The 112318-nt window shown below is 65.3% G+C and carries 111 protein-coding genes and 1 tRNA gene (1 of these 112 cut by a window edge); 73 read left to right on the forward strand and 39 right to left on the reverse strand.

The window, feature by feature from the left end; all coding sequences use genetic code 11:
* Nucleotides 1–111: 111 nt before the first annotated feature.
* Nucleotides 112–1437, reverse strand: a complete 1326-nt coding sequence (locus E4487_RS03700; protein WP_134676962.1) for a TAXI family TRAP transporter solute-binding subunit — start codon at nt 1435–1437, stop codon at nt 112–114.
* Between the two features lie 153 nt (nt 1438–1590).
* The gene (gene yjeH, locus E4487_RS03705) at nt 1591–2853 is read right to left on the reverse strand and encodes an L-methionine/branched-chain amino acid transporter (RefSeq protein ID WP_175252741.1); all 1263 of its coding nucleotides are present in this window, start codon (nt 2851–2853) and stop codon (nt 1591–1593) included.
* Nucleotides 2854–2975: 122 nt separating this feature from the next.
* Here yjeH and E4487_RS03710 point away from each other — a divergent pair, with 122 nt between their 5' ends.
* From E4487_RS03710 to E4487_RS03760, 11 genes are all read left to right on the forward strand, one after another.
* Complete coding sequence (locus E4487_RS03710) at nt 2976–3395, forward strand: Lrp/AsnC family transcriptional regulator (RefSeq protein ID WP_037049681.1); 420 nt, start codon at nt 2976–2978, stop codon at nt 3393–3395.
* A complete protein-coding gene (gene sbcD, locus E4487_RS03715) occupies nt 3392–4621 on the forward strand; it encodes an exonuclease subunit SbcD (RefSeq protein WP_175252742.1) in 1230 nt (409 codons plus the stop codon). Before E4487_RS03710 ends, sbcD begins: the two co-directional genes overlap by 4 nt.
* Before the next feature lie 163 nt (nt 4622–4784).
* Nucleotides 4785–5366 carry an NAD(P)H-dependent oxidoreductase gene (locus tag E4487_RS03720; RefSeq protein WP_175252743.1) on the forward strand — a complete coding sequence of 194 codons (582 nt, stop codon included), beginning with the start codon at nt 4785–4787 and terminating at the stop codon, nt 5364–5366.
* A 55-nt stretch (nt 5367–5421) separates the two neighbouring features.
* The gene (locus E4487_RS03725; protein WP_037049674.1) at nt 5422–5853 is read left to right on the forward strand and encodes a hypothetical protein; all 432 of its coding nucleotides are present in this window, start codon (nt 5422–5424) and stop codon (nt 5851–5853) included.
* 69 nt (nt 5854–5922) lie between these two features.
* Complete coding sequence (locus E4487_RS03730) at nt 5923–6294, forward strand: SH3 domain-containing protein (RefSeq protein WP_152489463.1); 372 nt, start codon at nt 5923–5925, stop codon at nt 6292–6294.
* Between the two features lie 61 nt (nt 6295–6355).
* Nucleotides 6356–6760, forward strand: a complete 405-nt coding sequence (locus E4487_RS03735) for an MAPEG family protein (RefSeq protein WP_037049667.1) — start codon at nt 6356–6358, stop codon at nt 6758–6760.
* Complete coding sequence (locus E4487_RS03740) at nt 6753–7133, forward strand: hypothetical protein (RefSeq protein WP_175252744.1); 381 nt, start codon at nt 6753–6755, stop codon at nt 7131–7133. The genes E4487_RS03735 and E4487_RS03740 overlap by 8 nt, the downstream gene beginning before the upstream one ends.
* A gap of 73 nt (nt 7134–7206) precedes the next feature.
* Nucleotides 7207–8298: a GGDEF domain-containing protein gene (locus E4487_RS03745; RefSeq protein WP_333984747.1), complete on the forward strand. Its 1092-nt coding sequence runs from the start codon at nt 7207–7209 to the stop codon at nt 8296–8298.
* Nucleotides 8299–8368: 70 nt separating this feature from the next.
* A complete protein-coding gene (locus E4487_RS03750; protein ID WP_175252746.1) occupies nt 8369–11803 on the forward strand; it encodes an AAA family ATPase in 3435 nt (1144 codons plus the stop codon).
* A 2-nt stretch (nt 11804–11805) separates the two neighbouring features.
* A complete protein-coding gene (locus E4487_RS03755; protein WP_134676968.1) occupies nt 11806–12348 on the forward strand; it encodes a hydrolase in 543 nt (180 codons plus the stop codon).
* A gap of 130 nt (nt 12349–12478) precedes the next feature.
* A complete protein-coding gene (locus E4487_RS03760) occupies nt 12479–13252 on the forward strand; it encodes an ABC transporter substrate-binding protein (RefSeq protein WP_175252747.1) in 774 nt (257 codons plus the stop codon).
* Here the strand turns inward: E4487_RS03760 and rlmF are convergent.
* The 4 genes from rlmF to E4487_RS03780 form a co-directional block, all read right to left on the reverse strand.
* The gene (rlmF, locus tag E4487_RS03765; protein ID WP_175252748.1) at nt 13249–14250 is read right to left on the reverse strand and encodes a 23S rRNA (adenine(1618)-N(6))-methyltransferase RlmF; all 1002 of its coding nucleotides are present in this window, start codon (nt 14248–14250) and stop codon (nt 13249–13251) included. The genes E4487_RS03760 and rlmF overlap by 4 nt on opposite strands.
* A gap of 210 nt (nt 14251–14460) precedes the next feature.
* Nucleotides 14461–16290, reverse strand: a complete 1830-nt coding sequence (locus tag E4487_RS03770) for an SLC13 family permease (protein ID WP_175252749.1) — start codon at nt 16288–16290, stop codon at nt 14461–14463.
* 30 nt (nt 16291–16320) lie between these two features.
* On the reverse strand, nt 16321–16617 hold the full coding sequence (locus tag E4487_RS03775; protein ID WP_037049650.1) for a helix-turn-helix domain-containing protein: 297 nt from the start codon (nt 16615–16617) through the stop codon (nt 16321–16323).
* A 215-nt stretch (nt 16618–16832) separates the two neighbouring features.
* Nucleotides 16833–17702 (reverse strand): LysR substrate-binding domain-containing protein, encoded by an 870-nt coding sequence (locus E4487_RS03780; protein ID WP_175252750.1) that lies wholly within the window; start codon nt 17700–17702, stop codon nt 16833–16835.
* A 157-nt stretch (nt 17703–17859) separates the two neighbouring features.
* On the opposite strand from E4487_RS03780, the gene E4487_RS03785 reads away from it, so the two are divergent.
* Nucleotides 17860–18522: a DUF998 domain-containing protein gene (locus E4487_RS03785; RefSeq protein WP_175252840.1), complete on the forward strand. Its 663-nt coding sequence runs from the start codon at nt 17860–17862 to the stop codon at nt 18520–18522.
* Here E4487_RS03785 and nhaD read toward each other — a convergent pair.
* The 6 genes from nhaD to E4487_RS03815 form a co-directional block, all read right to left on the reverse strand.
* Nucleotides 18492–19874, reverse strand: coding sequence for a sodium:proton antiporter NhaD (gene nhaD, locus E4487_RS03790; RefSeq protein WP_037049647.1), 1383 nt, complete (start codon nt 19872–19874; stop codon nt 18492–18494). The genes E4487_RS03785 and nhaD overlap by 31 nt on opposite strands.
* 145 nt (nt 19875–20019) lie before the next feature.
* Nucleotides 20020–21453, reverse strand: a complete 1434-nt coding sequence (gene nhaC / locus E4487_RS03795; protein WP_037049645.1) for a Na+/H+ antiporter NhaC — start codon at nt 21451–21453, stop codon at nt 20020–20022.
* Between the two features lie 187 nt (nt 21454–21640).
* Entirely contained in the window at nt 21641–24472 is a 2832-nt protein-coding gene (locus E4487_RS03800) for a valine--tRNA ligase (RefSeq protein WP_134676973.1), read from the reverse strand.
* A gap of 168 nt (nt 24473–24640) precedes the next feature.
* Nucleotides 24641–25084 carry a DNA polymerase III subunit chi gene (locus E4487_RS03805; RefSeq protein ID WP_175252751.1) on the reverse strand — a complete coding sequence of 148 codons (444 nt, stop codon included), beginning with the start codon at nt 25082–25084 and terminating at the stop codon, nt 24641–24643.
* A gap of 60 nt (nt 25085–25144) precedes the next feature.
* Nucleotides 25145–25564, reverse strand: coding sequence for a DNA polymerase III subunit chi (locus E4487_RS03810; RefSeq protein WP_152489455.1), 420 nt, complete (start codon nt 25562–25564; stop codon nt 25145–25147).
* A gap of 93 nt (nt 25565–25657) precedes the next feature.
* Nucleotides 25658–27145 (reverse strand): leucyl aminopeptidase, encoded by a 1488-nt coding sequence (locus E4487_RS03815; RefSeq protein WP_152489454.1) that lies wholly within the window; start codon nt 27143–27145, stop codon nt 25658–25660.
* Nucleotides 27146–27288: 143 nt separating this feature from the next.
* Between E4487_RS03815 and lptF the strand changes: the two genes are divergently transcribed.
* Both lptF and lptG read left to right on the forward strand, forming a co-directional pair.
* Nucleotides 27289–28413, forward strand: a complete 1125-nt coding sequence (lptF, locus tag E4487_RS03820; protein WP_175252752.1) for an LPS export ABC transporter permease LptF — start codon at nt 27289–27291, stop codon at nt 28411–28413.
* Entirely contained in the window at nt 28406–29470 is a 1065-nt protein-coding gene (lptG, locus tag E4487_RS03825; protein WP_134676976.1) for an LPS export ABC transporter permease LptG, read from the forward strand. Before lptF ends, lptG begins: the two co-directional genes overlap by 8 nt.
* 57 nt (nt 29471–29527) lie before the next feature.
* On the opposite strand, the gene E4487_RS03830 is transcribed toward lptG, so the two are convergent.
* From E4487_RS03830 to E4487_RS03840, 3 genes are all read right to left on the reverse strand, one after another.
* Nucleotides 29528–30025, reverse strand: a complete 498-nt coding sequence (locus E4487_RS03830) for an RDD family protein (protein WP_037049632.1) — start codon at nt 30023–30025, stop codon at nt 29528–29530.
* Between the two features lie 164 nt (nt 30026–30189).
* Nucleotides 30190–30402 carry a cold-shock protein gene (locus E4487_RS03835; RefSeq protein ID WP_003298189.1) on the reverse strand — a complete coding sequence of 71 codons (213 nt, stop codon included), beginning with the start codon at nt 30400–30402 and terminating at the stop codon, nt 30190–30192.
* Between the two features lie 334 nt (nt 30403–30736).
* A tRNA-Leu gene (locus tag E4487_RS03840) sits at nt 30737–30821 on the reverse strand.
* A 203-nt stretch (nt 30822–31024) separates the two neighbouring features.
* On the opposite strand from E4487_RS03840, the gene E4487_RS03845 reads away from it, so the two are divergent.
* The 7 genes from E4487_RS03845 (at nt 31025) to E4487_RS03875 (ending at nt 37907) form a co-directional block, all read left to right on the forward strand.
* Nucleotides 31025–31798, forward strand: a complete 774-nt coding sequence (locus E4487_RS03845) for an ABC transporter substrate-binding protein (protein WP_175252753.1) — start codon at nt 31025–31027, stop codon at nt 31796–31798.
* Between the two features lie 35 nt (nt 31799–31833).
* The gene (queA, locus tag E4487_RS03850) at nt 31834–32877 is read left to right on the forward strand and encodes a tRNA preQ1(34) S-adenosylmethionine ribosyltransferase-isomerase QueA (protein WP_150606211.1); all 1044 of its coding nucleotides are present in this window, start codon (nt 31834–31836) and stop codon (nt 32875–32877) included.
* A 20-nt stretch (nt 32878–32897) separates the two neighbouring features.
* Nucleotides 32898–34013, forward strand: coding sequence for a tRNA guanosine(34) transglycosylase Tgt (gene tgt / locus E4487_RS03855; RefSeq protein WP_172979227.1), 1116 nt, complete (start codon nt 32898–32900; stop codon nt 34011–34013).
* Nucleotides 34014–34053: 40 nt separating this feature from the next.
* A complete protein-coding gene (yajC, locus tag E4487_RS03860) occupies nt 34054–34383 on the forward strand; it encodes a preprotein translocase subunit YajC (protein WP_037049627.1) in 330 nt (109 codons plus the stop codon).
* Between the two features lie 67 nt (nt 34384–34450).
* Nucleotides 34451–36319, forward strand: coding sequence for a protein translocase subunit SecD (gene secD, locus E4487_RS03865; RefSeq protein ID WP_152489432.1), 1869 nt, complete (start codon nt 34451–34453; stop codon nt 36317–36319).
* Nucleotides 36320–36328: 9 nt separating this feature from the next.
* Nucleotides 36329–37246 carry a protein translocase subunit SecF gene (gene secF / locus E4487_RS03870; protein WP_175252754.1) on the forward strand — a complete coding sequence of 306 codons (918 nt, stop codon included), beginning with the start codon at nt 36329–36331 and terminating at the stop codon, nt 37244–37246.
* Between the two features lie 118 nt (nt 37247–37364).
* Nucleotides 37365–37907, forward strand: coding sequence for a glycine zipper 2TM domain-containing protein (locus tag E4487_RS03875; RefSeq protein ID WP_037049619.1), 543 nt, complete (start codon nt 37365–37367; stop codon nt 37905–37907).
* A gap of 57 nt (nt 37908–37964) precedes the next feature.
* Here the strand turns inward: E4487_RS03875 and suhB are convergent, their stop codons facing one another.
* Nucleotides 37965–38780 carry an inositol-phosphate phosphatase gene (suhB, locus tag E4487_RS03880; RefSeq protein WP_047587606.1) on the reverse strand — a complete coding sequence of 272 codons (816 nt, stop codon included), beginning with the start codon at nt 38778–38780 and terminating at the stop codon, nt 37965–37967.
* Nucleotides 38781–38925: 145 nt separating this feature from the next.
* Here suhB and trmJ point away from each other — a divergent pair, with 145 nt between their 5' ends.
* The 23 genes from trmJ to E4487_RS03995 all read left to right on the forward strand — a co-directional run bounded on the left by trmJ (nt 38926) and on the right by E4487_RS03995 (nt 60208).
* Nucleotides 38926–39705: a tRNA (cytosine(32)/uridine(32)-2'-O)-methyltransferase TrmJ gene (trmJ, locus tag E4487_RS03885; RefSeq protein WP_037049613.1), complete on the forward strand. Its 780-nt coding sequence runs from the start codon at nt 38926–38928 to the stop codon at nt 39703–39705.
* On the forward strand, nt 39698–40483 hold the full coding sequence (cysE, locus tag E4487_RS03890) for a serine O-acetyltransferase (protein ID WP_037049612.1): 786 nt from the start codon (nt 39698–39700) through the stop codon (nt 40481–40483). Before trmJ ends, cysE begins: the two co-directional genes overlap by 8 nt.
* Nucleotides 40484–40619: 136 nt before the next feature.
* Nucleotides 40620–41117: a Fe-S cluster assembly transcriptional regulator IscR gene (iscR, locus tag E4487_RS03895; protein WP_037049610.1), complete on the forward strand. Its 498-nt coding sequence runs from the start codon at nt 40620–40622 to the stop codon at nt 41115–41117.
* A gap of 30 nt (nt 41118–41147) precedes the next feature.
* Nucleotides 41148–42362 carry an IscS subfamily cysteine desulfurase gene (locus E4487_RS03900; RefSeq protein ID WP_047587601.1) on the forward strand — a complete coding sequence of 405 codons (1215 nt, stop codon included), beginning with the start codon at nt 41148–41150 and terminating at the stop codon, nt 42360–42362.
* 71 nt (nt 42363–42433) lie between these two features.
* Nucleotides 42434–42820, forward strand: coding sequence for a Fe-S cluster assembly scaffold IscU (gene iscU, locus E4487_RS03905; protein ID WP_017362576.1), 387 nt, complete (start codon nt 42434–42436; stop codon nt 42818–42820).
* A 13-nt stretch (nt 42821–42833) separates the two neighbouring features.
* Entirely contained in the window at nt 42834–43157 is a 324-nt protein-coding gene (gene iscA, locus E4487_RS03910; RefSeq protein WP_021442761.1) for an iron-sulfur cluster assembly protein IscA, read from the forward strand.
* A 9-nt stretch (nt 43158–43166) separates the two neighbouring features.
* A complete protein-coding gene (hscB, locus tag E4487_RS03915) occupies nt 43167–43688 on the forward strand; it encodes a co-chaperone HscB (protein ID WP_037049605.1) in 522 nt (173 codons plus the stop codon).
* A 45-nt stretch (nt 43689–43733) separates the two neighbouring features.
* A complete protein-coding gene (hscA, locus tag E4487_RS03920; protein WP_175252755.1) occupies nt 43734–45599 on the forward strand; it encodes a Fe-S protein assembly chaperone HscA in 1866 nt (621 codons plus the stop codon).
* Nucleotides 45600–45602: 3 nt separating this feature from the next.
* Entirely contained in the window at nt 45603–45944 is a 342-nt protein-coding gene (fdx, locus tag E4487_RS03925; protein ID WP_037049601.1) for an ISC system 2Fe-2S type ferredoxin, read from the forward strand.
* A gap of 16 nt (nt 45945–45960) precedes the next feature.
* Nucleotides 45961–46161, forward strand: a complete 201-nt coding sequence (gene iscX, locus E4487_RS03930) for a Fe-S cluster assembly protein IscX (RefSeq protein WP_037049599.1) — start codon at nt 45961–45963, stop codon at nt 46159–46161.
* 183 nt (nt 46162–46344) lie between these two features.
* Entirely contained in the window at nt 46345–46776 is a 432-nt protein-coding gene (ndk, locus tag E4487_RS03935; protein ID WP_037049596.1) for a nucleoside-diphosphate kinase, read from the forward strand.
* A 28-nt stretch (nt 46777–46804) separates the two neighbouring features.
* A complete protein-coding gene (gene rlmN / locus E4487_RS03940) occupies nt 46805–47953 on the forward strand; it encodes a 23S rRNA (adenine(2503)-C(2))-methyltransferase RlmN (RefSeq protein ID WP_037049593.1) in 1149 nt (382 codons plus the stop codon).
* 13 nt (nt 47954–47966) lie between these two features.
* Nucleotides 47967–48728 (forward strand): type IV pilus biogenesis/stability protein PilW, encoded by a 762-nt coding sequence (pilW, locus tag E4487_RS03945; RefSeq protein WP_175252756.1) that lies wholly within the window; start codon nt 47967–47969, stop codon nt 48726–48728.
* A complete protein-coding gene (locus E4487_RS03950; protein ID WP_037049591.1) occupies nt 48725–49717 on the forward strand; it encodes a RodZ family helix-turn-helix domain-containing protein in 993 nt (330 codons plus the stop codon). Before pilW ends, E4487_RS03950 begins: the two co-directional genes overlap by 4 nt.
* Before the next feature lie 3 nt (nt 49718–49720).
* Nucleotides 49721–50833 (forward strand): flavodoxin-dependent (E)-4-hydroxy-3-methylbut-2-enyl-diphosphate synthase, encoded by a 1113-nt coding sequence (gene ispG / locus E4487_RS03955; protein WP_047587591.1) that lies wholly within the window; start codon nt 49721–49723, stop codon nt 50831–50833.
* A gap of 161 nt (nt 50834–50994) precedes the next feature.
* A complete protein-coding gene (gene hisS, locus E4487_RS03960; RefSeq protein ID WP_175252757.1) occupies nt 50995–52284 on the forward strand; it encodes a histidine--tRNA ligase in 1290 nt (429 codons plus the stop codon).
* A gap of 32 nt (nt 52285–52316) precedes the next feature.
* Complete coding sequence (locus E4487_RS03965; protein WP_037049583.1) at nt 52317–52955, forward strand: tetratricopeptide repeat protein; 639 nt, start codon at nt 52317–52319, stop codon at nt 52953–52955.
* A complete protein-coding gene (gene bamB, locus E4487_RS03970; protein WP_037049581.1) occupies nt 52948–54099 on the forward strand; it encodes an outer membrane protein assembly factor BamB in 1152 nt (383 codons plus the stop codon). The genes E4487_RS03965 and bamB overlap by 8 nt, the downstream gene beginning before the upstream one ends.
* 110 nt (nt 54100–54209) lie before the next feature.
* The gene (gene der / locus E4487_RS03975; RefSeq protein ID WP_037049579.1) at nt 54210–55688 is read left to right on the forward strand and encodes a ribosome biogenesis GTPase Der; all 1479 of its coding nucleotides are present in this window, start codon (nt 54210–54212) and stop codon (nt 55686–55688) included.
* Nucleotides 55689–55783: 95 nt separating this feature from the next.
* Nucleotides 55784–56932 (forward strand): pyridoxal phosphate-dependent aminotransferase, encoded by a 1149-nt coding sequence (locus tag E4487_RS03980; protein ID WP_134677037.1) that lies wholly within the window; start codon nt 55784–55786, stop codon nt 56930–56932.
* Between the two features lie 97 nt (nt 56933–57029).
* Nucleotides 57030–57812, forward strand: coding sequence for an amidohydrolase (locus tag E4487_RS03985; RefSeq protein WP_175252758.1), 783 nt, complete (start codon nt 57030–57032; stop codon nt 57810–57812).
* A gap of 17 nt (nt 57813–57829) precedes the next feature.
* Nucleotides 57830–58285: a hypothetical protein gene (locus E4487_RS03990; protein WP_150606192.1), complete on the forward strand. Its 456-nt coding sequence runs from the start codon at nt 57830–57832 to the stop codon at nt 58283–58285.
* 210 nt (nt 58286–58495) lie between these two features.
* Nucleotides 58496–60208 (forward strand): GEVED domain-containing protein, encoded by a 1713-nt coding sequence (locus E4487_RS03995; RefSeq protein ID WP_175252759.1) that lies wholly within the window; start codon nt 58496–58498, stop codon nt 60206–60208.
* Between the two features lie 61 nt (nt 60209–60269).
* On the opposite strand, the gene leuA is transcribed toward E4487_RS03995, so the two are convergent.
* The 11 genes from leuA to E4487_RS04050 form a co-directional block, all read right to left on the reverse strand.
* Nucleotides 60270–61946 carry a 2-isopropylmalate synthase gene (gene leuA, locus E4487_RS04000; RefSeq protein WP_152489422.1) on the reverse strand — a complete coding sequence of 559 codons (1677 nt, stop codon included), beginning with the start codon at nt 61944–61946 and terminating at the stop codon, nt 60270–60272.
* Nucleotides 61947–62222: 276 nt separating this feature from the next.
* On the reverse strand, nt 62223–63908 hold the full coding sequence (locus E4487_RS04005; protein ID WP_244976441.1) for a flagellinolysin: 1686 nt from the start codon (nt 63906–63908) through the stop codon (nt 62223–62225).
* 66 nt (nt 63909–63974) lie between these two features.
* Complete coding sequence (locus E4487_RS04010) at nt 63975–65246, reverse strand: mechanosensitive ion channel family protein (RefSeq protein WP_134677041.1); 1272 nt, start codon at nt 65244–65246, stop codon at nt 63975–63977.
* Between the two features lie 121 nt (nt 65247–65367).
* Nucleotides 65368–66210 (reverse strand): peptidoglycan DD-metalloendopeptidase family protein, encoded by an 843-nt coding sequence (locus tag E4487_RS04015; protein ID WP_175252761.1) that lies wholly within the window; start codon nt 66208–66210, stop codon nt 65368–65370.
* Between the two features lie 76 nt (nt 66211–66286).
* Nucleotides 66287–67051, reverse strand: a complete 765-nt coding sequence (locus E4487_RS04020; RefSeq protein WP_175252762.1) for a M15 family metallopeptidase — start codon at nt 67049–67051, stop codon at nt 66287–66289.
* 4 nt (nt 67052–67055) lie between these two features.
* Nucleotides 67056–68336 carry a TRAP transporter large permease gene (locus tag E4487_RS04025; protein WP_080757016.1) on the reverse strand — a complete coding sequence of 427 codons (1281 nt, stop codon included), beginning with the start codon at nt 68334–68336 and terminating at the stop codon, nt 67056–67058.
* A complete protein-coding gene (locus E4487_RS04030) occupies nt 68333–68812 on the reverse strand; it encodes a TRAP transporter small permease (RefSeq protein WP_037049552.1) in 480 nt (159 codons plus the stop codon). The genes E4487_RS04025 and E4487_RS04030 overlap by 4 nt, the downstream gene beginning before the upstream one ends.
* Nucleotides 68813–68873: 61 nt before the next feature.
* Nucleotides 68874–69914, reverse strand: coding sequence for a TRAP transporter substrate-binding protein DctP (dctP, locus tag E4487_RS04035; RefSeq protein ID WP_134677044.1), 1041 nt, complete (start codon nt 69912–69914; stop codon nt 68874–68876).
* A gap of 155 nt (nt 69915–70069) precedes the next feature.
* Nucleotides 70070–71008, reverse strand: a complete 939-nt coding sequence (locus tag E4487_RS04040) for a LysR family transcriptional regulator (protein WP_037049545.1) — start codon at nt 71006–71008, stop codon at nt 70070–70072.
* 8 nt (nt 71009–71016) lie between these two features.
* Nucleotides 71017–72396: an exodeoxyribonuclease VII large subunit gene (gene xseA, locus E4487_RS04045; RefSeq protein WP_134677045.1), complete on the reverse strand. Its 1380-nt coding sequence runs from the start codon at nt 72394–72396 to the stop codon at nt 71017–71019.
* Nucleotides 72397–72439: 43 nt separating this feature from the next.
* Nucleotides 72440–73318 carry a LysR family transcriptional regulator gene (locus E4487_RS04050; protein WP_175252763.1) on the reverse strand — a complete coding sequence of 293 codons (879 nt, stop codon included), beginning with the start codon at nt 73316–73318 and terminating at the stop codon, nt 72440–72442.
* A gap of 88 nt (nt 73319–73406) precedes the next feature.
* Here E4487_RS04050 and E4487_RS04055 point away from each other — a divergent pair, with 88 nt between their 5' ends.
* Both E4487_RS04055 and E4487_RS04060 read left to right on the forward strand, forming a co-directional pair.
* Nucleotides 73407–73862, forward strand: a complete 456-nt coding sequence (locus E4487_RS04055; RefSeq protein WP_150606178.1) for a multidrug/biocide efflux PACE transporter — start codon at nt 73407–73409, stop codon at nt 73860–73862.
* Nucleotides 73863–73917: 55 nt separating this feature from the next.
* Complete coding sequence (locus tag E4487_RS04060) at nt 73918–74472, forward strand: hypothetical protein (protein ID WP_037049534.1); 555 nt, start codon at nt 73918–73920, stop codon at nt 74470–74472.
* A gap of 53 nt (nt 74473–74525) precedes the next feature.
* Here E4487_RS04060 and E4487_RS04065 read toward each other — a convergent pair whose 3' ends face one another.
* A complete protein-coding gene (locus E4487_RS04065; protein ID WP_175252764.1) occupies nt 74526–76643 on the reverse strand; it encodes a TonB-dependent siderophore receptor in 2118 nt (705 codons plus the stop codon).
* 145 nt (nt 76644–76788) lie between these two features.
* Between E4487_RS04065 and guaB the strand changes: the two genes are divergently transcribed.
* The 7 genes from guaB to E4487_RS04100 all read left to right on the forward strand — a co-directional run bounded on the left by guaB (nt 76789) and on the right by E4487_RS04100 (nt 83975).
* Entirely contained in the window at nt 76789–78258 is a 1470-nt protein-coding gene (gene guaB / locus E4487_RS04070) for an IMP dehydrogenase (protein ID WP_037049532.1), read from the forward strand.
* Between the two features lie 75 nt (nt 78259–78333).
* Nucleotides 78334–79911 carry a glutamine-hydrolyzing GMP synthase gene (gene guaA / locus E4487_RS04075; protein ID WP_047589986.1) on the forward strand — a complete coding sequence of 526 codons (1578 nt, stop codon included), beginning with the start codon at nt 78334–78336 and terminating at the stop codon, nt 79909–79911.
* A gap of 157 nt (nt 79912–80068) precedes the next feature.
* Nucleotides 80069–80707: a DUF1326 domain-containing protein gene (locus E4487_RS04080; RefSeq protein WP_037049487.1), complete on the forward strand. Its 639-nt coding sequence runs from the start codon at nt 80069–80071 to the stop codon at nt 80705–80707.
* Nucleotides 80688–81452, forward strand: a complete 765-nt coding sequence (locus tag E4487_RS04085; RefSeq protein WP_134677048.1) for a DUF2182 domain-containing protein — start codon at nt 80688–80690, stop codon at nt 81450–81452. Before E4487_RS04080 ends, E4487_RS04085 begins: the two co-directional genes overlap by 20 nt.
* A gap of 127 nt (nt 81453–81579) precedes the next feature.
* Nucleotides 81580–82953 (forward strand): multicopper oxidase family protein, encoded by a 1374-nt coding sequence (locus E4487_RS04090; protein ID WP_134677049.1) that lies wholly within the window; start codon nt 81580–81582, stop codon nt 82951–82953.
* A gap of 56 nt (nt 82954–83009) precedes the next feature.
* Complete coding sequence (gene tadA, locus E4487_RS04095; RefSeq protein WP_037049474.1) at nt 83010–83486, forward strand: tRNA adenosine(34) deaminase TadA; 477 nt, start codon at nt 83010–83012, stop codon at nt 83484–83486.
* Nucleotides 83487–83507: 21 nt separating this feature from the next.
* Nucleotides 83508–83975 carry a hypothetical protein gene (locus E4487_RS04100; protein WP_175252765.1) on the forward strand — a complete coding sequence of 156 codons (468 nt, stop codon included), beginning with the start codon at nt 83508–83510 and terminating at the stop codon, nt 83973–83975.
* Nucleotides 83976–83979: 4 nt separating this feature from the next.
* Here the strand turns inward: E4487_RS04100 and mltF are convergent, their stop codons facing one another.
* The gene (gene mltF, locus E4487_RS04105; RefSeq protein ID WP_175252766.1) at nt 83980–85446 is read right to left on the reverse strand and encodes a membrane-bound lytic murein transglycosylase MltF; all 1467 of its coding nucleotides are present in this window, start codon (nt 85444–85446) and stop codon (nt 83980–83982) included.
* A gap of 167 nt (nt 85447–85613) precedes the next feature.
* Between mltF and purL the strand changes: the two genes are divergently transcribed.
* The 3 genes from purL (at nt 85614) to E4487_RS04120 (ending at nt 90395) form a co-directional block, all read left to right on the forward strand.
* A complete protein-coding gene (gene purL, locus E4487_RS04110) occupies nt 85614–89510 on the forward strand; it encodes a phosphoribosylformylglycinamidine synthase (protein WP_175252767.1) in 3897 nt (1298 codons plus the stop codon).
* A 142-nt stretch (nt 89511–89652) separates the two neighbouring features.
* Complete coding sequence (locus E4487_RS04115; RefSeq protein WP_037049465.1) at nt 89653–89922, forward strand: CDGSH iron-sulfur domain-containing protein; 270 nt, start codon at nt 89653–89655, stop codon at nt 89920–89922.
* Between the two features lie 155 nt (nt 89923–90077).
* Complete coding sequence (locus E4487_RS04120) at nt 90078–90395, forward strand: YqfO family protein (RefSeq protein ID WP_047589958.1); 318 nt, start codon at nt 90078–90080, stop codon at nt 90393–90395.
* A gap of 36 nt (nt 90396–90431) precedes the next feature.
* On the opposite strand, the gene E4487_RS04125 is transcribed toward E4487_RS04120, so the two are convergent.
* Both E4487_RS04125 and E4487_RS04130 read right to left on the reverse strand, forming a co-directional pair.
* Nucleotides 90432–90935 carry a murein L,D-transpeptidase family protein gene (locus E4487_RS04125; protein ID WP_037049461.1) on the reverse strand — a complete coding sequence of 168 codons (504 nt, stop codon included), beginning with the start codon at nt 90933–90935 and terminating at the stop codon, nt 90432–90434.
* An 18-nt stretch (nt 90936–90953) separates the two neighbouring features.
* On the reverse strand, nt 90954–91508 hold the full coding sequence (locus tag E4487_RS04130) for an NUDIX hydrolase (protein ID WP_037049459.1): 555 nt from the start codon (nt 91506–91508) through the stop codon (nt 90954–90956).
* Between the two features lie 148 nt (nt 91509–91656).
* Here E4487_RS04130 and E4487_RS04135 point away from each other — a divergent pair, with 148 nt between their 5' ends.
* The 5 genes from E4487_RS04135 to E4487_RS04155 are packed head-to-tail and all read left to right on the forward strand — an operon-like array spanning nt 91657 to nt 94920.
* Nucleotides 91657–92259, forward strand: coding sequence for a CoA pyrophosphatase (locus tag E4487_RS04135; protein WP_037049712.1), 603 nt, complete (start codon nt 91657–91659; stop codon nt 92257–92259).
* Nucleotides 92260–92271: 12 nt separating this feature from the next.
* Nucleotides 92272–92796 (forward strand): gamma carbonic anhydrase family protein, encoded by a 525-nt coding sequence (locus E4487_RS04140; RefSeq protein ID WP_175252768.1) that lies wholly within the window; start codon nt 92272–92274, stop codon nt 92794–92796.
* Nucleotides 92789–92986, forward strand: a complete 198-nt coding sequence (locus E4487_RS04145) for a DUF1289 domain-containing protein (RefSeq protein WP_134677053.1) — start codon at nt 92789–92791, stop codon at nt 92984–92986. Before E4487_RS04140 ends, E4487_RS04145 begins: the two co-directional genes overlap by 8 nt.
* Before the next feature lie 21 nt (nt 92987–93007).
* On the forward strand, nt 93008–94189 hold the full coding sequence (gene purT / locus E4487_RS04150) for a formate-dependent phosphoribosylglycinamide formyltransferase (protein ID WP_175252769.1): 1182 nt from the start codon (nt 93008–93010) through the stop codon (nt 94187–94189).
* Complete coding sequence (locus tag E4487_RS04155) at nt 94186–94920, forward strand: SGNH/GDSL hydrolase family protein (protein ID WP_175252770.1); 735 nt, start codon at nt 94186–94188, stop codon at nt 94918–94920. Before purT ends, E4487_RS04155 begins: the two co-directional genes overlap by 4 nt.
* On the opposite strand, the gene E4487_RS04160 is transcribed toward E4487_RS04155, so the two are convergent.
* Nucleotides 94892–96178: an HlyC/CorC family transporter gene (locus E4487_RS04160; protein ID WP_037049445.1), complete on the reverse strand. Its 1287-nt coding sequence runs from the start codon at nt 96176–96178 to the stop codon at nt 94892–94894. The two genes, E4487_RS04155 and E4487_RS04160, sit on opposite strands and share 29 nt — an antisense overlap.
* A gap of 10 nt (nt 96179–96188) precedes the next feature.
* The gene (locus E4487_RS04165) at nt 96189–96989 is read right to left on the reverse strand and encodes an inner membrane protein YpjD (protein WP_037049443.1); all 801 of its coding nucleotides are present in this window, start codon (nt 96987–96989) and stop codon (nt 96189–96191) included.
* A gap of 158 nt (nt 96990–97147) precedes the next feature.
* On the opposite strand from E4487_RS04165, the gene ffh reads away from it, so the two are divergent.
* The 6 genes from ffh to E4487_RS04195 all read left to right on the forward strand — a co-directional run bounded on the left by ffh (nt 97148) and on the right by E4487_RS04195 (nt 101130).
* Nucleotides 97148–98524: a signal recognition particle protein gene (gene ffh, locus E4487_RS04170; RefSeq protein WP_037049441.1), complete on the forward strand. Its 1377-nt coding sequence runs from the start codon at nt 97148–97150 to the stop codon at nt 98522–98524.
* A gap of 141 nt (nt 98525–98665) precedes the next feature.
* Nucleotides 98666–98917 carry a 30S ribosomal protein S16 gene (gene rpsP / locus E4487_RS04175; protein WP_003246162.1) on the forward strand — a complete coding sequence of 84 codons (252 nt, stop codon included), beginning with the start codon at nt 98666–98668 and terminating at the stop codon, nt 98915–98917.
* A gap of 8 nt (nt 98918–98925) precedes the next feature.
* Nucleotides 98926–99462, forward strand: coding sequence for a ribosome maturation factor RimM (gene rimM / locus E4487_RS04180; protein ID WP_037049438.1), 537 nt, complete (start codon nt 98926–98928; stop codon nt 99460–99462).
* Between the two features lie 5 nt (nt 99463–99467).
* On the forward strand, nt 99468–100211 hold the full coding sequence (gene trmD, locus E4487_RS04185) for a tRNA (guanosine(37)-N1)-methyltransferase TrmD (protein ID WP_175252771.1): 744 nt from the start codon (nt 99468–99470) through the stop codon (nt 100209–100211).
* Between the two features lie 42 nt (nt 100212–100253).
* Nucleotides 100254–100604, forward strand: coding sequence for a 50S ribosomal protein L19 (rplS, locus tag E4487_RS04190; RefSeq protein WP_003246155.1), 351 nt, complete (start codon nt 100254–100256; stop codon nt 100602–100604).
* A 112-nt stretch (nt 100605–100716) separates the two neighbouring features.
* On the forward strand, nt 100717–101130 hold the full coding sequence (locus tag E4487_RS04195; RefSeq protein WP_150606107.1) for an acyl-CoA thioesterase: 414 nt from the start codon (nt 100717–100719) through the stop codon (nt 101128–101130).
* 12 nt (nt 101131–101142) lie between these two features.
* Here E4487_RS04195 and E4487_RS04200 read toward each other — a convergent pair whose 3' ends face one another.
* Both E4487_RS04200 and E4487_RS04205 read right to left on the reverse strand, forming a co-directional pair.
* The gene (locus E4487_RS04200) at nt 101143–101823 is read right to left on the reverse strand and encodes a hypothetical protein (RefSeq protein WP_037049430.1); all 681 of its coding nucleotides are present in this window, start codon (nt 101821–101823) and stop codon (nt 101143–101145) included.
* 77 nt (nt 101824–101900) lie between these two features.
* Nucleotides 101901–103757 carry a sodium:proton antiporter gene (locus E4487_RS04205; RefSeq protein ID WP_175252772.1) on the reverse strand — a complete coding sequence of 619 codons (1857 nt, stop codon included), beginning with the start codon at nt 103755–103757 and terminating at the stop codon, nt 101901–101903.
* A 206-nt stretch (nt 103758–103963) separates the two neighbouring features.
* On the opposite strand from E4487_RS04205, the gene xerD reads away from it, so the two are divergent.
* Nucleotides 103964–104860 carry a site-specific tyrosine recombinase XerD gene (gene xerD / locus E4487_RS04210; RefSeq protein ID WP_037049426.1) on the forward strand — a complete coding sequence of 299 codons (897 nt, stop codon included), beginning with the start codon at nt 103964–103966 and terminating at the stop codon, nt 104858–104860.
* Nucleotides 104861–104919: 59 nt separating this feature from the next.
* Here xerD and E4487_RS04215 read toward each other — a convergent pair whose 3' ends face one another.
* The 3 genes from E4487_RS04215 to E4487_RS04225 are packed head-to-tail and all read right to left on the reverse strand — an operon-like array spanning nt 104920 to nt 106716.
* A complete protein-coding gene (locus E4487_RS04215; protein WP_175252773.1) occupies nt 104920–105936 on the reverse strand; it encodes an alpha/beta hydrolase in 1017 nt (338 codons plus the stop codon).
* Nucleotides 105937–105971: 35 nt separating this feature from the next.
* Complete coding sequence (locus tag E4487_RS04220; protein ID WP_037049420.1) at nt 105972–106232, reverse strand: DUF2790 domain-containing protein; 261 nt, start codon at nt 106230–106232, stop codon at nt 105972–105974.
* 58 nt (nt 106233–106290) lie between these two features.
* Nucleotides 106291–106716, reverse strand: coding sequence for an organic hydroperoxide resistance protein (locus E4487_RS04225; protein ID WP_036994554.1), 426 nt, complete (start codon nt 106714–106716; stop codon nt 106291–106293).
* A 301-nt stretch (nt 106717–107017) separates the two neighbouring features.
* On the opposite strand from E4487_RS04225, the gene E4487_RS04230 reads away from it, so the two are divergent.
* The 3 genes from E4487_RS04230 (at nt 107018) to thrC (ending at nt 110663) form a co-directional block, all read left to right on the forward strand.
* Nucleotides 107018–107746, forward strand: a complete 729-nt coding sequence (locus E4487_RS04230) for a disulfide isomerase DsbC N-terminal domain-containing protein (RefSeq protein ID WP_047589945.1) — start codon at nt 107018–107020, stop codon at nt 107744–107746.
* Nucleotides 107747–107848: 102 nt separating this feature from the next.
* On the forward strand, nt 107849–109153 hold the full coding sequence (locus E4487_RS04235; RefSeq protein ID WP_037049416.1) for a homoserine dehydrogenase: 1305 nt from the start codon (nt 107849–107851) through the stop codon (nt 109151–109153).
* A 100-nt stretch (nt 109154–109253) separates the two neighbouring features.
* Nucleotides 109254–110663, forward strand: coding sequence for a threonine synthase (gene thrC, locus E4487_RS04240; protein ID WP_175252774.1), 1410 nt, complete (start codon nt 109254–109256; stop codon nt 110661–110663).
* A 57-nt stretch (nt 110664–110720) separates the two neighbouring features.
* On the opposite strand, the gene E4487_RS04245 is transcribed toward thrC, so the two are convergent.
* Nucleotides 110721–110972, reverse strand: a complete 252-nt coding sequence (locus E4487_RS04245; RefSeq protein WP_037049414.1) for a hypothetical protein — start codon at nt 110970–110972, stop codon at nt 110721–110723.
* Between the two features lie 293 nt (nt 110973–111265).
* On the opposite strand from E4487_RS04245, the gene E4487_RS04250 reads away from it, so the two are divergent.
* Together E4487_RS04250 and E4487_RS04255 are read left to right on the forward strand one after the other, a co-directional pair.
* A complete protein-coding gene (locus tag E4487_RS04250; RefSeq protein ID WP_134677058.1) occupies nt 111266–111886 on the forward strand; it encodes a YjfI family protein in 621 nt (206 codons plus the stop codon).
* 13 nt (nt 111887–111899) lie between these two features.
* Nucleotides 111900–112318, forward strand: partial view of a PspA/IM30 family protein gene (locus E4487_RS04255; protein WP_037049412.1) — the 5' portion only. Its footprint extends 277 nt past the window's final position; 419 of the gene's 696 nt are visible here — the first part of the coding sequence; its start codon is at nt 111900–111902; its stop codon lies off the right edge, out of view.

A 112318-nucleotide genomic window follows, 5' to 3' on the forward strand; every position in this document is an offset into this window, starting at 1 on the left:
CGTAGGGTGGATGTCGCTTTTTACATCCACCGTGGGTGAGTCGACGCGGTGGATGCCGGGTTGTTCGCCCGGCGTTGCCGGGCATGGTGGATCGATGGAGCGTGATCCACCCTACGGCTGGCGGCGTTGCTGCAGGGTCTTCAGGCGCTCGACCACGTAGCGCACGTGCAGGTGCAGCTCGTACAGCTGGTTGGAGTAGGACAGCGGCACTTCCACCGCCGCCAGCTCGTCCTCCAGCTTCTCCAGGCGTTCGATCTCGCTGTCCAGCTCGTCCGGCAGCGAGCCGGCGTGGAGCTTGCGGTCGATCTCGCGCAGGTACTTGTACCAGCGATAGATGCGCGCCCGGATACGCCACTGGTAGATCGGCCCGACGGCCTTGAACAGCGGGATCATCACCACGATCAGCGGGATCAGCAGGATGATGTAGCGGTCGGCCAGCGAGGCGATGCGAAACGGCAGGTAGCGCTGCAGGATCGGCAGGCCCTTGGCGTAGTAGTGTTCGGCATCCTTGTGCAGTTCGAAGGTGCGCGGCTCGGCGCTGGGATAGGCGCCGGCGGTATCGAGCAGGGTGCCGTTCCTCATCACTTCGCGGCTGGCCTCGAGAAACAGCGGCACCAGCCCGGGGTTGAAGTCGTCGTTGACCACCAGGGTGGCCACCGGGGCCAGGGTGACGATGTCGCGGTCCGGTGCGTTGCTGGCCAGGTCGAGCAGGCCTTCGCCGACCGTCACCTGGTTGAAGAACGGCAGGCGCGCCTCGTAGGCCGCTGCGCGACGAAAGTGCGCCAGGGCGATATCGGGGTTGGCGGCCAGTTGCTGCACCAGGGCATTCTCCGCCGGGCCGACGAAGAACGCCGCGTCCAGCTCGCCGGCCAGCAGTGCGCGTGCGGCCTTGCCGCCGCCGATGTTCTGCCAGGTGTCGGGATACTGCTCGGGCAGGATCGCGTTGGCGCCGAGGATGGCGTCGCTGGCAGCGCGGGTGCCGCTGCCCTCGCCACCCAGGCCGAGCTTCAGCGGCAACAGGTCGGCGATGCGGTCCAGGCCGGTTTCACGGCGATAGAACAGCCAGAGCGGCTCCTGATAGATCGCCCCCAGGCTCTGCAGGCGGGTCTGCTCGTCCGGCGACAGCTGCCGTTCCAGGCCGCTTTGCACCAGGCCGATCTGCACGGCCGGGTCATCGGCCAGCAGGCGCTGCAGGTTGTCGCGCGAGCCCGAGGTCGGCACCAGGCTGAGTTCGAAACCCTCCTTGGCCAGTTCTTCCTTGAGGCGTTCGGCGAACTGCTGGTAGGCCCCACCCTGGGTACCGGTGGCCATGCTGGCGCTCATCGGCGGTGGCGGCGCGACGAACTGGAACAGCGCCCAGACCAGGCCGGCCACCACCGGGACGATCCACAGGTTGGCCAGGATCATGATCTTCAGGTCGTTGAGTACGCGGCGCATGGGGCTTCCTTGGAGCTGGGTTCAGGGTAAGGATAGAACCCCATGCGCCCCGAGGTCATCTGTAGCGCGGCTGGCCGGTAGCAATGCGGCTGACGGACGTAGGGTGGACGACGCTTCACCCGTCCACCGACAGCGCCTTGCGCGAAAAGAGCGTCATCCACCCTGCGCCAGCGCCTTGTGCCTGTCGCGCAGGTGGCTCAACAGCAGCAGGACGGCAAACAGCGCCACGGCATACAGGGCGTCGCTGCCGAGCATCACCAGCATTGCGCTGCACAGCACTGCGCTGAGTCCGGCCAGCAGGCGCCAGATGCCATGCAGCAGGCTCCAGCCTGCGGCCATGCTGAGCAGGTAGATCAACACGAAGTTGCCGTTGGCGTAGCGGATCAGGTCATCCACCGACAGTTGCAGCACGGCCGAGAGCAGCGCGCACAGCGCGCAACTGATCACGACCAGCAGCAAGGCCCGGCCGGGAACGCCATGGGCGTTGCGCACGGCCAGCCGGGCAGGCAGGCGGCCCTCGTCGGCCAGGCTCCAGATCAGACGGGCGAAGCCCTGGATGTACACGTTCATCGAGGCGAAGCAGGCCAGGTAGCCGAGCACCGCCACCAGCACACGGGCGCGCTCGCCGAGCAGCTGCTCGAACAGCCGGGGCAGGGCGGTGGTGTCACTGTGCACGTCGCCGTAGGTGGCGAAGCTCAGGACTGCCACCGAACAGGCCCAGTACACCAGGCCGGCGAGCAGCACGCCGAGCAGCAAGGCCAGCGGGAAGTCCCGCTGCGGGTGTTTGAACTCCTCGCCCAGATGGGTGAAGGCCTCGATGCCGACGAAGCACCAGAACATCACCCCCAGCGCCGTCGGCAGCAGGTGCCACTGGCCGTCCAGCGCCGGCAACAGCGGCTGGTCGGCATGGGGCAGGTCGCCCATCCACCAGATCAGCGCCACGCTGGCGACGATGGCCACGGCGATCAGCCCCTGCAGCAGGCCCGAGGCCCTGGGCGGGCGCTGGCCGAGCAGGAGGATGGCGCCCAGGGTCGCCAGCTCGATGATCAGCAGGTCGCTGCGGTCGAGGTCGAACAGGGCCAGCCAGAAGCCACTGGCGATATGCAGGGCCGCCGGCAGGCCCACGGGCAGCACGGCGAGAAACAGCAGGGCGCTGACGCTCTCCATGCGCAGGCCGAAGGCGCGGCCGATCAGGTGCGGTGCCCCGCCCGCGTGGGGGAAGCGCTTGCCCAGCTGGGCGAAGGTGAATGCCACCGGCAGCACCAGGGCGATGAGCATCAGCCAGGCCCACAGCGATGCCTCGCCAGCGGCGGTGGCCGCCAGTGCCGGCACCACGAAGATGCCGGTGCCGAGCAGCGATGTGCTGAGCAGGGCAATGCCCTGCAGCAGGCCCAGCTCCTTGTTGAGTCGACTCATGGGGTATGCTCACGCCTTTGCAGATCCCGCTATGGTAGGCCGCCGCCTGATTACAGGCTGCCGCCTTTCACCGACGAAATGGCGGTTCTTCCCGTCAACCTGATTGCCGCTCGAGAAACACCGTGGACAAGTTCGATCGCCAGATCCTCGCTCTGCTGCGCAGCGACGCGCGTACCTCCGTCAGCCAGATCGCCCGCGAGGTCAGTCTTTCCCGCTCGGCTGTCAGCGAGCGCATTCGCCATCTGGAACAGAGCGGCGTCATTCGCGGCTATCACGCCCAGGTCGCGGCTCCGGGTGAGGGTGGGGTCAAGGCCTTCCTCGAACTGTTCTACCAGAACGCCCGTTGCCAGGATTACGTCGAGCGCATGCGTGAATACCCGGAAATTCGCCACTGCAGCGGCATCAGCGGGGAAACCGACATGCTGGTGCTGGTCGAGGCGCCGAGCATGGCGCGCCTGAGCGAGGTCCGCGCGGCCATCGAGGCCTTCCCGCAGATGCAGCGGGTCAAGACCCACATCGTCGTGCAGGACTGGCCGCTATGAGCCTGCGCGTGCTGCACAGCTCCGACTGGCACCTGGGCCAGCACTTCATGGGCAAGACCCGCCAGGCCGAGCACCAGGCCTTCTGCGCCTGGCTGCTGGAGCAGGTGCGGGCGCATGCCGTGGATGTGCTGCTGATCGCCGGTGACGTATTCGACACCGGTGCGCCGCCCAGCTACGCCCGCGAGCAGTACTACCGCCTGGTGGTCGAGTTGCGCGACGCCGGCTGCGCGCTGGTGGTCCTGGGTGGCAACCACGATTCGCCGGCCATGCTTGGCGAAAGCCGCAGCCTGCTGGCGCAGCTGGGCACCCAGGTGGTGCCGGCGGTGGGCCTCGACTTGGCCGAGCAGGTGCTGGTGCTGAATGATCGCCGCGGCCAGCCGGGCGCCATCCTCTGCGCCATCCCCTTCATTCGTCCGCGCGACGTGCTGGCCAGCCAGGCCGGGCAGAGCGCGCAGGACAAGCAGCAGTCGCTGCAACAGGCCATTGCCGCGCACTACCGGGCCCTGCACGCGCTGGCGCTGGAGCGGCGCAACCAGATCGGGCAGCCCCTTCCGATCATCGCCAGCGGCCACCTGACCACGGTCGGCGCCAGCGCCAGTGAGTCGGTGCGCGAGATCTACGTCGGCAGCCTGGAGGCCTTTCCCACCAGTGCTTTCCCGCCCGCCGACTACATCGCCCTGGGCCACATCCATCGGCCGCAGAAGGTCGGTGGCCTGGAGCATGTGCGCTACAGCGGTTCGCCGATCGCCCTGTCGTTCGATGAAACGCGCCAGCAGAAGGAAGTGCTGCTGCTGGAATTCGGCGAGGCCAGCCTGCAGTCGATCACGCCGCTGGCCGTGCCGGTGTTTCAGCCCATGGCCAGCCTGCGTGGCTCGCTCAAGGAACTGGCCGGCGCCATCGCCGAGGTCGCTGCCCAGGGCACGGGCGAGCGGCCGGTGTGGCTGGAGGTGCAGGTCAGCACCGACGACTACCTCAGCGACCTGCAAGGCCGCATCAGCGCCCTCTGCGAGGGGCATGCCGTGGAAGTGCTGCGCATCCGTCGCGAGCGTGGCAACGCCAGTGCCAGCCTGGCCAGCGCCGCACGGGAGACGCTGGACGAATTGTCCGTCGAGGATGTCTTCGCCAGGCGCCTGCAACAGGAGGTACTGGACGAGGCGGACAGTCAGCGCCTGCTCGAGCGGTATCGCCAGGTGCTGGAGGCCGTGCAGGAACGCCAGGAGCGCTAGGCGCGTGGCGCGGCATTTTGCCCGACAGCGCTGGCCGCGCGGGGCAAAGTCGCTATAGTGCACGCTCTTTCGATCTACCCGTGCTGCGAGGGTGGTGCCGAATGCGGGCGCAGGCTCGCTGGCCGCTGTCCTGCCGTAGCCGCCGCAACTGAAGGATCAGTGTGTGAAGTGTCTGGTGGTATTCGCCCATCCGCTGCAGGACAGCCTCTGTCGCCACCTGTGCGATGAAACCGTCGCGCACCTGGCGGGCAAGGGCTACGACATCGAGTTGCTGGACCTCTACGCCAGTGCCTTCGACCCACGGCTCAGCGAGGCCGAGCGGCAGAGCTACTACGCCGGCGCGTTCGACGCCGGGCACCTGCAGGCTCAGCTGCGTCAGTTGCAGGCGGCGCAGTCGCTGGTGCTGGTCTTCCCCACCTGGTGGTTCGGCTTCCCGGCCATTCTCAAGGGCTGGTTCGACCGCGTCTGGGCGCCGGGCCATGCCTACCAGCATGCCGCCGATCTCGGTGCGATCACTCCGGGCCTGTTGCAGCTGCAGGAGGTGCGGGTGGTCACCACGCTGGGTTCGCCCTGGTGGGTCGACCTGTTCGTCTTGCGCCGGCCCGTCAGGCGGGTGCTCAAGCTCGCCCTGCTGGGGGCCTGTACCCGGGGCTGCAGCTTCCGGATGTTGTCGTTCTACCGCAGTGAGAAGGCCGACCGTGCGCGCGTCGACGCCTTCGTGAGGAAGATCAGGGCGTGTTTCTGAGCGCGCGGACGTGATGCGCCGGCCGTGATGCCGGCGCCTGGCAAGGAGAGTCGTGATGTTGCTACAGGCCAATGGGTTCTTGCTGCTGGGGGCGCTGCTGACGGCGCTGGCCGGCGTGCTGCACTTTGCCTGCATCTTCTGGGGGGCGCGGGGTTTCCAGGTGCTTGGCGCCGGTGAACAGCTGGTGGCGATGGCCGCACGGCGCCACTGGTATCCGCCGGTGGTGGCCTGCGCCATTGGCTGCGTGCTGTTGCTGTGGGCGCTGCTGACGCTGTCTGCCGCCGGCCTCGGCCCGCAGCTGGCGCTGGCGAAATGGGCGGTGCTGCTGATCACCCTGGTCTACCTCGGCCGGGCCCTGGCCTTTCCCTGGCTCAAGCGGGTGATCATCGGCAACAGCGAGCGCTTCTGGCACCTGAGCTCATTGCTGTGCCTGGGGCTGGCGGTGCTGCACGGCGTCGGCCTGGCCCAGGTCTGGCAGGCCGCCTAGGCGCTTCGACAGAGCGAAGAACGGCGGCATGTAGCGTTCGCCAAACCACAAGGAATACAGAGGTCGAGCATGCAACTGACGGAATACCGCGTCGTCACGGCGCACACCAGCGAGTACCCCGAGCCGATCCAGTTCGAGGCCGGCGCCCCGCTGACGCTGGGGGAAGTCTACGAGGGACCGGAGGACTGGCAGGACTGGCGCTTCTGCCACACGCCGGGCCAGGCCGGCGGCTGGGTCCCGCAGCAGATCATCGAGGTGATTGCGGGTGACCGGGGCCGCGCGCGCGAGGACTATAGCGCCCGCGAGCTGGACGTCGTGGTGGGCGAGCGGGTGCTGGCCGGGCGACAACTGAATGGCTGGGCCTGGTGCCAGCGCAGCAGTGGCGACGCGTCGGGCTGGGTGCCGTTGGAAAATCTGCAGGCCGAGGGCGCCGCGCGATGAGCCGCCGACTGTCATCGACCGCGTTGTCCGCCGCAGGGCAGCGCCTGCATGAGCTGCCGTCATGAGCCATGCCTTGATCGCGCCGATGCTGGCCCATGTCGGTCTGGCCGGCTTTCTCTATGTGCTCCTGACCCTGGCGCGTGCGCCCAGTATCTGGGGCATCGGGCGGCGCGCCGATGGCTCGAACCCCTGGGCCGAGGTCGAGCCGCGCATCAGCGCCAACCTGTCCAACCAGTTCGAATGGCCGCTGCTGTTCTACGTCGCCTGCCTGCTGCTGATCCAGGCCGGCGTGCAGTCGCCGCTCGCGACCTGGCTGGCGTGGGGGTTCATCGGCGGGCGCCTGGCACACAGCCTGGTACAGATCGGCACCGGCAACGTGCGTCTGCGCGGCCTGGTGTTCACCCTCAACTTCCTGGCCGCGCTCGGGCTCTGGGCGTTGGTGCTGCAGCGCTATCTGCATGGCTAGCAAACGCATCCTGAGCAAGACGCTGTTGGCGACGCTGCTACTGTCGCTCGGGGCCAACCTCTACCTGGTGTTCCTGGTCGTGCAGTGGCAGGAGGCCTGGACGCAGCAAATACTGACGACCGCCAACCTCGAGCGGTTGTATCGACACTCCGGCGCGGACACCTCTTACGCGGCCCTGCGGCGTCAGGCTCAGGCGCTGTTCTACCGGGTCGAGCCGACCCGCAAGGCTGCCGATCCGATGACGGCTCAGCTCGATGAGCAGGCGTTGAAAGTGGACGGCACCGTGCTGATGTTCAAGGACGGCCTCTACCAGGGTAGCCGGGCCGATCTGCCCGACGGTCTGCGTCATTGGGGAATCGAGATCGGCGACTGACGGCGCGTGACGACGCCGATCCGGCAATAGCGATCTATGCTGTCGATGATGGCAAATGGACAGGGGTGCTAGGGTGCTGACGACACTGGCCCGGTTGCTGGACCCGCTGCATGGGGTGCCGGATGCGACCCGACAGCGTTTCGAGGACTGGTATCGCCAGGCGGCGATTCCACAGATTCGCTATGTCGCCTTCCTGACCATGGGGCTGTACCTGATCTACGCCGCCATCGAGCAGAATGTCGAAACCGATCAGCCCTTCGCACGCTTCATCGTGCATGCGCTGATGGTGCCGGGGGCCCTGCTGGCCACCGGGCTGCTCAGCTTTCGACCCGGCCGGCAGACGCTGATGCTCGGCCTGCTGTCATGCGCGCCCATCGTGTCGGTGCTGTCGAATCTCTACTTCAACTTCGGCTCGTCACGTTTCGCGCTCTACGCGCCGGAAATCTACCTGAACCTGATGTGGACGTTCGCCATCTCGGGTCTGACCCTGAAGCGCGCGATGGCCACGGCACTGGTCTCGCTGTCGGCGATTCTCCTGGTCACCCTCGAACACTCGCTCACCCCGGGGCCGCAGCGCCTGCACCTGATCTGGATTCTCGCCTCGTTCTCCTTCGGGCTGCTCAGCGCCTTCCTGCTGGAGAAGGCGCATAAACGCATGTTCCTGCAGCAGGACAGCCTGGAGCTGAGCGCCAGCCTCGACGGCCTGACCGGGCTGTGGAACCGCTCGCGCACCGAGGCGTTCCTCGCCGACGAGCAGGCCAGGGCCAACCGCTATGGCACGCCGTTCTCGGTGGTGCTGATCGACATCGACCATTTCAAGCACGTCAACGACACCTTCGGTCATGCGGTGGGCGACAGCGTGCTGCGCCAGTTCGCCACGCTGCTGCGCGAGAACGTGCGCGCGGTGGACAAGGTCGGCCGCTTCGGGGGCGAGGAGTTTCTCATCGTCCTGCCGGAGATCGGCTCGCATCAGGCCGTGGCAGCCGTGCAGGCGCTGCGGCGGCGTATCCAGGCGTTCGCCTTCGACACCGTCGAGCGCAAGACCGCCAGCTTCGGTATCGCCGAATACCGCCCAGGCGAAACCCTGGAGACACTGATGGCCCGGGCCGACAAGGCGATGTATCGGGCCAAGGCCAGCGGCCGCGACCGCGTCGAGGCGCTGTAGCGGCATTCGGGCCTGCAGCGCGCGGCGGAGAATGCCAGAATGGCCGCCTCCAACGGCTTTCGACCTGTGCATGAAAATCCTCAGCCTGCGCCTCAAGAACCTCAACTCCCTGAAGGGGGAGTGGAAGATCGATTTCGCCGCCGAGCCCTTCGCCGACAGCGGCCTGTTCGCCATCACCGGGCCGACCGGCGCCGGCAAGACCACCTTGCTCGATGCCATCTGCCTCGCGCTCTATCACCGCACGCCGCGCATGAGCACGCTGTCGGCCAGCGGCAACGAGCTGATGACCCGGCACACCGCCGACTGCCTGGCCGAAGTCGAGTTCGAGGTCAGGGGGCAGGGCTACCGTGCGTTCTGGAGCCAGCGCCGAGCGCGGGACAAGGTCGACGGCGCGTTGCAGGCACCCAAGGTGGAGCTGGCGCGCATCGAGGGTGGCGAAATCCTCACCGACAAGATCCGCGAGAAGGAGAGCCTGACCGCCGAACTGACCGGCCTGGACTTCGAGCGTTTCACCAAATCCATGCTGCTGGCCCAGGGCGGTTTCGCCGCGTTCCTCGAGGCCAACGCCAACCAGCGTGCCGAACTGCTGGAAGAACTGACCGGCACCGAGGTCTACGGGCGGATTTCCCAGCAGGTCTACGAACGCACCAAGGCTGCCGAGCAGGCGCTGGGCCTGCTGAAAAGCCGCGCCCAGGGCATGGAACTGCTGGATGAAGCGCAGCGCACCGAGCTGCAGGGCGAAGCCGAGCGCCTGGCGCAGGAGCAGGCGCCGCTGCTCGCCGAGCAACAGGCGCTGCAAGGGCAGCAGCGCTGGCGAGAAGCCTTGCAGCGTGCCGAGCAGCAGGCCGCCGAAGCGGCGCAAGCCGTGCAACAGGCCCGGCAGCGCCAGGCCGACGCGGGCGATGAGCTGCAGCGCCTGGCTGCCAGCGAGCCGGCCTCGCGCCTGCTGCCCCTGCACCAGGCCTGGCAGCAGGCGCGGCAGGAGCACGAGCGGGCCGAGCACGACCTGCTCGCGCTGCGCGAACGGATGCAGGCCTGCGCCGAACGTGAGCGGCTGGCGCTGTGGCAGGCCAGCCGTTATGCCGCGCACGGTTGTGCCCAGCGTCAGGCCGCGCTGACGCAGCTGCAGCAGCAGTATGCCGAGGTGCAGGCCTGGCTGGGCGAGCGCAGCCAGCATGCGCGTCTGGGCGAGCTGCTCAGCGGCTGGGACGAGCGCTTCACCCAGCGTTCCAGGGACGAGCAGGGCGTGCAGGCGGCGCAGGCGCGGCTGAGCGAATCCGCCACGCAGCTCGCCGCGCTGCAGCGCCAGCGTGAGACGCAGGGCGCGCGTCTGACCACGCTGCAACAGCAGCTGGAGCAGGCGCGCGCTGCCGAGGCGCAGCAGCAGGCCAGCGTGCAGGACCTGCTGGGCGCGGCGGGAGAGGCGGGCCTGTGGCAGGAGGTGCAGGGCCAGCAGGCGCGCAGCCGCGTGTTCGACCGCTTGCAGCAACTGGCGCAGCGCCGCGAGACGCTGGGCGGGCAACTCGCCGCGCTGCCGCCGCGCCTGGCCGAACTGCAGCGTCTGCAGACGGACAGGAATGCCGAGATCGGCGCGCTGCGCGAGCGCTACAAGGCGCTCAAGCAGCAGTGCGCCGACAAGGAAAAGCTGCTGGAGCAGGAACAGCGCATCCACGACCTGGAGGCCCATCGCGCCCGCCTGCAGCCGGGCGAGGCCTGCCCGCTGTGCGGCTCGCATGAGCATCCGGCGATCGAGCAGTACCAGGCGCTGAATGTCTCCGCCACCGAACAGGCGCTGGCGCAGTGCCGCAGCGACCTGGGCGAGCTGGAGAACCAGGGGGCCAGCCTGCGTGACGAGCTGACCCGCCTGGCCGCGCAGATCGAGCAGCTGCACGCGCAGCAGGCCGAGGCCCAGGCGCAGTTGCAGCCGCTGGATCAGCAATGGCAGCAGCAACTGAGCGAGCATGACATCCGCCTGCACGATGGCGCCGAGCTCGGCCCCATGCAACAGCAGCACGAGCAGGCGCTGGCGGCGCTGCAGGCGCGTCTGCAGACCGTGCAACAGCAGCAGGCCGAACTGCAGCGTCTGCGCGAGCTGCGCGAGACGGCCGAGCGTGAGCAGAGCGAAGCACAGCGGCAGCAGGCCCTGCTCGAGCGCGATCTGGACAACACCCAGGCGCGTCTGGCCGAGCAACAGGCCGACCTGAACGATCTGCAGGCCGGGCAGGCGCAGCAGGCCGAGGCATTGCTGGCCAGCCTGGAGGGTTTCGCCAGCGAACTGCCGGCCGACGGCGAGGGCTGGTTGGCGCAGCAGAAGGCGGCCTGGCAGGCCTGGCGCGACACGCAGGCACGCGAGCAGCAGTTGCTCGAGCAGAAGCACGAGGCGCAGCGACAGCTGGACGAGGACCAGGCACAGGCTGCGCAGTGGTTGCAGCGCTGGCAGGCCGCAGGCGTGGCTGACCTGGCCGAGCCTGCAGCCGTGAGCGATTCACGGCAGGCCTGGCGCGAGGCCGCCGAGCGCTTGGCCGCCGCGCAGCGTGAACGCGATGGCCTGGCCGGCAGCGAGCAGGCCCAGGTGGCGTTGCAGGCACGCCTGCAGGCGCGCCTGGATGACTGCCAGCAGGCCTGGCAGCAGGCGTTGGCCGGCAGCCCGTTCGCCGACCAGGCGGCGTTCGAAGCGGCGCTGCTGGGTGATGATGAACGACAGCGCCTGCTGCAGCTGAAGGCCGATCTGGAGCACGCGCACACCCAGGCGGCGACCTTGCAGGCGGCGGCGCAGGCCGAGGTACAGCGCCTCCAGGGCGAGGCGCAGAGCGCCCTGAGCCTGGCCGAGCTGGGCGAACAGATCCAGGCGCTGCAGGATCGCCTGCGTGCATTGAGCGAGCGCCAGGGTGAGGTGCGGGCCCAGCTTCAGGCCGACGCGGCACGGCGCAGCAGCCAGCAGGCGCTGTTCGCCGAAATCGCCGCACAGGAGGGCGAGCATGCCCTCTGGCAGCAACTCAACGGCCTGATCGGTTCGGCCGATGGTGCCAAGTTCCGCAAGTTCGCTCAGGGCCTGACCCTCGATCACCTGATCCACCTGGCGAACCGCCAGCTGACCCGCCTGCACGGCCGCTACCAGCTGGCGCGCAAGAGCAGCGGCGAGCTGGAGCTGGAGGTGCGTGACACCTGGCAGGCCGACGTGGCCCGTGATTGCCGCACGCTGTCCGGCGGCGAGAGTTTCCTGGTCAGCCTGGCCCTGGCCCTGGCGCTGTCCGATCTGGTCAGCCACAAGACCAGTATCGACTCGCTGTTCCTCGATGAAGGCTTCGGCACGCTGGATGGCGAGACCCTGGAGGTGGCGCTGGACGCCCTGGACAACCTCAACGCCAGCGGCAAGACCATCGGCGTGATCAGTCACGTCGAGGCGATGAAGGAGCGTATTCCCGTGCAGCTGCGGGTACACAAGGGCGTCGGCCTCGGCTACAGCCGGCTCGATGCGCGTTTCGCGGTGAAGGAAGGAGCGTAGCGATGTTGATGCGAGCGAAGGATTCCACCCTGCTGGTGATCGACCTGCAGGCACGGCTGTTGCCGGCGATCGACGCGGGCGCGGCGCTGGTCGAGCAGGCCGCCTGGCTGGTGCGTGTGGCGCAGCGCCTCGACGTGCCGGTGATCGCCACCGAGCAGTACCCCAGGGGGCTGGGGGCAACCGACCCCGGCCTGCGCGAACTGCTGCCGGCGCACGGGCTGCGCGAGAAGATCCATTTTTCCGCCACGGCGGGCGCCGGGCTGTTCGACCTGCCGGGAGGCGAGCGCCGCCAGTTCGTGGTGTGCGGTGCGGAGACCCATGTCTGCGTGCTGCAGACGGTACTCGGCCTGCTGGCCGCCGGGCGCGAGGTGTTCGTGGTCGACGAGGCGGTGGGTTCGCGTCGCCCGCGTGACAAGGCATTGGGCCTGGCGCGCATGGAGCGCGCCGGAGCGCTGATCGTCTCGCGCGAGATGGTCGCCTTCGAATGGCTGGAGCAGGCCGGCACCGAGCAGTTCCGCGAGATCAGCCGCACCTTCATTCGCTGACGCGCGCCTGCCCCCGCAGGCTGGGGTGGCCAACTGCGCCTATGCTTAGGCACGGGATCATCAGTCGGTCATTCGCCACGGCCTGCCTGCCTGCCTGCCTGCCGGGCGGTGATACGTTGGAGTGCGGTCATTGTTCAGAACGCTGCAGTGTTGCGTGTTGGGGTTGCTGCTGGGGGCCAGCGTTGCCGCCGAGTCAGCGCTACGGTTCTGCCATGAGGACCAGGATTCATACCCCTGGGTCATGAGCGATGGCAGCGGCCTCAACAAGGAACTGCTCGATCTCGTCCAGCAGCAGCTCGGCCTGCAGTTCACCTATGTGGCGGTGCCCTGGAAGCGCTGCCTGGCCGGCTTGCAGCATGGGCTGTATGACGGCGCTTTCGCCGCCAGTTTCAAGCCCGAACGCCAGCGGATGGGGCGTTATCCCCTCGATGCGGAGGGCCGGCCGGATACCCTCAGGCGCCTGCATTCGTCGCGCTACACCCTCTATCGGCGCGCCGGCAGCGCGGTGTCCTGGGACGGCCGGCGCTTCAGCCATCTGAACGGCCGCGTGGGCTCGCTCAGTGGCTTTTCCATTCGCGACCTGCTGCTGGCCCATGGCCTGGAGGTGGACGAGTCCAGCCGTGACCCGCTGGCGCTGTTGCAGATGCTCGAGCATGGCCGTATCGAGGCCGCTGCCTTGCAGACCCAGCGCGGTGATTTCGTGCTGCAGGCCAATCCCCAGCTCGCGCAGTCGATCGAGAAGCTGCCGCAGCTGCTCGAGGAAAAACCCTACTACCTGATGCTGTCCAATGCGCTGCTGGCGCACGAGCCGGATCTGGCCGAGCGGATCTGGGCCGAGGTGCAGCGCCAGCGTGAGTCGGCCGTCTACCAGGAGCGGAGAGACGCCTACCTGGCGAAGCCCTAGCGCCAGCGGCTCTGGCGCCAGGCCTCGCGCTGGGCGGCGTCCTTGAATGTCCAGGCCACCAGACGGCTCTGCTTCTGCCCCTGGGACATGCCGAGAATGCGCACTTCGCTGGCGCCGGCCCTGGCCAGCCAACCCTGCAGCAGTTCCACGTTGCCGCCCTTGGACACCAGGCTGCTGAACCACAGCACCTGCTCGGCGACCTGCACGCTCTCGCTGGCCATGCGCTTGAGGAACGCCGCCTCGCCACCGGGGCACCACAGTTCGGCAGCCTGGCCGCCGAAGTTGAGCACCGGCAGCTTGCGTTTCGGGTCGAGTTTGCCGAGGTTGCGCCATTTGCGCGTGCTGCCACGGGTGGCGTCCTCGGCGCTGGCGTGGAAGGGTGGGTTGCACAGGGTCAGGTCGATGCGCTCGTCCGCTTGCAGCAGGCCGACAAAGACGTGCGCCGCATCGCTTTGCTGGCGCAGTTCGATGGCACCCTGCAGCGCGCGGTTGGCCTGCACGATGGCGCGTGCCGAGGCCAGTGCCGCCGGCGCGATATCGGCGCCGATGAAGTGCCAGCCGTATTCGCAGTGGCCGATCAGCGGGTAGATGGCGTTGGCGCCCACGCCGACGTCCAGCGCCTGAATCGCCGCGCCACGGGGAATCTGCCCCGCGTTGTCGGTCGCCAGCAGGTCGGCGAGGTTGTGCAGGTAGTCGGCGCGGCCGGGAATCGGTGGGCACAGGTAACCATCGGGAATGTCCCAGTGGCGGATGCCGTAGTACTGCGCCAGCAGCGCACGGTTGAAGACCTTCACCGCTTGCGGATTGGCGAAGTCGATGCTCGGCTTGCCATAGGGGTTGCTGATGACGAACTGGCCGAGTTCCGGGCTGGCCTTGATCAGCGCCGGGAAGTCGTAATGTCCCTGGTGGCGATTGCGCGGATGCAGTTCGCCCTTGCTCGGCGCCGTCTTCACGGCGGCGGGGGTGGGCTTGCGTGGGCGTTTCGGTGGCTGTGGCATGGACGAGCTTCGGGCTGGCGGGCGGCGATTTTCCCACAGTCGGGCTGGCCGTGCAGCCGGGGCATCGCCTGGTGGCATCCGCAGGGAGCCTCTGGAAACCTGGGCGAGGCGGTCAGCACCAGGCAGGAACGAGCGAAGAACGCTCGGAGTCGCGCCCGACTTCGCCTGCGCTGAATGAGCCGTTCGGGCGCAGCAGTTTCCAGCGCTTGCCTACAGCGGGAAGATCAGCGGCACCAGCGCCACGCTGACGATCATCACCAGCAGGGTGAAGGGCACGCCGATGCGCACGAAATCGCCGAAGCGGTATTGCCCGGGGCCCAGTACCAGGGTGTTCACCGGCGAGGAGATCGGTGTCATGAACGCGGCCGAGGCGGCCAGGGCCACGGTCATGGCGAACGGCAGGGGCGAGGCATCGAGCGCCTGCGCGGTGGCGATCGCCACGGGCGCCATCAGCACCGCCGTGGCGGTATTGGAGATGAACAGGCCGATGACGGCGGTCAGCACGAACAGGCTGGCCAGGATCAGGCGCGGCCCGGCATCGCCCAGGCCACCCACCAGCCCCTGTACCGCCAGTTCGACGCCACCGGTCTGTTGCAGCGCCTGGGCGAAGGGCAGCATGCCGACGATGAGGATCAGCGTCGGCCAGTGGACCGCGCGGTAGGCGCTGTCCAGATCGATGCAGCGAAACGCGCCGAGCAGCAGGCAGGCAATCAGCGCGGCCTGCACGTTGGGCACCAGGCCGCTGACCATCAGCAGCACCATCACCGCCAGGCTGAGCAGGGCATAGGGCGCCTTGCGCGCCGCCGGTGCCACCTCGGCGACCTCGGCTGGCAGGCTGAGCACCAGAAAATCGCGGCTCAGCCCCTGCAGGCGGTGGATATCGCGCCAGGCGCCCGCCACCAGCAGGGTATCGGAGGCCTTGAGCTTCTCGTCGACCAGCAGCCCCTCCAGGGCGCCACCCTGGCGACGCAGGCCGACCACGTTGAGCTTGTGCCGCGAGCGAAAGCCCAGCTCCTGGATGGTCTTGCCCGGTAGCTGCGACTCCGGCGGCAGCGCCACCTCGGCCAGGCCCAGCTCATGCGCGTGCAGGCTGAAATACGAGTGCGGCAGCGGCATGGGCTCCAGGCCGAGGGCCTGGTAGCTGCCGAGCAGGCCGATGGCCGGGCTGGCGATATCCACCAGCAACACGTCACCGGGCTCCAGCAGGGTGTTGCCGCTGGCCATCAGCAGCAGGGTACGCAGGCGTTGCCGGCGCTCGATGGCGATGACGTTGATGCCGTGCTCGCGGCGCAGTTGCAGTTCGTTGAGCACCTGGTTGGCCAGCGGCGAGTCCGCCCGCACACGCAGGCGCCGCTCGCGCTCGCCGAGGCGATAGCGCTCGGCCAGGTCGGCCAGGGTCAGGCGCGGCGGTTCGGCATTGCCGCCGGCCTCGGTGCGCACCAGCCAGCGGCGGGCCAGCAGCATGTAGCCGATGCCGAGCAGGAGGATGGCCAGGCCGATCGGGGTGAAGGTGAAGAAGTCGAAGCCCGCGAGGCCGGCGCGTCGCAGTTCGGCGTGCACCACCAGGTTCGGCGGCGTCGCCACCAGGGTCAGCATGCCGCTGATCAGCCCGGCGAAGGCCAGCGGCATCATCAGGCGCCCCGGCGCCAGGCGCAGGCGAGCGGCGACGCCGAGTACCACGGGAATGAAGATGGCGACCACGCCGGTGGAACTCATCACCGAACCCAGGCCGGCCACGGCCAGCATCAGCAGGATCAGCAGGCGCGTCTCGCTGCTACCGGCCCTGGCCACCAGCCAGTCACCGAGGCGATAGGCGATGCCGGTACGCACCAGGCCGTCGCCGATGACGAACAGCGCGGCGATGAGGATCACGTTGGCATCGCTGAAACCGGCCAGGGTCTGCTGCAGGTCGAGTACACCGGTCAGCGGCAGGGCGACCAGCACCAGCAGGGCGACCACGTCCATGCGTGGCTTGCCGATGACGAACAGGGAGATGGCGCCGGCCAGCAGGCCGAGCACCCAGAGAAGATCGGGATTCATCGCAGCTCCAGAAAGCACGGAGCGATTGTTTCAGGGATAGCCGAGCGTGGTCTTGATCTGCTGCAGGTTGCCGGCGATCCAGCGCTTGTCGATCGGCCCCCAGTCGCGGATCAGGTACTGCCCGGCATTGTTGCGCTCGCCCTGGCCCTGGGCGAACTGGCAGTCGATATCCAGCTCGATCAGCGCCGAGAGGGTGTCCTGCGCCGTGCGTCGCGGCATGCCGGTGGCCTCCATCAGCGCCGGCACGCTGGTCGCGGCGCCGCTGTCGATCAGCCAGGCGACGTAGAGGCGGCGGTAGAAACTGGTCTTGGTCTTGCTCACGTCCATGCGCTGGGTGTCCACGTCGGGCCGGGATTGATCGGGGGACTATATCAGCGTGGCGCTGCTCGTGGCACAGAGGGTGGCAGGTGGATTCCTCATGGGAATGCATTGGATGATAAGCATGAATTTTCATTGCTGCCCGACGACAGCGGTTTCGGCCCGGCGCAGCGGTTCTTCTCCAGCCTGTTCTGGGGCGCCTGGGTCACCTCGCGGCGTGCCGGCTAGCGCGCGGCGCTCTGCTCCAGCAGCCAGGCCTGGAACAGCGCCAGCGCAGGCGGTGACTCGGCATTGGGGCGGGTGACCAGCACGTAGCGCTCGGCCAGTTCCGCCAGCACCGGCCAGGGCGCGCTGAGGCGCCCATCGGCCAGGTCCTGCTCGACATAGCGGCGCGGCACCAGGGCCATGCCGATGCCCGCCTTGGCGGCCTCGATGAGCAGGGCATAGCGGTCGTACACCGGGCCCTGGTCCGTGTGGGCCAGCGCCAAGGCGCTCAGCTCGGCATAGCGTGCCCAGCCGAAGGGGCTCTCGTGCTTGTGCAGCAGCGGCATCTGCCCGGCCGGTCGGGCCGCCAGCTGCGGGAGGCAGACGGCGATCAGCGGTTCCTCGAACAGGGCCTGGACCTGCATCCCCGGCCAGTCGAGATGGGCATGATGGATCGCCGCGTGCAGCTCGCTGTCCGCCAGGGAAAACGGCTGCGTGCGCTCGCGCAGGTTGATCTGGATATCCGGGTGCAACTGGCGAAAGTGCACCAGGCGCGGGATCAGCCAGCGGCTGGCCAGCGTCGGCAGGACACCGATCTCCAGGGCACTGTCGGCGCTGGCGCGCTGGGTCAGTTGCCGGGTGTGGCGCTCGATGTCGGCCAGCAGCGTGCGCATCTGCGTGGCGTAGCCGGCACCGGCAGTGGACAGCTCGACGCGGTTGCCGACGCGGTGGAACAGGCGCACGCCGAGGAAGTCTTCCAGCTTGGCGATCTGCCGGCTGATCGCGCCTTCGCTCAGCGACAGTTCCTGGGCGGCGCGGGCGAAGCTCTGGTGGCGAGCGGCGGCTTCCAGGGCCAGTAGTGCGGCGGTGCTGGGTAGGCGTCTGCTCATTCTGGCCGTCCGTGTGCGAGGCGCGACAGGATGACGCATGTGCAAGCTGCCTTGCAAAAAAATCGGTAACGCCCGCGCCCTGGCCTGCCTAGCATGTCGCCGGGTTGCCACCGTTGCCGGTGGCGCTGTCATCGACGGAGTGAAGGAGCGTGTCGTGCTGAAGACGAGTGATCGGGTGTTGCTGGGCAGTGGTGTGCTGATTCCTTGCTGGCTGTTGCTCGGCGTGGCGCTGACGGCGCTGGCCTACCCCGGCTACAGCCACCTGCAGCAGGCCATGAGCGAGCTGGGCGCGCAGGGGGCACCGACCCATGGTTTTTCCGCCTGGGTCAACAACCTGCCGCTGGGGCTGCTGTTCATTCTCTTCGGCCTGGGCGTGGCGCGCCGCTTTCCTGGTTCGAAGCTGGCGTTGCTCAGTGCGCTGCTGATCGGCCTGCATGGCCTGGGCAGCCTGGGCACCGGCTATTTCGCCTGCGACCAGGGCTGTGCGCCGGCGCAACCGTCGCTGTCGCAGCAGTTGCACAACCTGGCGGGGCTGCTGATGTTTGTCTCGCTGACGCTGGCCTGCGCCCTGTGGATCGTGCTGGCGCGGCGGCTGTTGCAGTCGCCCGGGCTGGCGCTGTTCTCGGCCCTGTGCCTGGTGCTGGCGATCGTCACGGCGTGGCTGATGGCCACGGCGGTTGCCAGTGGCCAGCTGTTCGGCCTGTACCAGCGCCTGAACTACGGGATATCGGTGCTCTGGGTCGCGGCGCTGGCATTGCAGATTCTGCGTGCCAGCGCGGGACGCTCCGCTCAGCCGAGCACGGCGGCGAGCGCCATGTAGGTGGCCGCGCCGGCCAGGTAGCCGATGAACGCCAGGCCGCTGATCTTCTTCAGGTACCAGATGAAGTTGATCTTCTCCATGCCCATGGCTGCCACACCGGCGGCGGAACCGATGATCAGGCAGCTGCCGCCGGTGCCGGCGCAGTAGGCGAGCATTTCCCAGAAGTTGCCGTTGACCACGAAATTGCTCAGCCACGGCAGCTCCTCGGCGGCGGCGGTGGCGAGCATCTCCGGGCTGACCAGCGGGTACATCTTCATCGCCCCGGCGACCATCGGCACGTTGTCCACGACGGCCGACAGGATACCGATGGAGATGGCGATGCTGTAGACGTTGCCGAGGCCGTCCTTGAGCAGGGTGGCGACCTGGATCAGGTGGCCGGCACTGGACAGCGCGGAGACCGCCAGGAGGATGCCGAGGAAGAACAGCACGCTGGTGATGTCGATGCGACGCAGGACGCCGACCACGGACAGCGGGTCCTTCTCTTCGCTGTTCTTGCTGCGGTGGATGATCTCGGTGGTGATCCACAGCAGGCTGAGGCCGAAGAGGATGCCCATGTACGGCGGCAGGTGAGTGATGGTCTTGAAGATCGGTACGAAAATCAGCGCGCCGAGGCCCAGGCCGAAGACCAGGTTGCGCTCGAACGGCGTGGTCGGGTCGCGGCGGCTCTCGGCGCTTTCCTTGATGCGCGGTTCGGAGACTTCGCCTTTGAGGACGAAACTCATGATCAGCAGCGGAGCCAGCAGGCAGACCAGGCTGGGCAGGAACAGCTTGGCGATGATGCCGGTGGCGGTGACCTGGTCACCGATCCACAGCATGGTGGTAGTGACGTCGCCGATCGGCGACCAGGCGCCACCGGCGTTGGCCGCGATGACCACGATGCCGGCGTAGAACCAGCGCTCGTGCCGGTCGGCGATCAGCTTGCGCAGCAGCGAGATCATCACGATGGTGGTGGCCAGGTTGTCCAGGGCGGCGGAGAGGAAGAAGGTGATCAGCCCAACCAGCCACAGCAGGTGGACACGCTTGGTGGTGCGGATGCGGTCGGTGATGACCTTGAAGCCTTCGTGGGCGTCGATCAGCTCGACGATGGTCATCGCCCCCATCAGGAAGAACAGGATCTCGGAAATTTCCCCCAGGTGATGGCGCAGCTCTTCGACGACGTGATGGGTATTGGTGCTGGAGCCCGCGGTGCCGGTGCCGAGCAGCGGCAGGATGCTGTCCGCGCCGAGGACCAGGAGGGTCCAGGCGATCACGGCGGTGAGCAGGGCGGAGGCTGCCTTGTCGATCTTTAACGGGTGCTCGAGTGCGATGCACAGGTAACCGAGGACGAATACGAGGGCCATCAACGCATACATGGAGGGTCCGCCTGTTTTCTTCTGTTGATATTGAAGGTCGGTAGGCGGGGGAAGATGCCTGAAACAACTTGCAAAAGGAAAGGACTTAATGCCGCAGCGGCGCTGCGAGGGCGATCCATGCCGCTCGCGCGCAGGTAATCAGGCGTTATTGCAGCGCAGCGGTACGGCGTGGCGGCAGCAGGTAGGCCAGGGCGATGGCCAGCACCGGCATGATCAGGTTGAAGAAGCAGTACGGCAGGTAGCTCAGGGTGGCCACGCCGAGCGTGGCGGCCATGTAGGCACCGCAGGTGTTCCAGGGCACCAGCACCGAGGTCAGGGTGCCGCCGTCCTCCAGGGCGCGGGACAGGCTGGTTGGCGGCAGGTCGCGGGCCTCGTACTCGGCGCGGTACATGCGCCCCGGCAGCACCAGGGCGATGTACTGGTCGGCGGTGATGACGTTGGTGCCGATGGTGGTGGTGATGGTGCTGGCGACCAGGCCGCTGTCGCTGCGCACCAGGCGCAGGGCGCTCTGCAGCAGGCGCTGCAGCAGGCCAAGGCGCTCGAGCACGCCACCGAAGCACATGGCGCAGATGATCAGCCACACCGTGGTGAGCATGCTGGCCATGCCGCCCTTGGACAGCAGGCCATCGAGTTCGGCATTGCCGCTGGCCGACTCGTAGCCGGCGAACAGCGCGTTCCAGACCGTCTTCAACGGCGCCAGGGCCCCGGCCGATGGATCGGCCAGGCGCGCCATCACGTCGGGCTGGAAGGCGATGGCGAACAGCGCACCGACCAGCGCGGCGAGGAACACGGCAGGAAAGGCCGCCCACTGACGCACCGCGAGCAGCAGCAGGAAGGCCACCGGCAGCAGCAGGTGCCAGCCCAGGCGGAACTGGGCTTCCAGCGCGGCGAGGACCTCGCTGATGCGCCCCGTGTCGTGTTCGGCGCTGGCCTGCTGGCCGAGGGTGAAGAAGATCGCCAGGGCAATCAGCAGCGCCGGCACGGTGGTACGCAGCATGTTGCGGATATGCGCGAACAGGTCGGCACCGGCGGCGGCTGGCGCCAGGTTGGTGGTGTCGGACAGCGGCGACAGCTTGTCGCCGAAGTAGGCGCCGGAAATGATCGCCCCGGCGGTGATCGCCGGGTCCAGGCCGAGGCCGGCGGCCACGCCCATCAGGCCGATGCCGAGGGTGCCGGCCACCGTCCATGAGCTGCCGATGGACAGCGCGGTGAGCGCGCAGATCAGGCAACTGGTGACGTAGAAGTACTCGGCGCTGATCAGCTTCAGGCCGAACCAGATCATGGTCGGCACGGTGCCGGCGAGAATCCAGGTGCCGATCAGCGCGCCGACGGCCAGCAGGATCAGGTTGGCCTTCATGGCCATGTGAATGCCAGCGAGTATGCCTTCCTCGATCTCGCTCCAGCGCAGGCCGTTCTTCAGCCCGACCAGGCCGGCGACGAAGGCGGCGCTCATCAGGGCGATCTGGTTCGGGCCGCTGGAGGAACCGTCACCGAACAGGTAGACGGAGAGGCTGAGGAGAACGACGAGCACGCCGATAGGCAGCAGTGCATCGAGCAGGGAAGGGGAACGGGCTGTCATGGGTATACCGGAAAATCAGATGAACCTTGGGGCGGGCTGGTGGCCGCGACTGCGCTGTCAGGGCTCGCGGCTGTGACTGCATGGAAGCAGGCGCTGGCGCACAGCGGGATGTCAGGGCCGAAATCCCGTCCTGGAAAAAACAAGCCCGCGCCGGTTGGGGCGCGGGCCTGTGGGTGTCGCCGGGGGATCAGAGTGCGGCGATCTTGCCGCGCTGCTCGACCATCTTGGCCAGGGCCTGCTCGGCCTCGGCCAGTTTGGCGCGTTCCTTCTCCAGCACTTCGGCAGGGGCCTTGGCGACGAAGCCTTCGTTGCTCAGCTTGCCGCCGACACGTTTGACTTCACCTTCCAGGCGGCCGATCTCCTTGTCCAGGCGCGCCAGTTCGGCGTCCTTGTCGATCAGCCCGGCCATCGGCACCAGCACTTCCATTTCGCCGACCAGGGTGGTGGCGGACATCGGCGCTTCTTCACCGGCAGCCAGTACGCGTACCGATTCCAGCTTGGCCAGCTTGTTCAGCAGCGGCTCGAAATCGGCCAGGCGGCGCTGATCCTCGGCGCTGGCGTTGGCCACGATGATGTCGATGCGCTTGGCCATGGAGATCTTCATCTCGCCACGGATCTGGCGCACGCCGAGCATCAGCTGCTTGACCCACTCGATATCGCCTTCGGCGGCGGCGTCGATGCGGGTCTCGTTGGCCACCGGCCATGGCTGCAGCATCAGGGTGTCGCCCTGCACAGCGGCCTGGCCCTTGATGCGCTGCCAGATTTCTTCGGTGATGAACGGCATGAACGGGTGAGCCAGGCGCAGGATGACTTCCAGCACGCGCACCAGGGTGCGGCGGGTGCCGCGCTGACGCTCGAGCGGCGCGTTCTCGTCCCACAGCACCGGCTTGACCAGCTCCAGGTACCAGGCGCAGTACTGGTCCCAGACGAACTCGTAGAGCGCCTGGGTGGCCAGGTCGAAGCGGAAGGCATCGAGCTGGCGGGTGACTTCGGCTTCGGTGCGCTGCAGCTGGCTGATGATCCAGCGGTCGACCGAGGACAGTTCGACCTCTTCGCCATTCACGCCGGTGTCCTGGCCATCGGTGTTCTCGATGACGAAGTTGGCGGCGTTCCACAGCTTGTTGCAGAAGTTGCGGTAGCCCTCGACGCGGCCCATGTCGAACTTCACGTCGCGGCCGGTGGTGGCCAGCGAGCAGAAGGTGAAGCGCAGGGCGTCGGTGCCGTAGCTGGCGATGCCTTCGGGGAACTCGGCCCTGGTCTGCTTGGCGATCTTCTCGGCCAGCTTGGGCTGCATCATGCCGCTGGTGCGTTTTTCCAGCAGCTCGTCGAGGGTGATGCCATCGACGATGTCCAGCGGGTCGAGCACGTTGCCCTTGGACTTGGACATCTTCTGCCCCTGGCCGTCGCGCACCAGGCCGTGCACGTAGACGGTCTTGAACGGAATCTGCCCGGTCAGGTGGGTCGACAGCATGATCATCCGGGCGACCCAGAAGAAGATGATGTCGAAGCCGGTGACCAGCACGTCGGTGGGGTGGAAGGTCTTGAGGAAGTCGGTCTGCTCGGGCCAGCCGAGGGTGGAGAAGGTCCACAGGCCGGAGCTGAACCAGGTGTCCAGCACGTCTTCGTCCTGACGCAGGGTGGCGCCTTCGAGCTTGTACTTGGCGCGTACTTCCGCTTCGTCGCGACCGACGTAGACGTTGCCGGCTTCGTCGTACCAGGCCGGGATGCGGTGGCCCCACCACAGCTGACGGCTGATGCACCAGTCCTGGATGTCACGCATCCAGCTGAAGTACATGTTCTCGTACTGCTTGGGCACGAACTGGATCTCGCCACTCTCGACCACCGCGATGGCTTTTTCCGCCAGCGGCTTGGTGGAGACGTACCACTGGTCGGTCAGCCACGGCTCGATGACGGTGCCGGAGCGGTCGCCCTTCGGTACTTTCAGCGCGTGGTCTTCGATCTTCTCCAGCAGGCCGGCCGCCTCGAAGGCTGCGACGATCTGCTTGCGCGCCTCGAAGCGGTCGAGGCCGGCGAATTGCGCCGGGATGCCCGCGTCGACCTGTTCGTTGACGCTGCCGTCGAGGTTGAACACCTGGGCGGTGGCCAGCACGGCGGCGTTCTTGTCGAAGATGTTGATCAGCGGCAGGTTGTGGCGCTTGCCCACTTCATAGTCGTTGAAGTCGTGCGCCGGGGTGATCTTCACGCAGCCGGTACCGAACTCGGGGTCGCAGTAGTCGTCGGCGATGATCGGGATGCGGCGGCCCACCAGCGGCAGGTCGACATAGCTGCCGATCAGCGCCTTGTAGCGTTCGTCTTCCGGGTGCACGGCCACGGCGCTGTCGCCGAGCATGGTTTCCGGACGGGTGGTGGCGACGATCAGGTAGTCATTGCCTTCGGCGGTCTTCTTGCCGTCGGCCAGCGGGTAGCGCAGGTTCCACAGCGAGCCTTTCTCGTCGTGGTTTTCCACTTCCAGGTCGGAGATGGCGGTGTGGAACTTGGTGTCCCAGTTGACCAGACGCTTGCCACGGTAGATCAGGCCATCGTCGTGCAGGCGGACGAAGGCTTCCTTGACCGCTTCGGACAGGCCGTCGTCCATGGTGAAGCGCTCGCGCGACCAGTCGACCGACGAGCCCAGGCGGCGAATCTGCCGGGTGATGGTGCCGCCGGACTGGTTCTTCCACTCCCAGACCTTCTCCAGGAACTTCTCGCGGCCCAGGTCGTGGCGGCCGATGCCATCGGCGGCCAGCTGGCGCTCCACCACCATCTGGGTGGCGATACCGGCGTGGTCGGTGCCCGGCTGCCACAGGGTGTTGCGGCCCTGCATGCGGCGGAAGCGGATCAGCGCATCCATGATGGCGTTGTTGAAGCCGTGCCCCATGTGCAGGCTGCCGGTGACGTTCGGCGGCGGGATCATGATGGTGTACGGCTCACCGCTACCTTGTGGGGCGAAGTAGTCGTTCTGCTCCCAGGTCTGGTACCAGTTGGATTCGATGGCGTGCGGCTGGTAGGTCTTGTCCATGCGCGGCGGGACCCTTGTGACGGCTGATCGGAAAAGCCGACAAGTATAACGGGGATCAAGCGGGCGGCGTAAGGGCGGCGCGTCGGTCGGCGCAACGCTGCAGTCGCAGGGCCGGGGAACCCGCCAGCCGGCAGCCTGGCGGGTAGCGCCCGCCCGGCATGGGGCGCGTCAGGGTTTGCGCGGGGGCAGCAGGCGCGGCAGGCGGGCTTCGAGGCGACGCTTGAGTTCGGCTTCGATCTGCGGCACGAAGTCGTCGATCACATCCTGCAGAATCAGTTGCGCTGCGGCGCGCAGCTCGCCATTGAGGTGCTGCAGGTCGCGGGCGCTGTCGTGCAGGCGCGGCTCCAGGCGTTCGCGTATCGGGCTGGGCGCCGCTTCGCTGGGCGTCGTCGGCTGCGCTGCCGGTTTCGCCTGGGCGGCCGGCGTGGCGTGGAACGGCGGAGGCGGGCCGGGCGGGGCGCTGACGATGTCGGACAGCACGGGGATGCTGTCCGGATCGAGCGAGTCGATCAGCAGCGGTGGCTCGTGGCTGTCATCACCCAGGAGCTCGCGGATCGACTCCAGATCATGCAGCAACTGAACGGGTTTTTGCGGAGGCTTGGGGGTGTCCATGACGGTCAGCGCAGCGATAGGAAAAGGCAGTGTGACAAAGGGTGTGAGCGTTGCCGGACCCTAAAGTTCGACACGTTGCGGATCATACCCGCGCTGGCGGTAGGCGCGGAAATTCTCGCGACAGGCGTTCAGCAGTTCCGGTTGCTGGTTGACGATCTCGATGATGCGGGCAAAGCGCTCGACATGCGGCGACAGGCTGCTGCCGAGGTTGATCAGCACGCCCTGCTCGGCACTGGGGACCTCGTCGGTGCCCAGCACCACAGGCGACAGCGGCGCATCGCGGTGCAGGTCATGGGGCACGAAGCGCTCGGCCTTGAACTGCCAGAGCAGGTCATCGAGCTCGCCACACTGCGCCTCGTCGCTGCCGCGCAGGAACACCGGCAGGCCGGCGTTCCAGGCCTTCAGTGCCAGCTGGCAGGCGGCCCGCAGGCGCCCGGGGGCGTCGCTGGAGGAAAGGACGTAGAACTCGATTCTGGGCATGATTTCTTCGGCGGTGATAAAGGGCAGACGTAGCCCGGATGCAATCCGGGACAGCTGTATGTCCGCGGATTGCATCCGGGCTACGGAGTGGCATCAGGCCTTGGCGCGATCCAGCAGGTACTGGGTCAGCATCGGGACCGGTCGGCCGGTGCCGCCCTTGTCCTTGCCGCCACTGATCCAGGCGGTGCCGGCGATGTCCAGGTGCGCCCAGTGGAAGTTCTTGGCGAAGCGCGACAGGAAGCAGCCGGCGGTGATGGTACCGGCCTTCGGCCCGCCGATGTTGGCGATGTCGGCGAACGGGCTGTCGAGCTGCTCCTGGTACTCGTCGTGCAGCGGCAGCTGCCAGGCGCGGTCGTCGGCGCTTTCGCCGGCCTTGAGGATCTGCCTGATCAGGGCGTCATTGTTGCCCATCAGGCCGGAGACGTTGCTGCCCAGGGCGACGATGCAGGCGCCGGTGAGGGTGGCGATGTCGATCACCGCCTGCGGCTTGAAGCGCTCGGCGTAGGTCAGGGTATCGCACAGCACCAGGCGGCCTTCCGCGTCGGTGTTGAGGATTTCCACGGTCTGCCCGCTCATGGTGGTGACGATGTCGCCGGGGCGGGTGGCGCGGCCGCTGGGCATGTTCTCGGCGCAGGCCAGCAGGCACACCAGGTTGATCGGCAGTTGCAGTTCCAGCACGGCTTTCAGGGTGCCGAACACGCTGGCGGCGCCGCACATGTCGTATTTCATCTCATCCATGCCGGCGGCCGGCTTGATGCTGATGCCGCCGGTGTCGAAGGTGATGCCCTTGCCGACCAGAGCGAAGGGTTTCTCGTCCTTCTTGCCGCCCTGGTAGTGCATGACGATCATCCGCGGCGGCTGCTCGCTGCCCTGTGCCACGGCGAGGAAGGCGCCGGCGCCGAGTTCCTTGAGCTTCTTCTCGTCGAGGATTTCCACCTTGAGGTTCTTGTACGCCTTGCCCAGGGCCTTGGCCTCTTCGGCCAGGTAGCTGGGGTGGCAGAGGTTCGGCGGCAGGTTGCCCAGGTCCTTGGTGAAGGCCACGCCGGCGGCGATGGCGCGGGCGTGCTGCAGGGCGCGCTCGGCATCGGCCAGCTCGGCCTTGTCGACGGCCAGGGTGACCTTCTTCAGTGCGCGAGGATCGGCTTTCTTGCTCTTGAACTGCTCGAACAGGTAGCTGCCGTCGGCCAGGGTTTCCACGATCAGGCGCGCCTTGCCGTAGGCATCACGGCCCTTGACCTTGAGTTCGCCGAGGGCGAGCAGGGCGTCGCTGCCGCCCAGGCCCTTGAGTACGCCGTGCACGCTGGCAATCAGTTTGCGCAGCTGACGGTCGGACAGATCGCCCTTGCCGCAGCCCACCAGCAGCACGCGCTCGGCCTTGAGGCCCGGCAGGCTGTGCAGCAGCAGGGTCTGCCCCGGTTTGCCGGTGATGTCGCCACGCTTGAGCACGGCGCTCAGTGCGCCTTTGCTGGCCAGGTCCACCGCCTTGGCGGTTTCACTCAGTTTGCGGCCTTCGCCGATGGCGACGACCAGGGTAGCGGTCTTCAGGGTTTCCGGGCGTGTACTTTTGACGAGGAATTCCATAGTGAGCTGTCCCCAAGACAAAGAGTCAGGTTTGACGGATAATGTCCGCCATTTTTCGAGGGCTCACCCTGCGGTGGGCCGGCAAGTAGGTGCGGCTAGTTTGAGCGCTCGCGCCTGAGCCTGACAACCCTGGAGCGTCCGGTTTGATCGTCTTCCGTTATCTATCCCGCGAAGTGCTGGTAACTCTCAGTGCGGTAAGTGCCGTACTGCTGGTGATCATCATGAGTGGTCGTTTCATCAAATACCTGGCCCAGGCAGCGCAGGGGGTTCTCGACCCCAGCGTGCTGTTCATGATCATGGGCTACCGGATACCAGGCTTCCTCCAGCTGATTCTGCCGCTGGGCCTGTTCCTCGGTTTTCTGCTGGCTTACGGTCGCCTGTACCTGGACAGCGAGATGACGGTGCTGTCCGCCACCGGTGTCAGCCAGCAGCGTCTGACGGCCTACAGCCTGGCGCCGGCCCTGATCGTCGCTCTGCTGGTGGGCTGGCTCAGCCTCGGCCTGGCGCCGCAAGGCGTTGCCGGCGTGGCGCGCATCCTCAACCAGCAGGACGCCCTGACCGAACTCGACACCCTGGTGCCGGGGCGCTTCCAGTCGATCCGCGACGGCTCGCGGGTGACCTATTCGCAGGAACTCTCCGCCGACCGCAGCGAGCTGCGTGGTGTGTTCATGTCGGAGAAGCGCTTCTCCACCGACGGCACCTCCGAGCGCGGCATCACCGTGCTGGTCGCCGAGAGCGGGCGCCAGGAAATCCAGGACGATGGCAGCCGCTACCTGATTCTGGAGAACGGCTACCGCTACGACGGCGAACCGGGTGAGGCCGACTACCGCGCCATCCAGTACGACACCTACGGCGTGCTGCTGCCCAAGCCCGAGGTCGCCATCGAGGCCAACGAACGCGAGGCGATTCCGACCCGCGATCTGTTCGGCAGCGACGACCCGGTGCTGCAGGCCGAGCTGCAGTGGCGCCTGTCCCTGCCGCTGCTGGTGTTCGTGGTCACCCTGCTGGCCGTGCCGCTGTCGAAGGTCAACCCGCGCCAGGGGCGCTTCCTCAAGCTGCTGCCGGCGATCTTCCTCTATATGGCGTACCTGGGGCTGCTGATCGCCGCCCGTGGCGCGCTGGACAAGGGCCGCCTGCCAACGGGGCTCGGGCTGTGGTGGGTGCATGGCATCTTCCTGGCCATCGGTTTGTTGTTGCTGTACTGGGAGCGTCTGAGTCTGTGGTGGGCCAGCCGTCGTGCGGCGGTGTCGGAGGTGGCCCATGGCTAAGCTGGATCGTTACATCGGGGCGCAGGTATTCATCGCCATTCTCGCGGTGCTGGGCATCATTCTCGGCCTCGCGCTGCTGTTCGCCTTCATCGATGAGCTGGGTGACCTGAACAAGGGCGACTACGGTCTCGGCCAGGCTCTCTGGTACGTGCTGCTGACCGCGCCGCGCCGCGCCTACGAGATGCTGCCGATGGCGGCGCTGATCGGCTGCCTGATCGGCCTCGGCACGCTGGCCAGCAACAGCGAACTGACCATCATGCGTGCCGCTGGCGTGTCCATCGGGCGCATCGTCTGGGCCGTGATGAAGCCCATGCTGGCACTGATGCTGGTCGGCATTCTGATCGGCGAGTACGTCGCGCCGCTCACCGAGAACCAGGCCCAGGCCGATCGTGCCCTGGCCCAGGGCGGGGGCGCTGCGCAGAGTTCCAAGCGCGGCATGTGGCATCGCCAGGGGCAGGAGTACGTGCACATCAACGCCGTGCAGCCCAATGGCGTCCTGCTCGGGGTGACCCGTTATCGCTTCGATGACGAGCGCCGGTTGCTGTCGGCCAGCTTCGCCCGTCGTGCCGAGTATCGCGACAGCCACTGGATGCTGCGCAACGTGCAGACCACCCTGTTGCACGAGGACCGCTCCGAAGTGGTCAAGCAGGACCAGGAGCGCTGGGATATCGAGCTCAATCCGGAACTGCTGAACACCGTGGTGATGCAGCCCGAGTCGCTGTCGGTCACCGGCCTGTGGCAGTACATCCACTACCTGGCGGAGCAGGGCCTGAACAATGCGCGTTACTGGCTGGCCTTCTGGACCAAGCTGCTGCAGCCGCTGGTGACCGGGGCGCTGGTGCTGATGGCCATCTCGTTCATCTTCGGCCCGCTGCGTTCGGTGACCCTGGGGCAGCGCGTGTTCACCGGCGTGCTGGTAGGGTTCGTGTTCCGTATCGCCCAGGACCTGCTCGGCCCATCCAGCCTGGTGTTCGGCTTCTCGCCGTTGCTGGCGGTGCTGGTGCCTGCTGGTGTCTGTGCGCTGGCCGGCGTCTGGTTGTTGCGGCGCGCAGGCTGAGTCAGATCCACAAAAAAAGCCGGTTCATTGAACCGGCTTTTTCATGTGTGCCATTGGTTATTTCTTGTGGACGTTCTTGGGTAGCTGGACGACGCGGCTGCCCGAGTAGATGTCGTGCCAGGTACGGCCCTGCTTGTCCCACAGCAGCCAGAGAAAGCCGAGCCCGGCGAACAGCCAGGAGCCGATCGCGACCACGAAGCGCAGCAGGGCCTGCCACAGGTCGATGGCACTGCCATCGGCATTCTGGATGCGCAGGCCCCAGGCCTGCATGCCCAGGGTCTGGCCATTGTGGGTCCAGAACTTGGCGAAGAAGGCGAACAGCGACAGCAGTGCCAGGCTGGCGAGCACCGGGTCATGGTCCAGCGCGCCGGCTTCGGCCATGGCTCTCAGCGTATCGCCGCCGTGGATCATGCGCAGGATGCCCTGCTGGTAGGCCAGGGTCACGACCATGACCAGGGCGACGCAAAGCAGGAAGTCGTAGAAGATGGCCGCCAGGCGACGAATCAGCCCGGCAGTGGGGAAGTCTCCCTGCGGGCGTAGCGTGTGTTTCGGCATGATGGGCTCGCTGTGACGAAAGTGCGCGCCATTCTAACCGCGAGCGGGCGGAGGGGATAAACAAGCGTCTCGCTGATCTGTTACCTGGCGCTGCAGGGCGCGGGCCGAACGACAGGCATAAAAAACCCCTGATGAAGATCAGGGGTTTTTCAAAGCTGCGGCAATCAGCCCAGGATCTGAACCTGGTCGGCCTGCATGCCTTTTTGACCTTGCACAGCGACGAAGCTGACTTTCTGGCCTTCTTTCAGGCTCTTGAAGCCGTTGCCTTCGATCGCGCGGAAGTGCACGAACAGATCCGGACCGCTTTCAGGAGTGATAAAACCAAAACCTTTCTCGTCGTTAAACCACTTGACGGTACCGTTCTGACGATTCGACATGTCTTTTTCCTTGAAACTAGAGTTGATGACAGCCTCCGAGTATAGAGGGCTGAGACTGGTTGCAAGGAGTAATAGAAGTCGAGCGGGATGTAGCGGATCTAGATGATCTGCTGCACCAGAGTCACGATTCACAGCGACCCATGCAAACAGTTCGATCACTCTACGCTAACTTTTGCGCAATTGCCAACCCCTGCCAGGTACGTCGCCAGCCAGGTTTTACGGGGCCTGCCGAGGCACTGGGAAAGTGCAGCGACAGCAGGATTGCAACAATTGCATGGATTGTTCGTGCAGAAATGAAAAAGCCCGCAAGACCAATGTCTTGCGGGCCATGTCGTGGTGCCCCGGGGGAGACTCGAACTCCCACTCCTTTCGAAAACGGATTTTGAATCCGCCGCGTCTACCGATTCCGCCACCGGGGCACGATGGCGGCGCAGTATAGGGACGCGTCTTGCGCTGGTCAATCGGCGCAGCTGTCGTGGCAACGCTATGGTTGGGACACTGTGTAGCAGCGCTGCATCTGACTTTTTATTGCGTCGGTGCTTAGAATCACGTCTGTCATCAAGCGCACCGAGGTGAGTGCTTATATAGGTGGCTTTGGGCAGTCCGGTCATGGAGGGGGAGTGTGGTCAGAGTCTTGTGCCGGGCAATTCTGCTGTGGCTGGCGCTCGTGCCCGTGGTGCGGGCGGAGGTGTTGGTCTATGCCGTCACCGATGAGAGCTGGGCGCCGTACTGGATTGTCGACGGCGAGCGGATCAGCGGCATCCTGCACGATTTCATGATCGCGCTGGATGCGCGCCTGCCGGACGACCTGCAGGCCAGCCACCCGTTGCCGCCGCTGCGCACGCAGAAGCTGTTCCGCGAGGGGCAGGTGCAGATCGAATGTTGCGTGAGCCAGAGTTGGCGGCGCGCTGCCGGGCAGGCCGAGGTTTCGCTCTGGAGCATGCCGGTGCTGGATGCCGAAGAGATGCTGCTCTTCGCTCCGGGCAAGGGATTTCCCTTCCGGCACCTCGAAGACCTGCGTGGCCGCTCCATCGCCACGGTGCGGGGCTACGGCTATGTGGGCAGCGAGTATTTCCAGCGCAACGATGGTGCCGATGCCCATGCGCTGATCTTCCGGGTCGCCCAGGGGCACAGCGAGGCCGGTATTCTCGACCGGCTGGAGTGGCGCTACCTGAGAAGCCGCGATCCTCAACTGCAGGCGCCGAGCTGGCAGGTGGAGGAGGGCGCCGTGATCAATCGCTCGCAGTTGCGTCTGCGCCTGCATCGTGACCATGCCGGGCACCTGGCGGCGATCAACGAGGCGATAAGGGCCCTGCAGGAGGACGGTACCCTGGCGCGTATCGTCGCAGAGTACGCGCCGCAGGCTCACGTGGCCGGACAAGGGGAAATCCGGTAAGCTTTGCGGCCCTGCTGAAATACCCCCGCCGAATCATGCGTGTTGCCGATTTTCACTTCGATCTCCCCGAGTCGCTGATCGCCCGCCATCCTCTGGCCGAGCGTCGCGCCAGCCGTTTGCTGCAGCTCGATGGCCCGAGTGGCGAGCTGCGTCATGGCCAGTTCACCGATGTGCTGGAGCAGTTGCGCCCCGGCGATCTCATGGTGTTCAACAACACCCGCGTGATCCCTGCGCGCCTGTTCGGCCAGAAGGCCTCCGGCGGCAAGCTGGAGGTGCTGGTGGAGCGTGTGCTCGATCAGTATCGCGTGCTGGCGCACGTTCGTTCGAGCAAGTCGCCCAAGCCCGGCTCGCAGATTCTCATCGATGGCGGTGGCGAGGCCGAGATGGTCGCGCGCCACGACGCCCTGTTCGAGCTGCGCTTCGCCGAGCCGGTGCTGCCGCTGCTCGAGCGCGTCGGACACATGCCGTTGCCGCCCTATATCGACCGTCCGGATGACGAGGCGGATCGCGAGCGCTATCAGACCGTCTATGCGCAGAAGGCCGGAGCGGTGGCGGCGCCGACCGCCGGGCTGCATTTCGATGACGAGCTGCTGGCGGCCATTCGTGGCAAGGGCGTGGAGACGGCCTTCGTGACCCTGCATGTGGGCGCGGGCACCTTTCAGCCGGTGCGCGTCGAGCGTATCGAGGACCACCACATGCACAGCGAGTGGCTGGAGGTCGGCCAGGATGTGGTCGATGCGGTCGCCGCCTGCCGCGCGCGCGGCGGTCGTGTCGTGGCGGTGGGCACCACCAGCGTGCGTTCCCTGGAAACCGCTGGCCGCGATGGCGAGTTGAAGCCCTTCAGCGGTGACACCGACATCTTCATCTACCCCGGCCGGCCGTTCCATGTGGTCGACGCCCTGGTGACCAACTTCCACCTGCCCGAGTCGACGCTGCTGATGCTGGTGTCGGCGTTCGCCGGTTATGCCGAGACCATGGCGGCCTATCGCGAGGCCGTGGCGCAGGGTTATCGCTTCTTCAGTTATGGTGATGCCATGTTCATCACCCGCAATCCCGCCGCGCGCGGGCCCGAGGTTTGAGTATGTCGCGCACCTGTCGCATGTCCTTCGAGTTGCTGGCCACCGACGGCAAGGCCCGTCGTGGTCGCCTGACCTTCCCGCGTGGCGTGGTCGAGACCCCGGCCTTCATGCCGGTGGGTACCTATGGCACGGTCAAGGGCATGCTGCCGCGTGACGTCGAGGGGATCGGCGCGCAGATCATCCTCGGTAACACCTTCCACCTGTGGCTGCGCCCGGGGATGGAGGTGATCAAGAAACATGGCGATCTGCACGACTTCATGCAGTGGCAGGGGCCGATCCTCACCGATTCCGGTGGCTTCCAGGTGTTCAGCCTGGGCGCCATGCGCAAGATCAAGGAAGAGGGCGTGTACTTCGCCTCGCCCGTCGATGGCGCCAAGGTGTTCATGGGGCCGGAAGAGTCGATGCAGGTGCAGCGCGACCTCGGTTCGGACATCGTGATGATCTTCGACGAGTGCACGCCGTATCCGGCCGAGTTCGACGTGGCCAAGCGCTCCATGGAGCTGTCGCTGCGTTGGGCCAAGCGCTCCAAGGACGCGCATGGCGAGAACACGGCTGCGCTGTTCGGCATCGTCCAGGGCGGTATGCACGAGGAGCTGCGCAAGCGCTCGCTCGACGGCCTCTGCGAAATCGGCTTCGACGGCCTGGCCATTGGCGGCCTGTCGGTGGGTGAGCCGAAGGAGGAGATGATCCGCGTGCTCGACTACCTGCCGCCGCAGATGCCGGCCGACAAGCCGCGCTACCTGATGGGCGTCGGCAAGCCCGAGGACCTGGTCGAGGGCGTGCGTCGCGGCGTCGACATGTTCGACTGCGTGATGCCGACGCGCAACGCCCGCAACGGTCACCTGTTCGTCGATACCGGCGTGGTGAAGATCCGCAACGCGGTGCACAAGCACGACGATTCGCCGCTGGACCCGACCTGCGACTGTTACACCTGCACAAACTTCTCCCGCGCCTACCTGCATCATCTGGACAAATGCGGCGAAATGCTCGGCAGCATGCTCAATACCATCCATAACTTGCGGCATTATCAGCGGGTTATGGCTGGTTTGCGCGAGGCTATCGGACAGGGTACATTGGCCGCCTTTGTCGAAACCTTCTATGCCAAGCGCGGCCTGCCTGTGCCGCCGCTGGACTGATTCCCGAACGATTCAAGATCCTTTCCATTAGGAGTGCTACATGAGCTTTTTCATTCCCGCCGCCTACGCTGACACCGCGGCTGCTGCCCCTGCAGGGAGCGGTTTCGAGTGGGTCTTCCTGATCGGCTTCCTGGTCATCTTCTATCTGATGATCTGGCGTCCGCAGGCCAAGCGCGCCAAAGAGCACAAGAACCTGCTCGGCGGTCTGCAGAAGGGCGACGAAGTGGTCACCAGCGGCGGCATCGCCGGCAAGGTCTCCAAGGTCACTGATGATTTCGTGGTGATCGAGGTGTCTGACACCGTCGAGCTGAAGTTCCAGAAGCAGGCCATTGCCGCCACCCTGCCCAAGGGCACGCTGAAAGCCATCTGATTCGGTTCATAGTTTCCATTCGACGGGGCGCTTTAAGCGCCCCGCGTCATAAGCGGGTGGCTCGTTCATGCTCAATAAATACCCTCTGTGGAAGTACCTGCTGATCCTGGCCGTGCTGGCGATCGGTCTGGTCTACTCCATCCCCAACCTCTATCCGGACGATCCTGCGATCCAGGTCAGTGGCGCCAGTTCGGCGCTGGCCATCGAGCAGGCGGATGTCGACCGTGCCAGCAAGGCGCTGCAGGATGCGGGCATCCAGGTCAAGGCCGCCAGCATCGACGAGCGTGGTCGCGGTGGCCTGATTCGTCTGGCCAAGCAGGATGACCAGTTGCCGGCCAAGGACATCGTCCGCCGTGCGCTGGGTGATGACTACGTGGTGGCGCTGAACCTGGCGCAGACCACACCCGACTGGCTGCGCAGCCTGGGCGCGAGCCCGATGAAGCTCGGCCTGGACCTCTCCGGCGGTGTGCACTTCCTGCTGGAAGTCGACATGGACAAGGCGCTGGATGTACGTCGCAAGGTCTATGAAGGCGAGATCAAGAGCCTGCTGCGCAAGGAGCGCGTGCGCTACCGCAGCATGCCGGAAAGCAATGGCCGCATTCAGCTGGGCTTCGCCGACAGCGAGACGCTGGACAATGCCGAGCGCCTGATCCGCAAGGACTACAAGGACTTCGAACTGACCAGCGTCGAGCGTGGTGGTCAGCAGGTCCTGCAACTGGCACTGACCCAGGCCAAGATCGCCGAGATTCGCGAGTACTCGATCAAGCAGAACCTCACCACCGTGCGCAACCGGGTCAACGAGCTGGGCGTCGCCGAGCCGCTGGTCCAGCGCCAGGGTGCCAACCGCATCGTGGTCGAGCTGCCGGGCGTGCAGGACACTGCCGAGGCCAAGCGTATTCTCGGCAAGACCGCCAACCTGGAGTTCCGTCTGCAGGCCGAGCTGGACGCGCCGCGTGGTGCGACCGAGGATTTCGAATTCCGCGAGGCCGGTCGTCCGCCGGTACAGCTTGAGCGTGAGCTGATCATCACCGGTGACCAGGTCACCGACGCGCAGGCCAGCTTCGACGAGAACGGTCGCCCGCAGGTGAACATTCGTCTCGATGGCCATGGCGGCGACCTGATGAACCGCGCCACCCGCAACAACGTCGGGCGCAGCATGGCGGTGATCTTCATCGAACAGAAGCCGGTCACCCGCTACGTGCGCCAGACCGTCGACGGTGTCGAGCAGGAGGTCGCCGTGCCGACCTTCGTCGAAGAGAAGAAGATCATCAGCCTGGCGACCATCCAGTCGGCGCTGGGTAGCCAGTTCCGCATCACCGGCCTGAACGGTCAGGGCGAGTCTTCCGAGCTTGCGCTGCTGCTGCGTGCCGGTGGCCTGGCTGCACCGATGTACTTCGCTGAAGAACGCACCATCGGCCCGAGCCTGGGTGCCGAGAACATCGCCAAGGGTATCGAGTCCACCGAGTGGGCGATGATCTTCGTGGCGCTGTTCATCATCGCCATCTATCGCTTCTTCGGTGTGCTGGCGACCGTGGCGCTGGCGTTCAACCTGGTGCTGCTGGTCGGTCTGATGTCGGCGATCGGCGCGACCCTGACCCTGCCGGGTATCGCCGGTATCGTGCTGACCCTGGGTATGGCGGTGGACGCCAACGTGCTGATCTTCTCGCGCATACGCGAGGAGCTGGCCAAGGGGCTGCATGTGCAGCGGGCGATTCATGAAGGTTTCGATCGTGCCTACTCGGCGATTCTCGACAGTAACCTGACCACCCTGCTGGTGGGCGGCATCCTGTTCGCGATGGGCACCGGCCCGGTCAAGGGCTTCGCGGTGACGCTGTCGCTGGGGATCGTGACCTCGATGTTCACAGCCATCATGTTCACCCGAGGTCTGGTCAACCTGATCTTCGGTGGTCGCAACGTCAAGAAGCTGTGGATCTGAGGTGCAGCCATGATCAAGTCAACCATTCGTTTCATGGCGATCCGCAACATCGCCTTCGCAATGACCGTCGTGCTGACCATCGTCGGCCTGGGTGCGCTGTTCGCCAAGGGCCTGAACTTCGGTCTGGACTTCACCGGCGGTACCCTGATCGAGCTGCAGTACGAGCAGCCGGCCGACCTGGATCTGATCAAGAACGAGCTGGGCCAGGCAGGCTACGTCGATGCCGTGGTGCAGAGCTTCGGCGCCAGCACCGATGTGCTGGTGCGCCTCGCCGGTGACGACGCGGACCTGGGCAACCAGGTCGCGGCGGCGCTGCGCAAGGTGGACGCGACGACGCAGTTCGAGGTCAAGCGTGTCGAGTTCGTCGGTCCGCAGGTGGGTGAAGAGCTGCGCGACCAGGGCGGCATCGCCATGCTCCTGGCCCTGGGCGGCATCCTGCTGTACCTGGCATTCCGCTTCCAGTGGAAGTTCGGCGTCGGTGCCATCGCCTCGCTGGTGCACGACGTGGTCATCACCCTGGGGGTGCTGGCGTTCTTCCAGATCCCCTTCGATCTGACCGTGCTGGCGGCGGTGCTGGCGATGATCGGTTACTCGCTCAACGACACCATCATCATCTATGACCGTATCCGCGAGAACTTCCGCGTGCTGCGCAAGACGTCGCTGATCGAGAACGTCGACATCTCGATCACCCAGACCCTGCTGCGTACCATCGCCACCTCGTTGTCCACGGCACTGGCGCTGCTGGCGCTGCTGTTCTTCGGTGGTGACGTGCTGGCGGCCTTCGCGCTGACCCTGCTGGTCGGTGTGGTGGTGGGTACCTACTCGTCGGTCTACATCGGCGCCACGGTGCTGGTGTGGCTGAAGCTCAGCGTCGAGGACCTGATTCCTCCGGCGGTCGATGCAGAGGTCGACGACGGGCGTCCCTGATGTTGTGACGGACGTCTAGAAAGTCAGCGAAAGCCGCGGCAAGTCGAACTTGCCGCGGCTTTTTGCTGTCCTAGGCAAGGAGAGAGGCGCGAGTCGCCGAGCCTGGGAGACACATAAAATGAACAAGTCAATGTTGGTAGGTGCCGTACTGGGTGCTGTGGGTGTGACCGCTGGTGGTGCCGTGGCCACCTACAGTCTGGTTGATCGTGGCCCGGACTATGCCGAGGTGCTGGCTGTCACGCCGGTCAATGAAACCGTGAAGACCCCGAGGGAAGTGTGCAAGGACGTGACCGTCACGCGTCAGCGTCCGGTGCAGGATCAGCATCAGATCGCCGGTACCGCCATTGGCGCTATCGCCGGTGGCCTGCTGGGCAACCAGATCGGTGGCGGCAACGGCAAGAAGATCGCCACGGTGGCGGGTGCGGTTGGCGGCGGCTACGCCGGCAACAAGATTCAGGAAGGCATGCAGCAGCGTGACACCTACACCACCACAGAAACGCGCTGCAATACCGTGACCGATACCAGCCAGAAGCTGGTGGGTTACGACGTGAAGTACCAGCTGGGCGAGAAGGTCGGCAGCGTGCGCATGGATCGTGATCCTGGCAGTCGCATTCCGCTCAACGACAAGGGCGAGCTGGTCCTTGTGCAGCAGACCCAGTGAGAAATGGCCGCCAATAAAAAACGCCCCTCGGGGCGTTTTTTATTGCGCAGCTGAAACTCAGCGCTTCATCGAGGGTGCCAGGTGCGGCTGAATGGCGGTCAGTACGGCCTTGAAGCACTTGGTGTTGCCAGCGACGATCTGGCCCTTCTCGAGGAAGTCGTGGCCGCCGCTGAAGTCGCTGACCAGGCCGCCTGCTTCCTGGATCAGCAGGGCGCCTGCAGCCATGTCCCACTCGGACAGGCCGAATTCCCAGAAGGCATCGAAGCGGCCGGCGGCGACGTAGGCCAGGTCCAGGCTGGCGGCACCGGCGCGGCGGATGCCGGCGGTCTGGCCGGTCAGGCTGCGGAACATGTTCAGGTAGTTGTCCAGGTGGTCCAGCTGGCCATCGCGGAACGGGAAGCCGGTGCCGAGCAGGGCGCCGTCGAGGCTCTTGCGGTTGCTGACGCGCAGGCGGCGGCCGTTGAGGGCGGCGCCACGGCCACGGCTGGCGGTGAATTCTTCCTGGCGTACCGGGTCGAGGACGATGGCGTGCTCGAGGCGGCCGCGGTATTTGCAGGCAATGCTGATGGCGAAGTGCGGCACGCCACGGATGAAGTTGGTGGTGCCGTCCAGCGGGTCGATGATCCACTGATAGTCGGCGCCTTCGCCGCTACCTTCCAGCACGCCGCCTTCCTCGCCCAGGAAGCTGTGGGTCGGGTAGGCCTTGCGAATGGCCTGAACGATCATCAGTTCAGCGGCCTTGTCGACCTCGGTGACGTAATCCTTGGCATCCTTCTCGTCGACCGAGATGACATCCAGGCGCTCGATGGAGCGAAAGATCATTTCACCGGCGCTGCGAGCGGCGCGCAGGGCGATATTCAGCATGGGCTGCATGGGAGGTTCACCTGGGGCGTTAAAGAAAGCCGGCCATGTTAGCAGAAAACCTTTGTCGATGAAGCGCCGTCTGTATGCTGCATGGCATTAATCTGAGGGCTTGGGTAAGATCGTTGCCCCCTTGTCTTCACTGAGAGTGCCTGCGTTGCTGGAAAATATTCGCGTGGTTTTGGTCAACACCAGTCATCCGGGCAACATCGGCGGCGCTGCGCGGGCGATGAAAAACATGGGCCTGTCGCGTCTGGTGCTGGTCGATCCCGTGGATTTCCCCAGTGGTGATGCGGTCGCGCGAGCCTCCGGTGCCACCGATGTGCTCGATGCGGCGCAGGTGGTCGGAACGCTGGAAGAGGCGCTGGTCGGCTGCAGCCTGGTGATCGGCACCAGTGCGCGTGATCGGCGCATTCCCTGGCCGCTGCTCGATCCGCGCGAGTGCGGTGTGACCAGTTGCGAGCAGGCCGCAGGCGGCGGCGAAGTCGCGTTGGTGTTCGGTCGCGAATATGCCGGGCTGACCAACGAAGAGCTGCAGCGATGTCAATATCACGTGCATATCCCGTCGAACCCGGAGTTCAGCTCGCTGAACCTGGCGGCGGCGGTTCAGGTGCTGGTCTACGAAGTGCGGATGGCCTGGCTCACAGCGCAGAATCTGCCGACCAAGGTGGAGAAGCTGGAGACCACGGCGGTGCTCAACTCCCAGGCGGCGACTGCGGATGAACTGGAGTCCTTCTACGGTCATCTGCGTCGCGTGCTGGTGATGATCGGCTTCCTCGATCCGCAGAAGCCCCGGCACCTGATGACTCGCCTGCGTCGCCTCTATGGGCGCAGTGCGGTGAGCAAGTTGGAAATGAATATCCTGCGCGGCATTCTCACCGAGACCGAGAAAGCCGTGCGCGGAGAGCCTCACAAGCAGGGGAAATCTGATGTTTGAACGCATGCGAGAAGATATCCAGAGCGTATTTCACCGTGATCCGGCCGCGCGCAATACCTTCGAGGTCGTGACCTGCTACCCCGGGCTGCATGCCGTCTGGCTGCATCGTGCCGCGCATTCGCTCTGGCGTTCGGGGTGGAAGTGGCCGGCGCGCGTGGTGTCCAACTTCGGGCGCTGGTTGACCGGCATCGAGATTCATCCCGGGGCCAGGATCGGGCGGCGCTTCTTCATCGACCACGGCATGGGCATCGTCATTGGCGAGACTGCCGAGATCGGTAACGACGTGACGCTGTATCAGGGCGTGACCCTGGGGGGCACCAGCTGGAACAAGGGCAAGCGCCATCCGACCCTGGAAGATGGTGTCGTGGTCGGTGCGGGGGCCAAGGTGCTCGGCCCGTTCACTGTCGGTGCCGGTGCCAAGATCGGCTCCAACGCGGTGGTGACAAAGGCGGTGCCTGCCGGTGCCACGGCGGTCGGTATTCCGGGCAAGATCATCGTCAAGTCCGACGGCGAGCAGGAGGCCAAGCGCCAGGCCATGGCCGAGAAGATCGGCTTCGATGCCTACGGTGTGGGGCAGGACATGCCGGACCCGGTGGCGCGTGCCATCGGTCAGCTGCTCGATCACCTGCACGCCGTCGACGGGCGTCTCGAAGGCATGTGCAAGGCCCTGACGGCGCTTGGCAGCGATTATTGTGGCAAGGACCTGCCGACGCTGCGCGATGAAGACTTCGCCGACGTCTGCAAGGACCAGCAGGCAAGCGACAAGCCCGCTGCGTGATGCACCAGGGGGCGGCATTTGCTATCATGCCGCCTCTTTTTGCGGTCAATCCCGAGTAAATCAATAGGTCTTATAGTTGACTTAAATACTCGGGAATCGCATACTCCGCTGCAATTCAGTGATTCGTGGTAGAGCCATGCGACTGACCACCAAAGGCCGTTACGCCGTTACCGCCATGCTTGATCTGGCGTTGCACGCACAGCACGGTCCCGTTTCCCTGGCCGACATCTCCGAGCGGCAGGGCATCTCCCTGTCCTATCTCGAGCAACTGTTCGCCAAGCTGCGCCGTGGCAGCCTGGTGTCCAGCGTGCGCGGGCCGGGCGGTGGCTACCAGTTGTCGCGCGACATGCGCGGCATCCAGGTGGCGCAGGTGATCGATGCGGTCAACGAGTCCGTCGACGCGACGCGTTGCCAGGGGCAGGGCGACTGCCACGCCGGCGATACCTGCCTGACTCACCATCTGTGGTGCGATCTCAGTCAGCAGATTCACGAATTCCTCAGCGGCATCAGCCTGGCTGATCTGGTCGCACGCCATGAGGTGCAGGAAGTCGCGTTGCGTCAGGATCAGCGTCGCTGCTCCGGCAGAGGCACTGCACCGCATCTGGATAAGATTGAAGCGTCTGCCATCGAATGAGCAGGGCGTTTGCCTGATAGGAGAAACCCAATGAAATTGCCGATCTACCTCGATTATTCCGCTACTACGCCGGTCGATCCGCGCGTAGCGCAGAAGATGAGCGAGTGTCTGCTGGTCGACGGTAACTTCGGTAACCCGGCTTCGCGCTCTCACGTGTTCGGCTGGAAAGCCGAGGAAGCCGTGGAAAACGCTCGTCGTCAGGTCGCCGAGCTGGTCAATGCCGACCCGCGCGAGATCGTCTGGACCAGTGGCGCCACCGAGTCCGACAACCTTGCCATCAAGGGCGTCGCGCACTTCTACAGCAGCAAGGGCAAGCACATCATCACCTCGAAGATCGAGCACAAGGCGGTGCTGGACACCACCCGCCAGCTCGAGCGCGAAGGTTTCGAAGTGACCTACCTGGAGCCGGGCGAAGACGGCCTGATCACGCCGGCGATGGTCGAGGCCGTGCTGCGTGAGGACACCACCCTGGTTTCCCTGATGCACGTCAACAACGAGATCGGCACCATCAACGACATCGCGGCCATCGGCGAGCTGACCCGCTCCCGTGGCGTGCTGCTGCACGTCGATGCGGCGCAGTCCACCGGCAAGGTGGACATCGATCTGGAGAAGATGAAGGTCGACCTGATGTCCTTCTCCGCGCACAAGACCTACGGCCCGAAAGGCGTCGGTGCCCTGTACGTGCGCCGCAAGCCGCGTGTGCGTCTGGAAGCGCAGACCCATGGCGGTGGCCACGAGCGCGGCATGCGCTCCGGCACCCTGGCCACGCACCAGTGCGTCGGCATGGGCGAAGCCTTCCGTATCGCCAAGCAGGAGATGGCTGCCGAGAACCAGCGCATCACCGCCTTGCGCGACCGCTTCTACAGCCAGCTCGAAGACATGGAAGAGCTGTACGTCAACGGCAGCCTGACCGAGCGCGTGCCGCACAACCTGAACCTGAGTTTCAACTACGTCGAGGGCGAGTCGCTGATCATGGCGCTCAAGGACCTGGCCGTATCGTCCGGCTCGGCCTGCACTTCGGCTTCGCTGGAGCCTTCCTACGTGCTGCGTGCCCTGGGTCGTAACGACGAGCTGGCGCACAGCTCGATTCGCTTCACCTTCGGCCGTTTCACGACCGAGGAAGAGGTCGACTATGCCGCCGCCAAGGTCCGCGAAGCCGTGGACAAGCTGCGCGAGCTGTCGCCCCTGTGGGATATGTTCAAAGAAGGTGTCGACCTTTCCTCCGTGGAATGGGCAGCACACTGATAGCTGCCGAGGCGGATCGTTCGCTGAGCGCTCCGCCGGAGAGCGGTACCTGATGAGAGAGGAAGTACAACATGGCATACAGTGACAAGGTCATCGACCACTACGAAAACCCGCGCAACGTCGGCAAGCTGAATGCCGAGGACCCGGACGTCGGCACCGGCATGGTCGGTGCGCCGGCCTGCGGCGACGTGATGCGCCTGCAGATCAAGGTCAGCGAGAGCGGTGTCATCGAAGACGCCAAGTTCAAGACCTACGGCTGCGGCTCGGCGATCGCTTCCAGCTCCCTCGCTACCGAGTGGATGAAGGGCAAGACCCTCGACGAAGCGGAAAGCATCAAGAATACCCAGCTGGCCGAAGAACTGGCGCTGCCGCCGGTGAAGATCCACTGCTCCGTGCTCGCCGAGGACGCCATCAAGGCGGCCGTGCGCGATTACAAGCAGAAGAAAGGCTTGCTCTGATACGAGGTTTGCAATGGCCATCACCATGTCTGAAGCAGCTGCCCGCCACGTGCAGCGCTCCCTGGATGGGCGCGGCAAGGGCGAAGGCATTCGCCTCGGTGTGCGCACTACCGGGTGTTCCGGCCTGGCCTATGTTCTCGAGTTCGTCGATGAGCTGGCGGCCGAGGACCAGGTTTTCGAGAGTCACGGCGTCAAGGTGATCATCGACCCCAAGAGCCTGGTCTATCTCGACGGCACCGAACTGGATTTCGTCAAGGAAGGCCTCAACGAGGGCTTCAAGTTCAACAACCCCAACGTGCGCGGCGAGTGTGGCTGCGGCGAGAGCTTCAACGTTTGAGGCGCTCGCGTGGGTAATCCTTGTCATTTCGCCCTGTTCGACCTGCAGCCGAGCTTTCGCCTCGACCTGGAGCAGCTGGCTGCGCGTTACCGCGAGCTGGCGCGCCAGGTGCATCCCGATCGATTCGCCGACGCTGGCGAGCGTGAGCAGCGCCTGGCGCTTGAGCGTTCCGCCTGCCTCAACGAGGCCTATCAGGTCCTCAAGACGCCCTCGCAGCGTGCGCGCTACCTGCTGGCCATGCGCGGCCCCGAGCTGCCGCTGGAAGTGACGGTGCAGGATCCGGACTTCCTGCTGCAGCAGATGCAGCTGCGCGAAGAGCTGGAGGAGTTGCAGGACGACGCCGACCTTGCCGGTGTCGCCGTCTTCAAGCGGCGCCTGAAAACTGCGCAGGAGCAGCTCAACGAGCGCTTCGCCGAATGCTGGGACGATGAGGCTCGCCGCGAGGAAGCCGAACGCCTGATGCGCCGGATGCAGTTTCTCGACAAGCTCTCTCATGAAGTGCGCCAACTAGAAGAGCGCCTCGACGATTAACCTGTGGGTTGCCTCGGCAATCCGCCTGATGATTTCAAGAAGACCATGGCCTTATTGCAGATCGCCGAGCCAGGACAGAGCCCGCAACCGCACCAGCGCAGGCTGGCGGTGGGCATCGACCTGGGCACCACCAATTCGCTGGTCGCCGCTGTACGCAGTGGTCTGGCCGAGCCTCTGGCGGACGATGAGGGCGGGGTCATCCTGCCTTCGGCGGTGCGCTACCACCCGGATCATGTCGAGGTGGGCGAATCAGCCAAGCAGGCGGCTGCCAGTGACCCCTTCAACACCGTGCTGTCGGTCAAGCGCCTGATGGGGCGCGGCGTCGCCGATGTGCACCAGCTCGGCGAGCAGCTGCCATACCGCTTCGCTGCGGGCGAGTCGCACATGCCCTTCATCGAGACGGTGCAGGGCGCGAAGAGCCCCGTCGAAGTCTCGGCCGAAATTCTCAAGACCCTGCGCCTGCGCGCGGAGCAGACCCTGGGTGGCGAACTGGTCGGCGCGGTGATCACCGTGCCGGCCTATTTCGATGATGCCCAGCGTCAGGCGACCAAGGATGCGGCGCGAGTCGCCGGTCTCAACGTCCTGCGCCTGCTCAACGAGCCCACTGCTGCTGCGGTTGCCTACGGCCTGGATCAGAAGGCCGAGGGCGTGGTCGCCATCTATGACCTGGGTGGCGGCACGTTCGATGTGTCGATTCTGCGCCTCACTGGTGGGGTGTTCGAGGTGCTGGCCACGGGCGGCGACAGTGCCCTGGGCGGCGATGATTTCGACCACGCCCTGGCTGACTGGATCATCCAGCAGGCCGGTCTGTCCAGTGACCTCGACCCGGCCACGCAGCGCGGTCTGCTGCAGGCCGCCTGTGCCGCGAAAGAGGCGCTGACCGACGCCGAGACGGTCGAGCTGAGCTTCGCCGAATGGCGTGGCTCGCTGTCGCGGGCGCAGTTCGAAGCGCTGATCGAGCCCATGGTCGCGCGCAGCCTCAAGGCCTGCCGGCGTGCGCTGCGTGATTCCGGTGTCGAGCTGGAGGACGTCAGCGCGGTGGTGATGGTCGGTGGCTCCACCCGTGTGCCACGGGTACGCGAAGCGGTTGGTGAGCTGTTCGGGCGCACGCCGCTGACCAATATCGATCCGGATCAGGTGGTGGCCATCGGTGCCGCCATTCAGGCCGACACGTTGGCCGGCAATCAGCGTGGCGATGGCGAGGAGCTGCTGCTGCTCGATGTGATTCCGCTGTCGCTCGGTCTGGAGACCATGGGCGGCCTGATGGAGAAGCTGATTCCGCGCAACACCACCATTCCGGTGGCGCGGGCGCAGGACTTCACCACCTACAAGGATGGCCAGACGGCCATGATGATTCACGTGCTGCAGGGTGAGCGCGAGCTGATCGCCGATTGCCGCTCCCTGGCGCGTTTCGAGTTGCGTGGCATCCCGCCGATGGTGGCCGGGGCGGCCAAGATCCGCGTGACCTTCCAGGTCGATGCCGATGGCCTGCTCAGTGTCGCGGCGCGTGAGCTGGGCTCGGGCGTCGAGGCGAGCATTCAGGTCAAGCCGTCCTATGGCCTGACCGATGGCGAGATCGCACGCATGCTGCAGGATTCCTTCCAGAATGCCGGGGGTGACAAGGCTGCGCGTGCGTTGCGCGAGCAGCAGGTCGACGCCCAGCGCCTGATCGAAGCCGTGGAAGCTGCGCTGGAGGCCGACGGCGAGCGTCTGCTGGATGCCGAGGAGCGCGAGGTCATCGAATTGCAGGTGCAGGAGCTGCGCGATCTGCTCGCGGGTAGCGATGGTCCGGCCATCGAGCGGCAGACCAAGCGCCTGTCGCAGGTCACGGATGCGTTCGCCGCGCGGCGCCTGGATTCAACGGTTAAAGCCGCGCTGGCCGGGCGCAATTTGAATGAGATCGAGGAATAACTGATGCCGCAGGTGATTTTTCTGCCCCATGAAAGGTTCTGCCCGGATGGCCTGGTGGTCGAGGCCGAGCCTGGCGTCTCCATCCTCGAGCTGGCTCATGAGCACCATATCGAAATGGAAAGCGCCTGTGGCGGCGTGTGTGCCTGCACCACCTGCCACTGCATCGTGCGCGAGGGTTTCGACTCGCTGAACGAGGCTGACGAGCTGGAAGAGGATTATCTGGACAAGGCCTGGGGGCTCGAGGCGCAGTCGCGTCTGGCCTGTCAGGCCATCGTCGGCGAGGAAGACCTCACCGTCGAGATTCCCAAGTATTCGCTGAACCACGCGGCCGAAGCGCCGCATTGACCCAGGAAGCACGAGCATGAGTCTGAAATGGGTTGATGTGCTGGATATCGCCATCGAGCTGAGCGAGCAGAAGCCGGATGTCGATCCGCGTTACGTGAACTTCGTCGATCTGCACCGCTGGGTCGTGGAGTTGCCGCAGTTCTCCGATGATCCGCAGCGGGGCGGCGAGAAGGTCCTCGAGGCGATCCAGGCTGCCTGGATCGAAGAGGCCGAGTAGCGCGACGCCGCTCGCCTGCGGGGCGTGAAACCGCAGTTCCCGGTCGTCTGCCGGTCGCGGAGCTTCATCTCGTAGCGTTTACTTGCAGCTGGAGGCGAGTCGCCTGTGGCTGCCATCTCAGAACCCGCGTATAATTCGCGGGTTTAATTTTTCGCTTTAACCCTAAAGTTTCTGGAGCTTCACATGGCTGTTCAACGTACTTTCTCCATCATCAAGCCTGACGCCGTTGCCAAGAACGTCATCGGTGAGATCACCACCCGTTTCGAAAAGGCCGGCCTGCGCGTTGTCGCTTCGAAGATGGTGCAACTGTCCGAGCGCGAAGCTGCCGGTTTCTACGCTGAGCACAGCGAGCGCGGCTTCTTCAAGGATCTGGTTGCCTTCATGACCTCCGGTCCGGTCATCGTCCAGGTTCTGGAAGGCGAAGACGCCGTCCTGAAGAACCGCGAGCTGATGGGCGCCACCAACCCGAAAGAAGCGGCTGCCGGCACCATCCGTGCTGACTTCGCCGTTTCCATCGACGAGAACGCTGTTCACGGTTCGGATTCCGAAGCTTCTGCCGCTCGCGAGATCGCTTACTTCTTCTCCGCTACCGAGCAGTGCGCGCGCATTCGCTGATCGAAGCGAATGATGCGAGGGTGAAGCCATGACCAATACCACCGGCAAGATCAACCTGCTGGGCCTGACCCAGCCGGAAATGGAACAGTTCTTCGAGTCCATCGGCGAGAAGCGCTTTCGTGCCGGCCAGGTGATGAAGTGGATTCACCACTTTGGCGTCGATGATTTCGCCGCCATGACCAATGTCGGCAAGGCCTTGCGCGAAAAGCTCGAGGCCTCTGCCGAGATTCGCGGCCCTGAAGTGGTCAGCGAAAATATTTCCGCCGATGGCACGCGCAAGTGGGTGGTGCGTGTGGCGTCGGGCAGCTGCGTGGAAACCGTGTACATCCCGCAGAATGGCCGCGGCACCCTGTGCGTGTCGTCGCAGGCCGGCTGTGCCCTGGATTGCAGCTTCTGCTCCACCGGCAAGCAAGGTTTCAACAGCGACCTGACCAGCGCCGAGATCATCGGCCAGGTGTGGATCGCCAGCAAATCCTTCGGCAGCGTGCCGGCCAAGATCGACCGTGCCATCACCAACGTGGTGATGATGGGCATGGGCGAGCCGCTGCTGAACTTCGACAACGTCGTCTCCGCCATGCAGATCATGATGGATGACCTCGGCTACGGCATTTCCAAGCGCAAGGTGACGCTGTCCACCTCCGGCGTGGTGCCGATGATCGACAAGCTGGCCGAAGTGATCGACGTGTCGCTGGCGCTGTCGCTGCATGCGCCGAACGACGAGCTGCGCAACCAGCTGGTGCCGATCAACAAGAAGTATCCCCTGGAGATGCTGCTGGCCGCGTGCAAGCGTTATATCTCCAAACTGGGCGAGAAGCGCGTGCTGACCATCGAGTACACCCTGCTCAAGGGTGTCAACGATCAGCCCGAGCATGCTGAGCAGATGATCGCACTTCTTGCCGATGTCCCTTGCAAGATCAACCTGATTCCGTTTAATCCCTTCCCCTTCTCGGGGTACGAGCGGCCGAGCAATAACGCCATTCGCCGCTTCCAGGACCTGTTGCACAAGGCTGGCCATAACGTCACGGTACGCACCACCCGTGGTGACGATATCGATGCCGCCTGCGGCCAGCTGGTGGGCCAGGTCATGGACCGTACTCGGCGCAGCGAGCGTTACATCGCCGTGCGCCAGCTGGGCAGCGAGGCTCAAGAGCCGCGCAATGCCGCCAATCGAAATTGAAGAGAGGATGTCCATGACCTTGCGCCCTGCGCTGTTGTTGCTAGTCGTCAGTCTGCTGGGTGGTTGCGTGACCACCGGCCACGTTGACCCCATGAGTACGACAAAAGGGCGTGAAGAGGCGCGAGCCGCCTATGTGCAGCTGGGGGTCGCCTATATCCAGCAGGGTGATACCCAGCTGGCCAAGGTGCCGTTGAAGAGCGCACTGGAAATCAACCCGTCGGATGCCGATGCGCATGCGGCGCTGGGCATGGCGTTCCAGCTGGAAATGGAACCCAAGCTGGCGGACGAGCACTATCGCAAGGCGCTGTCCCAGCGTCCGGCGGACGCTCGCCTGTTGAACAACTACGGTGGTTTCCTGTTCGAGCAGAAGCGTTACCAGGAAGCCATGGACACCTATCTCAAGGCCACCGAGGACAATCTCTACCCGGAACGCTCCAGGGTCTTCGAGAACCTCGGCCTGACCGCCTTGCAACTGGGGCAGCGAGAGGCGGCCAAGAAATACTTCCAGCGCTCGTTGCGCCTGAGCAGCCGTCAGCCGCGCTCGCTGCTGGAGATGGCGGCGATGTCCTACGAGGACAAGGAGTATGTCCCGGCTCGCAGCTACTACGACAGCTACAGCGCAATGGCGCCGCAGAATGCGCGGAGCCTGCTGCTCGGTGCTCGTCTGGCCGAAGTGTTCGAGGACCGCGACCGGGCCGCCAGCCTGGGCCTGCAGTTGCGCCGCCTGTATCCGGCGTCCAAGGAATACCAGCAATATGTTTCGGGGCAACGATGAAAGCGGCCCATAGCGAAGTGACCCAGTCCATGTCGAACAATCCGGGCGAAAGCCTGCGCCAGGCCCGTGAAGTCAAGGGCTGGAGCGTTGCCGAGGTGGCGTCCCAGCTCAACCTGACCCAGCAGCGTCTCGCCCAGATCGAAGCGGGTGCCTTCGACAAGCTGCCCGGCACCACGTTTGCCCGTGGTTACATTCGTGCCTACGCCAAGCTGCTGGAACTCGACCAGAACCGTCTGGTGCTCGAGTTCGACCAGTTCACCGGAACCGATGCCACGGGCAGCAGCGTGCATGCCCTGGGGCGTATCGAGGAACCGGTGCGTTATTCGCAGAGCATCCTGCGCCTGGTGAGCTTCCTGCTGCTGCTGGCGCTGATCGGCGCCGGTTTCCTCTGGTGGCAGGATCAGGGGCGTCCGGTCGCCAGCCTGGCTGACGTCGGCATCGAGCATGTCGAGGTGGAGGGGGCCGATGGCACCACCCAGGTGCATTCTCTGGCCGAGCCGGAAGACCAGGCCGTGATCCTGGCCCAGGGCGACCAGCAGAGCAGCCCGCTGCTGTTGCCGGTCGAGCCGGGCGATGAGCCGGAAAGCGCCGGTGCCACTGATCAATCCACCAACGAGACAGGCGCAGCGAGCGCGGTCGTCGCTGAAACGCCGAGCGCTGCAGGCGCGGGCGATGCACCGCTGGCAAGCAGCGAGGCGCAGGCGCCTGCCGCCGTTGAACCCGCTGCTCCGATTGCCGTCTCCGCCGGGCAGGGTGCGCTCAACGTGCGCTTCACCGCCGACTGCTGGGCGCAGGTGACCGATGCCGACGGCAAGGTGCTGGTCAGCGCGCTGAAGCGCAGCGGCGAGCGCATCGAACTGACCGGCAAGGCTCCGATGGAGCTGCGTCTGGGTTTCGCTCGCGGAGCCCAGGTGACCTACAACGGCGAAAGCGTGGACGTTGCGCCGCACATGACTGGCGAAACCGCGCGCCTGAAACTGGGGTTGTAAAGCATGCATTGCGAATCGCCGATCAAGCGTCGTCTGTCACGCAAGATCTGGGTGGGCTCGGTACCGGTGGGCGGCGATGCGCCGATCGCGGTGCAGAGCATGACCAATACCGACACCAATGATGTCGCCGCCACCGTGGCGCAGATTCGTCGCCTGGAAGATGCCGGCGCCGACATCGTGCGGGTTTCCGTGCCTGACATGGACGCTGCCGAGGCCTTCGGCCTGATCAAGCAGCAGGTGCGCGTACCGCTGGTGGCCGACATTCACTTCGACTACCAGATCGCCCTGCGCGTGGCCGAGCTGGGCGTCGACTGTCTGCGTATCAACCCCGGCAACATCGGCCGGGAGGACCGCGTCAAGGCGGTGGTCGAGGCGGCGCGCGACAAGGGCATTCCGATCCGCATCGGCGTCAACGCCGGTTCGCTGGAAAAGGACCTGCAGAAGAAGTACGGCGAGCCGACCCCGGAAGCGCTGGTCGAGTCGGCGTTGCGCCATGTCGAACACCTGGACCGCCTCAACTTCCCCGACTTCAAGGTCAGCGTGAAGGCGTCCGACGTGTTCATGGCGGTCGAGGCCTATCGCTTGCTGGCCAAGCAGATCGAGCAGCCGCTGCACCTGGGCATCACCGAAGCCGGTGGCCTGCGCTCCGGTACCGTGAAGTCGGCCGTCGGCCTGGGCATGCTGCTGGCCGATGGCATTGGCGATACCATCCGCATTTCTCTGGCCGCCGATCCGGTGGAAGAGATCAAGGTCGGTTTCGATATCCTCAAGTCCCTGCGCCTGCGTTCGCGTGGTATCAACTTCATCGCCTGCCCGAGCTGCTCGCGGCAGAACTTCGATGTGGTCAAGACCATGAACGAGCTGGAAAGCCGCGTCGAGGACCTGCTGGTGCCGCTCGACGTCGCCGTGATCGGTTGCGTGGTCAATGGTCCAGGCGAAGCCAAGGAGGCGCATATCGGCCTCACCGGTGGCAGCCCGAACAACCTGGTCTACATCGACGGCAAGCCGGCGTCGAAGCTGACCAACGAGAATCTGGTGGATGAGCTGGAAAAGCTCATCCGCGACAAGGCGGCCGAGAAGGTCGCCGCCGATGCTGCCGTGATCGTTCGCGGCTGAAACCGGCCAGCCTGCGCGTCGAGCACATCGCGAGCGCGGGCCAGGCAAGGAAAATACGGGCGAAGAAGCGCAGTTTACGACTGTAAATGAGCATTTTGAGCCTGTTTTTGACGCTGCATCAGCAAGCGCAGCAGTGTCGAGAGCAGGTTTAAGGATTATTTGTGAGCAAATCTCTGCAAGCCATTCGTGGCATGAACGACATCCTGCCGGAGCAGACGCCTGCCTGGCGCTACCTGGAGAACACCCTGGTCGACCTGCTCGACGGCTACGGCTACAAGGAAATTCGCCTGCCCATCGTCGAGTACACCGAGCTGTTCGCGCGCGGTATCGGCGAGGGCACCGATGTGGTCGACAAGGAGATGTACACCTTCCGCGACCGCAACGAGGAGTCCCTGACCCTGCGTCCGGAGGGCACTGCCGGTTGCGTGCGTGCCGTGCTCGAGCATGGTCTGTCCGGTGGTGGCCAGGTGCAGAAGCTGTGGTACGCCGGCCCGATGTTCCGTTACGAGAAACCGCAGAAGGGCCGTTATCGCCAGTTCCACCAGGTTGGCGTAGAGGCCTTCAACCTGCCGGGGCCGGACGTCGATGCCGAACTGATCGTGCTGACCTGGCGCCTGTGGAAGAAACTCGGCCTGGCCGATGCGGTGACCCTGCAGCTCAACAGCCTGGGTTCCAGCGAGGCGCGTGCGGCCTACCGCGATGCGCTGGTCGCTTACCTGCAGGAGCGTTTCGAGCAACTGGACGAAGACAGCCAGCGCCGTCTGACCACCAACCCGCTGCGCATCCTCGACAGCAAGAACGAGGCGACCCAGGCCGTTCTGGTCGGTGCGCCGACCCTGGGCGACTACCTCGACGAGGAGTCGCGCCTGCACTTCGACGGCGTCAGGGCGCGCCTGGATGCCGCCGGCATCCGCTACGAGATCAATCACAAGCTGGTCCGCGGCCTGGATTACTACAACCGCACCGTGTTCGAGTGGGTGACCGACAAGCTCGGTGCCCAGGGCACGGTGTGCGCCGGTGGTCGTTATGACGGCTTGGTTTCCCAATTGGGTGGCAAGGCGACGCCGGGGGTCGGCTTCGCCATGGGCGTCGAGCGCCTGGTGCTGCTGCTGGAAACCCTCGAGTTGTTGCCAGCCGAGCTGAACCGTGCCGCCGACGTCTACGTCTGCGCCTTTGGCGAGGCGGCCGAGCTGGCTGCACTGACCCTGGTCGAGCGCCTGCGCGATGAATTGCCGGCGCTGCGCCTGCTGCTCAACAGTGGCGGCGGCAGCTTCAAGAGCCAGTTCAAGAAGGCTGACAAGAGTGGCGCACGCTATGCGCTGATTCTGGGGGACGACGAATTGGCAAGGCGCGTGGTAGGTTGCAAGCCGCTGCGCGACGACAGTGAACAACAAAGCGTTGCCTGGGATGCTCTGGCCGAGCATCTGGCTGCCTGCCAGCAACAGGCCTGAGCAGGCTCTCGATTAGGAGTACGGGGTTAGACATGCAGACCGAAGACGAACAGATCGCGCAAATCAAGGACTGGTGGAATCGCAACGGCAAACCGTTGCTGACCGGCGGCGTACTCGCGCTGGTAGCCGTGCTCGGCTGGCAGGGTTGGCAGAAGTACCAGACCAACCAGGCGCAGAGTGCCTCCGCGCTGTATCAGCAACTGCTGGAAACCGCGCTGGATCCGGCCGGCAAGCCTGATGCAGGCAAGGTGGCCGAACTGTCCGGCAAGCTCGACAGCGAGTTCGGCGGTAGCCATTACGCGCAGTACGGCAGCCTGTTCGTCGCCAAGGTCGCGGTCGAGGCCGATCGTCTCGATGACGCCGCCGTTGCCCTGCAACGCGTGCTCGACAAGCCGGCCGACGCCACCCTCGACGAGCTGGCGCGTCAGCGCATGGCACGCGTTCTGGCTGCCCAGGACAAGGTCGACGAGGCGCTGAAGCTGCTCGACGCCAAGGTCGACGAGGCGTTCCTGGCCAGCCGCGAGGAGCTCAAGGGTGATCTGCTGGTCCAGCTGGGCCGCAGCGATGACGCGCACGCGGCCTACCAGAAGGCCAAGGATGCGCTGGCCGAGGACGCCGCCGTTGGCGGTCTGCAGATGAAGCTGGACGACCTGGCAAAAGGGGATGCGTGACGTGATGCGTTGGAAGAATGCCGCACTGCTGGCTCTGGCCGTTCTGGCCGTGGGTTGCAGCAGCAATAGCAAGAAGGAACTGCCACCCGCCGAGCTGACCAAGTTCGATACCGAGGTCGAACTGCGTACCGAATGGAGCCGCTCCGTCGGTGACGGCCAGGGCGAAACCTTCAACATGCTGGTACCGGCCATCGATGGCGACGTGATCTACGCGGCCGACGTCGAAGGCCTGGTCATGGCCATGGACCGCACCAGTGGCAAGGTCATCTGGCGCAAGAAACTCGACATCCCGGTCTCCGGTGCCATAGGTGCCGGTTATGGCCAGGTGCTGCTGGGCACGCTCAAGGGTGAGGTGATCGCCCTGGACTCCAGCGATGGCGAGGAGCAGTGGCGCTCGCGCGTGACCAGCGAAGTGCTGGCCGCCCCGGCGAGCAACGGCGATATCGTCGTGGTGCAGACCCAGGATGACCGCCTGATCGCGTTCGATGCCAGCACTGGCAATCAGCGCTGGATCGTCGAGAACACCCCGGCCGTGCTGACGCTGCGTGGCACCGGCGCGCCGCTGGTGACCAACCGCCTGGTGGTCGCGGGTCTGTCCAGCGGCAAGGTGGTGGCGGTCGACGCCCAGCGTGGCCTGCCCGTTTGGGAGCAGCGCGTGGCCATCCCGCAAGGTCGTTCCGAGCTGGAGCGCGTGGTGGATATCGACGGCGGCCTGCTGCTGTCCGGTGGCACCGTGTACGCGGTGAGCTACCAGGGCCGCGTCGCGGCGATGGACCTGGATTCCGGCCGTGTGCTGTGGCAGCGCGAGGCCTCCAGTTCTGTCGGCGTCGCCCAGGGCTTCGGCAACGTCTACGTCAGCCTGGCCAACGGCACCGTCGAAGGCATCGACGAGCGCAGTGCCTCGGCGCTGTGGAGCAACGATTCCCTGGCTCGCCGCGAGCTGTCCGCGCCACAAGTGTTTTCCAGCTACGTGGCCGTGGGCGATTTCGAAGGCTATCTGCACCTGCTGAGCCAGGTCGATGGTCGCTTCGTGGGTCGTACCCGTATCGACAGCGACGGTCTGCGCACGCGTCCGCTGGTGGTGGGTGACTGGCTGTATGTCTTCGGCAACAGCGGCAAATTGGTGGCGCTGACCATCAAGTGACCAACTATGCTGCATCCAGGCCCGGGCCTGGATGCAGCAGCGCAAAATATTCCGGCCGCTGCCCGTGCAGCGGCCTTTGCATTTTCTGAAATAACGTAGTGGAGAGCCTGATGGTTCCCGTAATTGCCCTGGTGGGCCGGCCCAATGTCGGCAAGTCCACACTCTTCAACCGCCTGACCCGCAGTCGTGACGCCATCGTCGGCGACTTGTCCGGTCTGACCCGCGACCGCCAGTACGGCGAGGCGAAGTGGCAGGGGCGCACCTATATCGTGATCGATACCGGCGGTATCTCCGGCGACGAGGAAGGCATCGACGCGAAGATGGCCGAGCAGTCGCTGCAGGCGATCGAAGAAGCCGATGCCGTGCTGTTCCTGGTGGACGCGCGCGCCGGCATGACCGCCTCCGACCAGATGATCGGCGAGCACCTGCGCCGGCGTAACAAGCAGAGCTTCCTGGTGGTGAACAAGGTCGACAACCTCGACGTCGACCTGGCCCGCGCCGAGTTCAGCCCCATGGGCCTGGGCGAGCCGCTGGCGATCGCCGGTGCCCATGGCCGCGGCATCACCCAGATGCTGGAAGTGGTGCTCGGTGCCTTCCCCAAGGATGCCGGCGAGCCGGAAGAGGGCGCCGAAGAAGAGGAAGAAGTGCTGGAAGGCCAGGAAGCCAAGCGCATCCCCGGCCCGAGCGAGAAGGACGGCATCAAGCTGGCCATTATCGGTCGCCCCAACGTCGGCAAGTCGACCCTGGTCAACCGCATGCTCGGCGAAGAGCGGGTCATCGTCTATGACCAGGCCGGCACCACGCGTGACAGCATCTACATCCCCTTCGAGCGTGACGACGAGAAGTACACGCTGATCGACACCGCCGGCGTGCGTCGTCGCGGCAAGATCTTCGAGGCCGTGGAGAAGTTCTCCGTGGTCAAGACCCTGCAGGCGATCCAGGACTCCAACGTCGTGGTCTTCGTCATGGACGCCCGCGAAGGGGTGGTCGACCACGACCTCAACCTGCTCGGCTTCGTGCTGGAGAGCGGTCGTGCGCTGGTCATCGCCCTGAACAAATGGGACGGCATGGACCAGGGCCAGAAGGACTACGTGAAGACCGAGCTGGAGCGCCGGCTGTTCTTCGTCGACTTCGCCGACATTCACTTCATTTCCGCACTGCACGGCACTGGCGTCGGCCACCTGTACAAGTCGGTGCAGGCCTCGTTCAAGTCGGCCATCACCCGCTGGCCGACCAGCCGCCTGACGCAGATCCTCGAGGATGCCGTCAGCGACCACGCGCCGCCCCTGGTCAACGGTCGCCGGATCAAGCTGCGCTATGCCCACCTGGGTGGTGCCAACCCACCGCTGATCGTCATCCACGGTAACCAGGTCGACGCGGTCCCGCGCGCCTACTCCCGTTACCTGGAGAACACCTTCCGCCGCGTGCTCAAGCTGGTCGGCACGCCGATCCGTATCGAGTACAAGGGCGGCGACAACCCGTACGAAGGCAACAAGAACAAGCTCACCGACCGCCAGGTGAACAAGAAGCGGCGCCTGATGAGCCACCACAAGAAGGCCGAGAAGAAGCGCAAGGACAAGAGACGATAGTCATAAGCGGCAAGCCTCAAGCTACAAGAGGAGCCGAGCCGCTTTTGCTTGCGGCTCGAAGCTTGTAGCTTGCAGCTTTCCCCGAGGAAGTCGCGATGCTCGCCAGCAAACTGCCCAACGTCGGCACCACCATCTTCACCCGCATGTCTCAGCTCGCTCTGGATACCGGGGCGATCAACCTGTCCCAGGGCTTTCCCGATTTCGACGGGCCGCAGGCGCTGCGCGAAGCAGTGGCGCGCCATGTACTGGAAGGGCGCAATCAGTATTCGCCGATGACCGGTCTGCCCGCCCTGCGCCAGCAGGTGGCAGCGAAGATTGCGCGCAGCTACGGCGTGCAGCGGGACGCCGACAGCGAGATCACCATCACCCCCGGCGCCACCGAGGCGATCTTCTGCGCGGTGCAGGCGCTGATCCGTCCGGGCGACGAGGCCATCGTCCTCGATCCCTGCTATGACAGCTATGAGCCCTCCGTGGAGCTGGCGGGCGGCCGCTGCGTGCACGTGCCGCTGGCCCTGGCGGATTTCGCCGTGGACTGGCAGCGCCTGGCCGATGCGATCACCCCGCGTACCCGGCTGATCTTCCTCAACTCGCCGCACAATCCCAGCGGCGCGCTGCTGTCGCGCGGCGACCTGGACCGCTTGGCCGCGCTGATCCGCGAGCGCGATATCCATGTGATCAGCGACGAAGTTTATGAGCACCTGATCTTCGACGGCGTGCAGCACGCCAGTGTGCTGGCGCACGACGAGCTGTACGCGCGCGCCTTCGTGGTCAGCTCGTTCGGCAAGACCTACCACGTCACCGGCTGGAAGACCGGCTACGTGGTGGCGCCGCCTGCGTTGACCACCGAGCTGCGCAAGATCCACCAGTACGTGAATTTCTGTGGCGTCACGCCGTTGCAGCATGGCCTTGCCGATTTCATGGCCAGTCACCCCGAGCACGTCGAGGAGCTGCCTGCGTTCTACCAGGCCAAGCGCGACCTGTTCTGCGACCTGCTGGCCGGCTCGCGTTTCACCTTCACCCGCGCACCGGGCACCTACTTCCAGCTGGCCGACTACCGGGCGATCCGCCCGGATCTGGATGACGTCGCCATGGCCGAGTGGCTGACCCGTGAGCATGGCGTGGCGGCGATCCCGGTCTCGGTGTTCTACCAGTCAGCACCGCAGGATCTGCGCCTGGTGCGCTTCTGCTTCGCCAAGCGCGAGGACACCCTGCGCCAGGCTGCGGAGAAACTCTGCGCGGTGTGATGCAGGCTGATCACCGCGACGCGTGATCCAGCAGGGCGGGGTGGGTGTGAAACGCGACATCCGCCCTGCGCGCTACCGATTTCCCCGAGGCCTTGATATGACCGACAAAACCGATCTCGAACTGGCGCTGATCCAGACCTCCCTGGCCTGGCACGATCCGGCCGCCAACCGCGAGCACTTTCAGACCCTGCTGGAGCAGGCGCGCGGCGCCGATCTGGTGATCCTGCCGGAGATGTTCACCACCGGCTTCTCGATGGAGTCGGCAGCGCTGGCCGAACCGGAGGATGGCCCCAGCAGCACATGGCTGCGCGAGCAGGCGCAGCGTCTCGATACGGTGATCTGCGGCAGCCTGATCATCCAGGTCGACGACGGCAGCTATCGCAATCGCCTGCTCTGGGCGCGTGCGGATGGTTCGCTGGAGCATTACGACAAGCGCCACCTGTTCCGCATGGCCGGCGAGCACAAGCATTTCCAGGCCGGAGACGAGCAGGTCGTGCTCGAGCTCAAGGGCTGGCGTGTCCGCCCGCTGGTCTGCTACGACCTGCGCTTCCCGGTCTGGAGCCGCGACGCGGGTGGCACCGACCTGCTGCTCTACACCGCCAACTGGCCCGCTGCCCGCCGCCAACACTGGAACCGCCTGTTGCCGGCGCGGGCCATCGAAAACCTGTGCTATGTCGCGGCTGTGAACCGGATCGGCGAGGACGGCAAGGGGCATGGATATACTGGTGACTCCCAGGTGCTGGACTTCCAGGGCGAGCCGCTGCTGCAGGCGAACGCCGCCGATGGCGTGTTCCGCCAGCGCCTGGCGGCCGAGCCGCTGGCGGCCTATCGCGAGCGTTTTCCGGCGCATCTGGATGCCGATGCCTTCACCATGAACTGAATCAGGAGCGACACGACATGGACGTACAGCAGGACAACCCTTTCCAGACCCCGCAGGCGGACCTGCAGCAGGCTTCTGCCTCGACGCTGCCGCTGTACAGGATTGCCGCGGTGGGGCTGGGCACCTTTCTCGGCACACCACTGGCCGGTGCCTGGATGCTTGCGCACAACCTGCAGTTGCTGGGCAAGGCCGACCGTGTCGCGATGGTCTGGGGCGTTGCCGTGTGCCTGCTGGCGCTGACCCTGGCCCTGGCCTTCGTCTTGCCGGAAGAAGTACCCACGCTGCCGTTCGCCATCGGGCAACTGCTGGGCATGGTGATGCTGGCCAAGCACCTGACCGAGGCCGATATCCAGCAGCACGCCGCCGCTGGTGGCACCTTCCTCTCCAACTGGCGGGCGGCAGGCATTGCCGTGCTCTTCTCGATCGCCGTGATGGCGCTGCTGTTCGCCGTGCTGATGATCCTGGACGTCTGATCCGTGTCCGCCCCGTGCCGTGCGGGGCGTTCGCCTCTGCAGCATGCGGATCGATCGCGGATGGCGGCGATTCGCCAATAAATTCCGGACGGCCGCTCGCTTTTGCCTCTAGCATTGCTGGCGCAGGGACGCGTGGATGGAAGTGGGCACAGGCTTGGCCCTGATAGCTCTGTCGCTCCCTGCCCAACATGAACGCAAGGAGCGAAAACAATGTACAAGACACTCATGGCGCTGGGCACCTGCCTGGCGATGAGCCCGCTGATGGCAGCCACGTACTGCGACAGCCGGGGTAACAGTGGCAGTGAATGGATCACCGGAGTCAGCGTCAATGGCGCGAGCCAGACGTCCGGCAGCGATGGCGGTTACCTGAACGCCACGGGTCAGCCTCCCTTCCAGCTGACGGGGCAAGGTGACCGGCTGGAGCTCCGTCCCGGTTTCCGCAACACCCAGTACGTCGAGAACTGGGGGGCCTGGATCGACTTCGACCAGAACGGCAGTTTCGAGGCGAGCGAGAAGGTGCTGGTCGCTCAGGGCAGCACCGTCGTCTCCGCACCCATCGCGGTGCCTTCCGGCAGCGCCGGTACCACCCGCATGCGGGTACAGATGCGCTGGGGCGCCACCGCGCAGCCGTGCGGGGCCTATGGCTACGGCGAAACCGAGGATTACCTGGTCAAGCTGCCAGACGGCGCAGGGCAACCGACGCTGCCCTACAGCCTCACGCTGGAGCCCGGCTTCTGGGTGTCCCGCAGCGGCGATCTGGGCGACAAGCTGACGCTGGTGGTCGAGGAGGACGGCAAGCGCGTCCTCGGGCGCAACGCGGCCGGCAACCTGCGTGATCACTATTGGAACAATGCTGCCGGCAAACACTACCGGATCTGGCTGGAGAGCTTCATCGACGGCGGCTACAAGACCGTCTCGAATGTCGTGGCCTACCAGCCCGGTGTCACTGACCGTGTTGCGCTGAGCCGCAATGCCGATCAGGGCAGCATCAGTTCGTCGGCCGCGTTCCAGGGCAACTGGGTGATCGCCGCACAGGGCGGCGAGACGCTGCGTCAGCCGGCGCAGGCCGGTGTTCCGCTGCAGTTCGCCTTCAGCCATGGCGAGCGTTACCAGGTCTGGGCCGAAGCCAGCGTGAACGGCAAGGACGAGGCCATCTCGGTTCCGCTCGCCTTCCGCGAGGGCTTTCCCGCGCGCTACATCGACCTGGAGGTCGAAGCGGACTTCCAGCTGCGGCATGACGGTCCTGCCGACAAGCCCCTGAACTGGGTCATTCGCGAGGACGGTGTCGAGGTGCTGCGCCAGCCCACCGGCGGTGCTGCGGAACTGCGCTACCCGTTCCAGCAGGGCCGTGCCTACAAGGTCTGGATCGAGCAGGCCGTTGGCGGCGAGCTGGTGCAGGTCTCCGATGCCGAGTACTTCTCGCCGGGGCTGACGGACCTCTATCAGCTGAGTATCGGCGACAATCGCCAGGTCAGCCGCAGCGGCAACATCGGTGATGCCCTGACCTGGGTGATCGAGGAGGAGGGCAATATCGTTCTGGAGCGTAACGCGGCCAACGAGCTGGCCTACACCTACTACCGCTTCGATCCCGCCAAACGCTACCGCGTGTGGCTGAAGCGCTTCCAGAATGGCTACTACCAGCGGGTGTCCAACGTGGTGCGTTATGGCCGGGCCGCCGAGGACTACCTGCCGCTCTACCAACTGACGGTGGATGCCAACCAGACCCTGACGCGCACCGGGGGCGTACACGCCATGCTGACCTGGGTGATCGAGCAGGATGGCAGCATCGTGCTGCAGCGCCTGGCGGAGAACGAACAGAGCTATCGCTACTTCGCCTACAGCGCGGGCAAACGCTACCGCTCCTGGCTGAAGGCCTATATCGACGGCCGCTACCAGCGCGTTTCGCCGGTGGTCAGCTACTGAGCCCCAGCTGAAACGAAGAACCCCGCCGAGCGGCGGGGTTCTTTTTTCAGTCTGCTGCCTTTCAGGCCGCTTCGGTCTTCAGTTCAGCCTGCTTGACGGCGCGGTTGAGTGCGCTGAACAGCGCACGGAAGCTGGCGGTGGTGATGTTCTCGTCGATACCGATGCCATGCAGCGGGCGCTGGCCGTCCAGGCGAATCTCGATGTACGAGGCCGCCTTGGCGCTGGCTCCGGCACCGATGGCGTGCTCGTGGTAATCCATGATTTCCACGGACAGCGGCAGGCTCGACACCAGGGCTTCCAGCGGGCCCTTGCCCGAGCCGCTCCAGCGCTGCTCCTGGCCGTCGACCTGGACCTTCAGCTCGACGCTGCTGTCGCCATTCTCTTCCTGCAGGCGATGCCCCTTGAGCTCGTAGGGCGACGTCGCCTTGAGGTACTCGCTCTCGAGCAACTGGTGGATCTGCGAAGCGGTCATTTCCAGGCCCAGGCGATCGGTCTCGCGCTGTACCACCTGGCTGAATTCGATCTGCATGCGGCGCGGCAGGTTGATGCCGTATTCCTGCTCCAGCAGGAAGGTGATACCACCCTTGCCGGACTGGCTGTTGACGCGAATCACCGCCTCGTAGTCGCGGCCGATGTCGGCCGGGTCGATCGGCAGGTACGGCACTTCCCAGACGGCTTCCGGGTCCTGCTGGGCGAAACCCTTGCGGATGGCGTCCTGGTGCGAGCCGGAGAATGCGGTGTGCACCAGGTCGCCGACGTACGGATGACGCGGATGCACCGGAATCTGGTTGCAGTCTTCCACCACCTTGCGCACGGCGTCGATGTCGGAGAAGTCCAGCTCAGGGTCGATGCCCTGGGTGTAGAGGTTCAGCGCCAGGGTCACCAGGCAGACGTTGCCGGTCCGCTCGCCGTTGCCGAACAGGCAGCCTTCGACGCGGTCGGCGCCGGCCATGACGGCCAGCTCCGAGGCGGCGACGCCGGTGCCACGGTCATTGTGCGTGTGCACGCTGATCAGCACGCTGTCGCGGCGGTCGACGTGGCGGCCGAACCATTCGATCTGGTCGGCGTAGTTGTTCGGCGTGGCGCACTCGATGGTGGCCGGCAGGTTGAGGATCAGCTTGTTCGCCGGGGTCGGCTGGAACACGCCGATCACCGCGTTGCACACCTCGACGGCGAAGTCGATCTCGGTGCTGCTGAACACCTCGGGCGAGTACTCGAAGCCCCACTGGGTTTCCGGTGCGGCGTCGGCCAGGCGCTTGATGGTGCTGCCGGCTGCGACGGCGATGGCTTTCACCCCCGCCTTGTCCTGGTTGAAGACGATCTTGCGGAAGCTCGGCGCGCAGGCGTTGTAGTAGTGGACGATGGCCTTCTTGGCACCCTTGAGCGACTCGAAGGTGCGTTCGATGAGGTCGTCACGGGCCTGGGTCAGTACCTGGATGGTGACGTCATCGGGAATGTGGCCGCCTTCGATCAGCTCGCGGACGAAGTCGAAGTCGGTTTGCGAGGCGGACGGGAAGCCCACTTCGATTTCCTTCAGGCCCACGGCGACCAGGCACTTGAAGAAACGCATCTTCTTCTCGGCGTCCATCGGCTCGATCAGCGACTGGTTGCCATCACGCAGGTCGGTCGACAGCCAGATCGGTGCCTTGTCGATGATCTGGTCCGGCCAGGTGCGGTCCGGGATCTGGATCTGGGTGAACGGGCGGTACTTCTTCGATGGATCTTTGAGCATGGTCATGAGGCTAATCCTTGGTTCGGCGCTGGGCCGGGGGCAACACGGAGGCTTGGGGGCGAGACGAGGATTCAGCCACGCAGTCGCGGGCTGACCAGGCGCAGGCAGCGGTGTTGCCGCATCAGAATGAGGGTATGTGCAGTGTTCATGTCGCTAACCCTACGTTCGGTAGGGAATGATGGCAATACTTACGGAAAAAACGCCTGAAAATTTCGCGCTGTCCTGTATGCGGGCGATTAATTGCGCTTCTTGGCGCAAGGCTTGCGACGGATTGCGCAGGGCTCAGGCCAGCAGCTCGAGTACCGCCTGCGGGCGCTGGTTGGCCTGGGCGAGGATGCTCTGCGCGGCTTGCTGGATGATCTGCCGCGAGGCGAGGTTGGCGGTCTCGTTGGCGAAGTCGGTGTCGAGGATGCGCGAGCGACTGGCTGCGGTGTTCTCGGCGATGTTCTGCAGGTTGCTGATCGTCGACTCCAGGCGATTCTGCACCGCGCCCATGTAGCCTCGCTGGCGGTCGATGTAGGCGAGGGCGTCGTCGATGTCCATCACCGCCAGGCCGGGGGTGTCCTGCAGGCTGAGGCGGCCGAGCGCCAGGGTGTCGACATTGAACGCGCCCAGGCCGATCTGAATGGTTTCGTAGGCCTCGGCGCCGACCTGGAACTGCGTCAGGGCGCTGCCGCCGACCGCAGTGTCGTTGAACAGGGTTGGTTCGACGAGGCGGAAGCCCTGCGAGCCGGGGACCCCGGTACCCTGATTGAGCAGCACGTTCTCGGCCGTCAGCGTCGGCCCGCCGTCCGCGTCCAGGCCGCCGATGGCGCCGGTGTCGGCGTTGCTCAGGTCGAGGCCCGCCACGTAGGCAGCCGCGTCGCTGCTGAACTGGCTCTGGAAATCTGCGAGCCCGGTGAACGCGCCATGGCTGGCATTGCTCAGCGCCTGGTCCAGCGTGGAGCCGGGATTGCTGTTCAGGTAGCCCATGATGTCCTTGATGCCCTTGCCACCCTCGGCCTTGATGCTGGCATGCATGTAGCGCACCGCCGCATAGCCGCCGGAGTAGCCTGCGGAGCCGCTGACGTCGTCGGCATTGAAGGCGCTGACGATCGCCGTGGTATTGGTACCGCCGGCGGTGTCGGCGGCCAGGCGCTCGTCCGCACCCTGTACGGCTTCTGCGGCACCCTCGATGAACCAGGCGGGCAGGCCGGCGGCGAAGTTCATGGTGCGGCCCATCACCGCGTGGGTCATCTCGTGGGCAATCACGCGGTCGGTGTACTGCGGGTAACTGCCGCCGTCGGGCAGCGAGCTGGCGTCGAAGTACGCGAGGTTGACGTTGAGCACCTGATTGAGCACGCGACCGTTGCCATCCGCGCCGCTGGAGGAGACCGACGCCAGAGCCTGGCTACTGCTGTCGTTGCTGAAGGTGATTTTCAGCTCGGCGCCGTCGGCGCGCAGACCGAAGGCGTCGAAGACGCGCTGTTCTCCTTCGCTGATCCAGAAGCCCTTGAGCGAGTTGAGCACGGCGCGCTGGTCCAGGTCGCCGAGGGCAGAGGACTGGCCCTGGGCGAAGACCTTGCGGCCGGCGAAGGTGGTGGTCTCGTTGACCCGGTCGATCTCCTGCAGCAGCTGCTGCGCTTCCTGGTCGAGTGCCTGGCGCTCGCTGGCGCCGTTGGAGCCATTCATTGCCTGCAGGCCGAGCGAACGGATGCGCTGCAGGGCGTCGGTCACGCTTTGTAGCGCGCCCTCTGCGACCTGCAGCAGCGAAATACCGTCGTTGGCGTTACGTATCGCCACGCCCAGCCCGCGTGCCTGCGAGTTGAGGCGGTTGGAGATCTGCAGCCCGGCAGCGTCATCCTTGGCACTGTTGATGCGCTGCCCGGTGGACAGGCGCTGCAACGAGATGTCGAGGCCGGTGTTGTTGCTCTCCAGTTGGCGACGCGTGAACGACGAGGCGATGTTGGTATTGACCGTCAGCATCATCGGCTCACTGGTAGCCGCCGGGCGATTACCCGGCTCTACCGAGAGATCGGCGCGATGCTGCTGGACTTAAGCCATTTCGCTGTTGAGGCGACGAGCGGCGGGGGCTTTCTCCCGCAGCGCCTGGAAGTCGGCCCCGCTCGGATGCTGGAACACGCGCAGGCCGAACTCCGGGAGGATGGCCAGCAGATGGTCGAAGATGTCCGACTGGATGCCCTCGTAGGCGTTCCAGGCCGTGGTGTTGGTGAAGCAGTAGATCTCCAGCGGCAGGCCATCGGCAGTCGGGCTGAGCTGGCGCACCAGCAGGGTCATGTGCTGGTGGATGTGCGGGTTGTGCCGCAGGTAATGCTCGACGTAGGCACGGAAGCTGCCGATGTTGGTGATGCGGCGGGTGTTGACCGCTTCCTTGCTGTGTTCGGCCAGCCTGGTGTTCCAGTCGAGCAGCTCCTGGTCCTTGTGGTCGAGGTATTCGTCGAGCAGCATGAAGCGGCGCAGGCGGGCGATTTCCTCGTTGCTCAGGAAGTGCACGCTGGTCTGGTCGAGATACAGTGCGCGCTTGATCCGTCGGCCGCCGGACTCCTGCATGCCACGCCAGTTCTTGAACGGGTCGGTGATGAAGCGTCGGGTCGGGATGGTGGTGATGGTCTTGTCCCAGTTCTGCACCTTGACCGTGTGCAGGGCGATGTCGATCACGTCGCCATCGGCGTTCAGGTTGGGCATCTCCACCCAGTCGCCGACGCGAATGATGTCGCTCGACGAGATCTGCACGCTGGCCACCAGCGACAGCAGGGTGTCCTGGAAGATCAACATCAGCACGGCGGCCATGGCGCCAAGGCCGGACAGCAGGATCAGCGGCGAGCGGTCGATCAGCGCGGCCACCATGAGGATCGCGGCAATCGCGTAGATGGCGATCTTGATCACCTGCAGGTAGCCCTTGATCGGCTTCAGGTGGGCATTCGGGCGCCGCTGGTAGAGGGTGTTGAGGATGTCCAGAAAGGCGCCGATGGCCATGGCGATGGTCAGCACGATGAAGGCGCTGCAGACGTTGCGCGTCACCTCGACCACGGCCTCGGGCATGTCCGGTACCAGCATCACGCCGCTGGACAGCACCAGCGCCGGCACGACGTTGGAGAGCCGCTTGATGATGCCGCTTTCCTTGATCTGGCCATGGCGACCCACGGTCGTGGCGCCGATCACACGATAGATGGCGCGCACCAGGATGTGCTTGACCACCCAGTTCGACAGCCAGGCCGCCGCGATCAGGGCGAGTGTGGCGCTGAGGGTCAGCAGTTCCGGCTGTTGCTTCAGCCAGTCCATCCAGGTGTTGAGCTCATTCGGCATATCCGGCTCCGCTGCGGGCATGAGGCAGGCCGGCCTTGCGGGGCCGACCGTTTGAGCCGCCGTACCCTAGCAAAAATCGGCGCGCCAACCCAGCGCTCAGGTGTTGCAGGCTGCGTCCAGTTCAGGGTTTGAACGCGCCGATGAAGATCGCCGGGTCGACCCGTGCATCGTTGAGGCTGACGTTCCAGTGCAGGTGCGGGCCGGTGGCGCGCCCGGTGGCGCCGACCTTGCCGAGATGACCGCCGCGAGGGATCTCGTCGCCGAGTTTCACGTCGATCGCCGACAGGTGGCAGAACATGCTGATCAGGCCCTGGCCATGGTCGAGGAATACCGTCCTGCCATTGAAGAAGTAGTCGCCGACCAGGATCACCTTGCCGGCAGCCGGCGCCTTGATCGAGGTGCCACGGCTGGCGGCGAAGTCCAGGCCCGAATGCGGGTTGCGTTCCTCGCCGTTGAAGAAGCGGCGCAGGCCGAAGGGGCTGGAGAGCGGGCCGTCGACGGGTTTGTCGAACAGCAGGTTGCTCGGCTGGCGGGCGCTGAACTGGCGGTAGGCGCGGGTCTGTTCGGCCAGCTCGCGCTCGATGCGGGCGAGGTTCTTGGCGTTGGGGTTGACCTGCTGCTGATTCTTGAGGGTGATGCGCTGCTCGGTGTAGTGCTTGGCGCCGACCTCGAAGGCGAGCGACTGGCCTCCCTCGATCTGCACCTGTTGCGTGCCCGGCTTGACGCTCAGCGGGATGCCGACGATGGCGATCCAGCGCTGCCCGTCCTCACGAATGGTCAGCACCGGCTTGCCCTGGTAGCGAACCTTCGGCGCCTGGGCCTGGCCACCCAGATCGAGCACGGCCACGCCGCCGGGTACCGGCTTGTTCAGCAAGCGGGTGATGAAACCCTCGGCGTGGGCCGGCGCGGCGAAGCTCAGCGCGAGCAGCAGAAATGTGGCGAACAGTGGCAGGGGACGGGGCATGCGAGGCGGTCCGGGCGAGGGCTGGGGGGCCTATGCTGGCGTAAATGCCGGCATCGGGAAAGCCTGTGGCAGCGCCTCAGCGGCCGTTCAGGCCGAGTTGCTGTTCGAGCTGCTGGCGCCAGAGGCTGTCGAGGGTCTGCAACTGCACGGGGCCGTACAGCGCTTGAGGCTCGCCCTGGTGCCAGGCCCACAGCTGGTCGCCGTAGTCGTAGTGCCACCACTCGCTGGGCAGGTTGCTGAAGCCCTGGGCGAGCATGGCGTTGTACAGCGTGCGCCGGTTGGCGCGTACCTGCTGGCCCGCCGCTTCACCGTCGGGGCCTTCGAAGTGGGCGCTGGCCGAGCACGGGCTGGCCTCGTCGAAGGCGGTGCCCATGTCCAGCCAGTGGCCGTCATCGTCGCACAGGGTGACATCGACGGCGCCACCGGTCAGGTGCGGGCTGGGATTGCCACGGCTGCTGTTGGGCGGCGAGACGAACTGGCGCGTCAGATGCTCCAGGTGCGCCTCGTCGGCGTCGGGGTAGTACTCCTTGAGCGCGTCGTAGAGGCTGTCGTAGAGGTATTGCTGCACGGCGAACGGACGCCAGGCGTCGAGCACCACCAGGTGCAGGCCTGCCGGCAGGCTCTTGGCCACTTGCAGCAGGCGTTCGAACACCGCGCTGCGCGAGTGGCATTCAGCCATGGCGTGGCACACGCCCATGCGGGCGTATGCCGGGTACACGCGCAGCGTGCGGCTCAGGCTCAGCGGGTGCAGCGGCTCATCGCACTCGACGATGGGGATCGCCGCGACCGCCTGCCAGTCGGGTTCTGCTCGGTAGGGGATGGGGGTGGTCAGGTCGGTCATGGCATCAGCTCAGCAGGCGCGGCAACCAGAGGGTCAGCGAGGGGAACAGGATCAGCAGGTAGAGTACGCCCAGGGCGGTCAGGACGAATGGCCAGATACCCTTGAACATCTCCATGATGTTCAGCTTGCTGACGGCGGCGACGATGAACAGGCAGGCGCCCATGGGCGGCGTGATCATCGCGATGGTGATGTTCAGGGTGAAGATCAGCCCCAGGTGCACCGGGTCGACGCCGGCCGCCAGCGCCACCGGGACGATGATGGGCGTCAGCAGCATCAGCACCGAGACCTCTTCCATGACCATGCCGCAGATGAAGATGATCGCGCTGATCACCAGCAGGATCAGCGTCGGCGAGTCGCTGAACGGCCCCAGCAGTTCGGCGAACGCCGCCGCCACCTGGGTGTAATTGAGCAGCCAGTTGACCACCGAGGCCGCCGCGATGATCGCGTAGATGCTGCCGGTCAGGCGCACGGTGTCGCGCAGCCCGTCCCACAATCCGCGCAGCGACAGCTGTCCCTGCAGCATGCCGATCACGGCCACGTAGAGCACGATCAGCGCGCCTGATTCGGTTGGCGTGACCAGGCCCATGACGATGCCGGCGACGATCAGCACCGGAGCGACCAGTGCGGTGGCCGCGCCGGAAAAGGCAGCCAGCACCTCGCCCCAGCTCGGAGCCTGGTGCCGCGCCTGCAGACCGGCCTTGCGCGCATACAGGGCGTTCATGCCCATGAACGCCAGGGCCAGCAGCAAGCCGGGCACCACGCCGGCCAGGAACAGTTCGCCGATCGAGGTATTGGTCAGCGACGAGTACAGGATCATGAAGATGCTTGGCGGAATGATCGGGCCGATCAGCGAGCTGCCGGCAGTCAGGCCTGCGGCGAACTTGCGTGAGTAGCCTTCTTTTTCCATGGCCGGCACCAGCAGCGAGCTGAGTGCCGAGGCGTCGGCAGCGGCCGAGCCGTTGACCCCGGCGAAGAACACGCCGGCGACCACGTTGACGTGGCCGAGGCCGCCGCGCAGGTGGCCGACCATGGCATTGGCCAGGCGGATCAGGCGCGGGGTCATGCCCGAGTTGTTCATCAGATTGCCGGCCAGGATGAACAGCGGGATGGCCATCAGCGAGAAAATGTCCATGCCGCCGAAGAAGCGCTGCGGCAGGATGTTGACGAACAGCCCGATGTCGACGAACAGGAAGCCGACCATCGCGGTGAGCAGCAGGCAGAAAAACAGCGGCAGACCCAGCACCAGGTTGACGGCGAAGGTCAGCAGCATGGCCAGACCCATCATGGCTGCACCTCCGCCTGTTGCGAGTTCGGCCAGGGGCCGCGCAGCAGCACCATCAGCACCAGCAGGCCAAAGCCCAGCGGCAGCGCCAGCAGCGGCCACGTGCGGCTGATGCCCAGGCCCAGGCTGCGAAAGCGTCCGGCCTCGAGTGCATAGCGCAGGCTGACCCAGGTGGCGAAGGTGAAGAAGGCGCAGGCCGCCAGCCACTGGTACAGCTGCAGCCAGCGCGCCAGGCGTGCCGGCAGGCGCTGTTCGAGCAGGTTGATGCGCATGTGCCCGCCCTCGCTCCACAGTGCGCCGAGCAGCAGCATCACACTGCCGATGATCAGGTAACGGGCCATTTCGTCCATCCAGATCGGCGAGCTGCCGATCAGGTAGCGGGCGAACACCCCGTAGATGAGTAGCAACAGGTCCAGCAACAGCAGCGCCGCACCCAGGTTGAGCACCACGGCGCGCAGGCGCTCGATAAAGGAGGACATAAGGACTCCGGGCAAGAGAAGCAGCGCCCTGTCAGCCAGGGCGCTAGGAGGCAGGCGGGGACTATTGGGCGGGCTTCAGACCGACATCCTGCAGGGCCGTTTCGACCCATTGCGCATCGATGTCCTGCTCGCCCAGCCACTTCAGGTAGGCCGGCTGGCCCTGGCTGCGGAAGGCCTGCAGGTCCTCGGCGGAGGGGCGGATGATCTGCATGCCCTTGTCCTGCAGGAATGCCAGCTCCTTCTCCTGCTGGGTGGCGATGGCCTCGCGGTTGAGCAGCGTGGCCTCGCGGGCGGCATCGAGCAGAGCCTGGCGCGCTTCGGCCGGCAGCGATTCGAGCAGCTCGGCGTTGGCCACCAGGAACTGGTCGGAGTACTGGATGTTGGCCAGGGTCAGGTACTTCTGCACCTGGTACAGGCTGCCGAGGATGATGTACGAGGTGGGGTTCATCTGACCGTCGGCCACGCCCGAGCGCAGGCCCATGTACAGCTCGGTCCAGGGGATCGGCGTGCCGGAAGCGCCGAACGATTCGTAGAGCGCTACCTGGCTGGGGTCCATCGCGCGAAAGCGCAGGCCCTGGAAGTCCTGTGGCGACTTGATCGGCTTCTTGTTGTTGGTGAAGTTGAGAAAGCCACCTTCCTCGACCACCGCCAGCATCTCGGTGCCGGTGCGCGAGCGGAATTCCTCCCGCGCGGCCTGCCAGTAGCGGCCGTCGTCGAAGAAGCGGTGGGCGGCCTTGGCGTCCTCGAACATGAAGGGGATGGCGCTGACGTAGATCTCCGGGAACAGCGGGGCGATGCCGGCGAAGGAGGCGATGTTCAGCCCCGGGCCGCTGATGACCTGCTCCATGCGCTGCTCTTCTTCACCGAGCATGCTGTTGGGGTAGAGCTTGATCTGCAGCTCGCCGCCGCTCTTCTGCTCCGCCAGGCGCTTGAAGTTGCTGGCGAACAGGTGCACCGGGTTCTTTTCCAGGTCGGCCGCGCCGTTGTAGCTCATGTTGATGCTGGTAGCGGCCTGGCTCAGCGATGCGCCCAGGCTCATGGCACTGACCAGCAGCGCCGCACAGAAACGGCGGCCGAACTGACCGAACAGAGTCGATTGCATATTGTTTTCCTTATGGCAGAACGATGGTGGGAAAGCCGCGCGGATGCTGTTGTTGTTCGAACCTAGAGCGCGTCAGCAACGGTACGCTAGCTGTTGTTGTGTTGACTGTTCAAGAAGGCTTGTGATGCAAAAAATGCAACGCGAGTGGGCTCGGCTCAGCGTGTGCGCGACAGGCTCGGCGCGTCGCCGCTGAAGAAGCGCATGCTCTGGCGCAGGTGTTGCAGACAGGCCTGCCCGGCAACCGTGAGTTCGCGGCCCTTGTGGCTGAGGATGCGCGCGCGGGCATCGTGCAGGGCCAGGTTGGCCAGGGGCAGACGGCGGATGCTGCCGGCCTTGAGCTCGTCGCTGACCGTCAGCTCGGGCATGAAGGCCACGCCGATGCCGGATTTGACGAAGTTGGTGAGCACCGCCACCGAGTTGGTGCGCAGCTTCGGGCGCAGTTCGACGTGTTCCAGCTGGGCGACCATCACCGCCAGCTGGCCCATGCCCGTGCTGCTGTGGATCAGTGCCAGAGCCTCGCCGCGCAGGGCGGTCATGGGGATCGGTCCCGGGTGTTCGAGCAGTGGATGGTGCGGCGGGGTGATCAGGTCCAGTGGCTGGCGCGTGTCGACGTGAACCTGCAGTGCCTCGTCCTCGACAGGGGCATAGACCAGCGCCAGATCCACGGCATCTTCCTTGAGCAGGCCGAGCGCCTCGTTGGCGCCGGCCATGCGCACCTCCAGGTCGATGCCGGGGTAGCGCAGGATGAAGCTCTGCAGCGGCTGGGCGATCAGGTCGGTGATGAAACCCTCGCCGACCGCGATACGCACGCTGCCCTGGCGCAGGCCCTGAAGGTCGCTCAGGCGCGACAGCACGCCCTGTTCGTTGGCCCGCTGCTGGCGGTAGTGGGCGACCAGCATGTCGCCGGCCTCGGTCGGGCTGACGCCCTGCGAGGTGCGTTCCAGCAGACGGATCTGCAGCTCTTCCTCCAGTGCGCTGAGCTGGCGGCTGATGGCCGAGGGGTCGACGTTCAGGTGCTGCGCGGCCTTTCGTAGCGAGCGAAAGTGGATGACCTCGTTGAGGTAAGCCAGGGCGCGCGGGTTCAGGCGGGACATCAGCGGGCTCAGTCCAGCAGCGACAGGGTCGCGGGTTGGATGTGGTTGTCTTCGACGCGTACATCCAGTTCGCCCTCGCTCAGGCGTGCCTTGAGGCGCTGGCCCGGCTGCGTCTGGGCGGCGCTGCGCACGGCCTGGCCGCGTTCGTCGAGGAGGATGCTGTAGCCGCGACCAAGGGTGGCCAGCGGGCTGACGATCTGCAGTTGCCCGGCCAGCGCGCCGAGGCGCTGGCGCTGGTTGCGCAGCTGGCCCTGCATGGCGCGCGGCAGGCGTTCGGCCAGGCCGTCGAGACGCTGGCGCAGCAGGGCCAGACTGCGTCCCGGATGCTGGGCCGCGAGGCGGGCGTCGAGACGGGCCAGGCGCTCGCGCTGGCTGGCCAGCTGCTGGTTGAAGGCGCGGCGCAGGCGCATGTCCAGGTCATCCAGGCGCTGCGCCTGCTGGCGCAAACGCTCGCCGGGGTGGCGCAGGCGCTTGCTCACGCCGTCCAGGCGCAGGCGCTCGCGGGCCAGGCGACCCTGCATGTGCAGGACCAGGCGCCGCTGCAGGTTGTGCAGGCGCTGCAGCAGTTCGCTGCTGTCCGGAGCCAGCAGTTCGGCGGCGGCGGAGGGCGTCGGGGCACGCACGTCGGCGACGAAGTCGGCGATGGATACGTCCGTCTCATGGCCCACGGCGCTGACGATGGGCGTGCTGCAGGCCGCCACGGCGCGGGCCACGGCCTCTTCGTTGAAGCACCAGAGGTCTTCCAGCGAGCCACCGCCACGGGCCAGGATCAGTGCGTCGAAGCCCTGCGCGTCGGCCCGTTGCAGGGCACGGACGATCTGCGCGGTGGCCTCGCGCCCCTGGACTGCGGTGGGGATCAGGTTCAGCTCGACCTGCGGCGCGCGGCGGCGGAACACGCTGATGATGTCGCGGATCACCGCGCCGGTCGGCGAGGTGACGATTCCGATGCGCCTCGGATGGGCAGGCAGGGCGATCTTGCCGGTGCTGGCGAACAGCCCCTCGGCGCCGAGTTTTTCCTTCAGCGCTTCGAAGGCCAGGCGCAGGGCGCCATCGCCGGCGGGTTCGACGGCATCGAGAATCAGCTGGTAGTCGCCCCGGCCCTCGAACAGCGACACCTTGCCACGGACCTTCACCGCCAGCCCGTCGCGCAGCGCCTGGCGCACCCGTGCGGCGTTCTGCCGGAACAGCGCGCAACGCACCTGGGCCTGGCCATCCTTCAGGGTGAAGTAGATGTGCCCGGACGCCGGGCGCGCCAGGTTGGAGATTTCCCCCTCGACCCAGATGCCGGAAAACACATCCTCCAGCAGCAGGCGGGCGCGGTTGTTGAGCTGACTGACGCTGAGCACCTCGCGGTCGAGGTTCAGCCGTGCAAAGGGATCGTTGATCATGGGGCGGCATGATAAGCGCAGTGGGCAGCGGGCGCGACCTCCGTCAGGTACCGCCTTGCAGGCGCTGCAGCAACCAGGCGGCAACCGGCCCGAGCGTACGCTGGCGCGACCAGATGGCATCGACCGCCATGCGCCGTGGCCAGCCGCTGCAGGGCAGTTCGTGCAGGGCCTCGAAGCCATAGGTCTCGACCAGTTGCCGTGGCAGCTCGGCCCAGCCGAAGCCCAGGCGCGCCATCTCCAGCAGCATCAGGTAGTCCGGTGCCGCCCAGCAGCGCCCCCCGCTGCCGGGCAGGTCATCGCGGGTGGCGTCGTCGTCGGCCACGCTGCTCAGGCGCAGCAGGCGCCAGTGCGAGAGGTCTTCCGGGCGCACATGCGAGCGCTCGGCCAGCGGGTGCTCCCTGGCGACGAACAGGCCGAACTCGCTGCTCATCTCCAGGCGGGCATGGGCGATGTGCGGCGGGTAGCGATCCTGCGCCGCCAGCAGGCCGATCTGGGCCCGCCCCTGGTTGACCAGGTCGAGCACGTCGGCCTGCTCGGCGATCAGGCTTTCGAACTGCAGGTCGGGAAAGCGTTCGTCCAGTTCCTGCAGGCGGGCTTCGTACTGCTTCGGCTGGTAGGCGTCGGAAAGGGCCAGGGTCAGGCGCGCTTCCTGACCGCTGGCCAGCCCGGCGGCGTGGCGGACCAGGCGGTCTGCGGCCGCCAGCACCTCGTCGGCGTGGGCCAGCAGGCTGGCGCCGGCCTCGGTGAGCTGCAGGCGACGAGGGCCGCGCTCGAACAGCGCCACGCCCAGGTCGATTTCCAGTCGAGCGACGGCTTCGCTGATCGTCGACTGGCTCTTGCCCAGGCGCCGTGCCGCCGCACTGAGTGAGCCACTGTGAGCGGCCTGGGCGAAGGCCTGAAGGGATTCGGGAGATATGTTCATATCGGTTTCACCGATGGCAACTCACTTCGTCATGGCAGGTTTGCCGATGATCATAGCGCCCATCGCTTACTGTCACGAGGTTTCAGTCATGAGCCAGCCACTGCCACGCACCCTGCGCGAACGCATCGTCCATGCCCTGGCGTTCGAAGTCATCGCCGTACTCATCTGTGCGCCAACCCTGGCCTGGCTGATGGGCAAGCCGCTGCTGCATCTGGGCGTGCTGACGCTGATGTTCTCCACGGTGGCGATGCTCTGGAACATGCTGTTCAACTACCTGTTCGACCGTGCGCAGCGGCGCATGGGCTTCGAGCGCGGCCTGGGCGCCCGTGTCAGCCACGCCTTGCTGTTCGAACTCGGCCTGGTGGTGGTGCTGGTACCGCTGGCCGCCTGGTGGCTGTCGATCGGCCTGCTGCAGGCATTGTTGCTGGATATCGGCCTGCTGCTGTTCTTCCTGCCCTATACCCTGGGCTTCAACTGGGGCTATGACCTGCTGCGGGAGCGGGTCCTGGCCCGGCGCGAGGTGGCGATCTGCCGGGGGGCTTGATTTGCCCGCGGCAGGGCCTAAGCTGCCGCCTCTGTTCGCTGCCAGCCCAAGCCTCATGACCGCACAACTCGTTCTCGTTCCACAGATATCCACGCTTCCCGCGCATGAGCAGAAGGCGAGGGCGCTGCTGCGCTGGTTGGTCAAACGGCGCATCGTCGAGGCGCTGCCGACCACCTGTGGCCAGGGCGGCAACGGCATGGCCTATGCCATCGGTCCGGGGGCGCGACAGATCGCCGAGCGCCCCGAGCTGTTGCCGTACGGCCAGCCCCACAATGGCCTGGAGATCATCACCCACCGCTGCATCTATGTGCCGACGCGCGGCTTTCTCGAAGAGGCGGGGTGTGCCGAGTGTCGGCGGGAGGTGGGGGTGCCGCTGTTCGACAGCCTGGAGGTCTGGTGGCCAGGGGAAACCGACAATTTCACCTGCCCGGAATGCGGGCATGAGGATGACATCAACGGTTTCCTGTTCCTGCAGCCCTGCGGCTTCTCCAACCTGGGCTTCATCTTCAACGGCTGGGTGGAGGCCGGACTGCGCCCGGCGTTCGTCGAGGAGTTCGGCGAACGCCTGGGCTTCGCCCTCCGCCAGGTGCGGGTCGACGACCCGGCCTGAGCCGGGCGGCGACCGCGACGGCTGCCAGCGGCGGTCGTCGCTGGCACATCGCCTCAGAAGGTGATGCTGGCCGACAGGCGGGCGGTGCGTGGCTGGCCGACGCTGACGTTGAGCTCGCTACCCGTGGTGGAGGGGTAGTAGTGCTTGTCGAAGATGTTGTCCAGGTTCAGCTGCAATGCGGTCTGCTGGCCCAGCAGCGGATACTCCCAGCGAATGAACGCATCGGCCAGCGTATAGCTGTCGAGGCGGAAGCTGTCGGCATTGTCGCCGGTGCGTTCGCCGACATAGCGAGCGCCGCCGCCGATGCGCCAATGGCCCAGCTGTTCGTCGATGGGCAGATCGTGGGTCAGGTAGAGGCTGCCGGTGTGGCGCGGCGCCTGGGCGAGCCGGTTGCCTTCGTTGACGGGGTCGTCGAGAACTTCCGTGTGGGTGTAGGCGTAGGTGGCGATCAGCGCCCAGCGCTCGGCGATCTGCCCGGCGAGATCCAGCTCCACGCCGCGCGAGCCGACCTTGCCGGCGGCTTCGATGTCATCACCGGAGCCCACAACGACGTTCTCCTTGACGATGTCGAACAGCGCCAGGTTCAGGCTCAGGCCCGGTCGCAGGTCGTATTTCGCGCCAACTTCGTAGCTGCGTCCTTCTTCCGGGTCGAAGGTCTGGCCGCTGTCGGTGACGCTGGTGTTGGGGACGAACGAACGGCTGTAGTTGCCATACAGCGAGAGTGCCTCGCTGGCCTTGTAGACCAGCCCGGTGAAGGGAATCAGGGTCTGGTCATTCTTGCTGTACAGCTCGCTGCGACTGGCGCCCAGCCCCTGGGCGATGTACTGGTCGTAGTGCTGATAGCGGCCGCCCAGTACCAGAATCCAGCGTTCGTCGAGGTGCCAGTTGTCCTTGAGGTAGAGCGAGGTCGACGTCAGCTCGTTGCGACGGTTGCTCTGCGTGGCGCTGACCACGCTGGGTTCGGGCAGGTTGCCGTAGACCGGGTCGTGGATGCTGATGTCGCGCCGCATGCTGGCGAGGTTGCGGTAGGTCTTGCCGCGGTACTGGTCATTGAGTTCGTGCTCGACACCGATCAGCAGGTCATGCCGCTGGCCGAACAGGCGCTGCTGGCCGATGAAGTCCAGGCTGCTGTAGCGGGTTTCATCGTCGTAGTGCGCGCCGTTGCCGACGCGCCTGAAGGTGCCGGTCGTGGCATTCAGCGAGTTGGCCACCGGCTGGGCGATGGAGAGGCCGTAAGTGTCATTGTTCCAGGCGTGGGTGAAACGGGTCTTCCAGTCGTCGTTCAACTGATACTCGAATACCGCGCGGGCGCTCTCGGCGATGCCCCGGGTTTCGGCCCAGCGCTCATCCAGGCGCTTGGCGTAGTCGTCAGCGGCCGGGTGGCCGTCGCTGAACACGGTGCCCCGGTCGAACGGTGCGGAGTAATCGTTGTATTCGTACGCCAGCGTCAGGCTGGCACGCTCGCCGGTCCAGGTCAGCGACGGGGCGATCAGCACCTGCTCGTGGCTACCGTAGTTGCGCCAGTAGTCTTCGTGCTGGCGCTCGGTGATGAGGCGGTAGGCCAGGCCGCTGTCACCCAGCGGGCCGGTGGTGTCCAGCGACAGCGAGCCGCCGCCCTCGCTGAACAGGGAGCCGCTCAGGGTCGTGCGCTGCTGGTACTGCGGCAGCTTGCTGATGACGTTGATCAGCCCGCCCGGGTCCATCGCGCCATAGAGCAGTGCGGCAGGCCCCTTGAGTACCTCCACCCGTTCGCTGGTGGCGGTGAAGTTCTTCGACAGGTTCGAGCGGATGCCGTCACGCAGGATCGAACCGTCGGAGTTGGTGCCGAAGCCGCGCTTGATGAAGGCATCCTTGGTGCTGCCCAGGGTGTTGCTCTGGCTGACACCGCTGACGAACTTCATCGCGTCGTCCAGCGAGCGGACCTGAAAGTCTTCGATGGTCTGCGGTGTCACCACCTGGACCGATTGAGCCTCATCCTTGAGTGCAACGGAGGTTTTGCTGGCCGTGCTGCTGCGCCTGGCCTGGTAACCGTCATCGTCGACGACGGGGGCGGCGACGATGTCCTGGCTGGGCAGTTCCAGTTCCTGCGCCAGCAGCTGGGAGGTCGGGAGCAGGCAAAGGCTCAGCAGCGCTGCGCGCGGGCAGCACCGGGATAGGCGGGTGAGTTTCATTTGTTACTCGGGTGCGGATGTTTTTGAGAATCATTATTTTATGATCTCTCTGCCATCGCTGCCTAGCGTCACACTTTGCATTGAGTGCATCGCGGTGGCTGGGTATAATGCCGCGCTTCTTATTTTCCCGCTCGGGAGCCCGCCCATGCTGCGCATCAGCCAAGAAGCACTCACTTTCGACGACGTCCTGCTCATCCCCGGATACTCCGAGGTACTGCCCAAGGACGTCAGCCTGAAGACCCGCCTGACCCGCGGCATCGAACTGAACATCCCGCTGCTGTCCGCTGCCATGGACACCGTCACCGAAGCGCGCCTGGCCATCGCCATGGCCCAGGAAGGCGGCATCGGCATCATCCACAAGAACATGACCATCGAGCAGCAGGCGGCGGAAGTCCGCAAGGTCAAGAAGTTCGAGGCCGGCGTGGTCAAGGACCCGATCACCATCGAAGCTGACGCCACCGTGCGTGACCTGTTCGAGCTGACCCGCCAGAACAACATCTCGGGTGTACCGGTGCTGTCCGGCGGCGACCTGGTGGGTATCGTCACCTCCCGCGACGTGCGCTTCGAGAATCGCCTGGATGCCCTGGTACGTGACGTGATGACGCCGAAAGAGCGCCTGGTCACCGTCAAGGAAGGCGCCGACAAGGAAACCGTGCGTGAGCTGCTGCACAAGCACCGCATCGAGAAGGTCCTGATCGTCGACGACGCCTTCACCCTCAAGGGCATGATGACCGTCAAGGACATCGAGAAGGCCAAGGCCTACCCGCTGGCCAGCAAGGACGACCAGGGTCGTCTGCGTGTCGGTGCTGCCGTCGGCACCGGTGCCGATACCGGTGATCGCGTGGCTGCACTGGTCAACGCCGGGGTGGACGTGATCATCGTCGACACCGCTCACGGTCACTCCAAGGGCGTGATCGACCGCGTACGCTGGGTCAAGCAGAACTTCCCGGAAGTCCAGGTCATCGGTGGCAACATCGCTACTGGCGCGGCTGCCAAGGCGCTGGTCGAAGCGGGCGCCGACGGTGTCAAGGTCGGTATCGGCCCGGGCTCGATCTGCACCACCCGTATCGTTGCCGGCGTCGGCGTCCCGCAGATTTCCGCCGTGGCCAATGTGGCTGCCGCCCTGGCCGGTACTGGTGTGCCGCTGGTCGCCGATGGTGGCATCCGCTTCTCCGGTGACCTGTCCAAGGCCATCGTCGCTGGCGCCTCCGCCGTGATGATCGGTTCCATGCTGGCCGGTACCGAAGAGGCGCCGGGCGAAGTCGAACTGTTCCAGGGGCGTTCCTACAAGGCTTACCGTGGCATGGGTTCGCTGGGTGCCATGGCACAGGCGCAAGGCTCGAGCGACCGCTACTTCCAGGACTCCTCGGCCGGTGCCGAGAAGCTGGTGCCGGAAGGCATCGAAGGCCGCGTACCCTACAAGGGCGCCATGGCTGCCATCGTTCACCAGCTGATGGGTGGCCTGCGTGCCTCCATGGGCTACACCGGCTGCGCCACCGTCGAGGAGATGCGCACAAAGCCCGAGTTCGTGCGCATCACGGGCGCCGGCATGGCCGAATCGCATGTCCACGACGTGCAGATCACCAAGGAAGCCCCGAACTACCGGGTTGGTTGATCCGCTGCAATGTTATGAATAACGGGGCTGTTCGATCAGCCCCGTGTCATTTGTGAATACCTACGAGAGACGGCCATGGCCCAAGACATTCACGCCCACCGCATCCTGATTCTGGACTTCGGTTCCCAGTACACCCAACTGATCGCCCGTCGCGTGCGCGAGATCGGCGTCTATTGCGAACTGCACCCCTGGGACATGAGCGACGAGGACATCCGCGCCTTCGCCCCGCGCGGCATCATCCTCGCCGGTGGTCCGGAGTCGGTGCACGAAGCCAACAGCCCGCGTGCACCGCAGGCGGTGTTCGACCTGAATGTGCCGGTGCTGGGCATCTGCTACGGCATGCAGACCATGGCCGAGCAGCTCGGTGGCAAGGTGGAAGGTTCCGACCTGCGCGAATTCGGCTACGCCCGTGTCGACGTGGTCGGCAAGAGCGAGCTGCTCACCGGCATCGAAGACCATGTCGACGCCGACGGCGTGCTCGGTCTGGATGTGTGGATGAGCCACGGTGACAAGGTCACCCGCCTGCCGGAAGGCTTCCACGTACTGGCTGCCACCCCGAGCTGCCCGATCGCCGCCATGTGCGACGACGCCCGCCACTACTACGGCGTGCAGTTCCACCCGGAAGTGACCCATACCAAGCAGGGTGGTCGCATCCTGTCGCGCTTCGTCCTGGAGATCAGCGGCTGCGAAGCCCTGTGGACCCCGGCCAACATCGTCGATGACGCCGTTGCTGCGGTACGCGCCCAGGTTGGCGATGCCAACGTCCTGCTCGGCCTGTCCGGCGGCGTGGACTCCTCGGTGGTCGCCGCGCTGCTGCACAAGGCCATCGGCGACCAGCTGACCTGCGTGTTCGTCGACAACGGTCTGCTGCGCCTGCACGAAGGCGACCAGGTGATGGCCATGTTCGCCGAGAACATGGGCGTCAAGGTGATCCGCGCCAACGCCGAAGAGCAGTTCCTCGGCAACCTGGCCGGCGAAGCCGACCCGGAGAAGAAACGCAAGATCATCGGCCGCACCTTCATCGACGTGTTCGATGCCGAGGCCAGCAAGCTGGACAACATCCGCTTCCTCGCCCAGGGCACCATCTACCCGGACGTGATCGAGTCGGCTGGCGCCAAGAGCGGCAAGGCTCACGTGATCAAGAGCCACCACAACGTCGGTGGCCTGCCGGAGGAAATGAACCTCAAGCTGGTCGAGCCGCTGCGCGAACTGTTCAAGGACGAAGTGCGCAAGATCGGCCTGGAACTGGGCCTGCCCTACGACATGGTCTACCGCCACCCGTTCCCGGGCCCGGGCCTGGGTGTGCGCATCCTCGGCGAAGTGAAGAAGGAGTACGCCGACCTGCTGCGTCGTGCCGACCACATCTTCATCGAAGAGCTGCGCAAGGCCGACTGGTACCACAAGACCAGCCAGGCATTCGTGGTGTTCCAGCCGGTGAAGTCGGTCGGCGTGGTCGGTGACGGCCGTCGCTACGCCTGGGTCGTCGCCCTGCGCGCCGTGGAAACCGTGGACTTCATGACCGCTCGCTGGGCGCACCTGCCCTACGAGCTGCTGGAGACCGTCAGCGGCCGCATCATCAACGAGATCGAAGGCATCTCCCGCGTCACCTACGACGTGTCGAGCAAACCGCCAGCGACCATCGAGTGGGAATAAGCGCGTAACGAAGGGCAGCCCATTGGCTGCCCTTCGTCTATCCGGGGTTATGCGCCGACCTCATTAGTGCACATCGCGACATGCGCAATCTGTCTAGAGCCCATGCCTGGCTGGCCTAGCCTTGTAATGGAAAGGCTACTCAGGCGGGGCTATCACCATGTCCGAGCATGTTGACTGGCGCCTACGCGGCGCTGGTGTGGATCTGTGCAATTGCGACTATGGATGTCCTTGTCAATTCAACGCTCTGCCCAGTCACGGCACCTGTGAAGCTGCGGTGGGGTATCACATCGAGGAGGGGCATTTCGGCGATGTGGCGCTGGCCGGTTTGAACGTGGCCTGCACCTTCTTCTGGCCGGGTGCCGTGCACGAGGGGCATGGCCAGTGTCAGGCGTTTATCGATGAACGCGCTACGGCGGCGCAACGGCAGGCACTGCTGACCATTCTCAGCGGTCAGGAGCAGGTGCCGACTGCATTCTTCGCGATCTTTGCCAGTACTGTGGAAACCATGCATGAGCCTCAGTTCGTGCCGGTTGAGGTCAGTACGGATCGTGCCGCGCTGACGGCCACTATCCGTGTGCCGGGTGTGCTGGACGGATACGCGGAGCCCATTCGCAATCCGGTGGACGGTTCTGTGCACCGGGCTCGACTGTTGCTACCCGACGGCTTCGAGTTTGCGGAGACGGACTGCGCCAGCGCCACGTTCAACTGCTCCGGGGCGATCAGGCTGAACTATGCCGGGCGCAATGCCATGCTCTATGACCTGCACATGGGGCCCAATGGCATCATCCACGCCTAGCAACCTGGTGGACCGGCGTGCGCTGCTGGCCAGCGCGGTGATTCTGCTGATCAGCGCACTGGCCTGGTGGTGGCAGGTCGAGCAGGCCGCGCTGATGGCGGCCATGGGCGACATGCAGATGCCGCCAACCCGCTGGTGGTCGCGTGAGGGCGCGCTGACCTTGCTGATGTGGGTAGTGATGATGCAGGCGATGATGTTGCCTGCGGCGCTTCCGGTGTTCCTGCTCTATCAGCGCTGTCTGCAGCGCGATCCCTTGCGCGTGCTCAAGCTGTTGCTGTTCTGCGCCGCCTATGCCGTGCTCTGGAGTCTGTTCGCGGTACTGATGACGCTGCTGCAGATGCTGGGCGAACGGCTGGGTTGGCTGGAGCCGATGACATTGCGCCTGCCGCTGTGGTTGGGGGCATCGGTGTTGCTGGTGGCAGGGGCCTATCAGCTGACCCAGGCCAAGGCGACCTGCCTGGCGCATTGCCAGAGTCCGTTGCACTTCCTGCAGCATCATGTGCGAGCTGGCCTCTCGGGGGCGTGGGGGCTGGGCTTGCATCATGGCCTGTACTGCATTGGCTGTTGCTGGGCGCTGATGCTGGTGTTGCTGGTGGTCGGCGCCATGAGTCTGTGGGGGATGGCCGGGCTGGCCCTCATGGTCTTGGCGGAGAAATGGCTGCCACTGGGGCCGCGCTGGCGCCTTTTCAGTGGCGTCAGCCTGATGCTGTGCGCGGCAGGTCTCGCCGTCTGGACGCTGCGCTAGAGGCCGGTGCGACGATTGGCCGTTCGACTTTGCCGGGAGAGGGCGCCTAAAATGCGACTCTCTCTCGTTTGGCCTCGCGAGCACTGAGTGCGAGGCTGACGGCCGCTCGGTCGAACACAGGTGATGAATGAAGTTGAAACGTAGACAGGTGCTGCTCGGCCTGGCCGGTCTCGGTGTGGTCGGCCTTGGCGCTGGCGGCGTGCGCTACTGGCTGGGGCGTCCGGAGAACGTCGCGACCCATGATTACGAGCTGATCGCTGCGCCGGTCGATATGGAGCTGGTGCCGGGACATGTGACGCCGGCCTGGGGGTACGGTGGTCAGGCGCCTGGGCTGGAGCTGCGGTGCCGCCAGGGCGAGCGGCTGCGGGTGCGCTTCATCAACAAGCTGGAGCAGCAGAGCACCATCCACTGGCATGGCATCAGGCTGCCGCTGGAAATGGATGGCGTGCCCTATGTCTCGCAGGCGCCGGTGTTGCCGGGCGAGTACTTCGACTACGACTTCATCTGCCACGACGCGGGCAGCTTCTGGTATCACCCGCATACCACCAGCGCCGAGCAACTGGGGCGCGGGCTGGTCGGGCCGCTGATCGTCGAGGAGCGCGAGCCGACCGGCTTTCGCCATGAGCGCACGCTGAGCCTGAAGACCTGGCATATCGATGAGCAGGGCGCGTTCACGCCGTTCATGGTGCCGCGCCAGGCGGCGCGTGAAGGCACCCGTGGACGGCTGACGACCATCAACGGCACACCCAACCCGACGCTGGAACTGCCGGCGGGGCAGGTGGTGCGCCTGCGCCTGATCAACCTCGACAACACCGTCACCTACCGCCTCAACCTGCCGGGTGGCGAGGCGCGTATCTATGCCCTGGACGGCAACCCCGTGCAGCCCCGGCCATTGGGCAAGGCGTACTGGCTCGGTCCGGGCATGCGCATCGACCTGGCGCTCAGGGTGCCGGCCGCCGGCGAGACGCTGTCGCTGCGCAATGGCCCGTTGCGTCTGGCGACCCTCGAGGGTGTCGCCAGCACGGAGGCAGCGGGCGACTGGCCACCGGCGTTGCCGGCCAACCCCATCGCCGAGCCTGACCTGGCGCGTGCCGAGACCCTGCGCTTCAACTTCGAGTGGGCGGCAGCCCTGGCATCGCCGGCCGACGAAGCGGCCGGGCGCTACAAGTACTGGCAGATCAACGGCCAGGCCTGGGACATCAATGACAAGACCTGTGCCGACCGGCCCATCGCCACGCTGAAGAAGGATGGTCACTATATCTTCGTGCTGCGCAACATGGCGCAGTACCAGCACCCGATCCACCTGCACGGCATGACCTTCAAGGTGCTGGGTTCCGACCGACGCAAGATCGTGCCGTACTTCACCGATACCTATCTGCTGGGCAAGAACGAGACGGCGCGCATCGCCTTCGTCGCCGATAATCCCGGGGTATGGATGTTCCATTGCCATGTGATCGACCATATGGAAACGGGGCTGATGGCGGCCATCGAAGTGGTGTAGGGTGGGCGCCGTTTTCAGGCCGGCCTCGGTGGCCGGCCACCCTACGGATTGATGCAATGAAGCGACCGCAGATCATCGACCGCTCGCGCGACGAGCACTTCATGCGCCTGGCGCTCGACCAGGCACGCCTGGGCGCGGAGCAGGGCGAGGTGCCGGTCGGTGCGGTGCTGGTGCAGGACGGCGAGGTGGTGGGGCAGGGCTACAACTGCCCGATCCTGCGCCACGACCCCAGTGCCCATGCCGAGATGGTGGCGATCCGCGCTGCCGCGCTGTCGGTGCAGAACTATCGGCTGCCGGGCAGCACCTTGTACGTCACGCTGGAGCCCTGCAGTATGTGCGCCGGTCTGATCGTGCACGCCCGGATCGCGCGGGTGGTATTCGCCGCCAGCGAACCGCGTGCAGGGGTGGCGATCAGTCAGGGGCAGTTCTTCGACCAGGGTTTTCTCAACCATCGCGTACTGGTTGAGGGCGGTCTGCTGGCCGACGAGAGCGGGGCGCTGCTGAAACAATTCTTCAAGGCTCGGCGTGGCTGAGCATCGTCACAGGACATCATCATGAACAAAGGGATATTGGGGCTGCTGGCACTGTTGGCGTTGCCGGTAGCGGCCGAGGAACAGGAGGTGTACCTGCTGGCCACGGTGCAGCTGGGCGGCTCCAATCTGGCGCAGAGCATCTTCCTGCACGAGCCGCAGATCACCACGCTCGAGGACTGCCAGGAGGCCGTGCGGGTCGGTCAGCGTGACCGCGACTGGCAGCGTTATCACCACATCTTCATGCGCGACCGTTTCCAGGGCTTCACCGGCCACCTGGATTACCGCTGCGTGTTCAGTGCCCAGCGCTTCAGTGGCTGGAACGACAGGGCACGCTACAACCAGCCCTACCTGATCAGCATCGACGAGCAGGCCAATCTGCAGGTCGAGCGCATGTCGAGTCAGGCTCAGTGCGCCACGCGTCTGAAGGGGCTGGCACAGGCGCAGCGGGCGATCAGTCGCTGCTCGGTGGGCAACCAGAACCTGCTGTAAGGGCTTACAGCGGCGGGGTTTCTTCTTCGGGCTTGCGTTTGTCGATGCCCGGCACATGGACGCCGCTCTCGGCGACCTGCGTGCCTTCCAGCTGCGGCTGGGTCACCCAGGTGAGGATGTCGTAGTAGCGGCGGATGTTGCGCACGAAGTGCACCGGCTCACCGCCACGGGCATAGCCGTAGCGCGTCTTGCTGTACCACTGCTTCTGCGCCAGGCGCGGCAGGATCTTCTGCACGTCGGCCCACTTGTTCGGGTCCAGGCCTTCGGCTTCGGTCAGCTTGCGCGCATCTTCCAGGTGACCGCCGCCGACGTTGTAGGCTGCCAGGGCGAACCAGGTGCGGTCCGGCTCGGCGATGCCTTCCGGCAGTTGCTGATGAACCTGGATGAAGTAGCGGGCGCCACCATCGATGCTCTGCTTGGGGTCGAGCCGGTTGGAGACGCCTACCGACTGTGCGGTGCGCTGGGTGAGCATCATCAGGCCGCGCACGCCGGTCTTGGAGGTGGCATTGGGTTGCCACAGCGATTCCTGGTAGCCCATCGCGGCCAGCAGGCGCCAGTCGATCTGGTTGGCCTGGCCGGCCTGGCGGAACATCTTCTCGTAGCGCGGCAGGCGCTTCTGCAGGTGCTGGGCGAAGGTGTAGGCGCCCACGTAGCCGAGCACGTCGACATGGCCGTAGTAGCGTTCCTTCAGGCGCTGCAGGGTGCCGTTGGCCTGGGCGCGCTCGAGGAAGGCGTCGATCTCCAGCAGCAGGCTCTCGTCGTCACCGGCGGCCACGGCCCAGCGCATGGTGTTGGTGTCGTCCAGGTCGAACGCGACGCGTACGTTGGGGAAGTACACCTGGTTCATCGCCAGCTCGTTGGAGTCGACCAGGGTCAGGTCGATCTGCCCTTCGTCGACCATGCGCAGCAGGTCGACCACCTCGACGGCGTCGGAGACTTCGAACTTGAGTTCGGGGAACCGCTGTTTCAGGGCTTCCAGCTGCTCGGCATGGCTGCTGCCGGCCAGCACCAGGATACGCTTGCCGACCAGGTCTTCCGGCTTGGTCGGGCGAGACTCGCCGTTGCGGTAGATGACCTGCGGCGTGACTTCCAGATAAGGGATGGAGAAGCGTGCCTGGCGCTGGCGCTGCGGCGTATCCACCAGGCCGGCTGCTGCCATCACCGGGCCGTCGGGGCGGGCGAGGCTGGAGAACAGGCTGTCGAGATTGTCTGCCGTCTCGATCTTCAGTTCGAGGCCGAGGTCGGCGGCGAAACGCTTGGCCAGTTCGTATTCGAAACCGGTAGCGCCGTTGCGGTCCTGGAAGTAGGTGGCGGGGCTGTTACGAGTGACCACGCGCAGCTCACCCTCCGCCTTTACCTGCTCGAGTACGCTGGGCTTGGGGTCTTCGCCACAGCCAGTGAGCATCAGGAGGGTTCCAATCGCCAACAGCCCTGTGGCGCAACGCATGCGTATCGCAGGTCGTGCAAACATCGGCGCAGTATACGCAAAGCATCGTCGCTGCCATATCTCGACAGCGACGCGCTTCTCTGCTAGCGATCGCCCGTCTCGAAAGCGCCCGGCACGGGTGCTGTGAACGCGGCTTTAGGCTAGAATGCACGGCCTCTAAGCACACCCCTTCTCCAGAGGCTGTACCGACGATGTTGATCCTGCGCGGCGCTCCCGCCCTTTCCGCTTTCCGCCATGGCAAATTGCTCGAGCAACTGACCAGCAAGGTGCCGGCCGTGACCGGGCTGTACGCCGAGTTCGCGCATTTCGCCGATGTCACCGGCGTACTCAACACCGATGAAGAGCAGGTGCTGGCGCGCCTGCTCAAGTACGGCCCGAGCGTCGCTGTGCAGGAACCCAGCGGCAAGCTGTTCCTGACCATTCCGCGTTTCGGCACCATCTCGCCCTGGTCGAGCAAGGCCAGCGATATCGCCCGCAACTGTGGCCTGGCCAAGATCCAGCGCCTGGAGCGCGGTATCGCCTATTACGTCAGCGGTGAACTGAGCGAGGCCGACAGCGCTGCCGTCGCCGCGCTGCTGCATGACCGCATGACCCAGCTGGTGCTGAGCACCCTCGAGGACGCTGCGGCACTGTTCAGCCATGCCCAGCCCAAGCCGCTGACCGCCGTGGACATCCTAGGTGGTGGCCGTGTGGCGCTGGAGCAGGCCAACCAGGACCTCGGTCTGGCACTGGCCGAGGACGAGATCGACTACCTGGTCAAGAGCTTCAATGACCTGGGGCGCAACCCGCACGACATCGAACTGATGATGTTCGCCCAGGCCAACTCCGAGCACTGCCGCCACAAGATCTTCAATGCCAGCTGGGACATCGACGGCGAGAGCCAGGACAAGTCGCTGTTCGGCATGATCAAGAACACCTACCAGATGCACAGCGACGGCGTGCTGTCCGCCTACAAGGACAACGCCTCGGTCATCGAAGGCTTCAGCGCCGGGCGCTTCTTCCCCAATCCGGAAAGCCGCCAGTACGGCGCGGTGCAGGAGCCGGTGCACATCCTGATGAAGGTGGAGACGCACAACCACCCGACCGCCATCGCGCCGTTCCCTGGCGCCTCCACCGGCTCCGGTGGCGAGATCCGCGACGAAGGCGCGACCGGTCGTGGCGCCAAGCCCAAGGCGGGCCTGACCGGTTTCTCGGTGTCCAACCTGAACATCCCCGATTTCCTCCAGCCCTGGGAAAAGCCGTACGGCAAGCCCGAGCGCATCGTCAGCGCGCTGGACATCATGATCGAAGGCCCGCTCGGCGGCGCCGCGTTCAACAACGAATTCGGCCGTCCGGCGCTCAACGGTTATTTCCGTACCTTCGAGCAGGCGGTCGCCAGCCCGCGTGGCGAGGAAGTGCGCGGCTACCACAAGCCGATCATGCTCGCTGGCGGCCTCGGCAATATCCGTGAGAACCACGTGCAGAAGGGCGAGATCTCGGTCGGCGCCAAGCTGATCGTGCTCGGTGGCCCGGCCATGCTCATCGGCCTGGGTGGTGGCGCCGCGTCGTCGATGGCCACCGGCGCCAGCTCGGCCGACCTGGACTTCGCTTCGGTGCAGCGCGAGAACCCGGAAATGGAACGCCGCTGCCAGGAGGTCATCGACCGCTGCTGGCAACTGGGCGAAGCCAACCCGATCAAGTTCATCCACGACGTCGGCGCCGGTGGTATCTCCAACGCCCTGCCGGAACTGATCAACGATGGCGGCCGTGGCGGTCGCTTCGAGCTGCGCAAGGTGCCCAACGACGAGCCGGGCATGGCCCCGCACGAGATCTGGTGCAACGAGTCGCAGGAACGCTACGTGATGAGCGTGGATGCTGCCGACTTCGAGCGCTTCCAGGCCATCTGCGAGCGTGAGCGCTGCCCGTTCGCCGTGGTCGGCGAGGCCACGGCCGAACCGCACCTGACCGTGACCGACAGCCATTTCAGCAACACCCCGGTGGACATGCCGCTGGAAGTGCTGCTGGGCAAGCCGCCGCGCATGCACCGCAGCGTGCAGCGTGAAGCCGAGCAGGGCGACGATTTCGCCGCCAGCGCGGTGGCCATCGATGAGGCCATCGAGCGCGTGCTGCGCCACCCGGCCGTGGCCAGCAAGAGCTTCCTGATCACCATCGGCGACCGCAGCATCACCGGCCTCGTCGCGCGCGACCAGATGGTCGGCCCGTGGCAGGTGCCGGTGGCCGATTGCGCCGTCACCGCCACCAGCTTCGACGTCTACACCGGTGAAGCCATGGCGATGGGCGAGCGCACGCCGCTGGCTCTGCTCGATGCCCCGGCTTCCGGGCGCATGGCAGTCGGTGAAACCATCACCAACCTGGCGGCTGCGCGAATCGGCAAGCTGTCCGACATCAAACTGTCGGCCAACTGGATGGCCGCTGCCGGCCATCCGGGTGAAGACGCGCGTCTGTACGACACCGTCAAGGCCGTCGGCATGGAGCTGTGCCCGGCACTGGGTATCACCATCCCGGTGGGCAAGGACTCCATGTCGATGAAGACCCGCTGGCAGGACGAGGGCGTCGACAAGAGCGTCACCGCGCCGTTGTCGCTGGTCATCTCCGGCTTCGCGCCGGTGCAGGACATCCGCCAGACCCTGACCCCGCAACTGCGCATGGACAAGGGCGAAACCGATCTGATCCTGATCGATCTGGGTCGTGGCCAGAACCGCATGGGCGCGTCGATCCTGGCGCAGGTCTATGCGCAGATCGGCCAGCAGGCACCGGACCTCGACGACGCCGAAGACCTCAAGGCCTTCTTCGCCGTGATCCAGGGCCTGAACGCCGACGGCCACCTGCTGGCCTACCACGATCGCTCCGACGGCGGCCTGCTGACCACCGTGCTGGAAATGGCCTTCGCCGGTCATTGCGGGCTGTCGCTGAACCTCGACGCACTGGCGGACGATGCCTCCGAGCTGCCGGCGGTGCTGTTCAACGAAGAGCTGGGCGCGGTGATCCAGGTGCGCCAGGACGCCACTCCGGAAGTGCTGGCGCAGTTCAGCGCCGCAGGCCTGGATGACTGCGTGGCGGTGATCGGCCAGGCGGTGAACAACGGCGACGTCAACATCAGCTTCAACGGCGAGTCGGTGTTTGCCGGCGAGCGTCGTCTGCTGCAGCGTCAGTGGGCGGAAACCAGCTATCGCATCCAGCGCCTGCGCGACAACGCCCAGGGTGCCGACCAGGAATTCGACCTGCTGCTGGAAGAAGACAACCCCGGTCTGTCGGTCAAGCTCGGCTTCGACGTCAACCAGGACATCGCCGCGCCCTACATCAAGAAGGGCGTGCGTCCGCAAGTGGCGATCCTGCGCGAGCAGGGCGTCAACGGCCAGGTGGAAATGGCCGCCGCGTTCGACCGCGCCGGTTTCTCGGCCATCGACGTGCACATGAGCGATATCCTCGCCGGTCGTGTCAGCCTGGAAGAGTTCAAGGGCCTGGTGGCCTGTGGTGGCTTCTCCTACGGTGACGTGCTCGGCGCCGGTGAGGGCTGGGCCAAGTCGGTGCTGTTCAATGCCCGCGCCCGCGATGCCTTCCAGGGCTTCTTCGAGCGTCGCGACAGCTTCGCCCTCGGCGTGTGCAACGGCTGCCAGATGATGAGCAACCTGCACGAGCTGATTCCGGGCACCGAGTTCTGGCCGCACTTCGTGCGCAACCGCTCCGAGCAGTTCGAGGCGCGCGTGGCCATGGTCCAGGTGCAGGAGTCGGCGTCGATCTTCCTGCAGGGCATGGCCGGTTCGCGCATGCCGATCGCCATCGCCCACGGCGAGGGCCATGCCGAGTTCGAGAGCGAAGAGGCGCTGCTGGAGGCGGACCTGTCCGGCACCGTGGCCCTGCGTTACGTCGACAACCATGGCAAGGTCACCGAAGCCTACCCGGCCAACCCCAACGGTTCGCCGCGTGGCATCACTGGCCTGACCAGCCGTGACGGCCGCGTGACCATCATGATGCCGCACCCGGAGCGGGTGTTCCGCGCCGTGCAGAACTCCTGGCGCCCGGATGAGTGGCAGGAAGACGGCGGCTGGATGCGCATGTTCCGCAACGCCCGCGTCTGGGTGGACTGACAGCGGCCGCCTAGCGGCCCTCTGCTGACCCTCTCCCGTCATCGGGAGAGGGGCCGGCCCTGGCGTTCGTAGCCCGGATGCAATCCGGGAAAACCTGTGGCATACCTTCCCTGGATTTCATCCGACTACGCAGGCCTTGTGCATGGCCGATGATCCTCTGCCCATTCTCCCCGAAGTTCGCCTGGTCAGCCCCGGCGAAGCCCATCGCCTGTGCCGCTGCGGCCAGTCTGGGCAGTTGCCGGACTGCCACGCCGGTTGCCCGCAATCCCTGATCCTGCGTCCCGAGCGCGAGCAGCGACTGTTGCTCTGCCGCTGCGGACGCTCACGGAGCATGCCTCATTGCGATGGCAGCCACAGCCCGCCGGCACCCAGCCTGGCCGACAAGTGGCGGCGTTTTTTCGCCGGCAGCTGAGAACGTCACGCCGATCATTCGAGTCGAACGCAGCGAATCGTTTCCCGCCTCGGGCGGATTTGTGCGGGCGACCGCAAGACAAAATCATGGCGAAATGACACTATATTGGCGTCATGACTTGTCTGCTGTTCGGTTGCCCATCTGCGGAGAACTTGATGTACAAACTGTGTTTCTATGTGCCGGAAGCCCATCTGGAGCCGGTGAAAAAAGCGGTGTTCGCTGCCGGGGGCGGGCGTATCGGCCTCTATGACAGTTGCTGCTGGCAGGTGCTCGGCCAGGGCCAGTTTCGCGCTCTGGAGGGCAGTCAGCCGTTCCTGGGGCAGGTCGGCGAGATCGAACAGGTTGCCGAGTGGAAGGTGGAGATGGTCGTCGCGGACGAGCTGATCCACGATGCGGTCAAGGCCCTGAAAAAACACCACCCGTACGAGACGCCGGCCTTCGACGTCTGGCGACTGTCCGATCTGCAGTTCTGAAAAAGGCGCCGATGGCGCCTTTTTCGTGGCGTGACCTCAGGGGCGAATCTCGATCAGCGTCCCGTCCTTGACCAGGCTCCACACCTCGCGCATGTCGTCGTTCTTCATGGCGATGCAGCCCTCGGTCCAGTCGAGGGTGTGGAAGAACCACTCGGGGTACTCCTCGTCCAGCGGCGTGCCGTGGATCATGATCATGCCGCCCGGTGGCACACCGGCGTTCTTCGCGTGTGCCAGGTCACGGGCATTGGGGTAGGAGATGTGCAACGACAACTGGTACTTGTCGCTCGGCTTGCGCCAGTCGATCCAGTAGAAACCTTCCGGCGTGCGCAGATCGCCCTCGCGCTGCTTGGCGCCGGTGGGCTGCTTGCCCAGGGAGATGCGGTAGGACCTGATGGTCTCGCCGCGCTGCTGCAGGTGCAGCTGGCGCTCGGACTTGAGGATGAGCACCTTGTCGACGGTGCGCGTGCCGCTCGCCGGCGTGGTGCTGGCGAAGGCATTGAGGCTGAGGGTCAGGCAAAGCAGGGGCAGCAACCAGCGCATCGGGATCGTCCGCAAGGGTCAACGGGGTGTGTAGTGGGCGCGCAGCGCTTCGAGGGGTTCGTTGCGTACCGGAAAGAGATTCTGCCGACGGTCGGCGAAGAAGCATTCTAAGGTACGGCCTATGGTGGGGAAAGCCAGCTCTGACCAGGGGATCTGCGCTTCGTCGAACAGGCGCACCTCCAGGCTTTCCTCGCCCACGGCGAAGTCGAGGTCGACCAGCTCCGCGCGAAACATCATGTACACCTGGCTGATGTGCGGCAGGTCGAAGAGGGTATAGAGACTGAGGTCGCGTACCCGCGCGCAGGCCTCTTCCAGGGTCTCGCGGGCCGCTGCCTGTTCGATGGTCTCGCCGTTCTCCATGAAACCGGCCGGCAGGGTCCAGTAGCCGCGGCGCGGCTCGATGGCGCGCCGGCACAGCAGGACCTGCTCGCCCCACACCGGCAGGCAGCCCGCGACGATGCGCGGGTTCTCGTAATGCACGGTGGTGCACTGGCTGCACACGTGGCGCATGCGGTTGTCGCCCGCTGGGATCATGCGGGTGACCGGGTTGCCGCACTGGCTGCAGAATTTCATGCCTGATCCTCGTTCATGGCGTTATCTTGGCGGTCCTGGTTCGGGCCGGCAAGCCCGCGATTCTGGCCGGCCAGCCCTTTCGTCGGGGTTGGGCGTGCGGCCGCTTTCATGCCATGATGCCGGGCAAAACAAGACTCCGAGTATGGCCATGCTGGACGAGTTGCTCCATCGCGTGCGCGATTATCGACCGCGCCCTCTGGAGGCCGGGCACAGCTTCCCCGAGGCGGCAGTGCTGGTCCCCATCACCCGTAGCGACGAACCTGAACTGGTGTTGACCCTGCGTGCCAGTGGGCTGTCGACCCACGGCGGTGAGGTTGCCTTCCCCGGTGGGCGTCGTGATCCGGAGGATCGTGACCTGGTGCATACCGCGCTGCGCGAGGCCGAGGAGGAGGTGGGGCTGCCACCGGGGCTCGTGGAGGTGCTCGGACCGCTCAGCCCGCTGGTGTCGCGTCACGGCATTCGCGTCACGCCCTATGTCGGGCTGGTGCCCGATTACGTCGAGTACAAGGCCAACGATGCGGAAATCGCCTCGGTGTTCTCCGTGCCGCTGGAGTTCTTCCGCAACGACCCGCGCGAAGTCACTCACCGTATCGATTACCTCGGGCAGAGCTGGTACGTGCCGTCCTACACCTATGACCAATATCGCATCTGGGGGCTGACGGCGATCATGGTCGTGGAGCTGGTCAACCTGCTCTACGACGCCGGGATCGCCCTGCACCAGCCGCCCGAACACTTCATACACCTGCGCTGAGGACTGACGAGCATGAAATATCGCCTGGGAGGCTCCCGTGTCGACGCCCATCCCGAAAGCTGGGTCGCGCCCAGCGCCGACCTGATCGGCAAGATTCGTCTGGACGCGGGGGCCAGTGTCTGGTTCGGCGCCGTGCTGCGTGGCGACAACGAGCTGATCCACATCGGTGAGAACAGCAACGTGCAGGATGGCACTGTCATGCACACGGACATGGGCTTTCCGCTGACTCTGGGCAAGGGCGTCACCGTGGGCCACAACGTGATGATGCACGGCTGCACGGTGGACGATTACAGCCTGATCGGCATCAATGCGGTCATCCTCAACGGCGCGAAGATTGGCAAGTTCTGCATCATCGGCGCCAACAGCCTGATTCCCGAGGGCAAGGTCATTCCCGATGGCAGCCTGGTCATGGGCAGCCCGGGCAAGGTGGTGCGCGAGCTCACCGAACAGCAGAAGAAGATGCTGGAGGCCAGTGCCGCCCATTACGTTCATAATGCCCAGCGCTATGCCCGAGAGCTGGTCGTTGACGATGAATGACGAGAAACCCGTGCGCTCTCCCTGCGTGCATGTCTGCGCGCTGGACGAGCAGGACATCTGCATCGGCTGTCAGCGCACGGCCGCCGAAATCACCCGCTGGGGCCGCATGGACAATGCCGAGCGCCGCGAGGTGCTGCAACGCAGCCTGGAGCGCGCCCGCGCTTCGGGCCATTTACTGATCCCCTCCTGATTCACTGTTCGAGGAACATTCATGCCCCGTATTGGAACCCCTCTATCGCCGAGTGCGACCCGTGTACTGCTGTGTGGTTGCGGTGAGCTCGGCAAGGAAGTGGTCATCGAACTGCAGCGTCTGGGTTGTGAAGTGATCGGTGTCGACCGCTACGCCAACGCCCCGGCGATGCAGGTCGCCCATCGCGCCCACGTGATCGACATGCTCGACGGCGCCGCCCTGCGTGCCGTGATCGAGAAGGAGCAGCCGCACTACATCGTCCCGGAAATCGAGGCCATCGCCACCGCCACGCTGGTCGAGCTGGAGGCCGAGGGGTTCAACGTGGTGCCCACCGCGCGTGCGGCGCAACTGACCATGAACCGTGAAGGCATCCGTCGCCTGGCGGCCGAAGAACTGGGGCTGCCGACCTCGCCCTATCATTTCTCCGACACCTACGAGGACTACGCCACAGCGGTGAAGTCCGTCGGTTATCCCTGCGTGGTCAAGCCGATCATGAGTTCCTCCGGCAAGGGCCAGAGCGTGCTGCGCAGCGATGCCGACCTGCAGAAATCCTGGGACTACGCCCAGGAAGGCGGGCGTGCGGGCAAGGGCCGGGTGATCGTCGAGGGCTTCATCGATTTCGACTACGAGATCACCCTGCTCACCGTGCGTCATGCCGGTGGCACCAGCTTCTGCGCGCCGATCGGCCATCGCCAGGAGGGTGGTGACTATCAGGAGTCCTGGCAGCCGCAACCGATGAGCCCGAAGGCGCTGGCCGAGTCCGAGCGCGTGGCGCTGGCGGTGACCGAGGCGCTCGGTGGCCGTGGCCTGTTCGGCGTCGAGTTGTTCGTCAAGGGCGATCAGGTCTGGTTCAGCGAGGTGTCGCCGCGTCCGCACGATACCGGCCTGGTGACCCTGATCTCCCAGGAGCTGTCCGAGTTCGCCCTGCATGCACGGGCCATTCTCGGCCTGCCGATTCCGCTCATTCGCCAGATGGGGCCGTCGGCTTCGGCGGTGATCCTGGTCGAGGGCAACTCGCAGCAGGCCAGCTTCGCCAACCTCGGTGCCGCCCTGAGCGAAGAGGACACGGCGCTGCGTCTGTTCGGCAAGCCCGAGGTCAAGGGGCAGCGCCGCATGGGCGTGGCGCTGGCCCGCGACGAGTCCATCGAAGCTGCCCGGGCCAAGGCCCTGCGCAGCGCGCAAGCGGTTCGCGTCCAGCTGTGAGCCGGCACGCGTTGTGGTGGCTGGCGACTCTGCCATTGCTGCCCATCGCGCTGCCGTTGGCCGTGCATACACGGCGCACGGCCCTGCGCCTGCCCGTGGCGCAGGGTGAACCTTGCGGACTGGCGGCCGCCGATCGGCCGGGTGAACCGCTACGTCTGTTGCTGATCGGCGAGTCGACCGTGGCGGGCGTCGGTGTGCGGGGGCTCGATCAGGCGCTGGCAAGCTGTCTGGCTGCCGCGCTGGCCGAGCACCTCGGCCGACCGGTGCAGTGGCGCGCCTGTGGCGAGAACGGCATCACCGCGCGCCAGGCGTGTGAGCGCCTGTTGCCACAGGCATTGGCCGAGCCGGCTGATCTGGTGCTGCTGGTCTTCGGGGTCAACGACACCACGCATCTCACTCCGGCCAGGCGCTGGCACCAGGCGCTGGTCGAGATGGCCGAGGCTTTCCGGGCGCAGGGCTGTCACGTGGCGTTCAGCGCGGTGCCGCCCCTGCGGCACTTCACGGCGTTGCCCTGGCTGTTGCGTCAGTTGATGGGCTGGCGGGCGAGTCTGCTGGACCGTGAGCTGCAAGCGCTGGCGCAGCGTTCTGGGGCGCTGCATTGCGCGCTGGACCTGCCGTTCGAGGCGCGCTACCTGGCCGAGGATGGTTACCACCCCTCGGCATTGGGCTATCGGGTATGGGGCGAGGGCCTCGCCGGGCGACTCAGTCCGCTGCTGCAGCGTCCGTCTTGACCTTTTCCACCTGCCAGACACGCACGCTCTTCACGCGGTTTTCCGCCGCCTGGAGGATTTCCAGGCGGTAGGGCCCGATCTTCAGGCAGACGCTGCTGTCGGGGATGCTCTCCAGCGCTTCGGTGATCAGGCCGTTGAGGGTCTTGGGGCCGTCGCTGGGCAGGTGCCAGCCGAGGGTCTTGTTCACTTCGCGGATGTAGGCGGCGCCATCGATGACCAGGGTGCCGTCTTCCTGCGGATGGATGTCCGGGCTGCGCAGGCTGTCCTGGTTGCTGAAGTCGCCGACGATCTCCTCGAGGATGTCTTCCAGAGTGACGATGCCGATCACGTCACCGTACTCGTCGACGACGATGCCGATGCGGCGTTTCTGCTTCTGGAAGTTGATCAGCTGGGTCGACAGCGGCGTGTTCTCCGGCACGAAGTAGGGTTCGTGGCAGGCCGCGAGCAGGGCCTCCTTGGTCAGCTGGTTGTGGCTCAGCAGGCGGGCGATCTGGCGCATGTGCACCACGCCCTCGATCTGGTTGATGTCGCCGCGGAATACCGGCAGCCGGGTGTGCGGTGTGCTGCGCAGCTGGCCGACGATGCTTTCCAGGTCGTCGTCGAGGTCGATGCCGGCAACTTCGTTGCGCGGAATCATGATGTCGTCGACCGTGACCCGCTCCAGATCGAGGATGCCCAGCAGCATGTTCTGGCGATTCTTCGGCAGCTCGGAACCGGATTCGCGCACCACGCTGCGCAGTTCCTCGGTGGACAGGCTGTCGCTGGCGCGTTGCGCCGGGTCGACGCCGAACAGGCGCAGCAGGCCGTTGCTGATCACGCCTGTCAGCCAGACCACGGGATAGAGCACGCGTTGCAGCAGGCTCAGTACGCGGCTGGCGGGGAAGGCCACCAGCTCGGGGCGCAGCGCCGCCAGGGTCTTGGGGGTGATCTCGCCGAAAATCAGCACGACGATGGTCAGGCCGGCCGTCGCGATGGCGATCCCGGCTTCGCCCCACATGTCCACGGCCAGTACGGTGGCGATGGAAGCGGCGAGGATGTTCACCACGTTGTTGCCGACCAGGATGGTGCCGAGCATGCGGTCGGGCCGGTCGAGCAGGCGGGTGACACGGCGGGCACCACTGTGTCCTTCCTTGGCCAGGTGCTTGAGCCGGTAGCGGTTGAGGCTGAGCATGCCGGTCTCGGAGCTGGAGAAGAACGCCGAGCAGAGGATGAGGAAAATCAGCAGGCCGAGCAGATAGCTCGAATGAAGGTCGTCCACGACGGCTGCCTCAGATATGCAGGATGAATTCGCGTACCAGCTTGCTGCCGAAGTAGGCCAGCATCAGCAGGCAGAACCCTGCGAGGGTCCAGCGAATGGCCTTGTGGCCGCGCCAGCCGAGCTGGTGGCGACCCCAGAGCAGAACGGCGAACACCACCCAGGCGAAGCAGGACAGGATGGTCTTGTGCGCCAGGTGCTGGGCGAACAGGTCGTCGATGTACAGCGCGCCGGACAGTAGCGACAGCGACAGCAGCAGCCAGCCCGCGAAGAGAAAGCCGAACAGCAGGCTCTCCATGGTCTGCAGCGGCGGGAAGTTGCGGATGAGCCCAGATGGATGCTTGTGCTTGAGCTGGTAGTCCTGCAGTAGCAGCAGGACCGACTGGAACACGGCGATGGTCAGCATGCCGTAGGCCAGGATCGAGAACAGGATGTGGGCGAGGATGCCGGGGTGTTCGTCGATCGGGTTGATGGTGCCGCTGGGAATGAATTCCGCCGCCAGCACCGTCAGGGTGCCGAGCGGAAACAGCAGCAACAGCAGGTTCTCCACCGGAATGCGGGCGCAGGCCAGGAGGATCAGGGCGATGACGGCGCAGGCGATCAGGCTGGCGGCGTTGAAGAAGTCCAGATTCAGGCCGTGGGCGTCATACAGCTGGAAGAACAGGCTGACGACATGCAGGCACAGGGCAAGCGTACCGAGCGCTACCAGCAGGCGTTTGTCCGGGATGCTGCGCTTGGTCAGGCGCAGCCCTTGATAAGCAGTGGCGCCGGCATAAAGGAAGGCGGCGGCAAGACTGGGCAACAGAGGGTGCATAAATCCGTGTAAGGCGAGCCCGAAAGGCGCTGAGTGTGGCACAGAAGGGTATCGGCACGAAAGACTGGCGGCGGTGTCGGCCGCTCGGCGACTTCGCTATAATCCGCCGCTTGTCGCACATCCGGTACGCCGGGTCGCACCCTATTCAAGGAACGCGCATGTTCGAAAATCTTACCGATCGCCTGTCCCAGACGCTGCGTAACGTCACGGGCAAGGCCAAGCTGACCGAAGACAACATCAAGGACACCCTGCGTGAAGTGCGCATGGCGCTGCTCGAGGCCGACGTGGCTTTGCCGGTGGTCAAGGAGTTCGTCGGCAAGGTCAAGGAACGCGCCGTCGGCACCGAGGTGTCCAAGAGCCTGACCCCGGGCCAGGCCTTCGTGAAGATCGTCCGCGCCGAGCTGGAAGAGCTGATGGGCGCGGCCAACGAGGACCTGGCGCTGAATGCCGCGCCGCCTGCCGTGGTGCTGATGGCTGGTCTGCAGGGTGCGGGCAAGACCACCACCGCCGGCAAGCTGGCCAAGTTCCTCAAGGAGCGCAAGAAGAAGTCGGTGTTGCTGGTCTCTGCCGACGTCTATCGTCCGGCGGCGATCAAGCAGCTGGAAACCCTGGCTGGCGACCTCGACGTCACCTTCTTCCCCTCCGATGCCAGCCAGAAGCCGGTGGACATCGCCAACGCGGCGATCCGCGAGGCCAAGCTCAAGTTCATCGACGTGGTCATCCTCGATACCGCCGGTCGCCTGGCCGTCGACGCCGAGATGATGGCCGAGATCCAGGCGCTGCACGCGGCGGTCAAGCCGGTGGAGACGCTGTTCGTGGTCGATGCCATGACCGGCCAGGATGCCGCCAACACGGCCAAGGCGTTCAGCGACGCGCTGCCGCTGACCGGCGTGGTGCTGACCAAGGTCGACGGCGACGCCCGTGGCGGTGCCGCGCTGTCGGTGCGGCATATCACCGGCAAGCCGATCAAGTTCATCGGTATGGGCGAGAAGAGCGATGCGCTCGAGCCTTTCCACCCTGATCGTATTGCCTCGCGCATCCTCGGCATGGGCGACGTGCTCAGCCTCATCGAGCAGGCCGAGCAGACCCTCGACCGCGAGAAGGCCGAGAAGCTCACCAAGAAGCTGAAGAAGGGCAAGGGCTTCGATCTCGAAGACTTCCGCGACCAGCTGCAGCAGATGAAGAACATGGGCGGCCTTGGCGGCCTGATGGACAAGTTGCCGTCCATCGGCGGCGTCAACCTGTCGCAGATGGGCAACGCCCAGGGCGCGGCCGAGAAGCAGTTCAAGCAGATGGAGGCGATCATCAACTCGATGACGCCTGCCGAGCGACGTGACCCGGAGATGATCAGCGGTTCGCGCAAGCGCCGTATCGCGCAGGGTTCCGGCACCCAGGTGCAGGACATCGGGCGTCTGATCAAGCAGCACAAGCAGATGCAGAAGATGATGAAGAAATTCACCGCCAAGGGCGGCATGGCCAAGATGATGCGCGGCATGGGCGGCATGTTGCCCGGCGGCGGCATGCCGAAATTCTGATCTCTGCAGCCCGGTCGATGGCCGGCTGGAAAAAGAGATTTGCAAACCGCCGCATAATCCTTAAAATATGCGGCCTTTCGGGCCCAGGCCCATTTTTAATGTGTGCCTCAAGTTAGCACCGACTATAGGAACGATGTTCACATGGTAACCATCCGTCTTGCTCGTGGCGGCTCCAAAAAGCGCCCCTTCTACCACCTGACCGTGACCAACAGCCGCAATGCGCGCGATGGTCGTTTCGTTGAGCGTATCGGTTTCTTCAACCCGATCGCTGCCGGTGGCGAAGTGCGTCTGTCCGTCGACCAGGAGCGTGCGACCTACTGGCTGGGCCAGGGCGCTCAGCCGTCTGAGCGTGTTGCTCAGCTGCTCAAGGAAGCTGCCAAGGCTGCTGCCTAAGCATCTTTATGAGTACGACGCCGGCCGTCGCCGAGGACCTGATCGTTCTCGGCAAGATTGTCTCGGTGCACGGCGTCAGGGGTGAAGTGAAGGTGTACTCCTTTACCGATCCCATCGATAACGTGCTCGATTACCGAAACTGGACGCTCAAGCGTGACGGTGAGGTAAAGAAAGTGGAACTGGCCAGCGGCCGCCTGCAAGGCAAGGTGCTGGTAGCCAAGTTGAAGGGTTTGGATGATCGCGAAGTCGCGCGTAGCTACGCCGGTTTCGAGATCTGCGTGCCGCGTAGCGAGCTGCCGGATCTGGAGGAAGGTGAGTTCTACTGGTACCAGTTGCAAGGCTTGAAGGTCATCGATCAGGCAGGGCAGTTGCTCGGTGTGATCGACCACTTGTTCGAGACCGGTGCCAACGATGTGATGGTGGTCAAGGCCTGCGCGGGCAGCCTGGATGATCGCGAGCGGCTGTTGCCCTATACGGAGCAATGCGTGCTGTCGATCGACCTGGCCGCTGGCGAGATGCGGGTCGACTGGGATGCGGATTTCTAAGGCTCATGCGCGTAGAAGTCATCACGCTGTTCCCGGAGATGTTCGCCGCCATTGGCGAGTACGGCATCACCAGTCGTGCGGTGAGGCAGGAGCTGCTCAAGCTCAACTGCTGGAATCCGCGGGACTACACAACGGATCGCCACCATACGGTGGATGACCGTCCCTTCGGCGGTGGCCCGGGGATGGTGATGAAGATCAAGCCTCTCGAGGATGCCCTGGTCAGCGCCAGGCAAGCCGCGGGGGAGACGGCGAAGGTGATTTACCTGTCGCCGCAGGGGCGTCGTCTGAATCAGGCGGCGGTCCGCGAGCTGGCGCAGGAGGATGCACTGATCCTGATCGCCGGTCGTTATGAAGGCATCGACGAGCGTTTCATCGAGACGCATGTCGATGAGGAATGGTCGATTGGCGACTACGTCCTGTCCGGCGGTGAGCTGCCGGCCATGGTGCTGATCGATGCGGTGACGCGCCTTTTGCCTGGTGCATTGGGTCATGCCGATTCGGCCGAGGAGGACTCCTTTACGGATGGCCTGCTCGACTGCCCGCACTACACCCGACCGGAGGTGTATGCGGATAAACGTGTTCCTGACGTGTTGCTTAGTGGCAACCACGAACACATCCGGCGCTGGCGTTTGCAGCAGTCCCTTGGTCGGACCTGGGAACGTCGCGCTGATCTTCTGGATAGCCGCTCGCTTTCTGGAGAAGAGAAGAAGCTGCTGGAGGAATACATCCGCCAGCGGGACGATAGTTAACGTATCGATGGCAGGCCGGGAGGCTTGTCTTAGGAGCGCAGCATGACCAACAAGATTATCCAGATGCTCGAAGCCGAGCAGATGAACAAAGAAATCCCGACTTTCGCACCGGGCGACACCGTTGTCGTGCAAGTGAAAGTGAAGGAAGGCGACCGTCAGCGTCTGCAGGCCTTCGAAGGCGTCGTTATCGCCAAGCGTAACCGTGGCCTGAACAGCGCTTTCACCGTGCGCAAGATCTCCAGCGGTGTAGGCGTCGAGCGTACCTTCCAGACCTACTCGCCGCTGGTCGACAGCCTGAGCGTCAAGCGTCGCGGTGACGTGCGCAAGGCCAAGCTGTACTACCTGCGCGACCTGTCCGGCAAAGCCGCGCGCATCAAGGAAAAGCTGTCCTAAGTTCGGACGCTTCTCTGAAAAAAGCAGCCTACGGGCTGCTTTTTTCGTTTCTGGGCCGCGTTGACCGATGGGTTTCGTGGCCAGGTCCATCCATAGAATGAGCAGTCGTGGCATGACCCCGAGAGAGCAGGAAATCCAGCGGCGTACCCAGTTGTCGGAAACCCGCGTGACCAAGGCGGTGTTCCCGCCGACCACCAACCATCACAACACCCTGTTCGGCGGCACGGCGCTGGCCTGGATGGACGAGGTGTCGTTCATCGCCGCCACGCGTTTCTGCCGCCTGCCGCTGGTGACCGTGTCCAGCGATCGTATCGATTTCAAGCATGCGATCCCGGCGGGGTCGATCGTCGAGTTGATCGGTCGGGTGGTCAAGGTTGGCAACACCAGCCTCAAGGTGGAGGTCGAGGTGTTCGTCGAGGGCCTTTACCAGGAGGGGCGCGAGCGGGCCATCAGCGGCAGTTTCAGCTTCGTCGCCGTCGACGAGCAGCAGAAGCCGGTGCCAGTGCTGCCGGGCTTCGCGCATTAGGCGTGCAGCGGCTCAGGGGCGCAGGCTGACTTTCAGGCTGGCCTGCGACAGGTCGATGTTGTGCAGGCTCAGGTTGCCGAAGCTCTGCCCGGCAGGGGCGCCCTTGACCCGGATGTTGTCGAAGCGCAGCTCTCCGATCGAGCTGGGCAGGTTGACGTTGAACGAACCGTCGTTGTTCAGCGTCGAGCGCAGCTTGCCGGTGTCGTAGCGCACGTCGCTCAGGCGGGTTTCGGCGTCCAGGTTGTCGAGTACCGGCATCACCAGCTTGGCCAGCTGCTTGACCGTGCCCAGTCCGTCGCCGCTTTCCGCACGCAGCAGCAGCCCCTGCAGCGCGTCGTCCAGGCCCTGCGCGCTGACCTCGCTCATCTCGCTGTCGCTCAGTGACTGCATGCCTCGCGGCGTTTCTTCCTGGCTGATGCTGCTGGGGGGCTGCAGGCGCTGGATGTCGGCGCTGGCCATCTGAAAGGGGGTCATCAGCGCGGCCACCAGGGTGGCGGCGAGGCGCAGGTTGCTCTGCTTCTTCAGTGCCTTGCCCAGTTGCTTCTGGGTCAGCAGACCCTGTTCCACCAGCACCTCGCCGAGGCGCTTGTGGCTGGTCAGCTGTACCTTGATGGCAGCATCCAGCTGCGCGGTGCTGATCAGTCCCTTGTTGATCAGTATCTGGCCGAGTCGAGAGTTGACGTGCTGGGACATGACGGGCTACCAAGTGTGTGATGGCATGGTGGAATCATGGGTGTGACATCCCTGTCTGTCACCCAACCAAAGATAGGCTACCCCGCAGTCGATCCCGTGGCCGCGGGTTGTTCCTCTACGGGCGCGGCAGGTGCTGTTTCCTCTGTTTCGATAAGTGCCATCAGTGTCCAGCCCGTGCCGGGCGTGAAGGCCAGTGGCTGGGTGGCGATGTGCAGCCAGCCGTTGGGAGCGCGGGCCAGCAGCAGGGTCGCGCGCTTGCCGTACAGCGCGGTGTAGGCATCCCAGTCGAAGGTCTCGCTCAGGGTGGTGCTGCGGACCTCGTCGCCACGCGCCAGCCGGCTGGCGAATTGAGGATAGCTCAGCGCCTGGCTGCCGATCGCCGTGCCCCGTACTTCATCGCTGCTGCGATGCTTGTCGCTGCGCCTGCCGTCGGCGCTGGTGGGCAGGGTGAAGCGCCGGTTGCTCGGGAAGTCATGGCGGAAATGCATGCAGGCCAGGGCGTTCAGCTCCGCCGACGGCGCCAGTGCCAGCAGGTGGCCGAGGCCGACCAGGTCCAGGTGCGCTTCGGCGTGTTGCGAGGTCGGGTTGCCGAAGTAGGTGGGCAGTCCGGCCATGCGCGCGGCGCGGATGTTTTCCCAGCTCGAGTCGGTCAGCAGGACCTGGCTGCCGAGCCCCTGGATGGCCTTGCCCACTGCCCGGGCGACCGGGTTGGCGCCGACGATCAGGAAGCCGCTCGGCGAGGGTTCCGTCACCTTCAACAGGCGCGCCAGCGGGCGCGCCGTGGCGCTTTGCAGCACCACGGTGCCGATGATGACCAGGAAGGTCAGCGGCACCAGCAGCTGGGCCTGTTCGTTCCCCTGCTGCTCCAGGCGCAGGGCGAAGATCGCCGAGACCGCGGCGGCGACGATGCCGCGCGGGGCGATCCAGGCCAGCAGGGCGCGTTCACGCCAGTTCAGGCTCGAGCCCAGCGTGCAGGCGAGGATGTTCAGCGGCCGGGCGATCAGCTGGATCACGGCGAGCAGCACCAGCGTCGCCGGCCCCAGGGCCAGCAGGGCGTAGAGGTCCAGCCGGGCGGCGAGGATGATGAACAGGCCGGAGATCAGCAGCACGCTGAGGTTCTCCTTGAAATGCAGGATCGGGCGGATGTCCACGCCGCGCATGTTGGCCAGCCACATGCCCATGATCGTCACCGCCAGCAGGCCGGACTCGTGCACCAGCAGGTTAGCGGCGATGAAGATGCCCAGCACGGCGGCCAGCGAGGCGAAGTTGTGCAGGTACTCCGGCAGCCAGCGACGGCGCAGGACGATACCGAAGGCCCAGCCGGCGGCGGCGCCGAGCAGGCTGCCGCAGGCGATCACCGCGGCGAAGGTGCTGAGGCTCTCGCTCAGCGCGTTGCCTTCGCCGTAGCTGACGATGAAGGCGAAGGTCACCACCGCCAGCAGGGCGCCGATGGGGTCGATGACGATGCCTTCCCAGCGCAGGATGTTGGCGACTGCCGATGTGGGGCGAACCACGCGCAGCATCGGGGCGATCACCGTTGGGCCGGTCACCAGCGTCAGGGTGCCGAACAGCAGGGCGAGGTCCCAGGCGAAGCCCAGCAGGTAGTGGCTGGCCAGGCTGATCACGGCCCAGGTGAGTAGGGCGCCGAGGGTCACCAGGCGATGCACGACCTTGCCGATCTCGCGCCATTCGGAGAGGTGCAGGGTCAGGCTGCCTTCGAACAGGATCAGGGCGACGGCCAGCGAGATGAAGGGAAACAGCAACGGGCCGAACAGCTCCTGCGGGTCGAGCAGACCCAGCAGGGGGCCGGCGAGAATGCCGCCGAACAGCAGGAACAGAATGGCCGGCAGGCGCAGTCGCCAGGCCAGCCATTGGCTGGCCAGTGCCAGCAAGCCGATGCCGCCCAGGCTCAGCAGGATCTGTGTTTCGCTCATCGAATCTCCCTATCTGGTATTTCTGGAAACTGCCTGCGCGGCCATCACTGCGTCGAAAACAGGCGCAAAGTGCTCATTCATAGCGCGTAGACTGCACGTCTTCGCCTGTTCTTGCCTTGCGCTGGCTGCCTCGCCCACGGCTGTAGAGTTGCCCTATCGCGGTGAGGCTGTGGAAAACTAGCGGCACATTTTGTCATGGGTCGTCGATGTCAACGTTAACTCATCCCCTGATCGAGCGCTTCCTCGAGGCGTTGTGGTTGGAAAAGGGGCTCTCCGCCCATACGCAGGCCGCCTATCGCAGCGACCTGGAGCACTTCAACGCCTGGCTGGATGCGCGTGGTCTGGCATTGCAGCACATCGGCCGCGACGCGATTCTCGATCACCTGGCCTGGCGCCTGGAGCAGGGCTACCAGGCGCGCTCGACGGCGCGCTTCCTGTCCGGGCTGCGGGGGTTCTACCGTTTCCTGCTGCGCGAGACCCTGATCGGCGAAGACCCGACGTTGCAGGTCGACCTGCCGCAGATCGGTCGGCCGCTGCCCAAGTCGCTGTCGGAGGCCGATGTCGAGGCCCTGTTGCAGGCGCCCGATCTGGACGACCCCATCGGCCTGCGCGATCGCGCCATGCTCGAGGTGCTCTACGCCTGCGGGTTGCGGGTCAGCGAGCTGGTGGGCCTGACGCTGGAGCAGGTCAATCTGCGCCAGGGGGTGTTGCGGGTGTTCGGCAAGGGCAGCAAGGAACGCCTGGTGCCGCTGGGCGAGGAGGCCATCGCCTGGATCGAGCGCTACACGCGCGAGGCGCGCCCGCTGTTGCTCGGCGGCAAGCCCAGTGATGTGCTGTTTCCCAGTCTGCGGGGTGAGCAGATGACCCGGCAGACCTTCTGGCACCGGATCAAGCACCAGGCCCGCGTCGCGGGGATCGCCAAGGCGCTGTCGCCGCATACCCTGCGGCATGCCTTCGCCACCCACCTGCTCAACCATGGTGCCGATCTGCGCGTGGTGCAGATGCTGCTGGGGCACAGCGACCTGTCCACCACGCAGATCTATACCCACATCGCCCGCGCGCGACTGCAGGAACTGCACGCCCAGCATCATCCGCGCGGCTGATCGCGGATGAACGAAACCCCGCCGTCGTTGCCGAGGGCGGGGTGCGTTCTGCCGGTGGTTTATTTCAGGCTGTTCTTCAGCGCCTGGGCGGCCTGGTCCATGGCACTGCGTACCGCTGGGACCTCCGCGATCACGTTGAGCAGCCCGTAGTCATGGATCATGCCGTTGTAGCGCACCGAGGTGACCGCGACGCCGGCGGCGTTCAGGCGGCGAGCGTAGGCTTCGCCTTCATCGCGCAGCACGTCCATCTCGGCGGTCTGCACCAGTGCCGGCGGCAGGCCCTGCAACTGTTCCAGGCTGGCGCGCAGCGGCGAGGCGTAGACCTCGTTACGCTGCTTCGGGTCGCTGGTGTAGTTGTCCCAGAACCATTCCATCATGCCGCGGGTCAGGAAGTGGCCTTCGGCGAACTGGTTGTAGGACGCGTTGTTGAAGTTGGCATCGGTGACCGGCCACAGCAGCAACTGGAAGCGCAGCTTCGGTGTACCGGCGGCCTTCGCCTTGAGGGCGACCACGGCCGCCATGTTGCCGCCGACGCTGTTGCCGGCCACGGCCAGGCGCGAGCCGTCGACACCGATCTTGCTGCCGTTGTCCGCGACCCATTTGGTCGCTGCATAGGCCTGGTTGATCGCGGTCGGGTACCTGGCTTCCGGCGACGGCGTGTAGTCGACGTAGATCGCCGCGGCGCCGGAGCCCACCACCAGGTCACGGATCAGCCGCTCGTGGGTCGGATAGTCACCCAGTACCCAGCCGCCACCGTGGAAGAACATGAAGCCGGGCAGTACGCCGCGAGCGCCTTCGGGACGCACCACCTTGAGGGTGATGGCCTGGCCGTCCACATCGATGGTCCTGGTCTCCACGGTGATGCCGGACAGGTCCACCTTGACGCTGGTCTGGGCGCCCACCAGCACGCCGCGGGCGTCTTTCGGGGTGAGCGTTTCCAGGGGCTGGCCAGCACCTGCGGCCAGTGCGTCGAGGAAGCCCTGGGTGTTGCGTTCCACGCCGGGGCTGCCGGCGGCGAAGCTGTTGCCGATGGCCAGGGCGAGCAGCCCGGCGGTCAGGGTGCGAGAGATGTTCATGGTCAAACTCCTGTCGTTAGGTGGGGCTGCTGGGTTCAGTTCTGGTTGCTGCACACGCTGGACAGCTGTTCGTAGTCGAGGACGTGCACCTCGCCCGCGCTGTTGCGGTAGGTCATCTTCGCCGTCACGACCTCGCACTGCGGGCTATTCGGCACCTCGATGGCGATCACCTTGGCGATATCCAGGTCCTGCCCGTAGCGATAGGGCGTGGCTTGCGCGCCGTGGGCGACGCTGGTCAGCGAGGCGCCAAGCGAGAGAGTCGTCAGGGCGATGGCGAACAGGGGGCGGGTTTTCATGCTGCTTCTCCTCTCGGGCAGCGCTCGGGTCCTGGCCGCGAGCGCTGGCTGCTGTCTGTCAGACGATGGTCAGGGTGACGTCGATGTTGCCGCGGGTGGCGTTGGAGTACGGGCAGACGATGTGCGCGCGATCCACCAGGGTCTGTGCCGCTTCAGGGGCGAGGCCGGGCAGGCTGATCCGCAGCTCGACCTCGATGCCGAAGCCGGTGGGGATGGCGCCGATGCCTACGGTGCCTTCGATGAAGGTGTCAGCCGGGATGCTCAGCTTGTCGCGGGCCGCGACGAACTTCAGCGCGCCGAGGAAGCAGGCGGAATAGCCGGCTGCGAACAGTTGCTCGGGGTTGGTGCCGTTGCCGCCTGCGCCGCCGAGTTCCTTCGGGGTGGTCAGGGCGATGTCCAGGATGCCGTCGGAGGAGACGGCGCGGCCTTCACGGCCACCAAAGGCTTCGGCGGTTGCACGGTAGAGAACGTTTTCGATGGTCATGGCGGTAATCCTCTTGGGTTGGGGTTGGATGGAGTGGTTCGCTAATGATTTGTGCGCTAACCGTTTCCATGGAGCGAACTGTATTGCGCCAATGATTTGTGCGCAAGATAAGTTTATCGAGTATTTCGCTATATGGATATGTTGCGCAGGAATAAGGAGCGAAGAGGGGTGGAGGGTGCGCGCGTAAAATGCCCGTGTGCTGCTGGTGCGTGCGCCGTCTGTTAGCTGTTCGGCTGTCTGCGACGCCATCTGTGGTAGGCTGTTGCGATTTTCACCGGTCCGTCGTTCGACAGGAGTGTTCATGTCCCTGACCCGTATTTCCGCTGCCCTGGCGCTCATGCTGGGCGCTGGCGTCTCGATGGCTGCAGAACCTGACCAGGCCATTCGTCAGGCGCTGAAGTCGCTCGACGCCAACTTGCCGATCGAAGCCATTGCCGAGAGCCCGATGTCGGGCATCTATCAGGTTCAGCTGGAGGGTGGGCGGCAGCTCTACACCAGTGCGGACGGCCAGTTCCTGATCCAGGGCTATCTGTTCCAGGTCAAGGATGGCAAAGCGGTCAACCTCACCGAGATCGAAGAGAGCCGTGCGGTGGCCAAGCAGATCAATGCCATTCCGGCCAAGGAAATGGTGGTGTTCGCGCCCAAGGCGCCGAAAACCCATATCACCGTGTTCACCGACACCGATTGTGGCTACTGCCAGAAGCTGCACAGCGAAGTGCCGGAGCTCAATCGCCTGGGTGTCGAAGTGCGCTACGTGGCCTTCCCGCGCCAGGGCCTGAACAGCCCGGCAGCCAAGGAACTGGCCAGCGTCTGGTGCAGCAAGGATCGCCAGGCGGCGATGAACCTGGCCAAGACTCGCCAGGCGGTGCCGGAGGCGGACTGCGACAACCCGGTGGCCAAGCAGTATCAGTTGGGCCAGATGATCGGTGTCAACGGTACGCCGGCCATCGTGCTGGCCAACGGCAAGATGATTCCGGGTTACCAGCCGGCGCCGCAGCTGGCCAGGATCGCCCTGGAGTCGAACGATTGAGTGCGGATTGACTAACAAACAGCCGCTTCGTAATGTGCGGCTCTTTTCGGCGGCCGGGGCTTGCTCCGGCCGTTTTATGCAGTGCTGATGGGGATATAGAGCGTGAAGCCGGTCAAAGTGGGTATCTGTGGGCTGGGGACCGTAGGTGGCGGTACTCTGAATGTACTCAAGCGCAACGCCGAGGAAATTACCCGGCGTGCCGGTCGCGGCATCGAGATTGCCCAGATCGCCATTCGTTCGCCCAAGCCGCAGTACGACACGACCGGTATCCAGATCACCCGTGACGTCTTCGAGCTGGTCAACAACCCGGACATCGATGTGGTCGTCGAGCTGATCGGCGGCTACACCCTGGCCCGCGAGCTGGTGCTCAAGGCCATCGACAACGGCAAGCACGTGGTCACCGCGAACAAGGCGCTGATCGCCGTACACGGCAACGAGATCTTCGCCCGTGCCCGCGAGAAGGGCGTGATCGTCGCGTTCGAGGCGGCGGTTGCCGGTGGCATTCCGGTGATCAAGGCGATTCGCGAAGGCCTGGCGGCCAACCGCATCAACTGGCTGGCCGGCATCATCAACGGCACCGGCAACTTCATCCTCACCGAGATGCGTGAGAAGGGGCGTGCCTTCGAGGACGTGCTCAAGGAAGCTCAGGCGCTGGGTTATGCCGAGGCCGATCCGACCTTCGACGTCGAAGGCATCGACGCCGCGCACAAGCTGACCATCCTGGCCTCCATCGCCTTCGGCGTGCCGCTGCAGTTCGACAAGGCCTACACCGAAGGCATCACCCGGCTGACCACTGCCGACGTGAACTATGCCGAGGCACTGGGCTATCGCATCAAGCACCTGGGTGTCGCCCGTCGTACCGAGGCCGGCATCGAGCTGCGCGTGCACCCGACGTTGATCCCGGCGGACCGCCTGATCGCCAACGTCAACGGCGTGATGAACGCGGTGATGGTCAATGGCGATGCCGTCGGCAGCACCCTGTACTACGGTGCCGGTGCGGGCATGGAGCCGACCGCCTCGGCGGTGGTGGCGGACCTGGTGGACGTGGTGCGTGCCCTGACCACCGACCCGACCAATCGCGTGCCGCACCTGGCGTTCCAGCCTGACTCGCTGTCCGATCACCCGATCCTGCCCATCGAGCAGTGCGAGAGCGCCTACTACCTGCGTATCCAGGCCAAGGATCACCCGGGTGTGCTGGCGCAGGTGGCGAGCATCCTCTCCGAGCGTGGCATCAACATCGAGTCGATCATGCAGAAGGAAGCCGAGGAGCAGGACGGCCTGGTGCCGATGATCCTGGTGACTCACCGTGTGATCGAGGCGCGCATCATCGACGCCATCGCCGCCATGGAAGCGCTGGACGGCGTGACGTCGCCGGTCATGCGCCTGCGTGTCGAGCAGCTCAACTAACAGTAGCTGCAAGCGCCAGGTCTCAAGCTGCAAGCGGAGCGCTGCTTCTCTTGTGGCTTGAAGCCTGTAGCTTGTCGCTCAAACCGAAGGTTTGAAATACATGCGCTATATCAGTACTCGCGGCCAGGCGCCGGCCCTGAATTTCGAAGACGTGCTGCTGGCCGGCCTGGCCAGTGATGGTGGCCTCTACGTGCCGGAGAACCTGCCGCGCTTCACCGTAGAGGAAATCGCCTCCTGGGCGGGCTTGCCGTACCACGAGCTGGCGTTCCGCGTGATGCGCCCGTTCGTGGCGGGTTCCATCGCCGATGCCGACTTCAAGAAGATCCTCGAAGAGACCTATGGTGTCTTCGCGCACAACGCCGTGGCGCCGCTGCGCCAGCTGAACGGCAACGAGTGGGTCATGGAGCTGTTCCACGGTCCGACCCTGGCGTTCAAGGACTTCGCCCTGCAACTGCTTGGTCGCCTGCTCGACCACGTGCTGGCCAGGCGTGGCGAGCGTGTGGTGATCATGGGGGCGACCAGTGGTGATACCGGTTCCGCCGCCATCGAAGGCTGCAAGGCCTGCGACAATGTCGACATCTTCATCATGCACCCGCACAACCGGGTGTCCGAAGTGCAGCGTCGGCAGATGACCACCATCCTCGGCGAGAACATCCACAACATCGCCATCGAAGGCAACTTCGACGACTGCCAGGAGATGGTCAAGGCCAGCTTCGCCGACCAGGGCTTCCTCAAGGGCACCCGTCTGGTGGCGGTCAACTCGATCAACTGGGCGCGGATCATGGCCCAGATCGTCTACTACTTCCACGCTGCGCTGCAGCTCGGCGCGCCGGCGCGTTCGGTGGCCTTCTCGGTGCCGACCGGCAACTTCGGCGACATCTTCGCCGGTTACCTGGCGCGCAACATGGGCCTGCCGGTCAGTCAGCTGATCGTCGCCACCAACCGCAACGACATCCTGCACCGCTTCATGAGCGGCAATCAGTACGTCAAGGAAACCCTGCATCCGACCCTGTCGCCGTCGATGGACATCATGGTCTCGTCCAACTTCGAGCGGCTGCTGTTCGACCTGCACGGTCGCAATGGCGCCGCCATCGCCGGTCTGATGGACAGCTTCAAGCAGGGTGGCGGCTTCAGTGTCGAGGAAGATCGCTGGGTCGAGGCGCGCAAGCTGTTCGACTCGCTGGCGGTGAATGACGAGCAGACCTGTGAAACCATCACCGAGGTGTACAAGGAGTGCGGCGAGCTGCTCGACCCGCACACGGCCATCGGCGTGCGCGCAGCGCGTGAATGCCGTCGCAGCCTGGCCGCGCCGATGGTGGTGCTGGGTACCGCGCACCCGGTCAAGTTCCCCGAGGCGGTGGAGAAGGCTGGTATCGATGCGGTGCCGGCGTTGCCGGCGCACCTGGCCGACCTGTTCCAGCGCGATGAGCGTTGCACCGTGCTGGCCAACGACCTGAAGGTCGTGCAGCAGTTCGTCGCGGCGCATGGCAATCGCGGCAAGCCGCTCTGAGTCGTCTGTCAGCATGCAACCGGCGCCCCAGTGGCGCCGGTTTCGTTTGGGCCTGGCTCAGAGGCTGAAGATCAGCACCAGCAGCGCCGTCAGGGTGATCAGCGTCAGCCAGATCAGAGCATTGAGGCGGCTGGCGCGGAGGATGGCGGCGCCGCGCAGGTGGACGGGAGGGTTGTCCTCCAGATACTGGTCGATGCGGCGTTCGGCCTCCTTCTGGTCGGCCGCCAGGTATTCGCTGAGCAGGTCGATGGCGGCCTGGCGCTGCTCGGCATGCAGCAGCTGGCGTACAGCGGGTGGCAGTTCGTTCATGCTGCTGCCGCTCTCCTGTGTTGGTCGGTTGGGGTCATAACTGCGACCGGGTTAGCGCTTTTTTCCGTGCGCCCTGCGTGTGGCTGAGGTTTAATTCGACACGTCGCGAATGGATGCGTTCTAGCCCGATCATGGATGAGCCCTGGCCCCTGCCTCTTTTCTTTTCGTTCCCGTCTGCTGATCGGCTCGTTTCGTGCCGAGGATGACGCCTGCGCGCTCGCCTGACGAACGGCATCACATTTATCACATGTAATCACTTTACGACTCACATGTAAGGGTCTAGGCTGTTGTTCATGGAAAGCAAATCATCAGCCCATTACCAGCGTCTTTATCGTCAGCGCCTGCGCGAGCAGGGGCTGGTGAAGAAGGAAGTCTGGATCTTGCCCGAGCACGCACCGCTGCTGGTTGCGTTCGAGCGCAAACTACGCCAGCCGCAGTCGATGCTGGTTCCGATGGAGAAGGAGGAGGATATGAGCATGCCTCAGGTTTGGACCGCCAAGGCGCTGCATGAAGCGCTGGCGGCAACGGAGTTGTTCCAGAGCGGGCAGGCCGGCATCGAGCTGATTCAGGGCGCCGACGCCAGTCTGCACATCACCATGCGCGAATATGGCGACCTGCCGCTGTTCGTTGCCGTGTTCGGCGAGCAGATCATCGTCGAGGCGCTGCTCTGGCCAGCGGCGGACGTGAAGGACGGCGCTGCTTTCAACGAGGAAGTGCTGCGCACCCACAAGCTGTTCCCGCTGTCGTCCATCGGCCTGGAGAAGATGGTCGACGGGCGCGACTGCTACACCATGTTCGGCGCGCTGAGCTCCTACTCCACGCTGTCCGATGTGGTGTTCGAGATCGAGCTGCTGGCGGACAACGTGATCAAGGCCACCGAAGCCTACGAAGGCTTCCTCAAGACCGGCGCCTGAGAGGAGAGAATCCATGAACGTCTGGAGCAAATTGCTGACCGCGCTGCGTGGCGGCGCCAACGAGATGGGCGAGGCCGTGGTCGACAGCCAGGCCCTGCGCATTCTCGACCAGGAAATCCGCGACGCCGACAGCGAGCTGCGCAAGTCCAAGGAAGCCCTCGCCGAGATCATGGCCAAGCACAAGTTGGCCAGCGACAAGGTGAGCAAGAGTGCAACCAGCATCGCCGAGTACGAGCAGTACGCTCTCAAGGCGCTGGAAGCGGGCAACGAGACCCTGGCCAAGGAAGTGGCCGAGAAGATCGCCAACCTGGAGGTCGAACAGGCCAGCGAGCGCGAGCAGGCCGAAGGCTTTGCCGCCAGCGTCGCGCAACTGCGCAAGGCCGTGAGTCAGGCCGAGGGCAACATCAAGCGCCTCAAGCAGCAGGTGGATAC

Source organism: Pseudomonas sp. BMW13 (assembly GCF_013357275.1).
In the GTDB taxonomy this organism is placed as follows: Bacteria; Pseudomonadota; Gammaproteobacteria; order Pseudomonadales; family Pseudomonadaceae; genus Aquipseudomonas; species Aquipseudomonas khazarica.

Coding starts and splice junctions, on each gene's coding strand:
- E4487_RS03700 (WP_134676962.1), bottom strand. CDS start 1,437: ATGCGCCGCGTACTCAACGACCTGAAGATCATGATCCTGGCCAACCTG.
- yjeH (WP_175252741.1), bottom strand. CDS start 2,853: ATGAGTCGACTCAACAAGGAGCTGGGCCTGCTGCAGGGCATTGCCCTG.
- sbcD (WP_175252742.1), top strand. CDS start 3,392: ATGAGCCTGCGCGTGCTGCACAGCTCCGACTGGCACCTGGGCCAGCAC.
- E4487_RS03725 (WP_037049674.1), top strand. CDS start 5,422: ATGTTGCTACAGGCCAATGGGTTCTTGCTGCTGGGGGCGCTGCTGACG.
- E4487_RS03730 (WP_152489463.1), top strand. CDS start 5,923: ATGCAACTGACGGAATACCGCGTCGTCACGGCGCACACCAGCGAGTAC.
- E4487_RS03735 (WP_037049667.1), top strand. CDS start 6,356: ATGAGCCATGCCTTGATCGCGCCGATGCTGGCCCATGTCGGTCTGGCC.
- E4487_RS03740 (WP_175252744.1), top strand. CDS start 6,753: ATGGCTAGCAAACGCATCCTGAGCAAGACGCTGTTGGCGACGCTGCTA.
- E4487_RS03750 (WP_175252746.1), top strand. CDS start 8,369: ATGAAAATCCTCAGCCTGCGCCTCAAGAACCTCAACTCCCTGAAGGGG.
- E4487_RS03755 (WP_134676968.1), top strand. CDS start 11,806: ATGTTGATGCGAGCGAAGGATTCCACCCTGCTGGTGATCGACCTGCAG.
- rlmF (WP_175252748.1), bottom strand. CDS start 14,250: ATGCCACAGCCACCGAAACGCCCACGCAAGCCCACCCCCGCCGCCGTG.
- E4487_RS03770 (WP_175252749.1), bottom strand. CDS start 16,290: ATGAATCCCGATCTTCTCTGGGTGCTCGGCCTGCTGGCCGGCGCCATC.
- E4487_RS03775 (WP_037049650.1), bottom strand. CDS start 16,617: ATGGACGTGAGCAAGACCAAGACCAGTTTCTACCGCCGCCTCTACGTC.
- E4487_RS03780 (WP_175252750.1), bottom strand. CDS start 17,702: ATGAGCAGACGCCTACCCAGCACCGCCGCACTACTGGCCCTGGAAGCC.
- nhaD (WP_037049647.1), bottom strand. CDS start 19,874: ATGTATGCGTTGATGGCCCTCGTATTCGTCCTCGGTTACCTGTGCATC.
- nhaC (WP_037049645.1), bottom strand. CDS start 21,453: ATGACAGCCCGTTCCCCTTCCCTGCTCGATGCACTGCTGCCTATCGGC.
- E4487_RS03800 (WP_134676973.1), bottom strand. CDS start 24,472: ATGGACAAGACCTACCAGCCGCACGCCATCGAATCCAACTGGTACCAG.
- E4487_RS03805 (WP_175252751.1), bottom strand. CDS start 25,084: ATGGACACCCCCAAGCCTCCGCAAAAACCCGTTCAGTTGCTGCATGAT.
- E4487_RS03810 (WP_152489455.1), bottom strand. CDS start 25,564: ATGCCCAGAATCGAGTTCTACGTCCTTTCCTCCAGCGACGCCCCCGGG.
- E4487_RS03815 (WP_152489454.1), bottom strand. CDS start 27,145: ATGGAATTCCTCGTCAAAAGTACACGCCCGGAAACCCTGAAGACCGCT.
- lptG (WP_134676976.1), top strand. CDS start 28,406: ATGGCTAAGCTGGATCGTTACATCGGGGCGCAGGTATTCATCGCCATT.
- E4487_RS03830 (WP_037049632.1), bottom strand. CDS start 30,025: ATGCCGAAACACACGCTACGCCCGCAGGGAGACTTCCCCACTGCCGGG.
- E4487_RS03835 (WP_003298189.1), bottom strand. CDS start 30,402: ATGTCGAATCGTCAGAACGGTACCGTCAAGTGGTTTAACGACGAGAAA.
- queA (WP_150606211.1), top strand. CDS start 31,834: ATGCGTGTTGCCGATTTTCACTTCGATCTCCCCGAGTCGCTGATCGCC.
- tgt (WP_172979227.1), top strand. CDS start 32,898: ATGTCCTTCGAGTTGCTGGCCACCGACGGCAAGGCCCGTCGTGGTCGC.
- yajC (WP_037049627.1), top strand. CDS start 34,054: ATGAGCTTTTTCATTCCCGCCGCCTACGCTGACACCGCGGCTGCTGCC.
- secD (WP_152489432.1), top strand. CDS start 34,451: ATGCTCAATAAATACCCTCTGTGGAAGTACCTGCTGATCCTGGCCGTG.
- secF (WP_175252754.1), top strand. CDS start 36,329: ATGATCAAGTCAACCATTCGTTTCATGGCGATCCGCAACATCGCCTTC.
- E4487_RS03875 (WP_037049619.1), top strand. CDS start 37,365: ATGAACAAGTCAATGTTGGTAGGTGCCGTACTGGGTGCTGTGGGTGTG.
- suhB (WP_047587606.1), bottom strand. CDS start 38,780: ATGCAGCCCATGCTGAATATCGCCCTGCGCGCCGCTCGCAGCGCCGGT.
- cysE (WP_037049612.1), top strand. CDS start 39,698: ATGTTTGAACGCATGCGAGAAGATATCCAGAGCGTATTTCACCGTGAT.
- iscR (WP_037049610.1), top strand. CDS start 40,620: ATGCGACTGACCACCAAAGGCCGTTACGCCGTTACCGCCATGCTTGAT.
- E4487_RS03900 (WP_047587601.1), top strand. CDS start 41,148: ATGAAATTGCCGATCTACCTCGATTATTCCGCTACTACGCCGGTCGAT.
- iscU (WP_017362576.1), top strand. CDS start 42,434: ATGGCATACAGTGACAAGGTCATCGACCACTACGAAAACCCGCGCAAC.
- iscA (WP_021442761.1), top strand. CDS start 42,834: ATGGCCATCACCATGTCTGAAGCAGCTGCCCGCCACGTGCAGCGCTCC.
- hscA (WP_175252755.1), top strand. CDS start 43,734: ATGGCCTTATTGCAGATCGCCGAGCCAGGACAGAGCCCGCAACCGCAC.
- fdx (WP_037049601.1), top strand. CDS start 45,603: ATGCCGCAGGTGATTTTTCTGCCCCATGAAAGGTTCTGCCCGGATGGC.
- iscX (WP_037049599.1), top strand. CDS start 45,961: ATGAGTCTGAAATGGGTTGATGTGCTGGATATCGCCATCGAGCTGAGC.
- ndk (WP_037049596.1), top strand. CDS start 46,345: ATGGCTGTTCAACGTACTTTCTCCATCATCAAGCCTGACGCCGTTGCC.
- rlmN (WP_037049593.1), top strand. CDS start 46,805: ATGACCAATACCACCGGCAAGATCAACCTGCTGGGCCTGACCCAGCCG.
- pilW (WP_175252756.1), top strand. CDS start 47,967: ATGACCTTGCGCCCTGCGCTGTTGTTGCTAGTCGTCAGTCTGCTGGGT.
- E4487_RS03950 (WP_037049591.1), top strand. CDS start 48,725: ATGAAAGCGGCCCATAGCGAAGTGACCCAGTCCATGTCGAACAATCCG.
- ispG (WP_047587591.1), top strand. CDS start 49,721: ATGCATTGCGAATCGCCGATCAAGCGTCGTCTGTCACGCAAGATCTGG.
- E4487_RS03965 (WP_037049583.1), top strand. CDS start 52,317: ATGCAGACCGAAGACGAACAGATCGCGCAAATCAAGGACTGGTGGAAT.
- bamB (WP_037049581.1), top strand. CDS start 52,948: ATGCGTGACGTGATGCGTTGGAAGAATGCCGCACTGCTGGCTCTGGCC.
- der (WP_037049579.1), top strand. CDS start 54,210: ATGGTTCCCGTAATTGCCCTGGTGGGCCGGCCCAATGTCGGCAAGTCC.
- E4487_RS03980 (WP_134677037.1), top strand. CDS start 55,784: ATGCTCGCCAGCAAACTGCCCAACGTCGGCACCACCATCTTCACCCGC.
- E4487_RS03985 (WP_175252758.1), top strand. CDS start 57,030: ATGACCGACAAAACCGATCTCGAACTGGCGCTGATCCAGACCTCCCTG.
- E4487_RS03990 (WP_150606192.1), top strand. CDS start 57,830: ATGGACGTACAGCAGGACAACCCTTTCCAGACCCCGCAGGCGGACCTG.
- E4487_RS03995 (WP_175252759.1), top strand. CDS start 58,496: ATGTACAAGACACTCATGGCGCTGGGCACCTGCCTGGCGATGAGCCCG.
- leuA (WP_152489422.1), bottom strand. CDS start 61,946: ATGACCATGCTCAAAGATCCATCGAAGAAGTACCGCCCGTTCACCCAG.
- E4487_RS04005 (WP_244976441.1), bottom strand. CDS start 63,908: ATGATGCTGACGGTCAATACCAACATCGCCTCGTCGTTCACGCGTCGC.
- E4487_RS04010 (WP_134677041.1), bottom strand. CDS start 65,246: ATGCCGAATGAGCTCAACACCTGGATGGACTGGCTGAAGCAACAGCCG.
- E4487_RS04015 (WP_175252761.1), bottom strand. CDS start 66,210: ATGCCCCGTCCCCTGCCACTGTTCGCCACATTTCTGCTGCTCGCGCTG.
- E4487_RS04020 (WP_175252762.1), bottom strand. CDS start 67,051: ATGACCGACCTGACCACCCCCATCCCCTACCGAGCAGAACCCGACTGG.
- E4487_RS04025 (WP_080757016.1), bottom strand. CDS start 68,336: ATGATGGGTCTGGCCATGCTGCTGACCTTCGCCGTCAACCTGGTGCTG.
- E4487_RS04030 (WP_037049552.1), bottom strand. CDS start 68,812: ATGTCCTCCTTTATCGAGCGCCTGCGCGCCGTGGTGCTCAACCTGGGT.
- dctP (WP_134677044.1), bottom strand. CDS start 69,914: ATGCAATCGACTCTGTTCGGTCAGTTCGGCCGCCGTTTCTGTGCGGCG.
- E4487_RS04040 (WP_037049545.1), bottom strand. CDS start 71,008: ATGTCCCGCCTGAACCCGCGCGCCCTGGCTTACCTCAACGAGGTCATC.
- xseA (WP_134677045.1), bottom strand. CDS start 72,396: ATGATCAACGATCCCTTTGCACGGCTGAACCTCGACCGCGAGGTGCTC.
- E4487_RS04050 (WP_175252763.1), bottom strand. CDS start 73,318: ATGAACATATCTCCCGAATCCCTTCAGGCCTTCGCCCAGGCCGCTCAC.
- E4487_RS04055 (WP_150606178.1), top strand. CDS start 73,407: ATGAGCCAGCCACTGCCACGCACCCTGCGCGAACGCATCGTCCATGCC.
- E4487_RS04060 (WP_037049534.1), top strand. CDS start 73,918: ATGACCGCACAACTCGTTCTCGTTCCACAGATATCCACGCTTCCCGCG.
- E4487_RS04065 (WP_175252764.1), bottom strand. CDS start 76,643: ATGAAACTCACCCGCCTATCCCGGTGCTGCCCGCGCGCAGCGCTGCTG.
- guaB (WP_037049532.1), top strand. CDS start 76,789: ATGCTGCGCATCAGCCAAGAAGCACTCACTTTCGACGACGTCCTGCTC.
- guaA (WP_047589986.1), top strand. CDS start 78,334: ATGGCCCAAGACATTCACGCCCACCGCATCCTGATTCTGGACTTCGGT.
- E4487_RS04080 (WP_037049487.1), top strand. CDS start 80,069: ATGTCCGAGCATGTTGACTGGCGCCTACGCGGCGCTGGTGTGGATCTG.
- E4487_RS04085 (WP_134677048.1), top strand. CDS start 80,688: ATGGCATCATCCACGCCTAGCAACCTGGTGGACCGGCGTGCGCTGCTG.
- E4487_RS04090 (WP_134677049.1), top strand. CDS start 81,580: ATGAAGTTGAAACGTAGACAGGTGCTGCTCGGCCTGGCCGGTCTCGGT.
- tadA (WP_037049474.1), top strand. CDS start 83,010: ATGAAGCGACCGCAGATCATCGACCGCTCGCGCGACGAGCACTTCATG.
- E4487_RS04100 (WP_175252765.1), top strand. CDS start 83,508: ATGAACAAAGGGATATTGGGGCTGCTGGCACTGTTGGCGTTGCCGGTA.
- mltF (WP_175252766.1), bottom strand. CDS start 85,446: ATGTTTGCACGACCTGCGATACGCATGCGTTGCGCCACAGGGCTGTTG.
- purL (WP_175252767.1), top strand. CDS start 85,614: ATGTTGATCCTGCGCGGCGCTCCCGCCCTTTCCGCTTTCCGCCATGGC.
- E4487_RS04115 (WP_037049465.1), top strand. CDS start 89,653: ATGGCCGATGATCCTCTGCCCATTCTCCCCGAAGTTCGCCTGGTCAGC.
- E4487_RS04120 (WP_047589958.1), top strand. CDS start 90,078: ATGTACAAACTGTGTTTCTATGTGCCGGAAGCCCATCTGGAGCCGGTG.
- E4487_RS04125 (WP_037049461.1), bottom strand. CDS start 90,935: ATGCGCTGGTTGCTGCCCCTGCTTTGCCTGACCCTCAGCCTCAATGCC.
- E4487_RS04130 (WP_037049459.1), bottom strand. CDS start 91,508: ATGAAATTCTGCAGCCAGTGCGGCAACCCGGTCACCCGCATGATCCCA.
- E4487_RS04135 (WP_037049712.1), top strand. CDS start 91,657: ATGCTGGACGAGTTGCTCCATCGCGTGCGCGATTATCGACCGCGCCCT.
- E4487_RS04140 (WP_175252768.1), top strand. CDS start 92,272: ATGAAATATCGCCTGGGAGGCTCCCGTGTCGACGCCCATCCCGAAAGC.
- E4487_RS04145 (WP_134677053.1), top strand. CDS start 92,789: ATGAATGACGAGAAACCCGTGCGCTCTCCCTGCGTGCATGTCTGCGCG.
- purT (WP_175252769.1), top strand. CDS start 93,008: ATGCCCCGTATTGGAACCCCTCTATCGCCGAGTGCGACCCGTGTACTG.
- E4487_RS04165 (WP_037049443.1), bottom strand. CDS start 96,989: ATGCACCCTCTGTTGCCCAGTCTTGCCGCCGCCTTCCTTTATGCCGGC.
- ffh (WP_037049441.1), top strand. CDS start 97,148: ATGTTCGAAAATCTTACCGATCGCCTGTCCCAGACGCTGCGTAACGTC.
- rpsP (WP_003246162.1), top strand. CDS start 98,666: ATGGTAACCATCCGTCTTGCTCGTGGCGGCTCCAAAAAGCGCCCCTTC.
- rimM (WP_037049438.1), top strand. CDS start 98,926: ATGAGTACGACGCCGGCCGTCGCCGAGGACCTGATCGTTCTCGGCAAG.
- trmD (WP_175252771.1), top strand. CDS start 99,468: ATGCGCGTAGAAGTCATCACGCTGTTCCCGGAGATGTTCGCCGCCATT.
- rplS (WP_003246155.1), top strand. CDS start 100,254: ATGACCAACAAGATTATCCAGATGCTCGAAGCCGAGCAGATGAACAAA.
- E4487_RS04195 (WP_150606107.1), top strand. CDS start 100,717: ATGACCCCGAGAGAGCAGGAAATCCAGCGGCGTACCCAGTTGTCGGAA.
- E4487_RS04200 (WP_037049430.1), bottom strand. CDS start 101,823: ATGTCCCAGCACGTCAACTCTCGACTCGGCCAGATACTGATCAACAAG.
- E4487_RS04205 (WP_175252772.1), bottom strand. CDS start 103,757: ATGAGCGAAACACAGATCCTGCTGAGCCTGGGCGGCATCGGCTTGCTG.
- xerD (WP_037049426.1), top strand. CDS start 103,964: ATGTCAACGTTAACTCATCCCCTGATCGAGCGCTTCCTCGAGGCGTTG.
- E4487_RS04215 (WP_175252773.1), bottom strand. CDS start 105,936: ATGAACATCTCTCGCACCCTGACCGCCGGGCTGCTCGCCCTGGCCATC.
- E4487_RS04220 (WP_037049420.1), bottom strand. CDS start 106,232: ATGAAAACCCGCCCCCTGTTCGCCATCGCCCTGACGACTCTCTCGCTT.
- E4487_RS04225 (WP_036994554.1), bottom strand. CDS start 106,716: ATGACCATCGAAAACGTTCTCTACCGTGCAACCGCCGAAGCCTTTGGT.
- E4487_RS04230 (WP_047589945.1), top strand. CDS start 107,018: ATGTCCCTGACCCGTATTTCCGCTGCCCTGGCGCTCATGCTGGGCGCT.
- thrC (WP_175252774.1), top strand. CDS start 109,254: ATGCGCTATATCAGTACTCGCGGCCAGGCGCCGGCCCTGAATTTCGAA.
- E4487_RS04245 (WP_037049414.1), bottom strand. CDS start 110,972: ATGAACGAACTGCCACCCGCTGTACGCCAGCTGCTGCATGCCGAGCAG.
- E4487_RS04250 (WP_134677058.1), top strand. CDS start 111,266: ATGGAAAGCAAATCATCAGCCCATTACCAGCGTCTTTATCGTCAGCGC.